The following is a 102,677-nucleotide window of genomic DNA, read 5'->3' on the forward strand; positions in this document are numbered from 1 at the left end:
CGGTGCTGGACGACAGGAAGAGCGGCGGCGTCGCGATGAACCGCTCGCTGTCCAACGCCACGAACGGCGGCGAGGACTACTTCTTCCGCTGGACCGGAGCCGGCACGGGAGCGTCGCCCCGGGTCAGCTACCAGAAGATCGACAACGCGCTGCCGAGGAAGGTCTCCAAGGGCTGGGTGCTCGCCGCCGCCGCCAACGATCTGGACGGCGACCAGCTGCCGGAGCTCTACATCGCTCAGGACCACGGAAAGGACGCGCTGCTCTACAACCTGTCCCGCCCGGGGAAGATCGAGTTCGGGACCGTACACGGCACGCGCTCCGCCGGCCTGCCCAAGTCCAAGCGGATCGGCGACGACTCCTTCAAGGGCATGGGCATCGACTTCGCCGACTTCGACCACGACGGTCTCTACGACATGTTCGTCAGCAATATCACCACGACGTTCGGCATCCAGGAGAGCAACCTCCAGTTCATCAACACCGCGAAGGACAATGCCGATCTGCGCGCCCGGCTGCGCGACGGCGAGGGGCCCTGGACGGACCGCAGCACCGAGCTCGGGACGGCTTGGTCCGGCTGGTGCTGGGACGTCAAGATGGCGGACTTCGACAACGGCGGCGACCCCGCGATCGTGCAGACCAACGGCTTCGTCAAGGGCGAGGTCAACCGGTGGCCACAGCTGCAGGAGCTGGCCGCCTCCAACGACCTGGTGGTGGAGAACCCGGACTGGTGGCCGCACGTGACGGCCGGCGACGACATCGCCGGAAGCCAGCGGCTGCACTTCTTCGCCAAGGACGAGGACGGCAAGTACCAGAACGTGGCAGGCCAGCTCGGTCTTGCGATACCGGTGCCCACCCGGGGCGTGGCCATCGGCGACGCCGACGGTGACGGGCGGCTCGACATGGCCGTCGCACGGCAGTGGGACGAGCCCGCCTTCTATCAGAACACCAGCCCGACACCCGGTGACTTCCTGGGGCTGCGACTCACCCACGACGTCGCGCCCGTCCGCGGCGCCACCGGTGCACTGCCCGCGCCGGGGTCGCCGGTGGTCGGCGCCCAGGTGACCGTGACGACGCCCGACGGCCGCAAGCACCTCGCCCGCGTCGACGGCGGCAGCGGCCACTCCGGCAAGCGCAGTCACGAGGTGCACGTCGGGCTGGGGCAGGGCGTCAGCGGTCCCGTCCAGGTTCACCTGCGTTGGCGCGACCGCTCCGGCCAGGTGCGCGAACAGGACCTTCAGCTCGACCCGGGCTGGCATTCGCTGCGGCTCGGCTCCCAGGCCAAGGAGAAGTGACCGGACATGTCCACGAACAAGCCCAGCCCCCCGCGCCACGACCCCAAGGTCGTCATAGCCCTGCGCAACTTCGCCATGTCGATGTCGGTGTTCAACATCCTCGGCTACACGATCCTCGGTTTCGAGCAACCGTGGGTGTGGCCCTTCATCGCCATGGCCACCGCCTACTCGTTCGAAACGTTGCTGGAGGCCATCGGGGCGCGGGTCGAGGGGCGCACGCCGCGCTTCATCGGCAACGGCTGGCGGGGCGTCCTCGAGTTCCTGTACCCCGCGCACATCACCGCCCTCGCCATGAACATGCTGATCTACGTCAACGACCAGGTCTGGGTGATGATCTTCGGGGTCATGGTCGCTGTCGGTGCCAAGTGGGTGCTGCGCGCCCCGGTGCGCGGCCGGATGCGGCACTACATGAACCCCTCCAACTTCGGCATCACCATCATCCTGCTGGTCTTCCCGTGGGCCAGCATCGCGCCGCCGTACCACTTCACCGAGCGGTTCAGCTCCCCGGTCGACTGGCTGGTCCCGGCGATCATCCTTGCCGCGGGCACCATGCTCAACGCCAAGCTGACCGGCCGGATGTGGTTGATCATGGGCTGGCTCAGCATCTACGTCGTGCAGGCGATCGTCCGCGGCGTCCTGCTGGACACCTCGATCCCGGCCGCATTGATCATGATGACCGGCGTCGCGTTCGTGCTCTACACGAACTACATGGTGACCGACCCGGGCACCAGCCCGTCCGCGCCGGCCTCGCAGTTCGCCTTCGGCGGCGGCATCGCGGTCATCTACGGGTTCTTCACCGGGGCGGGCATCGCCTACGGGCTCTTCTTCGCCACCGCGACCGTCTGCCTCATCCGTGGCGTGTTCCTTTGGTCGCTGCACATCTCCAACCAGGCCCGCGAACGGCGGGCGGCACTCGACGGCACCGCGACCCGTGACGCCTCCGCCAACGGAAAGCCCGGTCCCGGGCGACCCGACATCGAGAAATCCGACACAGAAAAGAAGGTCGTGCCCGCATGACCAGTGCCAGGCTCGCCATAGTCGGCATGGCATGCCGTTACCCGGATGCCACGTCGCCGCGAGAACTCTGGGAGAACGTCCTCGCGGGACGCCGCGCCTTCCGGCGGCTGCCCGGCGAGCGGATGCGACTCGAGGACTACTGGGACGCCGATCCGGCCGCCCCGGACCGGTTCTACGCGCGGAACGCCGCCGTCATCGAGGGGTACGAGTTCGACCGCGTCGCCCATCGCATCGCCGGCAGCACCTACCGGTCCACGGACCTCACGCACTGGCTCGCGCTCGACGTGGCCGGCCGGGCGCTCGCCGACGCGGGCTTCCCGGACGGCGAGGGACTGCCCCGCGAGCGCACCGGCGTGGTCGTCGGCAACACCCTGACCGGTGAGTTCACCCGCGCCAACGTGATGCGGCTGCGCTGGCCGTACGTGCGCCGCGTCGTCGCCGCGGCGCTCAAGGAGCGGGACGACTGGGACGACGACCGGCTGGGCGCTTTCCTCGACGACCTCGAGGGCGCCTACAAGGAGCCGTTCCCGGCCATCGACGAGGACACTCTCGCCGGCGGGCTCTCCAACACCATCGCCGGGCGCATCTGCAACCACTTCGACCTCAAGGGCGGCGGCTACACCGTCGACGGGGCCTGCTCCTCCTCGCTCCTGTCGGTGGCGACGGCCTGCCGGTCGCTGCTGGACGGCGACCTCGACCTCGCCGTCGCGGGCGGCGTCGACCTGTCGATCGACCCGTTCGAGATCGTGGGCTTCGCCAAGACCGGTGCCCTGGCCACCGGCGAGATGCGGCTCTACGACCGCCGGTCCAACGGCTTCTGGCCGGGCGAGGGCTGCGGGATCGTCGTGCTGATGCGGGAGGAGGACGCCCTCACCCAGGGCCGCCGGATCTACGCGACCGTCGCCGGGTGGGGCATCTCCTCCGACGGTCAGGGCGGCATCACGCGGCCCGAGGTCAGCGGCTACCGGCTGGCGCTGCGGCGGGCCTACGAGCGGGCCGGGTTCGGCATCGACACGGTGCCGATGTTCGAGGGCCATGGCACCGGGACCGAGGTCGGTGACGCCACCGAGCTGCGGGCGCTGTCACTGGCCCGCCGCGAGGCCTCCCCGGAGGCCGCGCCGGCCGCGATCGGCTCGATCAAGGGGATGATCGGGCATACCAAGGCCGCGGCCGGCGTGGCCGGTCTCATCAAGGCCGTGATGGCGGTGCACGATCAGGTGCTCCCGCCGACCACCGGCTGCGTCGACCCGCACCCGCTGCTTGCCGAGGAGCCGGCTGCACTGCGGGTCCTGCGCAAGGCCGAGCCGTGGCCGTCCGGCGCGCCGCTGCGTGCCGGGGTCACCGCCATGGGCTTCGGTGGCATCAACACGCACGTCGTGCTGGAGGGAGCCGCGGCCCGCCGGCGAATCCCGCTCGACGCCCGCACCAAGGCGCTGGCGTCCTCGGTCCAGGACATGGAGCTGCTGCTGGTCGACGGCGACTCGCCGGAGGTCCTGCGCGAGCGCCTGACCCAGCTGATCGACTTCGTTCCCCGCCTGGCGTACGCGCAACTCGCCGACCTGGCCGCCACGCTCCAGTGTGAGCTGCGCGACCGGCCGTACCGCGCGGCCGCCGTGGTGTCCTCGCCCGAGGACGCCGAGCGGCGGCTGCGGCAGGTGCTGCAGTCCCTGGAAGCGGGGGAGACCAGCCTGTTCGCCACGGGAGGCCGCGTCTTCCTCGGCCGCGTGAGCGGACCGGGCCGGATCGGCTTCCTGTTCCCGGGGCAGGGCTCGGGCACTGGTACCAGCGGAGGCGCGCTGCGCCGCCGTTTCGCCGAGGTCGAGGAGGTGTACCTCAAGGCGGCGCTCCCCACCGGCGGCGACATGGTGGCGACGTCGGTGGCCCAGCCGCGCATCGTCACCGGATCGATGGCCGGCCTGCGCGCCATGTCCCTGCTGGGAGTGGACGCGGAGGTCGCGGTCGGCCACAGCCTCGGGGAACTCTCGGCGCTCCACTGGGCGGGTGCGATGGACGAGGAGACCCTGCTGCGGGTGGCGGGCGAACGCGGCCGCACCATGGCGGAGCACAGCGCTTCGGGGACCATGGCCAGCGTCAACGCCTCGGCGTCCGCGTCGGAGCTGCTGGTGGCCGGCCGGCCAGTGGTGATCGCCGGTTACAACGGTCCGGGCCAGACCGTCCTCGCCGGTCCGGTGGACGCGATCGAGGCGGTGAGCCGCGATGCCGAGGCCAACGGCGTGAGCTCGGTCCGGCTGGCGGTCTCGCACGCCTTTCACTCGCCGCTGGTGGCGCCCGCGGCCGACGCATTCGGCGCCCGGCTGGCAGAGGAGCGGTTCGGCGCCGTCGGGCGGCGGATCATCTCCACGGTGACCGGTGAGTTGTTGGCGCCGGACACCGACCTGGTGGCACTGCTCCGCCTGCAGATCACCGATCCGGTGCTGTTCGCCCAGGCGGTGGAGCTGGCGGCCAAGGACATCGACCTGTTCATCGAGGTCGGGCCGGGCCACGTGCTCAGCAACCTGGTCCCGGCCATCGCGGCCGGGCCCGCCGTCGGCCTGGACACCGACGACGAGTCGCTGGGCGGCCTGCTCGGGGTGGCGGGCGCGGCGTACGTCGCGGGAGCCCCGGTCCGGCACGAGGCGCTCTTCCACGGCCGGCTCATCCGGCCGCTGGAGATCGGCGCCGAGTTCTCGTTCTTCGCCAACCCCTGTGAGACCGCGCCACCCCTGCGGATCGCAGGTGGCGCGCGGCGGGCCGAGCCGGCCCCGGGCGCGGACACCCCCGGGGCGGTGCCGGAGACCGATCCGGAGGAGCCCAGCATCGAGCTGCTGCGCCGCCTGATGGCCGACCGCGTCGAGCTTCCGCCCGAAACGGTGACCGACGACAGCCGTCCGCTGGACGACCTGCACATGAGCTCGATCACGGTGGGGCAGGTCATGAACCAGGCGGCCCAGTTGCGGCGGCTACCGGTGACCCAGGCGCCGACGAACTTCGCCACCGCAACGCTGCGCGAGCTGGCCGGGACCCTCGACGCTCTGGCCGAGACCGCCCGTTCGGGCGACCTCGACTCCGCATCCGTGGTCGCCGGGGCGGCCGCATGGGCCCGGCCCTTCACCCTCGACCTCGACGAGGAGCCGCGGCCCTCCGCGCGCCTCGCACCGCAGGGCGGTGGACCGTGGACGGTGTACGCCACGGACGGTCATCCGCTGGCCGAGCCACTGCGACGGGCGCTGGAACGCGCGAACACCGGGCCAGGGGTCCTGGTCTGCCTGCCCCCGGACTGTGCCCAGGAGCAGTTGAAACCGGCGCTCGAGGGCGCACAGCGGGCGCTCGGCGGTGAGCCGGGCAGTCGGTTCGTCCTGGTCCAGCATGGCCGCGGCGCGGCCGGTCTGGCGAAGACGCTCAGGCTCGAGGCACCCCACCTGCGCATCACCATCGTGCACACTCCGTTGACCGCCGAGGCGGTGGACCGGGTGGTGGCCGAGGTGGCCGCGACGGCCGACTTCACCGAGGCGCACTATGACGCCGAGGGCGTCCGGCGGATACCGACCCTGCGTGCGATGCCGGTGCGTCCGGTGCGCACCAGTCCGCCGCTGGATGCCACAGACGTGCTGCTCGTCACCGGAGGCGGCAAGGGGATCACGGCAGAGTGCGCGCTGGCCGTCGCCGCCGACACCGGAGCCCGGCTCGCCGTGCTGGGGCGCTCGGACCCGGCCGAGGACCGGGAGCTGGCGGCCAATCTGCGGCGGATGGCCGACAGCGGGGTGACCGTCCGGTACACGCGAGCCGACGTCACCGACCCCGCCGCGGTCGCCGCCGCGGTCGCCGAGCTGACCGAGGCCCTCGGGCCCGTCAGGGCGGTGCTGCACGGCGCCGGCCGCAATGAGCCGGCCGGGCTGACCGGGCTGGACATGGAGGCGTTCCGGCGCACCTTCGGCCCCAAGATCGACGGACTGCGGGCGGTGCTCGACGCCGTCGAGCCCGGTGGGCTGAAGCTGCTGGTGACGTTCGGCAGCATCATCGGCCGGGCCGGGCTGCGCGGCGAGGCGCACTACGCCACCGCCAACGACTGGCTGGCCGACCTCACCCGTGAGGTCGCGGACCGGCACCCCGGGTGCCGTGCGATCTGCATGGAGTGGTCGGTGTGGTCGGGGGTCGGAATGGGAGAGCGCCTGGCGGTCGTCGAGGGCCTGGCCCGCGAAGGCATCACCGCGATCACCCCGGACCAGGGTGTGCAGATCATGCGGCGGCTCGTCGCCGATCCGGACGTACCCGCCGTCGTGGTGATCAGCGGCCGCACCGGGAGCATCGACACCGTCCGTCACGACCGCCCGGCGCTGCCGCTGCTGCGCTTCGTGGACCGGCCGCTGGTCCACTACCACGGCGTCGAATTGGTCACCGAGGTCGAGCTGAACGTCGGCTCCGACCCCTACCTCGCCGACCACCTGCTCGACGGGAACCTGTTGTTCCCGGCGGTGATCGGGATGGAGGCCATGACCCAGGCGGCCGCCGCGGTCACCGGCAGGGAGGGCCCGTCGGTGATCGAGCGGGCGGAGTTCCAGCGGCCCATCGTCGTCCCCCCCGAGGGGAGCACGTCGATCCGGATCGCCGCGACCGTCACCGACGACGACACGGTGGAGATGGCGATCCGCAGCTCGGAGACCGCCTTCGCCGCGGATCACTTCACGGCCCGGGCGGTGTACTCCGATGCCGAGGTGCCCACCGGGCCGCCGGAGCAGGTCGGCGACGACCTGCCCCCGGTGCCTCTGGACCCGGCCGCCGAGTTGTACGGGAGCGTGCTGTTCCAGGGCACTCGGTTCCAGCGGCTGCGCCGCTACCACCGGGCCGCAGCCCGGCACGTCGACGCCGAAGTGGCCGCGGTGGGCGCCGGGGGCTGGTTCGCCGGGTACCTGCCGGGCGAGATGCTGCTCGCCGATCCCGGCATGCGGGACGCGCTCATGCACGGCAACCAGGTCTGCGTCCCCGACGCCACCCTGCTCCCGTCCGGGATCGATCGGGTGCACCCCGCGGGCCCGGACGTCACCGGAGAACTGCGCTACTGCGCCACCGAACGGGAACGCGACGGCGACACGTACATCTACGACATCGCGGTGCGCGACGGCACCGGCACGGTCGTGGAGCGCTGGGAGGGCCTGCGTCTCCAGGCCGTCCGCAAGGGCGACGGCCGTGGGCCCTGGACGACGCCGCTGCTGGGGTCGTACCTCGAGCGGGAGCTGGAGGACCTCCTCGGCGTCCATGTCGCGGTGGCCTTGGAGCCGGACGCTCCCCCAGGAATGGGCGACGGCCGCCGGACCCGGACCGCACTGGCCGCCGGCCGGGCGCTCGGCCACCCGGCCGCCCTCAGATACCGGCCGGACGGGCGGCCGGAGCTCGCGGGCGGACGGGCGGTCTCGTCCTCGCACGGCGCCGGGGCGACCCTCTGCGTCGTGGCGGACCCCACCGGGCCCTCCCCGCTCGGCTGCGACCTCGAAGCGGTGGCCGAACGGTCCAGGGAGGAGTGGGACGGGCTGCTGGGCCGGCACGCCCCCCTGGCCGAACTGGTCGCCGCGGAGACGGCGGAGGCCCCCGGCACCGCCGCGACCACTGTCTGGTCGGCGGTCGAGTGCCTCCGCAAGGCCGGCCTGCCCGCGGACGCCCCGCTCACCCTCACCCCAGTACGGCGGGGCGCCTGGAGCGTCTTCGCCTCCGGCACCCTGCGGATCGCGACCCTTGTCACCACCCTGCGTGACGTCCCCGATCCGGTCGTGCTCGCGGTCCTCGTGGAAGGACGGTCGTAGCCCATGGAGAACCACTACGAGTACCGGCACGTCGTCGGTTTCGAGGAGACCAACATCGTCGGCAACGTCTACTACGTCAACTATCTGCGGTGGCAGGGACGCTGCCGGGAGATGTTCCTCAAGTACCAGGCGCCGGAGGTGCTCACAGACCTGCAAGGCGACCTGAAGCTGTTCACGCTCAAGGTCGACTGCGAGTTCTTCGCCGAGATCACAGCCTTTGACGAAGTATCCATCAGGATGCGCCTGGTCGACCTGGCGCAGACCCAGCTGGAGTTCAGCTTCGACTACGTACGGCTCGATCCGGACGGATTCGAGACCTTGGTCGCCAGGGGCAGGCAGCGGGTCGCCTGCATGCGCGGGCCCAACACCCGCACGGCCCCCGCCCGGGTTCCCGAGTCGCTGGTCCGGGCGCTCGCGCCGTACAAGCCGGAGAACCGGAGCGAGGCGGGGAGGGCGTTATGAGGGGCGATTCCACACCATCGGGTTCGGCGGCCGAGACCAAGGCGCTGCGGCGGATGTTCGGCGCGTTCGCCACCGGGGTATCGGTGGTGACCGTCGGTGGCGCCAGCCCGCACGGGATGACCGCGAACTCCTTCACCTCGGTCTCGCTGGATCCGCCGCTGGCGCTGATCTGCGTGGGCCACGAGGCGATCATGCACCGCAGGCTCGCCATCGGGTTCTTCGGTGTCTCGGTCCTCGCGGCGGACCAGGAGGGCGTGGCCCGGCACTTCGCGGACCTCACCCGGCCCTTGGGCGCCGCCCAGTTCGAGAGCATCGACTGCGAGCCCGGCCCGGTGACCGGTGTCCCGCTGATCAACGGCGCCCTGGCCACCTTCGAGTTCGAGCTCTGGAACACCTACGAAGGCGGGGACCATTCGATCTTCGTCGGTCAGCTGTTGTCCCCGGAGCGGCCGCCACTCGAGGCGGACGGGGCGCTGCTGTTCTACCGCGGGCGCTTCCGCCGACTCGAACCATTGCACAGCGAGGTCAGGGCATGAGCAGGACATGGCCGTTGGCCGGCAGCCGGCGCGGCGGCTCGCAACATCTGGTGCCGCCCGGTCCGCCACGGACGGCGACACCGCGCCTGCTGCGGCAACTCGCACTGGACCGGCTCGGGCTGATGACCACGGCGGCCCGATACGGGGACGCGGTCCGGCTCGCCATCGGTCCCCGGACGCTCTACTTCTTCAACCATCCCGACCACGCCAAGCACGTGCTGGCCGACAACAGCGCCAACTACCACAAGGGGATCGGCCTCGTGCAGGCGCGGCGGGCCCTCGGGGACGGACTGCTGACCAGCGAAGGCGAGCTCTGGCGCGAGCAGCGCAAGGTCGTTCAGCCCGCGTTTCAGCACAAGCGGATCTCTCAGCAGGCGGGCGTGGTCATCGATGAGGCGGCGAAGCTGGTCGCCCGGCTGCGGGCGCGGGCGGGCGGCGCTCCGGTCGACGTCGTACACGAGATGACCGGGCTCACCCTCGGCGTGCTCGGCCGCACCCTGCTCGACGCCGACCTGAGCGCCCACCGCTCGATCGGCGGCGCCTTCGAGGCCGTGCAGGACCAGGCGATGTTCGAGATGGTGACGCAGGGCATGGTGCCGTCGTGGCTGCCGCTGCCCAACCAGCTGCGCTTCCGCCGGGCGCGCAGGGAGCTTGAACGGGTCGTCGGCAGCCTCGTGGCCGAGCGCGCCGCGCGCCCGGTGGCCGGGGACGACGCGCTGTCCCGGCTCATCGTCTCGGTCCGGGCGGAACCGGACGCCCGGAAGGGGCGCCGCCGGCTGCGGGACGAACTGGTGACCCTGCTGCTCGCGGGGCACGAGACGACGACCAGCACACTCGGCTGGGCGTTCCACCTGCTCGACGAGCACCCGGACGCTGCCGGGCGGGTGCGCGAGGAGGCCGTCCGGGTGCTCGGCGACCGGACGCCGGCGTTCGATGACCTGCGCCGCCTGACCTACACGACGGCGGTCGTCCAGGAGACCATGCGGTTGTATCCGCCGGTGTGGATCCTGACCCGTGTGGCGCAGGGTGCCGACCAGGTCGGCGGCTACCACGTGCCGGCCGGCAGCGACGTGATGGTCTGCCCGTATACGCTGCACCGGCATCCGGGGCTGTGGGAGGGGCCGGAGCGCTTCGATCCCGGCCGTTTCGACCCCGGCCGTTCCGACGCGGCCTCCATGCCCCGGTACGCCTATATACCGTTCGGGGCCGGTCCCCGGTTCTGCGTCGGCAGCCACCTGGGCACGATGGAGGCGGTGTTCGTGCTGGCCATGGTGATGCGCGAGCTGCGCCTGACCCGGGCGCCCGGTCACGAGGTCGTCCCCGAGCCGATGCTGTCCCTGCGGATCCGCAGCGGCCTGCCGATGATGGTGCGCGCCGCCGGTGGATAGCGGACGCTCGAGCGATGAAAGCGTCCCGGACGATCGTCCGGGACGCTTTCATCTTGCCGGCTCCGCTACCTCAGCTCGCCGCGGTGCTGAGTGCGGTCCTGCGGGCGTTCGTGAGCGCCATCAGCACGGGCGGGTCGAGCACCTGCATCGGCCTGAGCCGCAGTTCCAGCGACTTGGTGATCGTTCCCGGCCGGATCTCCATCGGCCCGTGCACCGCGACGGTCGGCGGCAGGTCGTCCGGGGTCTCCTCACCTCCGGGCCGCACGCACTGCGCCAGCAGGTACCAGCGGCCCTCGGGAACGTTCTCGAGCCGGAACGGGCCCGGCCGGTCCAGCACCGTGCACTTGACCGGGGTGCCCTGCGGGATCGTGTCGAGGAAAAGGCCGGCGAAGACCGGGCCCGCCGTCTCCTCGGCGTCCGGTGTCACGAACCTCCCCTGGACGATCGCGGTGCGCCGCCCGTGCCGGCGGGGCTCGTCAGGGATGACCGGAGTGAAGCCGCCGAGTTCCCGGTAGGCGGTGGGGGAGAGGCCGACGCTGCTCTTGAAGCGCGAGCTGAATGTTCCAACGCTGTTGTAACCCACCCGATAGGTGATTTCGGTGACGCTGAGCGAGGTCGTCAGCAGCAGTTTCTTGGCCTCTTCCATCCGCACCGCCGACAGGAACCTGCCGGGGGAGATGCCGGTCGCCCGCTGGAACAGCCGGGTGAAGTGGAACTTGCTGAACATCGCGGTTCTGGCCATGTCGTCGATGGTGATGCTCTCGCCGATGTTCTGGTGAATGCTCTCAATGACCCGTTGGATGCTCTGTTCGGTACGCCAATCCAGAATCCGCATTTGTTGAACACCTTTCCGAGTGCGGGCCGTAAAGAGGTTGATCAATCGGCGGAGTGTGCGTTGTGGTGCATTGTGTGCACTGAATGCGGGCGGCGAATCCTCCTTGCGTCGTGGAGGTGATGTCCAGAATAACGTCCGATTGCCGCACGTGGATTTCGCCCATTGAACACAGGTGCAGCCGATTGAGCGTGGATGCACCTGCCGTGATGGAATGGCGACGCAGCGTGTGATTTCAATGCGTTATTGCCGGCGCCCATGGGCTGGGTATATCCTAAATTGCTCAAATAGGAAAGATGCCCGGTCGCCGAGCCTGTGCCTCATCCCCCGTCGGGCCCCGGGACGGCTTCCCGCGCGACGGGGGGATCCATGGGACGGTCGCGACAGATTCGGTGGGGAAGGCCTATCTGGACGAGGCCATCGGGACGGGAGACCGTCAAGGCGCCTTGTCAGGACAGGGGCTTTGTCCGATATTCGAGTGTCCGTGCCAGCAGCTCCCAGCTCCGGGCGCACTCGCGAGTGATCTTGATGACGGTCTCCGCACAGTGCGGGGGGACCGCGTCGATGATGGCGGGCCAGTCCACACTGGTCGCCGAATGGGTGTGCAGCAGCCTGAGCAACTGCCGTCCCCCGTCGGTCTGCCGCAGGGCCGGGTCCTGGACGAGCCGGCGCAGCAGGAAGGGCAGGTCGAGCCGGTCCTCTCCGCGGTCGGTGCCCGGCGTCTGGACGGCGGGCCGCCTGCCCGTGAAGGGGGCAGGGGGCTGGACTCCCTCGGCGACCTGCCGTCGGCAGGGTACCGGGTCCTCGCCGCGCCGCATACGCCAGCGGACGTCGTGCGCTGTACCCAGGGACACCCCGGCGGCCTTGGCGATCTCTCGCAGTGGCGCGTCCGGGCGCTGCGCGATGGCCTCGGCGGCACGGCGCCTCCCCTCCACGGCGTTGACCGGTCGGTTCCGGCCGTCGAGTCCCCGGCGCGTGTTCGAGCGCGGTGGTTCTTCGGTTGAACACCGGCGCAGCCCCGCGACGGTCTTGGCGGCCAGGCCGGTGTGCGCGGCGATCGCCCGGTCGGACAGGCTCGGCCGCGAGGTCAGGATGCGCGTTGCCGCGGCCTTGCGGTCGGCCAGCGACAACGACAGCCCGTGCGCGATGTTCTCCTCGACCGCCCGTATGAAGGCTTCTTCCTCGTTGCCGTCGAAGAACACCACTTCGATCTCGTCATGGCCCCGGAGAATGGCGGCCTTGCAGCGGTGGTGACCGTCGATGATCTGCATGGAGGAACGGTGCACAAGAATCGGCGGAAACGAGGCCTCGCTCTCGGCGAGAAGGTTGACGTGATCTTCGTCCTCGGTCTGCCGTGGCGAATCGCCCGGACGGAGAGCACTGATTGACACCGTGTGGGTCTTGGTGGCGGTGAGGGGCCGCACCGACAGGTTCTCTTCCGCCGGGTCGCTTCCTCGTGGCGAATGGCCTCCACACACGATTTACTCCCGTCCTGGCGCCCAGAGGTCAATCTTGATCTGATGGCTTTGATGATCAAGTGCGGAGTTGACCGAACGCCGTCTGGATCAATCTGAAAGATACCGGCTGGCCGGGTTTTGGCAATACCCCATTTCAATGGAGGAGTGAACGCTGGGTGGCCGACTCGCAGCCGACCGTGTCAAATCCCTGTTCGCCGCGCTGCCAGGAAACCGTGTGATCACTCAGTAAGTGGCGCAAGGGCCAGTCATGCTTTACCTGCGGCCATATCCCACTGACCGAGTATTGACAACCCCACTGACCAGTATTGACCTCGATCGATGATCACGAGCAGAGGGCGGTCAGCATGAGGACGACGCGGCCGGAGGGGGCTGGTCGAGTGCGGGGAAATCCGTCATCACCGTGGCCACGCGCTCGGGCTTGACCAGACCCGGCAACAAGTGGCGCCACATCACCGCCAGATGCTCATGGAGATCGGAGTCGGGTGCCTTCAAAGCGCTCATGCGCTGAAGCCCGGTGAAGGAGGCCACCAGGAACTCGGCGACGACCCTCGTGTCCGCGTCCGGCCGCAGGTCGCCCTGCTGCCGGGCTTCGCGCAGCAGTTGCTCGACGATGTCGGTCCAGCCGGAGAAGAGGGGCGGCGCCGAGGCGCCGATGAGAGCGTGCTCGCACGCCAGCCGGGTCCCCGCGCGGGCCAATGCGTTGTCGCGGAGGATGCCGGCCGCCCGCCAGAACACCTCCAGGAGAAGGTGGATCGCGCGGGGCTGATGCTCCCGGAGTTCGCTGATCAGCGTGGGCCAGAGCTGGTGCTGTTCGGTGAGGATGGCGAGCGCGAGGTCTTCCTTCGACGGGAAATGGAAGTACAGCGCCCCCTTGCTCACCTGCCGCCCGGTCACGATGTCCTGGAGGCTCGTGCCGAGATACCCGCGGGCCTCGAACATCTCGGCCGCAGCGGTCATGATGACGCGTCTTGTACGTTCTGCTCGTGCCTGCATGCGCCCCTGCCCAGTGTTCAAAGTACGGGGGCCAAAATTGTATACTTGGGAATCTCATTGGGCGCAGCACCCCGGCCGCGGTGGCACGGCATCCTCAGAGATGCACCCCGGTGTCCTGAGCTTGGACGATAGGGCATGCGGAGGCGAACTGGACTTGAGGAATCCGCGTTATCGGGTTCTGCGGGAATGAATGAGATCATCTTCGCGTCCGGTCATTGACGATTCATGCTTGTGGCACGTGTTCTGCGGATGAATCGGGCCCATGCCTCCGCGCAGCCGACAGGAGGTGGCGCCGGTGAAATCGGTATCTCCAGGAGATGACAAGACCAAGACGATGACACTCGAGGCGTTCGCCGACACGATCGTCCCGGGTGTGAAGCGTTCTCCCGAGGACAGATCGGTCGCGGGCGCCGTTGTTGACCCGGGGGCGGTAGTGGCGGGCGCCGTCGAGCTTCTGGAGACACCCGCGCCGGGGATACGCGAAGGCCTGGACGACCTCGTCCGGATGCTCAACGACCACGCACGGTCGTACGCGGACCTGCAAGGGCTGGTGCTCGACTCGCCGGAGCCCCCGTTCGTCGCCCTTTCGTTCGCCGATCGCACCGCCCTGGTCCAGGCGCTCACCGCGCCCGGACATCCGGAACGGGAGGTGTGGATCAGCCTCGCCCTGTTCAGCAACATGGCCTTCGACACCGCCGCGCACATGCACACCCTGGACGCGATCGCCGCGGACCATCCCGGCATCCGGATCATGGGTCTGGCGAAACCGGACCCCGATGGCCTCTGGCGGTTCCCCGCCTTCTCCTACGGACGGCCACTGGCCGATCTCCATCCCGACACGACGGCCTCCGGGAGTCCCGCATGACCAGTACCGAACGTACCGATGTCCTCGTGGTCGGCAGCGGATTCGGCGGAGCCATCGCCGCCTACCACCTGGCGGCCGGCGGCGCGCGGGTCGTCGTGCTCGAACGCGGGCCATGGCTGGAGGGCAAGGACTTCGAGCATGACTTCAAGCTCGGCTCGTCCTACACCCGGATCTTCGACTTCGTGATCGGGGACGGGATGAGCGTCCTCGGCGGGAACTGCGTCGGCGGCGGCAGCGTGGTCTACTTCGCCGCGATGCCGCGCGCGCCGCGGTTCGTCTTCGAGCGCCGGGGAAGCATCCGGCGGCGCATGTGGCCGGCGACGATATCCCGGGACCTGCTCGAGCCGTGGTACGACCGGGTCGCCGAGGCGATGCCGGTGACCAAGCAGGACTGGAACGACGTCACGTACGCGGGTGGGTTATGGGCGGCGGCATGCGCCCACGCAGGGCACACCGCCAACCCGGTCCCGGTCGCCGTCGACAACGACCGCTGCACGAACTGCAACTGGATGATGGCCGGCTGCCGTTTCGACGCCAAGCGCTCCCTGCTGTTCAACTACCTGCCGGCGGCCCTCGCGCACGGTGCCGAGATCCGGCCTATGCACGAGGTCCAGCACCTGTCCCTCACCGACGAAGGCGGCTACCGCGTCCACTACAACGTCATCGACGACGAGGACTACCGCGTGCACGTCGGGAGCGGGGAGATCGACGCCAAGATCGTCGTGCTGGCAGCAGGAGCCGGCGCCACGCCGGTGATCCTGCAACGTTCCGAACAGGCGCTCGGCCGCATGCCCCACGCCGTGGGCCGCTACTTCTCGGGGAACGGCGAGCGGCTCAACACCGCGGTCATCGACGAGGACCGGGCTCGTGAAGTGCTCGGGCTGACGCGGGAGGGCGGGATGGCCTACGCGGCCAACCAGATCGGCCGCGGGCCCGTCGTGGCGAACTGGGACCGGCTCGACGGGACGCTGCCCGAATACTCCCGCTTCTCGCTGGAGCAGCTGTACTTCCCGCCGGGCCTGGGCACCATTCTCGCCCAGGCCCCGGATGCGACCGGCCCGACGTGGTTCGGTGTGGACAAGAAGGAGATGCTGCGGCGCTGGCAGTCCTGGCTGACCATATTCACCATGTCCGAGGACGACAACGAGGGGGTCTTCGGGCTTCCGCCCGCAACCGGCAACGCGGTCCGGATTTCGCAGCAGATGCTCGGACGGGGCAACCTGCGATACCACCCGACAGCGAACACGCTGCGGGGCTGGGCGGAATCGGACGCCGCGGTTCGCGACATCATCGAGCGCGACGGGCTCGCCAAGGTGATGCCGTGGACCAACGACCTGGTCGGCGCGTACACGGTGCATCCTCTCGCGTCTTGCCGCATCGGCGACGACCCGGCCACCTCGGCGCTCGACGACCGTCATGAGCTGCGCGGCCACCCGGGCATCTTCGTCACCGACGGCTCCGCCGTCCCGGGAGGGCTGACGGTCAACCCGGCGATGACCATCGCGGCGCTCGCCGAGCGGGCCATGCCGGGCATCGTGGCGACGGCACGGCAGCGCGGGATACCCGTGACCTACGGGGCGCCCGGCCCGGGCGGGGAGACCGGCGGCCGCCGTGCCGCGGCGCCGCTCGTCGCCGATCTGGTCCGCGAATAGCGCCTGGACGGCCGACGATGAGCGGAGTGCTCAGCCGGGCGACCCGCCGGGCGGCGCAGGTCCAGATCCGGCACGTCTCCGTGGTCCCGCGAGGCGCCGCCGAGGGTCTGGTCGATCAGGTGTACGCACAGCTCGAGCGCGACTTCGGCCTGTTCGCGCCACCGGTGGTCCTGCACTCGGCGGTGCCGGAGGCCCTCGCGGCCTGCTGGTCGATGCTGCGCGAGACGCTGGTGGCCGCGGGGCGAGTGGACCGCGCGGCCAAGGAGGTGGTGGCGTCCGCGGTCTCCCTTGGCAACTCGTGTCCGTACTGCGTGGACGTGCACGGTGCGGCGTTGCACGCTCTGGCCGGTGGCCGGGACGCGGCCGCCGTCGCCGGTGACCGTCTCGGCTCAATCGGCGATCCGCGGCTACGGGAGATCGCGGCATGGGCGCGGAACGGTAAGGCGCCGGGAGCCCCGATCCCGCCCGAACAGGCCGCCGAGCTCCTCGGGGTGGCGATCACCTTCCACTACCTGAACCGCATGGTCAACGTGTTCCTGGGCGAGTCCCCTTTCCCGCCCGGGACACCGGCCGTTCTCCGCGGGGGCCTGCGGCGGCTGGCCGGCCGGCTGTTGCGTCGATCGGTCGGCCGCGGGCCCGCGCCCGGCGCGTCACTGGAACTGCTCTCCGCCGCTCGACTGCCCGACGACCTCGCGTGGGCGGCCGGTAGCCCGAACATCGCCGACAGTCTCGCGCGGGCGGCCGCCGCCTTCGAGACGGTGGGCGTGCGTACGGTGCCGGAGGCCGTCCGTGAGCTCGTCCTGGTGCGGTTGGCCGACTGGACGGGTGAGCCTCCCGGGCTGAGCCGGTCCTGGGCGGCGGACGCGGCCAGAGCACTGCCCGGCGCGGACCGCCCGGCCGGCCGGCTGGCGTTGCTGACGGCCATGGCCTCCTATCAGGTCGACGAGTCGGTCATAGCGGCGTTCCGGAGCGGAGGGGCTGACGACGCGGCGCTGGTCGGCCTCACCTCCTGGGCGAGCTTCGCGGCGGCCCGGCGAACGGCGGCCCGGCCGGGCACCGGCGCCGCGCCGGGGTCGTGATCAGCTGAGATCTGTGCCAGGCCGAGCTTGAACTGCTGTTCTGATTCGTGCGTCCTGCGATGCGAATTCCTTCCTTATCGAGTCTGAGATGGCAATTCAAAAGATGTGCCGGGCAGGGCGGAAGGCGACGATATGGATTGGCGGAATCGCACCAGATATGGGTTATGCGTGATCGCAATCACCCTGACGTGGCGGCGGCCCGGTCCGTGGCCGGAATGTGCGACCAGCCGCGGGAATGCCGAGAGAGGACGGAAGAAGTGACCGATCTGCAGACCGTGATCTCCGACCTGACCGCGGAGGGCGACGACGTCGATCGCCTGGTGGCCGGTCTGGACGCCTCCGGATGGAAGACGCCCACCCCCGCCCCCGGCTGGACGATCGCACACCAGATCGCCCACCTGACCACGATCTTTCGCATGGCCGCGATGTCGGCGGCCGAGCCGAAGGAGTTCGAGGTGATGCTGGCACGGCTGAGCGACGACTTCAGCGCCAACGTGCGGGCGGCGATGGAGCCGTACCTGGCCGGGCCGCCGCAGGAACTGCTCGGCCGGTGGCGCGCCGAGCGCGCCGCCGCGTCCAAGGCGCTCGCCGCCGTCCCACCCGACCGGGTGGTGCCCTGGCTGGTCCGGCCGCTGCCACCTGCCATCCTCGCCTGCGCCGGGATCATGGAGCTGTTCGGGCACGGCCAGGACATCGCCGACGCGCTCGGGGTGCGGCTGGAGCGAACCGACCGGATCATGCATCTGGCCGGGTTCGCGGTCCTGGTCCGCGACTTCGGCTACCTGGCGCGCGATCTGACACCTCCCGAGGTGGAGTTCCGCTACGAACTCACCACTCCCTCCGGCGATCGGTGGGAGGTCGGTCCCGCGGACGGGGAGAACCGGATCACCGGACCCGCTGAAGACTTCTGCCTGCTGGTGACCCGGCGCCGCCACCGCGCCGACCTCGCGCTCACCGCCGACGGCGCGGTCGCCGACCACTGGCTCGACATCGCCCAGGCGTACCGAGGGCCCGCCGGGCCCGGCCGCGAAGCCGGCCAGTTCGCGCACCAGGGCCGGTAGCCTGTCGGGCTCGAAATATGCAGGGGATGAAAAGGGTTTCACTGGTCATCCATTTCATCTTGCCGTGCACTTTGTCTTGCCGTGCGGAATTCCCCGTCAACGGTGTGGACGACGACAATATCGAAGAAGGCCCGGGCGGTAGTCCGGTGCCACGCTGATCGGTATGCGAGGCATTGCCGTCCGGCAATGCCTCCCGATTGCGCCCCCGTAGCCCAGAGGCAGAGGCGAGCCCCTTAAAAGGGTTTTGTGGTTGGTTCGAATCCAACCGGGGGCACCAGAACGAACGGCCGGTATCGAGCCGAGCATTTTCGAAGAGGACGTTGCGTGCTCGATTGTGCGAACATCGCAACACAGTTGCCCGGAGAAAGGGCAGGCCGAACGGTCGTCGTGCGGCGGTTCGGTGAATGGATTTCTCGTCGGTGGAGTGAATTCGAGGTAAGGGGCGAGATCTTGACTGGTTCCGACGCCAATCCGGTCGCCACATTGATCGACTCATTCGTCGCCGCGCCCACGGGCCGGCTGGAGGAGGCCTACCAGCGGCTCGTCGGTGCGCTGTGGCGGGACGGCCTTCCGACCGAGCTCGCGTTGCCTGCGGTGCCACATCTTGTGGCGTGCCTGGATCAGGTGGACGAGGTGCGGCAGGGGCATCTTTCGATCCTCCTCGGGCTGCTCGCCGAGGTGGAATATCCGGCCGCTGACGGCAAGGTGAACTCGGCGGTCCGCTCCGGACTCGACCGCTATCTCGTCTTGTGGCGGCGTGCCCCGAAGGGGCTGGGGCTTTCGTTGGCCCTGCAATATCTCGTCGCGCATTTTCCCGGCGACAGCCGCCGCATTCTCGCCGTGGCCGACGAACTCGGCCTCGACGTCGACGACCGGTCGCGGCTGGATCGTGCCCTGCTCCGGTTCGATCCGGACGACCCGGAGCCGGAGATCGGCCGCGCGTTCCCCTATCCGACGGCCTGGGAGATGGACGAGTCCGAGCGCGCGCACGACCGAGCACAGGTCAAGGCGCTGACCGCCGAGCAGGTCGAGGCACAGTGGCACAAGGACACCCGCACCGTGCTCGGGTTCACCGGCGCGAGGGCGTATTGGGCGGTGCGGCATGGCGCGCCGGCGCCGATCGAGCCCGACTCGCTCGCGCCGCGCTACCCGGATCCGCCGGAAGCGGATATCGAGATCTTTCGCAGGCACGAGGCGGCATTCCACTGTCCGAGCTGCGGCGGCCGCGGTCTGGCGTTCGAGTCCGGCCTCGCCCGTTGCCCCAGCTGCGCCAAGGTATATCGGATCACGCGGGGGATGCTCGACGTCACCGCACCGGACGGCGGCGGGGTGGGCGGCGCGGACTTCCTGTCCCAGCTCGTGAAGATCCCCACCATGTCCCATTTCATCGAGTCGAAGGCCCGGCCCAACTTCAAGCGGCTGTGCGGCTTCACCTGGGATGGGCCGGTGTCGGCCGCCTTCGAGGAGAAGCGCATCGCCGAGCTCGTACGCCCGGTGGAGGGGCCCGTGCTCGACCTCGCCGCCGGACCGGGCGGGTTCACACTGGCGCTCACCAAGGCCGTCGGGCACCAGCGGGTGATCGCGCTGGACCAGATGCCGACGATGCTCGCCTCGCTGCGGGACCGGCTGCCGCAGGTGCCCGCGGTCGTGGCGAACGCGCGGACCCTTCCGTTCGGCGACGACACGCTGGGCGCGGTGATGTGCTGGAACGGGCCGCACGCGTTCATCTTCGAGGACACCGCCCCGATATTCGCCGAGATCGGCCGGTGCCTGCGACCCGGAGGTACGTTCACGACGTACAGCTTCCGCAACTCCGAGGACCCGATCTATCGATACTTCGTCGCCTCGCACCACTTCCCGCAATCCGAGCACGGTCTTGAGATGTACGACCTCGACGAATTCAAGGGATGGCTGGACCAGGCCGGGCTCGTCGTGCGCGAGGAGTCGTCCATCGGGCTGGCCTTCTTCATCACCGCGGAAAAGCGTGCACCGGGCGAGCGGGCCTGAGGAACGAGGACGTGATCCCGTGTTGAAGATTCGATTAGTGCAGCAGGGCGCCTGGGACATGCCGGTCGACTCGATGCCGCTCGCCGTCGGCTATCTGAAGGCGGTGATCGACGCCGATGTCGACTTCAGAGGCGAGGTCGAGGCGGAGATCTCCAACTTCCGCGGCGGCGCGCAGCTGCAGGACATGGCCAAGGAACTGCTGAGCGGTGAGATCCCGGACGTGCTGGCGTTCTCCGTGCTCGGCTGGAATTATCGGCAATTCGGTGCCCTGGCCGAGACGTTCAAGCAGGTCAATCCGCGTGGGCTGGTGGTATTCGGCGGAAACCACGTGGCCCACCAGTCCGAACGGGTGTTCCGCGATTTCCCCTGGGTCGATGTGGTGGTCAACGGCGAGGGCGAACACACCTTCCATGAGCTGCTGACCCACCTGCTCGAGCATCGGGAATTCGACCCGGTGCACGTGCGGGGGATTTCCTACAGGCGCCCGGACCGCGAGCACCACACCACGCCCGACCGCGACCGGATCGAGGACCTGGACGTGGTGCCCTCCCCCTTCCTCACCGGCGCCATCCCGATGGCCGACGCCGCCGGGAACTTCCGTTACGACGTGGCGCTGATGGAGACCAACCGCGGTTGTCCGTACAAGTGCTCGTTCTGCTACTGGGGCGGAGCGATCGGCCAGAAGATGCGGTCGTTCTCCGCCGAGCGGCTCGCCGCCGAGCTGGACCTGTTCGGCTACTACAAGGCCCCGTCGCTCGTGCTCTGCGACTCCAATTTCGGGTTGCTCGAGGCGGACGAGGAGTTCGTGGAGCTAGTGATCAAGACCAAGGAGAAGTACGGCTATCCACAGGCGCTGATCACCAGCTGGGCGAAGAACAAGTCGCCGCGTTTCTACAACATCGTCCGGCAACTCAAGCAGCACGGCCTGCACGGCCTGTTCACGCTGGCGTTGCAGACCCTGGACGACGCGGCGCTGACCGACATGCTCCGCAAGAACATGAAGGTCAACCAGTGGGAGAGCATGGTCGACTGGCTCCACGAGGAGGGTCTGGAGTGCTACGGCGAGCTGATCTGGGGAGCGCCGGGGGAGACCGTGGAGTCGTTCCTCCGTGGCTATGACAGGCTCGCCAAGAAGGTCTCCCGGATCGCGGTCTATCCGATGCTGCTGCTGCCCAACACCGCGTATTCCGAGAACCGAGAGGTGCACGGGTTCGTCACGATCCGCGGCGAGGACGACGACTTCGAATACGTGCTGGCCAACCGGACCTCCACGCTGGCGGAGAACATGGAGATGCAGCGATTCGTGTTCTGGGCCCGGGTGCTCGGAGAGCAGCAGTTCCTGCGGCACACCTGGCGGCCATTGCTCGACGTGCTCGAGATGGGCCAGTCCCAGGTCATCCAGAGCCTCAAGGCGTACTTCGAGCGATCCGATGATCCGGCTGCTGCCGCGTTCCTGGCGAAGATACCGGTGATCGCGGAGTCGCCGGCCATCGCCGGCGCGCTGCGCAGCCTGCACAGCCAGCCGGAGCTGCGCGAGCTGGTCCGGCGGTGGTGGCTCGAGGAGATCGTGCCCGCGTTCCCGGAGCGGTGGCGGGAGTTCGCAGCGGCGCTGTACGAGTTCGAGGGCTGGTCGCGGCAGGTCTACGTGGAGCCGGGCGGGGAACCGCCCCCCGGCTGGCGCGACGTCGAGCGGGACGGCGGGCACTGGTACGAGAGCGACCCGGTGTCGCTCCGCTACGACATGCCGACGGCGCTGGAGAACTGGCCCGGGACGCTGGAGTCGGGGCCTCAGGAGGAGCCGACGACCCTGGTGTTCTCCGCCCGCCCCGGCTACTACGAGAATCTGGACAACTACGAGACCGCCTCGATGCACCTGGCGACCCCGCGCCGTGTCCCTGGTTGACCTGCGGCGAGGCCTGCCGCGAGGCCTGCGGCGCGCCGGCAAGGCCGCGCCGACAGGGCGCGCGTCATGCCGCCTGCTCGCGGAGTAAGCCCGCGAGGGCGCCGCCGCGGGCCGCGGCGGCGCCCTCCGTGCAGAGTCCCGGACGCCAGGCTACGGAGCGATCAGGGTGCCGTCGGCGGCGTCCCGCACGCTGATCGCCTCTGTCGGGCAGGATTCGGCGGCTTCGAGCACGGCGTCGTCCGGGTCGATCTCCTCGGCGATGGGCTGCGAGACGCCGGTGTCGAGGCAGAACCGGTCATGCGCGATCGATACGCAGATCCCGGAGGAACAGCACATCCTCTGGTCGACCGTCAACTTCCAGCGAGTCGTGCTCATGGAATGGTTTCCCATCTATGGAGCTGCTTACCAAGGCCGCACCTGCCACTGCCTTCCGCGGTGCGGGACCGGAGGCATTGCCGGCCGAGCCAGTATCCGTGGGTCGAATTCGAGCATGCAAGAGTAATGATCAGGACGCTTCTCCGATGGTGCTGTGGAAACACGCTATCCGTCGACATCCGGCTGGCGTCTGCCGCGCAACTTTGGAGATGCACTTGCTGAATGGTTGCGGGAGATTGGTCGGTATGGTTCACGCATTCCCATGACTCCGACCCACATTGGACCACGACCCGTCCGTGTCACGTACCGGGTCTTGGAGATCCGTCATAGTCGATCGCGCCGCGAGCGCTGACTTGAGGAGAGGGTTTCGCTGTCTGGAAAGATTGTCGTGGATGCCTGGCTGGCGGACCTGGCGTTTCCCCGTTACATGGACGAGCTGTTCCGTCTCGGTCGCCGGTTCGAGGAGGCGCACCCCGAGTACGAGATCAGGATCCGCGGACTGGGGTTCAGAGATGGAGCCGCCGCGGTGGCCAGGGCGGCGTTGGAGGGCTCTCAGCCGGCGATCGCCGAGTACTACTACACGGAGATGCCGAATGCGCTGGACGCGGTGGACAGCGCCGGCCAGCCGGTGTTCACCTCGGTGGAGAACGCGGTGGGGGGCCGAACTCACATTCTCGGTGAGCCGGTCGTCCTGAACGACATCGTCCCCGCGCTCCGTAGCCAATACACCTGGCAGGGCGAGCTCGTCTCGCTGCCCACGGTGGCGACCACCTTCCAACTCTTCACCAACGTGACCATGCTCCGCGCGGCCGGCGTACGGGACATCCCGCAGACCTGGCAGGACCTGCGGGAGGCGAGCGAGCGGGTGGTGAAGTCGCCGGGCGGGCCGCCGTACGCGATCACCTGGGCGAACAACGGGATCCCTTTCCAGCACGCGGTGGCAGTGCAGGGCGGCGCGCTCGCCGACCATGGCAACGGGCGGGACGGCCGGGCCGAGACCGTGGACTTCACCACGAAGGAGATGATGGCCTGGGTGTCGTGGTGGCGGGGCCTGCACGAGGACGGCCTCTACCGCTATACGGGCGAGCTCGGTGACTGGTTCGGCACCTTCGAGCTCTTCGTGGACCAGCAGGTGGCGTTCCGGCTGAGCTCGACCAACGACATCGGCGCGGCCGCGCAGGATGCCGCCAACGCCGGGTTCGAGTTCGCGGTCTCCCGCTTCCCTTTCAACGCGGAGGTTCCCTATCGGGGCAGCGTGGTCGCGGGTACCTCACTGTGGCTGGCGGACGGCCTGGACGAGGCCACCCGGGACGGTGCGCTGGCGTTCATGCAGTTCCTCGGGAACCCCCGGAACGCCGCGCAATATCACAAGGAGCACAGCTTCATACCGATCACCAAGTCCGCCTTCACCCGGCTGGAACGGGAAGGCTGGTTCGCCGAGCATCCCTACCACCGGGGCCCCAGCGACCAGCTCGACCTGGCCGCCGGTGTGAGTTCCGCCCCCGGTGCACTGATCGGGGACTTCTTCGAGATCCAGGTCGTGCTGACCCGCGCCATGCACGACGTGCTAGTGCGAGGAGCGGATCAGCGGGAGCGGTTCGCTCAGGCCACCACAGAAGCGCAGGAGATGCTGGACCGTTACCTCGCCGAGCATCCTCTCCCGCGTTAGCCCGGTCGGCCCGTTCGACCGCGGACCAGATCGTGCGGCAGCCGCCGCGGCACATCAGGAGGGCAGACGTACCTTCTTCATGAAGGCGGGCAGCAGCCACGGTCGCCGTCCCCACACGACCACCCGCCCCGAGAGCGCCGCCCGCAGGCTGCTGACCCGGCCGAACAGCATGAGGTTGAGCGTCACCGGATCGAAGAACAGCTTGACGTCGACGTTCTCGGCAGGCTTCTCGACGGTCACCAGGCCATCGGTCAGCACCATGGCCGCCGGGGCGGTGTGGCTGGAGCGGAACTCGACCGCGATGCGCCCCTTCCGCTCGGGACGGTCCCAGTCGAGCAGGCGTCCGTAGCCATAACTCGTCACGCCCAGGAGGAAGATCTCGAAGAACAACGCGGCGTCCGCCGGTGAGACGCGCCATCGGGCATCGGTCGCGCGGGCGATGTCACGTCCGTGAATCTGCAGTTCGTTGATGAGGTGCGCCAAGACGCCCGCCGCCGGGACGCGGGAACCCCCGAGCCAGTCGATCGGATGCCCGGGATCCAGATCTTCGCTCACCCGCAGCATCTCGGCGATGTCGCCGCGCACCCGCTCCGCGAGCGTTCTCGGGTCGCGTTCGTCGAAGTTCGCCAGCGCCACCTCGTTGAAGTGGGCCACCGTGTCGACGGTCGTCTCCTTCAACACGTCCTCGAGCGCGGGGATGGGCAGGCCGCCACCGGACGTTCGAAGCATCGATGCATACGATCCGCTGATGGAGACGACGTGCGCTGCGGTATCGGCGACGGTCCAATCCGCCGTGGCCATCGCTTGGGGCGGCACCGAGAGCAGCAGCTCGGCGAACCGTTCGCCGGCGGCCGCAAGGGCGCGACGGACCGTGGACCACTTGTCGGTGTAGACGGGTGAGGACACGAGCATCCCTTCCCGGGTTCGTTCACGACCTCGAATCGGGCTGTCACCGCGACCATTACTGCTTCTTCACACCGTACGCTCTTTCGAGCCCATTTCTGTGCGCTGTCTGCGTCTCAGCCGGACACAGGCGCACAGAAAAAGCGCCATTCCCAAGAGCACCATCATGGCGACGGCCACCCACTCGCGAGACCCTTCCGGACGGTAGACGCGGTTAGGTCTCCCGATGTCGAAGGCCCTGGTCTGCTCTCCGCTGCGCAGCGTGTCCCGTCGACTGCCGTACAGGGAGACCTCGGCACGCCGGGTCCGGGCGTCGTCAGACCGGAACTCGCCCGTCCAACTGCAGCTTTCGTGTCCGGTATGCCGCACGCACTGCAGCCGCTGCGCGGTGAACACGCCGGGCCTTCCATCCGCGTCCGCGGCACGAATGGCGAAGCCGATGTTCGGCACGGCCAGGTAGAGCAGATAGGCCGCAGCCAGTACCAGGACCACGGTGATCGGGTGGCCGGGCCGCCGGGGCTTCACCGGTCACAGGGCGGGTTGGACGGCGCAGTTGCATTTCATGCGCGCGCGTTCGGAGCTGCCCGGCCTCCGGTGGAGCAGCATCGCGACCACCATGGGGGCGAACACGATCGCGTTGTAGAACAGGTGCAACTCGACCCGGGGAACAAGAAGCTGGATGACGCTCGTCGGAACGGGCCGTCCCATGAGGTTGGCACCACTCAGGGCCTGCAGGAGCAGGAGCAGGTGTTCGAGGTGGTGCCAGACCTGGATGCCGAGTGCCAGATTCCACCACGTCCTTGACCTGCCGGTGAAACCTGACCGCAGCAGGATGAAACCGGCAAGCATGACCAGGGCATAGCCGTAGTGCATCCACTCGGATGTGACCAGCCATGGAAGTGGAACACCCAGCACGCCACGCGCTTCTTTCACCGGCCAGCCGAGTGCGTAGATCTGGGTGGCCTGGGCGAGGTGCTCTGCCCAGTGCGCCAGCACGATCACCATGAAGAGCAGTAGCGCTCCTTGATGATGGCGCTGGTTGAGGGCCGGTCCGACGTCGGTCCGAAAACGATTAGCCAGGGCGGTGACCATCGCCATCCGTAGACCTCCGTGACTGCTCGACAACACGATGAACACCTCCATCAAAGGTCGCCGTTGCCGCCCCCGCTACTCTTCGGTTGCTCACCTCCGGTGAGCTGGGCGCCCCTTTTATCGCCGTCATCGCAGGACTGCCGCGATCTGCACGTTCGCCGAGTAGCGGTAGGTGCCCCCGCCGGGGGTGCGCGTTCAGGCACGCGGCGAACGAACCGGCAGACGGCTCGGCCGGCGCCTCCTGGGAGACGCCGGCCGAGCGCAACTTCGTGATGGACACCGGACCCGCCCCACTTAGCGGGTGGTGCGAAATGAGGCGGTCAGTCAGGGAGCTCGATCGACAGCGCGTGGTGGAACTCGTTTCGGGGGTCGTAGCGTTTCTTGACCTGCTGCAGCCGCGGATAGTTGTGCTTGTAGTACAGCGTCGACCAGGGGACCCCGGAGGTGTTCCATTCCGGGTCGGCCAGGTCGCGGTCCGGGTAGTTGATGTAGGCGCCGTCATTGTGCTCGTTGGGCACCGGAACGCCGCCCGTCTGGGCATAGACGTCGTGATAGATCGCGCGCAGGTCGGCGATGTGGGCATCGTCGTCCCGCTCGTCGGACCATGCCGAGAGAAAGGCCGCCTTGAGGATGGAGTCGCGCTGCGCGACCGCGGTGGCGTCCGGCGCCACGGTGTTCACCTGTCCGCCGTACCCGATGAGGATCAGGGTCAAGGGCTTGTCGCCATCGGTGCAAAGGTGGCGGTAGGCCGCGGCGCTCTGCTGCTCGGTGTAGGCCGTGCGCATATAGGCCGACTTCAGCTTGAAGCGGCGGGTCGCGATGTCGCCGGGCTCGCCGCGGTTGGGGAAGGTGAAGAAGTACAGCCATGGCAGGACATCGTCGGTGCTGCGGGAGACCGGCGCGACGCCCACCTTCTCGGACACCTCGTCGAAGAATGCGTTCATCAACTGCTCGGCCCCGGGAATGTCGTCGTCGATCAACGCCCCCACGACGATCACTCCGCCGGACCGGTGGCTGGCGCCGAAGAACCCGGTGAGGTTCGCGCCGGCGCTACCGGGCTCGCTGTTGCGCTCGAACCACCCGCCGAAGTCGCGCAACAGCCGGACGAACGCCTGCTCGGTCATCGTGTCCCAGGGCCAGGCGACGATGCCGTTGCGCCACCTGACCGGTGCCCTGGGCAGCAACTCGCCAGGGTCGGTGGAGGTGGCGCCGGGGGTGCGTAGCCAATAGCGGGTCACCACCCCGAAGTTGCCGCCGCCGCCACCGGTGTGCGCCCACCACAGGTCGCGGTGCGGGTCGCCGGGCTCGTCGGTGGCCACGATCACCCTGGCCCGGCCGTCGGCGTCCACGACGACGACCTCGACCGCGCACAGATAGTCGACGATGGCGCCGAACCGACGGGTCAACGGGCCGAAGCCGCCGCCGGCCAAGTGCCCGCCGATGCCGACCTCCGTGCCCTCGCCGGCCGGGAGAGTGACCCCCCAGCGCTTGTACAGCCGACGGTAGACGTCCCCGAGCGTCGCCCCGGGCTGCAGCGCGAACGCGCGGCGCTCACGATCGAACGACACCTCGGTCAGTTCGGAGAGGTCGATCAGGACGCCGCCGCCGGTCGAGGCGGTGCCCTCATAGCCGTGGCCGCCGCTGCGGACGGTGACCCGCTTGCCCTCGGCCACCGCCCTGCCGACCGCGTCGACGACCTCCTGAGTGTCGGCCGGCACGCACACGTAGTCCACATCGGCCACAAACCGCTGGTTGTAACCGTGGAGCACGCTGGCAAAGCGCGGATCGCCGGCGGTGATGACGCTGCCCCCATACGACGGTGTCGTCGCTGCCGGCGAGGCGGAGGACCGGGTCTCGGTCTCGGTCACGGTGCTACCTCCAATCGGTGTGCGCTTACCGGGGCAGGAGCAGCGGCCGCTTTGCCGTGTGGTTGAGCCACGCCTGCACAAGGATGAGGTTGAACACCCAGCCAACCCACCGCGCCGCCTCCAGCAGGTAATTCACCTCGATGGGGTCCGGCAACCGCAGTCCTACGTACACGATGAACGTGCCCACGGTGTTGTTCATCACGATCGCGAAGCTGTACAGCATGAATCGGCGGTGCTCCGCGAACCGGCGCTGCCGCGCCCGGATGAAGCCCATCGTGGTAAGGCCCATCCAGAGGATGGTGGCCAGGCTCACCCCGATCTGCCCGACCGGCGGCGCGAACCGCACGATGGACAGCGCGAGCAGCCCGGAGATCAGCGTGGACACGACATAGATTCGCCCGCTGAACCGGTGCAGCCGCCGGTGGTTGAGTCGCACCCTGGGCCACACCTGGAGCACGACGGTGATCATCGCGATGGTGCCGAATCCAATGTGCCCCAGCAGGGTCGGGTAGTACAGCGAGTAGTCCTCGTGCGGCGGGATCGGAGCGGTCTCCTCGTTGAAGTCGAGGAACGGGCGGACGATGTATTGCCACCAGATGACGCTGACCAGGACGAGCGGGATGATCCAGGGGCGGCGCCACCATTGCGGTTCCCTCCCCTCCGCGGCCTGGCCGCGCTGCTCAGCGGGCGGGCTCTGCCCCTTGGCCCGCTCCCCGGCTGGGGTCTTTTCGATGTCGTACGTCATAGCTTGACCTCCTACTCGACCACGTCATGCGGTCAGGGGCTGCGTATCTCGGCGATGTCCGGCGGCTGACGCCCAGTGAGCACGGCCGGATACGCGTCGGCGATGGCCTCTGGGTCGCTGCGATGCGCATCGTCAACCCGGCCGCCGTGTCGTCCTCGGCAGTGCGAGGCCGGAGCCGGAGCGGTCCGCGTTGGTCATCGCGCACATTCGCTCGTCCTCTCGGGCGATGACAGCGTCGGCCTATGGTGACACCGGCCGAAGCGCAATCGTTCTTTGAAAGTGCGAAGAATTGCCCTGCATCGAATGGTGCTCGGGTGGCCGCGGAGTCAAGGTGTTCGTGGATTCCCACGAGTATCCAACCCATGGCCGATTCGGCGCCAAACTGTACGGCCCCGGGAGGGACCCGGGGCCATAGGGTGCCGGTGTTCTCCTCCGGCCGCGGGCCTGCTGAGGCTTCAGGTCACGTTTACGGGTGTGTTCTGGTACGCGGCGAGTCGCCACTGCCCGTCGTGCCGCACCACGACCCAAGAGGCCCGGATGGCAGCGGACGGGGACACCTCGCTCTCCCCGGCCTCCAGCACCCCGCCCTGGGAGAGCAGGATGGCGGCGTCGGCGCTGAGCTTGCGGATGCTGAGCGGCTTGCCGGTCACCTGGGTGCCCTTGTAGCGGCCCTGGTAGGCATCGCGGAGAAATTCGCGGATCTCCGCCTGGCCGTTCTTGTAGACGCCGGCCAGGATCATTGTGCCGTTCTCGATGAAGAGGTCTGCGAAGCCTTCGGCGTCGTTGTACGCCCAGGCCGCGATCACCTTCTGGGTGAGCGCGGCGATGCCGGCCTTGTCGGCATCGGAAGGCTCGGTTGCCGGGGGAGTGGTCGCGGTCATGCGCCTTGTCCTTTCTCTTGGTTCGCCCGGGGGGTCAGATGTACTGGGTGTTGGGCTCCAAGCCACACAGCACGCGCCCGTACAGTTCGGTGTTGGTGTTCGGGTGCATGAGCGCATGTAGGGCGACCGCCTGGACATCGCGCGCGATCCGTTGGATCGGCACGTCGGTGTAGATCGAGGAGCCCCCGCTCGCAGTGGCGAGAATGTCCACCGCCTCGCGCACCAGGCGGACGACCGCGCCCATGTCGGCCCGCGCGCGGATGCGCTCCTCGACCTTCCATTGCGCGCCCTCGTTGCCCTTGGTGTCCACCTGCGTGGCCAGGCGCTGCGCGTGGAATTCGGCCGCGTCCAGCTTCAGCGCCGCGTCGGCGACCTGCATGTGGGTCAGCGGGGCCTCGCGCTGGCTCTCATAGTCGGTGTAGGTGATCTTGCGATCGTCCAGCCGGCGCAGGAACGCATCCTTGGCGGCGCGGCCGAGCCCGAGTACGGTGCCGACCGAGGACGCCGAGGCCACCGGGAGCAGCGGGGTCCGGTAGATCTTCGACTCGGCGCTGCGCTTGGACGCCGGTTCGCCCTGCAGCACGGCGCCCAGGGGCAGTACCCGCTGCTGCGGGACGAACAGGTCTTTGGCGACGGTGCTGACGCTGCCGGTGCCCTTCAGGCCGCTGGTGTGCCAGTCGTCGACGATCAGCAGATCGGACATCGGGACCAGGGCGATGACCGGGTACGGGTCGCCTTCGGGCGGCGCCAGAATCGCGATGATCTCCTGCCAGTGGCTGTGGTGCGCCCCGCTGATGAACCGCCACTTGCCGTTGACCACGATGCCGCCGTCGGAGGGGGCGGCGATCGCGGACGGGCTCAGCGTGCCGCACACCCGCACGTTTGGGGTGTCGAACACCTCGTCCTGCACCTCGTCGGGGAACAGGCACGCCATCCAACCGGGGATCCAGGACACCGAGGCCACCCACGAGGCCGAGCCGTCGCCCCGCCCCAGCTCGGTGGCGACCTCGACCAGGGTCTGGGTGTCGGCCTCGTAGCCGCCGTAGCGTTTGGGCTGACGCAACTTGAACACGCCGGCGTCGGCGAGCCCCTCGATCACCTCGTCGTGCAGCCGCCGGTTCTCCTCCGCCCAGGAGGCGTGCTTCTGCAGCAACGGCGCCAGTTCGGCCGACTTGCGGACGAGTTTCTCGCGCGATGGCGTTCCAATTTTGGACACAGCATCCTCCTGGACGGAACGGAAACGGAACTTCTAGTCATCGATCGGCGCCGGCCCGGCGTCGGCGACCGCGGGGAGGACCTTTTCCCCGATGATCTCCACCTGCCGGAGCGGGTCGGCGGGGGCAAGCAGGATGCCGATCACCGTGTGCACACCTTCGTCCGCGAGCCGGCGCAGCTGTGTGATCAGCTCCTGGGTCCCGGCGCCGTCGGCACCGACGTCCACGGGTAGGGCGCAGGTCTTCTCGATCGCGTCGTAGTCGCGCCCGGCGTCCGCGCAGAGCCGGCGCAGCAGGTCGAGCTTGTCGGGCAGGTCCGGGCCGGGGTAGAGGTTGCAGGCATCGGCGTATCGCGCGACCAGCCGCAGCGTCTTGGCGCCGCCCCCGCCGAGCAGGATCGGCGGATGCGGCCGGGTCAGGCTCTGCGGCAGGTTCAGCGGCCGGTCGACCCGGTAGTGCCGGCCCTCGAAGGGGCGCTCGTCCCCGCGCTCGCCGTCCCAGTAGCGCAGCAGGATCTGCAGCGTCTCCTCGAGCATTTCGAACCGGTCGGCCACCGGGGGGAACGGGATGCCGGAACGGGTCGCCTCCTCCTCGTACCAGCCGACGCCCAGGCCCAGTGTGGCCCGGCCGCCGGACAGGACATCGAGCGTCGTCACCGACTTGGCCAGCAGGGCCGGGGGACGGAAATGCACACCGGCCACGACCGGCGCGACCCGGCACCGACGCGTGTGCGCGGCGATCGTCGCGAGCGTGGTGAAGCATTCCAACTCCGGTGCCTGCGGGCCGCCGGCGTGCGGCCCCTGCCAGAGATGGTCGCCGACGCCGATCAGCGAGAAGCCGGCATCATCGGCGGTGCGGCTGATCCGCGCGACCGTCTCGCCCATTGCGGCCGGACCGCCGTTCCAGGCGAATGCTCCTAATGTCAGCCCGACGTGCACAGCACACCTCCCTGCAGATAAAACGTGGCTGCTCGGGTCGAGGATTGCATTCGCCCGCAGTACGCCACATCCTTGAGATTGCGTGGATCAATTCCATTTTCCGCAGGAACATTCGAGCCTGCGGCACCGCGTGCGCCGGGCGAAAGCGGCCCCGGCATCCGCCGTGGGCCGCCCTTTCTTTCGCCGCTCGGAAGAATCTGCCACGTCCGCCTCAGGCGGCGGTCGCGGCCGCGGGGGTGGCGGTCAACCGGACCGGCAGGGTGCGGTGGCCGTTCATGATGAACGTGGGGATCGGCTGCAGCTCCTCCTTCGGCACGGCCAGGCGCAGCTGCGGGAACCTTTCGAACAGCCTGGACAGGCCGACCTCGGCGACGAGCCGGGCGATCCCCGCGCCGAGGCAGTAGTGCGGGCCGTGGCCGAAGGAGATGTGCTCCTTGTCCGCCCGGGTCACGTCGAAGTCGCCGGCGCTGTCGCCGTGCAGCGCCGGGTCGCGCCCCGCGGCGGCGTAGTTGATCAGGATCGGGTCGCCTTGCGGGATGGTGACGCCGTCCAGCTCGATGTCGGTCACGGCGTACCGCAGCGGCAGGCTGGCCAGCGGGCACTCCACACGGAGCACCTCGTCGATCACCTCGTCCCAGCCGACCTGCCCGGAGCGGGCGAGCTCCAGCTGGTCGGGGTGGGTGATGAGCGCGGTGACCGCGTTGTCCAGGAAGTTGATGGTGGTCTCCGAGCCGGCGCCGAGGATCGCGAAGATCGTGTCGGTGAGCTCGGTGTCGGTCAGCTGGGAACCGTTCTCGTCGTCGCGCGCGGCGATCAGGTCGCTGGCGATGTCCTCGCCGGGGTTGCGCCGCTTGGACGTGATGAGCTCGTCCATGGCGGTGCGCCAGCCGTGCAGGATGGCCTGCGCCTGCTCTGGGCTGACCGTGGTGTCCACCATCAGATCCATGGCCTTGGCGGTCTGCGCCCGCTGCCCCTCGGTCATCCCGATGAGGTCGGCGATCAGCAGGGCCGGCAGCGGGTAGCAGAACTTCGCCCGCAGGTCGACCACCTCGTCCGGCGCGGCGGCCAGCCCGTCCAGCAACTGGTCGACGAGCTCTTCCACGCGCGGCCGGATCGTCTCGGTCCGGTGCGTGCTGAAGGCCTTGGCGATCAGCTTGCGCAGCCGGACGAGATGCTTGCCGTAGGCGGTCACCATGTTGTCCATCGCCACCCAGCTGATCATCTCCCAGTCGGGCGGGATCTCTCCGTTCATGAACTGCGGCCAGTGGTTGCGGGCGTTCTTGGTGACGTTGCGGTCAAGCAGCAGCTGCTTGATGACCTCATAGCTGTTGATCGACCAGGCGTGCACGCCGCCTGGCAGCTCCACCTTGACCGCCGGCGCCTGCGCGCGCAGCCGGTCGGCCTCGGCGTGGATGTCCCGGCCACTGGCGTCGAGGACAGGGCATTGGTCGTGCATTGGTGACTCCTTATCGGCGGTTGATCGAAGAGCTCGGTCGGTTACCGGCCGGTATGGTGCCGGGTGTAAGGGCCGCTCACGGGCCGGCCAGCGCCAGTTTCTTCGGTGCGGATTCGGGGCGCACCTCACAGAATGCGGAGCATTGACGGGCGGACGGCTATGGGCCGGCCGGTCCGCATCCAGAGAGAAGACCGGGCCGCGGCGCGATGTAACGATTCCGGAGGTGCGCCCGTTCGCTTCCGGTCCGCGCCGCGGAGCCCGGCCAAATCAAGATCGGGCCAGATCAGATCGATGGGGCCGGAGCCGGTCTGACAACAAAGGACTTGAGATGAACGCTCCCAACACTGAGCCGCGACTCTCGGTGATCGAGGGAAAGGTGGAGGAGATCTGGAAGCACGTCCTCAAAGTGCCGGCAGGGATGCAGGACGCCACTTTTTTCGAACTGAACGGGGAGTCGATCTCAGCGGTTCGCATCGTTTCGTGGATCGAGGAGGAGCTCGGCATTCTCGTTGATGTCGGCGACATCTTCGAGGAGGACCCCAACCTCCGGGAGTTCGCTCGGAGCGTGGCGGCCAAGGCGGCGACGTCTTCGTTGCCCTAGTGCAGCATCATGCCCAACAGGGAGAGACGAAGGGGCGGGGAATGACTGGGTCCGCTCTCGCGCGCGGCGTCAGCTGGGCCGAGACGTCCGCCGCTCAGGATGGACTGTGGTTCCTGAATGAACTCGATCCTGATTCACCGGGCCATCGGGTGTGCCGGACATATCGGATAGTCGGCGACCTGGACAGCGGAGCGTTACGCACCGCGTGGCAGGCGGTAGTGCAGCGGCACGACGCCCTTCGGACCACGCTGGTCGAGCGGGATGGGTTACCGATGCAGCGTATTGCGGTCGGATACGGCGCCCCGCCTTTGTTCGCCGATTTCGGCCCGGTGCCCGCCGCCGCCCGTGCTGAGGCCGTCGCGCGGTGGGTCGCGCGCCAGGTCGCCATTCCGATGCGGCTCGCCGAAGGGCCGCTCGCCCGGCTGTCGGTCGCCCGGCTCGGGAACCGGGAGCACGTCGTCGTGTTGCTTTTGCATCAGGCGATCGCCGACGAAGCGTCGATGTCCATATTGGTGAACGAGTTGTCCGCGTGCTATGCGGCCGCAATGCATGACGTGGCACACCGCGCGTTGCCCGACCTTCCGGCCCAGTACCCCGACTACGCCCGGTGGCAACGCCGTCAGGCATCCGTGCCGGAGTTCCGGCAGATGCTGTCTTGGTGGACGTCGACCTTGGCACCGCCCCCGCCTGCACTGACGCTGCCGGTGGATCGACCCCGTCCCGAGGAGCCCTCGTCCGCCGGCGGTGTCGTGCGGTTCGACTGGAGCGACGAAGTGGGGCGCCCTCTTCTCCGACTGTGCGAGACGGAACGGACGACACCGTTCGTGGTGCTGCTCGCCGGTCTCCAGTCTTTGCTCTTCCGCTACAGCGGCGAAGAACGCGTGGCTGTGGGCAGCACGGTCACTGCGCGTCCGCAATCCAGCTTCAAAGACCTCATCGGGTTATTCGAGAACATCCTCATTCTATGTACCGATTTTTCCGGACGGCCCACCTTCCGTGAACTGCTTGGCCGGGTGGCGCGATTCACTGGGATCGCGCTCGACCATCGCGAGCTTCCTTTTCAGCAACTGGTGGCCACGCTGGATATTGATCGGGACCCACGCCGGCTTCCGTTGGCGGACGTGATGTACGTGTTCCAGGAGACCCCCGAAGCCGAACTCAGGGTGCCCGGTGCGGTCGTCCGGCAGGAGCGGATCGACAGCGGCTGGGCACGGACCGACCTCACACTGAAGATCGACCAGGTCCAGCCCTCGGTCGCGGGCTCCCTGGAATATCGCCGCGCTCTCTTCGACGGGGCATCGGTGCAGCGGATTCTCGATCAACTGCGCACTCTGTTGGCCGCCGCGCTTGTCGAACCCGACACCGCGGTGGACGCGCTGCCCTTGGACGGGCCCGGGCGGCTTCGCGCGATGGTGCGTGATGCCGATCAGACCGCGGCCGCACCGTCCGGCGAGTTGGCGGTTCATGAACTCGTTCACATGCGCGCGAAAGAGCGGCCATCGGCAGACGCGGTGAGGTGGGACGGTGACGCCATCACCTATGGCGAACTGGAGGAGCAGGCTGCGCGGGTCACCGATGCGCTGGCCGGCCTCTGCGAGGCCGAGGGCGCGGCGGTCGCGGTCCGGATGCCGGTCGGCCCCCGCCGCGTCGCGGCGCTGCTCGGCATCCTCGACGCCGGGGCCCATGTGGTCTGTCTCGGCTCGCGTGATGCCGGGGAACGGGGCAGGGCGGTGCTCTCCGACCTTCGGCCCGTGTGCCTGGTGGTCGACGGAGAAGCGCTCGGCGATCACTTCTGCGAGTGGTACCGCGAAGAACTGGGTGGCCGGGTGCTCGACGTCGGGACGCTCGACCAAATCCGTGGCGTCCCCGGGACGCCCGTGAGCGCCGCCCAGGGAACGCCCGTACGCGCCGCCCCGGGCGACCTGGCATACATCGCCTACACCTCTGGTTCGACCGGCAGGCCCAAGGGGATCGCGCAGTCCCATCGTAGTTTCGCCCAGTTCGTCGCTTGGCTGGCGGGAGAATTCGGCGTCGGACCTGGTTCCAGAGTGGCGCAATGGGCGGCATTCGGATACGACGCCAGCCTGGTCGAGATCTTCGCGACGCTCGTGGCGGGTGGCACACTGTGTCCGGTGCCAGAGCGAATCAGGGCACATCCAGAGAAAATGGTGCGGTGGATCGCGGCCGAGCGCATCACTCTTTTCCAAACGGTTCCCAGTTTCGCCCGAGAACTCCTTGAGGTGATCAGTACCCGCGAGGTTCAGCCGGGAGGCCGGCACCGGCCGTCGGCTCCTGAGGGGCCGACTGGTCCTGAACGGGCGAGCCGGTCGTTGGCTGCGCTCGATCATCTGCTGCTGGCCGGCGAAGCGTTGCCGGGCGAGCTGGCGAACCGCCTGCGGTCCGCGCTGCCTGCTGTTCGGTTGGTCAACCTTTATGGTCCCACCGAGTCGATATTGGCGACCTGGTATGAGGTAACCGGAACCGTGCACGGGACAACCCCGATCGGCAAATCCATTCCCGGGCGTCAGGTGCTGGTGCTGGACGAGCAGGATCGACCTTGTCCCGCGGGTGTCATCGGAAACATAGTGATCCGGAGTCCGTATATCAGCCATGGCTACGTAGCGGGCACGACCGCGGATGATTCGGCGTTCGCCCCCCTCCGCGGCCCGAAGGAACTCGGGATCGAGGGCGACTGCTACCGGACCGGAGATCTCGGGCGCAGGAGGTGGGACGGCTTTCTTGAATTCCACGGTCGCAGGGACTTTCAGATCAAATTCTACGGCACGAGGATGGAACTCACCGAGATAGAGTCGGCGTTGATCGCGCATCCGTCGGTGGCCGAGTGTGCCGTGGTCCCAAGCGCCGGCCCGGACGGGCTGGTGAGCCGTTTGGTGGCGTATGTCGTGCCCCGGTCTTCCCCGGAGGGCGCCACGGGTGTCCCGGCTGCGTGGCGGGCCGCCCTGCGCCGGCGATTCGGCAAGGCGACGCCACCCGTCTCGTTCCGGGAAATGACCGAGCTACCGCGCAACATCGGCGGCAAGGTGGACCGCGGCAGGCTCCCGGTCGCGCAGCCCGCCACCTCGGCCAGACCGCCGGAGACGGCTGTGGAAAAGGGGCTGGCCGTGATCTGGTCGAATTTATTGGGCAGTGAGCTAGAAAACGTATGCAGTGCGGACGACACCTTTTTTGCGGCCGGAGGGCATTCCCTGCTCGTGCTCCGATTACTCGATCGGATACACGAGCGGTTCGGGGTTGAGGTCTCGCTCCGGGAATATTTCGGCAGTCCCGTGCTGGCCGATCTCGCCAAGCTTGTCGAATCGAAATCGGCCGGCGCAGATGCTACCACGACCACGATTGGATGAAACGTGACGTTAGCAGAGACTCAAGTCACGGTGGATCTCGACGGCGATGACCTCGATATCGCGGGGGTCAGGCGAATCGCCGAGGATCGGGTGCCGTGCAGCGTGCTCCCGTCGGCTCTGGCCAGAGCCGCGACCAGCCGGAAAATGTTCGAGGACACCGTCCGACAGGGCATTCCCGTCTATGGGGTCACCACCGGCTACGGCGAGATGATCTACATGATGGTGGATCTCTCGAAGGAGGTCGAACTCCAGACCAATCTGGTCCGCAGTCACAGCGCCGGGGTCGGCCCGCTGTTCGCCGAGGACGAGTCGAGGGCGATTGTCGCGGCGCGGCTCAACGCCCTCGCCAAGGGATATTCCGCGGTGCGACCGGAGTTGCTGGAACGCCTGGCGTTGTATCTGAACCTGGGGATCACTCCCGCCATCCCGGAGATAGGTTCGCTCGGGGCGAGCGGTGATCTGGCGCCACTGGCGCACATCGCGAGCACGATCATCGGCGAGGGGTACGTCCTCCGGAATGGTAAGCCGGCCGAGACCGGCCCAGTCCTCCGTGAACACGGCATCGAGCCGCTGGAGCTCCGGTTCAAGGAGGGGCTCTCGCTGATCAACGGCACGTCCGGGATGACCGGCCTCGGAGCCCTCGTCGTGGGCCGTGCCCTCCATCAGGTGCGGCAGGCCGAGATCGTCACGGCCCTGATTCTCGAGACCCTGCAAGCGTCGACCAGCCCGTTCGAGGCCGAGGGACACGATGTCGCCCGGCCGCACAGGGGACAGGTCGACACCGCCGCGAACATGCGGGCACTGCTGCGGAGTAGCGGCCTCACCCTGGGCCATGCCGAACTCCGGCGCCAGGCCCAGGAGCAACGGTCCGGCAACGGCGTGTCGCGCACCGATGTGTATATGCAGAAGGCCTATTCGCTGCGCGCCATCCCCCAGGTGGTCGGCGCCGTGCGTGACACGCTGTACCACGCTGCTGAAACGCTCGAGATCGAACTCAACTCCAGCAACGACAACCCGCTGTTCTTCGAGGGTAAGGAAGTGTTCCACGGCGCGAACTTCCACGGCCAGCCGGTCGCGTTCGTGATGGACTTCGTCACCATCGCGCTCACCCAGTTGGGTGTGCTTTCGGAGCGCCGGACCAATCGCCTGCTGAACCGTTATCTCAGCAACGGCCTTCCCGAGTTCCTCGCCGCGAGCGACCCCGGACTCAACAGCGGGTTCGCAGGTGCCCAATATCCAGCGACCGCATTGATCGCGGAGAATCGGACGATCGGGCCGGCCAGTACCCAGAGCGTTCCGTCCAACGGCGACAACCAGGACGTCGTGAGCATGGGGCTGATCTCCGCCCGGAACGCACGCCGCGTACTGACCAACAACAATCATATTCTCGCGGTCGAGTTTCTGGCCGCGGCGCAGGCGGTGGACCTGTCGGAGCGGTATGACCGGCTGAGCCCTACCGGGAAAGCGACCTACGACATGGTGCGATCGCTGGTGCCCACGCTGGAGCACGACCGATACATGGCCGACGATCTCGAACTGGTGGCCCAGGCGCTGGCCGACGGGAAATTCGTGGACGCCGTCCGGCGCGGCAACGTAGAACTGCGCTGAAGAAAGGGTTCCGCGGAGGCCAGAATTCGCACTGTGGAAGATGCCGTCTATTGACGCTGAGGACACACTGAGATTATGACTGAGTTCGATGGAAAGGTCGTGTTGATAACCGGCGGCGGCAGCGGTATGGGTCTGGCGACCGCGCGACGCCTGCTGGATTCCGGGGCTCGGGTGGTGCTGGCCGGTCGCAGCGCCGAGCGGCTCAAGGTGGCGACCGAAGACCTTGACGCCGACGACCGTGTCCTGGCCGTTCCCGCCGACGTGGCCCGTACCGGTGATCTCGATCACCTCATGGCTCGAACTCGGGAGCGGTTCGGCAGCTTGGACGGTGTGTTCGCCAATGCCGGGGTCGCGCCGTTCGCCCGCAGCGCGGATATGACCGAAGCCGATGTGGATCACATCGTGGACATCAACTTCAAAGGCGTGTTCTTCACCGTACAGAAATCGCTGCCGCTGCTCGTGGACGGTGGCTCGATAGTGTTGAACTCGTCGTGGCTGGTGCACCGGGGCATGGCTTTCACGTCGATCTATTCGGCGAGCAAGGCGGCCGTCCGCAACCTTGCCCAAACTCTCGCGGCTGATTTGGCCGAGCGGAGCATCAGAGTCAACTCGGTGAGCCCGGGCTACATCGTCACACCGATGTTCGACGGCATTGCCACGACCGAGGATGCGCGGCAGGCCTGCCGGAGCCAGGTGGCGCTGGGTCGTCTCGGGCAGCCCGGCGATATCGCCGATGGCGTGCTCTTCCTGCTGTCTCCGAAAGCGTCGTACATTACCGGCCAGGAAATTCTCATCGACGGGGGACTGATCAGATCGATCCCTCTGTAACCAGACGCACGGTTGATCCGAGGGGGCGGTGATCCGTGCGGTGAACCCTAACGAAGGGGGTAGCTGAATGTCTCAGGAGTCTCCGACTCGTGCCGTGGTGCTGGGCGGGAGCCTCTCTGGTCTATTCGCGGCCAGAGTGCTCGCCGACGCCTATGACGAAGTGCTGATCATCGATCGGGACGTGCTGATCGACGTGGATGTGCCACGCCGAGGCTGCCCCCAAGGCCGGCACATCAACGGCCTGCTGACCGGGGGCCAGCGGGCCATCGAGGAGTTATTTCCCGGAATCACCGATGAAATGCTGGCGGACGGCGTGCCGAAGGGTGATCTCGGTGGGACCGTGCGGTGGTACATGCAGGGTAAGCAGCTGGAGAAGCAGCACGCCGACATGCTGTGCATCGGCCCGAGCAGACCCAAGCTCGAGTTTCATGTCCGTCAGCGGACGCAGGCGCTGAGCAACGTGACCTTTGTCGAGCGTACGGACATCCTCGGTCTTGAGACCTCCGCCGATCGCAGCCGGGTCAGCGGGGTGCGCGTCCAGCACCTCGACGGCGGCGACGCGAAGGTCCTGGAAGGCGATGTCGTCGTCGACGCGACCGGACGGGGGTCGCGCACTCCGGTGTGGTTGGCCGAACTCGGATACCCGCAGGTCGTCGAGGAGCGGAAGAAGATCGGACTGGGGTATGTAACCCAGTATTACCGGCTGAACTCCGACCCCTATCACGGCGACCTTTCCATCAACGTGGTCGCGTACCCGGGTCGCCCCCGGGGATGCATCTTCGCCAAGACCGACGGTGGCCGGATCGAAATGACCACCTACGGAATTCTCGGCGACCACCCGCCGACCGACCAGGCCGGCCTGTACGCCTGGATCGACTCGCTGGGAATCCCCGAGTATTCCGACGCCCTTCGGGACGCCACGCCCCTCACGGAGCCGGTGGCCTTCCGTTTCCCCACGACACTTCGCCGCCGCTACGAGGATATGCCCCGTTTCCCCGGTGGGCTCCTCATCACTGGGGACGCGGTCTCGTGTTTCAATCCCGTCTACGCGGGTGGAATGACCATGGCCGCGAAGGCCGCGCTCACCCTGCGCAGCCATTTGCACACCGGCGCGGACCCGCAACCGCTGGAATACTTCCGGGACCTGGCGCGTGACGTGCTCGATCCGCATTGGGAGATGACCAACGTCGTCGACCTGAGCTTCCCTGATGTCGAGGGCGAGCGGACTCGCACGGTCCGGATGGCTCAGGCCTTCCTCAAGCGGGTGCAGATCGCCGCGACCCGGGACGGCAAGGTCACCGCCGCCTACATGCGGGCCGCCGGCCAGGTCGAGCGTCCGGAGTCGCTCCAGCGCCCCGGCATGCTGCTACGCATTCTGGTGCAGTCCTTGCGTGGGCCGAAGAGCAGGCCGCCGAATAAAGTGACTCGCCCGGCCCAGCCCGCCGCCGAGCAGAGCACTGAGCAGGCAGTCTAACCATGGCCGGGACATCAATTCCAGCCGGCGCCGCAGGATAAGAGTTGCGCGGCGCAGCGGCCGGATTGATGATGCGAGAGCAATCATCGGTCGATGAGGGTTGTGTGAAAGCTCCGGTCCGCCTGATGCGCGTGCAGGTCTGCGGATGGCGGCGAACACTTTTCACATAACCCTCAACGGCTGATCATTGCCCATCGGAACACTCCGATCGGTGCAGTCTGATACTCGACAGGCAAGGAGATGACCGTGGGTGTCCGCGACCAGTGGGATTTGGTGGTCAAGCGCAACGACCTGACCGTGAGCGAGGTCCGAGATGCACCGCGGAACCGCTTGGGGGAGGGTGAGGTCAGGCTCGCGGTGGAGAGGTTCGGCCTCACCGCGAACAACGCCACCTATGCGCGGTTCGGTGATGACTCCGTGATCGCCTTCTGGCGGGCCTTTCCCGGCCCAAGTGGGTACGGAAGAGTGCCGGTCTGGGGTTTCGCGCGGGTCGAGGAGTCCAGCCATCCCGACATCGCCGCGGGGAGCAGATACTTCGGCTACCTGCCGATGTCCACCCATCATGTGGTGACCGCGGAGCCCATGGCGAGGGGGTTCGCCGACACCGCGGCGCAACGTGAGTTCCTGCATCCCTGGTATCGGACCTACGAGCCCGCCGGGGACCCCGACCCGCTGGACGACCGCTGGGCGCTTCTGCACCCCGTTTACCCGGCGGCGTTCAACCTCGCCGATCTCCTCGAGCAGCAGGCCGCGCTCGGCGCCCGGTCGGTCCTGATCACCAGCGCGTCGAGCAAGGTGGCCATCGGACTGGTCGAGGAGCTGGCCGCACGGCAGGTTCCCCTCTCGGCCGTTGGTCTCACCGGTGGCCGCAACACCGCGTTCGTGGAGGGGCTGGACCTGTACGACACGGTCGCGTCCTACGATGCGCTTTCGTCGATCTCGGTCGCCGGGCCGACCGTGTTCGTCGACCTGACCGGTGATCCGGCTCGGCGGACCGCGGTCTGCGAGCGTTTCACGAACGAGCTGTGTCACACCGCGCTCGTGGGCTTCACCCACCCCACGGCGACCGTCCTCCCACCGCCGGGGCTGGCCGGCCCCGAGCCACAGGTGTTCTTCACGCCGGCGATTGAAATGGAGACCATCGCCAAAGAGGGCGCCGACAGCTACTACACCCGTTACGCAGAATCAGAGAAGCGCTTCGTTGAATACTCCGCGTCGTGGCTCACCGTCCATGACCGGCGAGGCCCCGAGGCGATTGCCGACTCCTTCCGCTCGCTGCTCGCCGGAGAGCAGGCGCCCAATACGAGCGACATCCTCAGACCCTGATCAACCAGCCGAGTAAGGGACCGGGCGTAGCGGACATGGACGCTGCGCCCACCCGGCACGCTGGGCGCTGGTGCTTGGCGGTCGGTCTGCCGGTGGGAACCGGCGCCTGGTCGGTTCGTGGGCGATTATGAAGGAGGCGTGAATCCGATGTCGGGTCCAGATGAAAGATCACGTGCCAATACACCGGGAGCGCCGAAGACACGGCCGATGACCGGCGCCGAGTACATCGAAAGCCTGCGTGACGACCGAGCACTTTATATCTATGGCGAGCGCGTGAAGGATGTGACCAGCCATCCGGCATTTCACAATCCGATACGGATGACGGCGCGGCTGTATGATGCGTTGCACGATCCGGCGAAGCGCGACGTGCTCACCTCGCCCACCGACACGGGCAGCGACGGCTTCACCCACAAGTTCTTCACCACGCCCCACACGGCGGAGGATCTGGTTGAACATCAGCAGGCCATCGCCGCGTGGGCCCGGATGTCCTACGGCTGGATGGGACGCAGCCCCGACTACAAGGCGTCCTTCCTCGGCACGTTAGGCGCGAACGCGGATTTCTACAAGCCATTCGAGGAGAATGCCCGGCGGTGGTATAAGGAATCCCAGGAGAAGGTGCTGTTCTGGAACCACGCGATCGTGCATCCACCGGTCGACCGGAATCGCTCGCCGGACGAGGTCGGTGACGTCTTCGTTCATGTGGAGAAGGAGACCGATGCCGGCCTTGTCGTGAGCGGAGCCAAGGTGGTCGCCACCGGCTCCGCGCTCACCCACTACAATTTCATCGCGCACTACGGTCTGCCGATCAAGGACCGGAAGTTCGCGCTTGTGGCGACCGTGCCGATGGACGCTCCGGGGGTGAAGTTGATCTGCCGGCCGTCCTACACCGCCACGGCGGCGGTGATGGGCAGCCCGTTCGACTACCCGCTCTCTTCGCGGATGGACGAGAACGACACCATCTTCGTACTGGACAAGGCGCTCATCCCGTGGGAGAACGTCTTCATCTACGGCCACCTGGGCAAGGTCCAGCTGTTCACCGGCCGCTCGGGCTTTCCCGAGCGTTTCACGTTCCACGGTTGCACCCGCCTGGCGGTGAAGCTCGAGTTCATCGCCGGTCTGCTCGCGAAGGCGGTGGAGATCACCGGGACCAAGGACTTCCGTGGCGTGCAGACCCGGATCGGGGAGGTCCTGGCCTGGCGCAACCTTTTCTGGGCCTTCTCCGATGCGGCGGCGCGCAACCCGGTGCCCTGGCACAACGGCGCGGTGCTGCCCAATCCCGCGTACGGCCTGGCGTATCGGTGGTTCATGCAGATCGGCTACCCCAGAGTCAAAGAGATCGTCCACCAGGACATCGCGAGCGGCCTGATCTATATCAACTCCAGCGCCGAGGATTTCAAGAACCCGGAGATCCGGGCGTATCTCGACAGGTTCCTCCGCGGTTCGGACGGCACCGACGCGGTTGAGCGCATCAAGCTCATGAAGCTGCTGTGGGATGCCGTCGGCACCGAGTTCGGCGGGCGGCACGAACTGTACGAACGCAACTACGCGGGTAATCACGAGAACACCCGGATCGAGTTGCTCTCCGCGCAGCTCGCGAACGGCCAGATCGATGACTACAAGGCCTTTGCGGACGAGTGCCTTGCCGAGTACGACCTGGACGGCTGGACGGTGCCCGACCTGTCCGCGTTCGAAGAGCTCCGCGAAGTGAGGGGCAGGTTGTTGAACGGCTGACATCAGCACGGACGCGCTGTCCCGATCGTCGATGGCGATCGGGACAGCGCGTCTGTGCGATGTGCGAAGCGCTCCTCAACCACTGGCCCTGGATCGGTGCTCTACATGGCGTCCGCGAGGTCGCCGGCGCTGGGTGTCCCCTCGGGGCCGCCGCCCTCGAGAACGACGTACGGGTCCTGCTGCTCGTACCAACCGACGCCCGGCGGGCAGCGGTCGTAGCCCAGCAGGCGACGGACCTCCATCGGGTACGCGAGCACCTGCTCTTTCGAGACGGCGAGGTATTGGTTCTCCTCCTGCCGGAGATTCCCCAGGTCCAGCGCGATCGTCAGGCCGGTGCGCGGCTCGTGAGTCGTGTTCTTGCCGCCGCCGTGGTAAACACCGCCGAGCCAGATGACGCCCGATCCGGGCGGCATGACCGTGGGAATCGCCTCGCTGACATCGGGGGCCCGCTCGTCATCCCAGTGATGGCTTCCCGGAATTATCATGGTGCCACCGTTTTCCGCGGTGAAGGCACTCATCGCCAGCATGAGCTGTACCCGGCTGGTGGGGCCGGGATGGCGGCGCAGATGGAGCGCATCGTCGCGGTGCAGCGGTTGCCTGCCCTGGCCGTAATGGAGCTGGACCAACTGGGTGGTGCTGATCTGGATATTCGGGACCATCTCCTGTCTCGACCGGCCGATCCACATGGGCAGGGGTTTCTGCATGATGGCACGCGCCGCGCCAAGGAAGAGGTCGTGCGTGACCACGGGAGTGAGCCGCCTCGTGCGATTGAAAAGCGACGATACCCGCCGGGTCCGGCGGCCGTCATACCAGCTGTCACAGTAGGCGCTGGCATCCAGGGCCGGACCGAGGTCGGTCCACAACCCGTCAAGTACGGCACGATCTGCGAAGTCCTCGACGACGACCGCTCCGTCCCGCTCCAAGACCTCGACGACCTCGTCAAGGTGGGCGCCGGAGGTGAAGCGGATCAGGTCAGTCATGATTTTGCCCTTCCTTTCTCAGCGGGGCGTCTGGGGTCGATAGCAGCTCATCCAACATTGTGCAGAACCTCGACACCATGTCCCGTATGGTGCGCTCCTCGAAAAGATTGGTGTTGTACCAGAGGCTGCCGGCGATATCTCCGGACGGCTCGATGTCCAAGGTCCACAGACCGCCGTCCGGTATCTCCGTGGTCACCGGCTGCGAAAGGCGTCTATGGATCTCGGAGTATTCAAGATCGCCGATGATCTCGCGATCCATGACGAACGGGAACTGAAAGACCTGGAAGGACAGCACGGCGGTCCGATCCCCGGCGAAGGTTTCGGCCAGCTCGGGCACTTCCTGCAGAATCTGACCGAACGGCATGGCGTGGGAGTACGCCTCGAAGCAGGTCTTGCGAGCACGCGCGATCACGTCGAGCAGGGTCCGGCATCCGGTGAGGTCCGTACGCAGCGGCAATTGGTCGATGAACGGTCCGACGGTGCCCTGGAACCGCTCTTGAGTCCGACCGGACGCGAAGGTGGTCACGGTGATATCCGAGGCGCCGGTCGTTTGCCGGAGAAACACCAGGTAAGCGCCGAGCATGACGATGAATGCGGAGCTCCGCGTCGACCTGGCGAGGGCGAGCGCCGCGGCGGTCGTGTCCGGGCCGAGCACAAAACGATATGCCGCGGTTCCCTTGGGGGCACCGGCTGATCGCGCTATGTCGGTGTGCGTGGGGACGAGGCGGGCATCGCTCAACTTTCTCCGCCAGTACGCCCGGGAGCCGTTCATCGCCGGTGATCCGGCGCGTTCTCGATCCCAGGCGACATATTCCCGGTACTGGTGCACATCGGCCGGCGCCGGCTGGTCGTGTCCCGCCAGCGTGGCGTACAGCACGGCAAGGTCGCGGATCGCCACCTTCATGGACCACTCGTCGACCGCCGAGTGATGCGCGATGAGAACGAGCACCGCATCGTGATCGTCGAATCGGCCCAGCCGCGCTTGAATCAGCGGCAATTCGTTGACGCTGTAGGCGGCGCGCTCCAACTCGATGAGCAGCTCCTCGGACCGGCGTTGCCGGTCGCGCGGGTGAACGCCTGGAAGTTCTCGAATCTGCAACAGTGGGGGAGCCGGTGGGAAGACCCGCTGATGTCTGTTCTCCGTATCGCGGATCACCTTGGTCCTGAGCGCTTCATGACGGATCACCAAAGCGTCCAGGGCCCGCTGCAGGACATCGACGGCGATGTTTCCACGGACGCGCCAGCCGCACACGATGTTATATCGTCCGCCAAAAGGTCCGTCCTCGCCGCCCTGGTCGAACAGGCAGAGAAACTCCTGACTGGAGGAGAGTGGTATCTCCTCACCCGAACGTGCCGGCGAGATGTGCACAGTGCCGCGCCCGCCGGTTTCGCTTGCCTCATCCATCTCGGCTGCCTCCGCGACATTCCGTTATTCGATGCCGAACCGTGCCTTGGTGTACTCGCGTTTCGCGATGGTGGAGAGGAAGACCGCGACGCCCGCGTGACTGTGCAGCATGGAAAGGTCGCGCCACACGCGTTCGATGCGCTCGCCATGGCGGACCGCGCTGGACCCTGCCGTGGGAAAGAGCCGACGCTCGACGGCCCTCCAGCACAGCTCGACCACCTCACGGCAGATCAGGGCGATCCGCAGCTCACGTTCCTTGGTGAAGGCCGCAGGACCTTCGGTGCACGCGTCCAGCCATTGCTGGACCACGTTGAAGAACGCCGCCTCGGCGGTCGCGATCATCGCGGCCGCCTCGCCGTACCAAAGCTGGTAGTCGGGATCCTCGGTCCGGCCGGCACCCTCCGAGAACGGTGCGGTCCTGGCCGACATCAGCTTCTCGTAAGCGTCGAGTGCCCCCTGCGCCATGCCCAGTGCGAGAACCGCATCCTCCAAGATCATGACGCTGAAGGGGCCGCCGCCATATTCCGGGTTGCCGTGCAGTTCGACTCCGGGCGGACCAGCGGTGACGCTGAGCCGGCTGAGATGGCCGTCGAGGGTGAAATGGTCGGGGACGAATCCGTCGGAGATCGCGATGCTGTGCGATCCGCTGCCCTTGAGGCCGAGCGACGCTCCCCAGTCGTCCAGCCGCTCCCAGGTGCTGCGCGGGGCGACGAACAGCATGGGCATGGGCGGTTCCCCCTTCTGCGAAGGGACGAGGGTGTGCCCCATGAAGTGCGTGGCGTAGGGGGCTCCCGAGCAGTAGCTCCAAACGCCGTTCAGCACCCAGCCTCCGTCGGTGCGCTCGGCCGTCCCACTCGGCACGACGGTGGCCGGGCAGATGAATTCCCCCGTGGCGAGCAACTCGTCCTGTGCCCGCTTCCCGAAAAGTGTGGCGACGGCATGCGCATGCGCCTGCCCCAGGCAGTACATCCACCCCGTCGACGGGCATGCCCTCGTCAGCGTCAGCACCACGCGCATGAACGTGTCGATCCCGAGCTCGTAGCCGCCGTAGCGGCGGGGGACCAGGATCCGGTAAAAGCCCGCCTTGCGGAACTCCTCGTGGACATCTTCGGGGTAGTAGGTGCGTTCCTCGGTCTCGGCCTGGCGCTCGACCAGCATGGGAGCGATGGCCTCCGCCCTGGCGATGACCTGTGCCGAGGTGGCGTCGGGCTCCAGAGGCCCGGCGACGGGATCGCGGGTGGGAACGGTCACGTGTGATCTCCTCCAGCGTCACGCGGGGGTCGATGGACAACGCGTGCCGGAATTCGTGACGCGCCACCGCATGTGCCGGTCGTGATCGATCCCTTCGGCATGGTCGATCCCCCCGTCACAGGTCGGTGCGCTCGGCCACCACAAGCCTGACCTGAGCGGGGATCTGCGTCTTCCTATGCCGTGCCCTTTCGGCGCCGCCCGGCTCTGCGCACCGGCGGGAGCCGACCTCTTCGATGCCACATGTCAAGGACCGGTTGTGGACTTTGTCCGCCCACGGAGAGTCATGCATGCTCACAGGGTGAACATTCCCAGTGAGCCGATCGGCAGCATTCCCCGTCCCCCGGAACTCCTGGCCGCCATGGCGGCCCATGACAAGGGCGAGATCGGCGTCGCTGATCTGGCCGCCGCCCAGGACCAGGCCGTCACCGACACGATCCGCCGGCTGGAGGAGATCGGCTCGCCGGTCGTGACCGATGGCGAGCAGGCCAAGCCGAGCTTCGTGACCTATCCGATCGCGGGGCTGCGGCACCTCGCGTCCGACGGGGTGGTCATCCCGTTCGCCGACGGGCACCAGCGGCGGCTGCCGCGGCTGACGGCCGGGCCCTTCCGCTATGCCGCCCACGCCGACCGCTACCTGAGGTTCGCGCGGCGGCATGCGAACGTGCCGGTCAAGCAGGCCGTCATCGCACCCTCGGCGCTGAGCCTGCTCTACCCGGCCGACGGGATCGGGGGGTACTCACGCGAGGAGTTCCTGGACGACCTGGCCGGCGAGGCCGAGGGCGACATCCGTCGTTGCCTGGAGGCCGGCGCGCACGCGGTGCAACTGGATTTCACCGAAGGGCGCCTGTCGCTCAAGCTGGATCCGACCGGTGCCGTTCTGGACGACTTCATCGAGCTCAACAACCGGGTGCTTGAGCGATTCTCCGAGGACGAGCGGGCTCGGATCGGTGTGCACACCTGCCCGGGCGGCGACCAGGACTCCACGCACAGCCTCGACGTCGACTACACGGCGTTGCTGCCCAGACTGTTCCGGCTCAAGGTGGGCGGCTTCTATGTGCAGTTGGCCGGCGAGCCTGATCCGGACAAGGTCCTGGCCGTCATCGCCGAGCATCTGCCCCGTGACGCCCGCATCTTCATCGGTGTGACCGACCCGATCGATCCGAAGGTGGAAACTCCCGTCCAGGTGCGCGATCGGGTCCTGGCGGCGGCCCGGCACCTGCCCGCCGACCGGCTGGGGACCTGCGACGACTGCGGCTTCGCACCCTTCGCCGACGACACCTCCACCTCCCGCGACATCGCCTTCGCCAAGATCGCGGCCCGGCTGGAGGGCACCATCCTGGCCGCCGGGGAGCTGGGCGTCTGAGAGTTCCCGCCGCCGACCCTCTCCTCGGGAAGCGTCCCGGACCGGCCCGCCTCCCGAGGGAGCGGTGGTTTGCGTGAACAGCCCGCCGCGGATTCTGGTCACCGCATCCCGGAGCGCACGAAATCCGCTCGGCAGTTTCTGAGAAGACCCGTGAACGACCCGCGTCGATACTGAACGAAGTCGGCCAAAGAATCGGGCGGACACCACATTTCGATGCGAAATCGGGGAATTGCCGGATGACGCGACCGAGGGTGTTGCGCTGGGCGGCCGAAGACAGGGCTGCGGAGATGCTCGACCGGCTGGGCGAACTGGTGTCCTGCGAGTCGCCGGCCGGGTCGGCGCCGCACCTGGCCGTGTGCGCCGACCTGCTGGCCGGCTGGGGCGGTGCCGTACTGCACCGAGAGCCCCGGCGGATCGTCCGGGACGGTGTGCCGCACCTGCTGTGGCAGGTGCCCGACCAGCGTGTGCTGCTACTCGGCCATTTCGACACCGTTTGGCCGGCCGGCACCCTCGCGCGGTGGCCGTTCACCGTCGACGGCGCGATCGCCACCGGACCGGGCGTCTGCGACATGAAGTCGGGCATCGTGCAGATGTTCGCGGCCCTCGCGCTGCAGGAGGACACCTCGCATATCGGGGTCCTGCTGACCGGCGACGAGGAGAGCGGCTCGGTGACCTCGCGTTCTCTGGTGGAGGCCGAGGCCCGGCGGTCGAGGGCCGTGCTGGTCTGCGAGCCGAGCACACCGTCCGGGGAGCTGAAGGTGGCGCGCAAGGGAGGGTCGGCCTACCGGCTCACCGTCCACGGCAGAGCCTCCCACGCCGGAGTCGAGCCGCACGCGGGAGTCAACGCCACCGTCGAGGTCGCCCATCAGATCCTCGCCGTCCAGAACCTGGCCGCCCCCGCGCGCGGCACCAGCGTCACACCCACGGCGCTCAGCAGTGGCACCACGTCCAACACGGTCCCCGAGAAGGCCGTCCTGGCCATCGACGTGCGGTCGTGGACGGGTGCGGAGCTCGATCGGGTGGATCGCATGATCCGCCGGTTGGAGCCCCGTCTTCCGGACGCCGGCCTGAGCTTTGAGGGTGGGGTGAACCGTTATCCGCTGGTGGCGGACATGGCCCGGGGGCTGCTGGAAATGGCCCGCGAGGAGGCCAAGGAACTCGGCCTGGAACCGCCCGACGGCACGCACGCATCCGGCGCCTCGGACGCCAACTTCACCGGGGCTCTCGGCGTGCCCACCCTTGACGGGCTGGGCGGCGTCGGCGGCGGCGCACATGCCCGGGACGAGTACGTCGACGTACGGCGGATGCCCGAACGCGCCGCCCTGCTGGCCGCACTGGTCGACCGTCTGGCGACCACGCCGTTTCGGACCGAAAGAGCACGCCGCGGCGCCCCGCCCTCCTAAGCTGAGGCGCATGAACGCGGACGACCGGGCCCGCCGGTTCGGTGTGGAGGAGGAATTCCTCGTCATCGACCGCCGGACGCGGGCCACCGCGGCAAGCTCCCGGACGATACTGGACCATGCCCGACAAGAGCTCGGCGACCGGGTCGGCGGAGAGATCACCAAGATCCAGGTTGAGAGCCGCACCACGCCCTGCACCACGACCGCCGAACTGACCGGCCAGCTCTTGGAGAACCGCGCCACCTTGGCGGCCAAGGCGGCGGAGGCCGGGCTGGGCATCATCGCCAGCGGCACCCCCGTGCTCGACACGCCGATCCCGTCCCCGATCACCGAGGGCCCCCGCCAGGACCGGGGCAACGCGACCTTCCGCGGCCTGCACCACGAACTCGACCTGTGCGCCCTGCACGTCCATGTGGAACTGCCGGATCGGGAACAGGCGGTGCTGATGAGCAACCACCTGCGGCCCCACCTGCCGACGCTGATCGCGTTGGCGGCCAACTCTCCGTTCTGGCGCGAGCTCGACACCGGATACGACAGCTGGCGCACCCTGATGTGGAATCGCTGGCCGGTGGCCGGCCCCCCGCCCTACTTCAACTCCGCCGCGCACTACGACGAGCTCGTCGCCACGCTGCTGGAGGCCGAGGCCCTGGTGGACGACGGCACGATCTTCTGGGACGTACGGCCCTCGGCGCGCCTGCCGACCCTGGAGGTCCGGGCGACCGACGTGCCGATCACCGCCGAGGAGTCGGCCGCGCTGGCCGCCCTGGTACGGGCCCTGGTGGTGAGCCTGCTGCCCGCAGTCGAGGGGGGCGATCCCGGTCCCGAACTGCGGCCGGAGCTCATGCGCCTGGCCTACTGGCGGGCCGCCCGGGACGGCCTGGCCGGATCGGGCATCGACGTGCGCACCGGCCGTCCCGTGCTGGCGGCCGACCTTGCCCGGCGTCTGCTGGAGACGGCTCGGCCGGGCCTGGAGGAACACGGTGACCTGGGCCGCGTCACCGACTGGCTGGGCCGGCTGACAGAACACGGCAACGGGGCGACCAGGCAGCGCCGGGCGGCCCGTGACGGCCGGCTCACCGACGTCGTCGACCACCTCATGGAGCAGACCGCGCCGGTCCCGCAGGGCAGCAAGACGCAGTAAGACAAGCCCGCGGCATCGCGGGAACATGGGAAACGCCGCACCAATGGGAGGCGTTTCGATGACCGAGGTCGTACCGGACCGGACGGTTCCCCTTCTCCGCCGGCGAGTCCCGCCGGAGGAGGCCGTCCGCGCCGTACGGTCCTTCACCGACGTGATGGCGACCCGCCGGTCCGTGCGGGACTTCTCCCCCGAGCCGGTCCCCGACCAGGTGATCGAGACCGCGATTCGGGCCGCCGCCAGCGCGCCGAGCGGTGCCAATGTCCAGCCCTGGCGGTTCGTCGTGATCACCGACCCCGCCCGCAAGCGCAGGCTCCGGCTGGTCGCCGAGGCAGAGGAACGGGAGTTCTACACCCGCCGTGCCTCGCCGGAGTGGCTCCGGGCGATCACCCCGATCGGCACCGACTGGCGGAAACCGTTCCTGGAGACCGCACCCGTGCTGATCGTGGTGTTCGAGGTGCACCAGGGCCCGCACAGCCCCAAGCCCTACTACGTCAAGGAATCGGTGGGCATCGCGGTCGGTCTGCTGATCGCGGCCCTGCACCACGCGGGTCTGGCCACCCTCACCCACACGCCCAGCCCGATGCGGTTCCTGAACGAGATCTGCGAACGGCCGCCGGAGGAGCGTCCCAACGTGCTCATGCCGGTCGGATACCCGGCCCCCGACGCTCGGGTGCCCGATCTGGTCCGCAAGCCCCTCAGCGAAGTGATGGTCCGCTGCTGATGTCCCAGGTCGGCAGGTCTCTGGTGAAGAACGCCTCCAGGGGGGCGACGTGACGGTCCGGACGGCGCCACTCGGCCAGCAGGTCCTCCAGCAGATGCACCTCGCCGACGAGTTCGCCGCGCCTGTAACGCCGGACGACCGGGTGGATGAACGCGCTTTCTTCGGCACGGTCCGGCTGCGGGTGCCGCTCGATGGCGAAGACGTCGCCGTAGTCGTCGCGGCCCCAGCGGAGCGTGACCGTGTAGAGATCCTCGAACCGGGAGACCGCGTAGTCCTCGGGCAGGTCGATGTAGTGCCGCAGCCGGCCCGACGCCGGGTCGAGCACCAGTGCGTCGCACAGGTACTCGAACTGGGTCCACAGGGCGGAGCTCCAGTTCACCCGATCCAGCACCAACGCGGTCAGTCCCTGGGGATCGGGCGGCGCCACGTCGTAGGGCAGCGGAACCCCGTCGTAGCGCTCACGCAGCAACCGGGTCAGCGTCCGCAGGTTGTAGCGGAAGCCGTCGATGAACGCCGAAGAGGCGTTCTTGAAGTCGCGCGCCTGGGCCAGGGTGCCGGCGAAGTACAGGTCGTCCACACCTGCCGCCTGCCAGTCGGGGGTCAGCGACGGGAGCCGTCCGTCGCGCTCCAGCCGGGGGCGGCACTCCGGCGCGAAGACGGACATGTCGGCCCGGAATCCGGTGCATCGGATCACCGTGTCGTACTCCAGCGTCGCCTGCTCGCCGTCGGCGTGGGTGTAGGTGATGGACACCTCGAACCGGTCTCCCACCGGACGGATCTCCTCGATCGTGCAGTCCAGTACCGAGTGCAGCGTCTTGAACTGGTAACTGTCGAGGAGGGCTCCGTAGTGGCCGCGCACGTCGCCCGGGTGCTTGGTGTTCCATGCCAGCCGCAGCGGTCTGCGGCTGGCCAGGTGCACCATCGAGGCGTGGCCGAGGATGGCCGAGGCGGTCTCGAAGGCCGAGTTGCCCTTGCCGATGATCAGTACTCGCTGCCCGGCGTACCGCTCCGGGTCGACCGGCATCGTCTCGTATCCGACGGCGTGCTCGATCCCTTTGATCGCCGGGATGAACGGGCCGCCCCAGCCCGCCGCGACGATGACGCACCGGCAGTGCAGCGTCCCGTCGGTGGTGTGCACCGCGAACCCGTCTCCTGACCGTTCGACCCGGACGACCGGCGTGCGGTACCGCACGTTCAAGTCGTGGACCTTCTGGAAGTCGACCAGGTAGCGGATCAGGTCCTCGGCCTGCGGGAAGTATTCCCGGGTGTAGGAGGGGAACAGCAGGCCCGAGTCGTTCAGCAGGGAGTTCCAGTCCCAGCGCAGCCGGATCTCCGGATCCGTGCTCGTGGTGTGCACCTTGTTGAGGGAGATGAGCCGCCGGTGCCGGGGGTAGCGATCGAAGAACCCCCCAGGGCGGCCTTCGCGTTCCAGCGTCAGGTAGTCGGCACCGGACCGCTGCAGGAAGTAGCTGAGCTGCAGGCCGGCGGGCCCGGCGCCGATGATGAGGTACTGGTGGCGGGCCGGCGCCGTCACCGAGCCAGCCTCAGGTAGCCCTCGTCGACGATCAGCTGCGCCATGAACTCGTACGCGGCCGGGTCCTCGGGCGCGACGGTCGCCAGGCCGTCGACGTACCGGTTGTACATGCAGAACGCGGCGGCGATGAGGACGGTGTCGTGAATCTCGACATCGGTGGCGCCCTCCCTGCGCGCGGCGGCCACGTCGTCGGCGGTGACCGTACGGGCGTCCGCCTGGACCAGCGCGGCGATCCGCAGCAGCGCCCTCAGCTTGGCGCTGACCGGTGCTCCGCCAGGGTCCGCGCGGACCTGGTCGACCAGTTCCCTTCCCTCGGGAAGCTGGGCGGCCGCGAACGCCGCGTGCGAAGCGGTGCAGAACCTGCACTCGTTCAGCGACGACACGTACGCGGCGATCAGTTCCCTTTCGCCACGGGTCAGGCTGCTCGGACCCCGCAGCAGCACCTCAGCGAGGGCGGAGAGGGGGCCGGCGGTCTCGGGCCGGTAGGCCATCAGGCCGGTAATGCCCGGAAGGTCGTTGCCCAGTTCGATGTGCGGCATCAGGCCCCATTTCACGCGGCGAGAATAGGGAGCCTATCCGGCAACCTCCACCGCATCAATAGCTTCCAGTAGAAGTCCAGGCTTTCTCTGAGCATGCGAGGTTACGCGGTAATGCGGCGGCCGGGCAATCTGCGAGAAGCGGCCGATTGCCCGGCAGAAAATGGACTGTCCGGAAAGCCGGTTCGTGCACCCGTGTTGACGCCGCCCGGCTCTCCGCACGGCTCCGCCGGTTCCAAACGAGTCGCCGAGGGTGCGGTCCAACAATCTGGAAGATGCCCTGAACCGTTGACGCGACAACGATGGGTGACTGGATGTCACTGTCGGCAGGGGGATGAGCCGTGAGCGGAGAAATGAACGTCATCGGCACCGGCTCGCTGAATACCCGCTTCCGAATTTTGTTGAGACGCGCTGGAAGCGGGCCGATGAGTTCGAGGCGGCCCATCATGATGCCGCATCGGCAAAACTAGGAGGCAGCTGATATGAGTGTGACCGTACAGCCTCGCTCGCACACCGGTCCTTTCGAGTCGCGCCTGCCGTCCCTGACGGGTGCGCTCATCATCGTGGTGGCGACGATGTTCCTGGCCCGTGTCTCGTTCACGCAGATATTCGCGTCACCTGCGTTTCAGATGATCCCCGACAAGGGGGCGGTGGCCATGGTCTTCTGGCAGGGAGCCTCAGCGGCCACCAGCTACCTGTTCCTGTTCAGCGGATTCGTTCTCGCCTGGTCGGTGCGGCCCGGTGACACGGTTCGAAGGTTCTGGCGGCACCGCTTCCTCGAGTTGTACCCGCCGCATCTGATCACGCTGGCGGCGGCGATCGTCCTCTTCACTTTCGTACCGCTGTTTCCAGTCGATTATGGCGTGGCGGTGCTCAATGGGACGCTGCTCCATGCATGGTTCCCTCAGCTGGAAATTTGGACGAGTTTCAACTCGTCATCATGGGTGGTTTCCTGCGAGGTGCTTTTCGCCCTGTGCTTCCCGGTTCTCATGGCCCTGATCGCCCGCATTCGGCCGGAGCGTCTCTGGGCCTGGACGGGCGGTGTCGTGGCCGTCATCTTCATCCTTCCGCTCGCCGCGACGTTGCTTCCGGATAATCTGGCCGCGCCCTATCCGGGGCATGAGTTCACGAAGGTTCCGGACTCCCAGTTCTGGTTCGTCACGAAGTTCCCGCCGGTACGCATGCTCGAGTTCATCCTCGGGATCCTTCTCGCGCGCGTCGTCCAGACCCGCCGTCGGCTGCCGCTCGGGGTCGGCGGTGCGACGCTGCTGCTCATCGTCTCCTACGCCGTGGCGCCGCTGTTCCCGCTGACCTATCCGATGGTGGCGGTCACGGCCGTCCCCATCGGCCTGGTCATCGCCGCGCTCGCCACCGCCGACGGCGCCGGGCGCCGGGGCTGGTTGAACAGCCGCGTCATGGTTTGGCTCGGCGGGGTCTCCTGGGAGTTCTATCTCTGGAGTCTCGTGGTCATCAACGCCGGTGTGGCCCTGCTCGACGGGGGCTTCGGCGTGCCCGCCGGACTCGCCGTGGTCGCCCTGCTTTTCGGGGTCACGCTGCTGCTGTCATGGCTGCAGTCCATTCTGATCCAACGGCCGATCATGCGTGGCTTCGGCACACCCGGGCGCTGACGTGGGCCGCGCAACCCAGGAGGTGCTGCCATCCCGAGTACTTGTGACACTGACTCCATGGGTTCAGGATCAACGATTGTGTGGGACGGCGTCGCCTTCCCCGGAAGCCGGGCCTACGAGGACGCGACGCAGGTCTTCAACCTGGCCGCTCCCGCCGAACCGGCCGCGGCGGCGACGGTGCGCACCGTCGATCAGATTCGGGACGTACTCCGCTATGCCGAGCGCGAGGGATTGCAGATCGGGGTCCACACCACCGGGCACGCTTCGGCCACCGCGCGTTCGATGCGCGGAGCCGTGCTGATCCGGACTCAGCTGGACGGCACGGTCGAGCTCGATACCGAACGCCGTATCGCTCGCATTCCAGCGGGTGTGCGCTGGGGCGCCGCCGTCCAGACGATCGCACCGTCCGGGCTCGCCGCGCCGCATGGCTCGGCCGCGACCGTCGGCGTCGTCGGCTACCTGCTGCGCGGGGGTCTGAGTTTCTATAGCCGGAGAGTCGGGCTCGCCGTCAACAGTGTCCGCGCGATCGAGCTGGTCACCGCAGATGGCTCAGTACGCCGGACGGACGACGGCAATGACCCGGAGCTGTTCTGGGCGCTGCGCGGGGGAGGGGGCGGGTTCGGCGTGGTCACCGCCATCGAGATCGAATTGTTCCCCGCGGCCAAGGTAGTCACCGGCGCGACCTTCTGGCCGGCGGTCCATGCGCCGCGGCTGCTGCCGATCTGGCGGCGATGGGCACAGGACGCGCCGTGGGATGCCTCGACGTCGCTCCGGATCTTGAATCTCCCCGACCTGCCTGAGGTACCGCCCGTTCTGCGGGGAGGGCCGGTGCTGTGCATCGACGGTGTCATCCACTGCGCGACCGAGGCGGACGTGCCGACCGCGCGCAGCCACGCCGAGGACCTGCTGGGCCCGTTGCGGGCGGCAGCGGAACCGATCCTCGATACCTGGCAGGTCACCGATCCCGCGACCGTCCTGGAGACCCACATGGATCCCGCCGATCCAGTCGCCGTCCACGGGGACCACATGTTGCTGGACGAGATCGGCGATGACGGTGTCGCGGAGTTCCTCCGGACGGCCGGTGCCGGGAGCGACTCGCCGCTGGTTCTCGCCGGGCTGCGCCAGCTCGGCGGCGCCTGCTCGATCCCGTCGCCGACCGGGGGGGTGCTTGATCACCTGGCGGCCCGGTATGCCTATTCGGCCGCGGGTGTGCCCGCTGACGAGGCCCAGGAGGAGGCGATAGCCCGCCGGTGCGCGGCCATCCGCGCCGCGCTGAGCCCATGGGACACCGGGCGGACCGCACCGACCTTTGTGGAGAACCGCCGGCAGCCACAGCGGCACCTCACCCGCGATCAATTGACGGCCGTCCACCGGATTCGAGGACGAATCGACCCCTACGGTCGATTTCGAAATGACATTATGCCTAACTGTTAAGAGTGGTTGCCCTGTTATCCGAGCGTCTCAGGAGTCCCGGTGACAATCCCCGCCGAACTTTCGCGCCAAGCGATCAAAAAACTTCGGCCGCAGCTGGACGCGCAGGTCATCACGCCCGCCGATGCGGGCTACGACGCGACCCGTACGGTATATCCGGGTGGAATAGACCACCGCCCGGCCGTCGTCATCCGACCAGACCGTGCCGAGCAGGTCGCACAGGTGGTCCTGCTCGCAAGGGAGACCGGCATTCCGCTGTCGGTTCGCTGTGGCGGGCACAGTACCGCCGGCCATGGCGTGTGCGACGGCGGTATCATGCTCGATCTCGCGAAGATGCGTGCCCTTGATATCGATTTGTCGACCCGCACCGCATGGGTCGAGGCGGGCATGTCGACCGGTGAATACACCACGGCCACCGCGGCCCACGGTCTCGCGACGGGATTCGGCGACACCGCCACGGTCGGGATCGGCGGCCTCACGCTCGGCGGCGGGGTCGGATATCTCGTGCGTAAACACGGGCTCACCATTGACAACCTCATGGCAGCCGAGATCGTCACGGCGGACGGCCAGGTCCGCCAGGTGGATGCGCACAACCATCCAGACCTCTTCTGGGCGATCCGCGGCGGCGGCGGGAACTTCGGCGTCGCGACGCGGTTCAAGTTCCGCCTCCACCCGGTGCAATCGATCGTCGGCGGCATGCTGATACTGCCGGCAACGGCCGAGGTGATCCAGTCCTTCGTGGCCGAGGCCGAGGCCGCACCCGAGGAGCTGTCGGCCATCGCCAACATCATGCCCGCCCCTCCCATGCCGTTCCTCCCCGAGGATCAGCACGGCCGGCTGGTCGTCATGGCGACCATGTGCTACGCGGGCCCGCCCGAGGCCGGTGAACGGGTCCTCGCGCCGTTCCGCGCGCTCGCCACGCCCCTCGTCGACATGCTCGAGACGATGCCGTACAGCGGCATTTTCCCGCCCGAGGACGAGGATTTCCATCCCCTGGCGGCATCGCACACGATGTTCGTCGACACCATCGGGCACGCGGAGGCGGAGACGATCCTCGACTTCCTGCGCACCTCCACCGCCATGATGTCCGCGGCGCAACTGCGCGTGCTGGGCGGCGCGATGGCCCGCGTTTCCCCCGACGCCACCGCGTTCCCGCACCGCGAGAGCCGGATCATGGTCAACCTGGCCGCGATCTACGAGACCGCCGACGAGGCCGGGCCACACGAGGCGTGGATACGACGGTTCGCGAACGCGATGCGGCAGCGCGACCACGGTGCCTACGTCAACCTTCTCGGGGACGAGGGGGAGGACCGGGTCCGTGCCGCCTACCCCGGGCGCACCTGGGACCGCCTGCGGGTGATCAAAGCGAAGTATGACCCGACCAACCTTTTCCGCCTCAATCAGAACATTCCGCCTGCCGCGGATGGTTGACCGCGCACCCTCTCACCAACGGAAAGGGACCTTCGGCGTCGTCTGACGCCGAAGGTCCCGTGCGAACGGCGGCTTCGGGTCGGCCGCCGTTCACCGGCACTATGCGGCCGCCTCCGCGGTGTCGGCCTTGGCCTCGGGTTCGGAATCCTGCGTGGGGGGCACCTGGCGAAGCCAATGCACCGTGAGCACCGCGAACGCGGTGAACAGGACGGCGCCGATGAGGCCCACCACATTGAGTCCCGAGGTGAACGCCTCGCGAGCGGAGGTGATCAGGTCGTCGGCCGTGGATCCGCCGACCTGCCGGGCCGCCTCCATGGCGGTGGCGATGTTCTCGCGGGCGGCGGCCGCCGCGTCGGCGGGCAGGCCGGCCGGCAGCGAGAGCCGGCTCTGATAGACGGCGGTGCCGATGCTGCCCAGGATGGCGATGCCGGCCGCCAGACCGAACTCGCCGTTGGCCTCCGACAGCGCCGATGCCGAGCCGGCCTTCTCCGGTGGTGCGGCGCCGAGGATCATGTTGTAGCCCAGCGCCACCAGCGGGGCGAGGCCGGCGTTGATCAGGATCAACGCGATCACGATCATGGTCAGGCCATCGGTGCTGGGGACCTGGGACAGCACCACGCAGCCTGCGGCCGTCACCAGGAGCCCGGCCGCCATGACGTAGGCAGGCCGGAAAGCACTGCCCAGCTTCGGGGTCACCGAGATGGCGGCGAAGGTGGCGATGACGCCGGGCACCAGCCAGAACCCCGTGGCCCTGGTCGAGAGCCCCTCGACCAGCTGCAGCTGGAGGTTGATCAGCAACAGAGTGCCGCTCATCATGACCCCGACCAGCAGACCCAGCAGCACGACGCTCCGGTAGACGCGGATCTTGAGCAGGCCCAGATCAAACAGTGGATCATCCAGATGGCGTTGCCGGCGGACGAACAGGACGCCGACGATCACGCCGACCAGCACGGTCACCACGGCCGCCGCCGACAAGCCATCGCGGGCGAATGCCTTGACGCCGTAGATGAACGGGATGATGGCCAGCAGCGAGAGCCCGACGCTGGGCAGGTCCAGCCGGCCGGCGTCGGGGTCGCGGTACTCGGGCAGCAACGACGGTCCGGCGATCAGCAGCAGCACCATCACCGGGACCGCCAGCAGGAACACCGAACCCCACCAGAACCACGACAGCATGAACCCGCCGATGACCGGGCCGAGCACGCCACCGAACATGAAGCAGCTCGACCAGACCGCGATGGCGGTGCCGCGCTCCTTCGGGTTCTTGAACATGTTGGAGATCAGGGCCATCGTCGACGGCGCCAGGGTCGCTCCGGAGACGCCCAGCAGCGCCCGGGCGGCGATGAGCATTTCCGCGCTGGTGGAGAAGGCCGCCAGCAGCGAGGCGATACCGAAGAGGCCCCCTCCGATCAGCAGCAGCTTCCGGCGGCCGATCCGGTCGCCGAGGGTTCCCATCGTGACCAGGAACCCCGCGAGCATGAAGCCGTAGATATCGGCGATCCACAGCAGCTGGGTGCTGCTCGCCTGCAGATCCTGGGTCAGGTGCGGGACCGCCAGGAACAGCACGCTCATGTCCACCGACAGCAACAGCGTCGGCAGAGCGAGCACTACAAGGCCGAACCATTCCCGGCGTCCCGCACGGGCGGGCACGTCTTTATCGGTGCTGGTATCCATCGCAGATCCTTTCTTGTTCTCGATGCGGCCCCGTCTACCTCTCTGACGAACGACCGGGAACACAATCGACAGACTTGGGCGTGCCGGGTTCGCCGTCGGCTCCGGTGTCCGGCAGGCGCCCGGGGACCAGCCCCCATCGGGTCGGTCGAGCCGGGGGTGACGCGCCCCGTCGCGGTGAGCGTCTGTGCTCGGTCGCGACGGTGCGCGGCACCACGATGCGGCCGATCAGTGCCGCGGTCTTCTTACTCCGCCGGCGGTTCGAACAGTGGCCGGACCTCGACACCGCCGCCGTGCTGAGTGGCCGGGTTGAGCTTGGCGACCTTCAGCGCGACATCCAGATTGGGCGCCTCGATGATGAAGAATCCGGCCACGACCTCCTTGGCCCCGTGGAACGTGCCGTCGGTGACAACGTCGCCGCGGACCGAGGTGGCCGTGGTGCTGGGCTGGAACGCGAATCCGGTGACCGGCTCGGCACCTGTCTCGGCCACCTGGTCCGGGTAGGTCTCGAGCGCCTTCGCGTACTCGGCCGGCAGGTCCATCGGGTCGGCGGGCGCCGGTGAGTAGACCAGGATCCCGTACTGCGCCATCAGAGTCCTCCTCGAATCGGTGTTTTCCTCTTACGCCCTTCCGACGAGCGAGGTCCACCGGATTCGACAGCCGGGATTGGAAAATCTCCGGCCGCAGGTCATCGGGCGGGTGCGGGCGCCCTCAGATCACCGTCCGGTTCCGCGCCGCTGTCGGGCAGCGCGAGCCACCAGGGGTTCCGCCGTGCCCACTCGATCGTCCTGGCGAGCCCATCGCGCAGGTCCGTCGCACACCGCCAGCCGAGCAAACTTCTGATCTTGCTTGTGTCCGGTACCCGCCTGCGCAGATCCTGATAGCGGTCGCCGAGCCGGTCCTGCGTTTGCACCGGCAGGACCGCCCCGGCGCCGGTCAGCTCCGCGACCAGAGCGCTCAGCCGGGCCACCGTGGTCTCGGCCGAGCTGCCGACGTTGAAGCACTCCCCGACGGCGCGTTCGCTCGCGCCGACGGCGATCGTGGCGTCGACCGCGTCCCGGACGTAGGTGAAGCACCGCGTCTGGCCGCCGTCGTCGTAGACGACCGGAGGTTTCCCGTTCAGCGCCCGGTGGACGCTCCTGCTGACGACGAACGCAGGCCGCTGCCGCGGGCCGTACACGTTGAAGTAACGCACGATGGCCGTACGGAGCCCGCGTTCGCGGGCGAAGGCGAAGGCGAGATGCTCGCACAGCGCCTTACTGGAGGAATAGCACCACCGGTCCACGGCGGTGCTGCCGAGCACCCGGTCGTCGTCCTCCCGCCACGGGACCGCGGGGTTCTTCCCGAAGACCTCGCTGGTGCTCGCGACGACGACCTTCACGCCGGCCCTCGTGGCGAGGTCCAGCACGTTCCTTGTGCCGAGCAGATTGATGTCGATCACGTCGAGCGGACGGTCGAGATAGCGGTCGACACCGACGACGGCGGCGAGGTGATAGACGATGTCGACACCGTCCCGCACCACTTCGGCCAGTCCGGCCGCGTCCCGGACGTCACCGGTGACGTAGCGGACCGAGGCCGGCGCTTCCTGGCCGGGGGGCGGCGCACCACCGTCGAACACCGTGACCTCATCGCCTCGCTGGACCAGTTCGTCGACCAGATGGCTGCCCAGGAACCCGCAGCCTCCGGTGACCACGACCCGCGCCACGACCACTACCTGCCGATCCCGCGGTAGCTGAAACCGTGCCGCCGGAACCGGTCGATGGTCTCCGGTGAGTAATAGGCGCGGCCGTCGACGATGACGCACGAGGGCGCCACCGATTCCCGGAGCGCGACGAAATCGATCTCAGCGAACTCGTCGTGCCGCGCCAGCACGGCGATGCAGTCGGCGCCGGCCAGCGCCTCCCGCGCCGTCTGCGCCTGGGCCACCCCGAAGACCTTCTCGACCTCGGCGGCGTCGGCGAGCGGGTCGAAGACGGCGACCTCGGCTCCGCCCTCCCGCAGCCCGGTGACCACGGGCAGCACCGGGGTCGCGCGCAGGTCACCGGTGTTGTTCTTGAACGCCACGCCGAGCACCGCGATCTTCGCGTCCGCCAGTGGCCGGCCGGCCCGGGCCAGCTCCTCGGTGATCAGGTCGACGGTGTAACCCGGCATGGCGTCGTTGACCTCCCGGGCGACGGGGATCGTGGCCAGCTCGACGCCGTGGTCGCGGGCCGCCCGCCACGCCATCCACGGGTCCTTGGTCAGGCACGACCCGCCGACGCCCACGCTCGGCAGCAAGATGTTGACGTTGCCGGTCCCCTTGCGCATCGTGTTCGCCGCGGCGATCACCTGCAGTACGTCGACGTCCAGCACGGCGCACAGCTTCGCCAGCTCATTGGCCATCGCGATGTTGTGGTCGATCCACCAGTTGTTGGCGAGCTTCACCATCTCGGCGGACTCCATCGACCCGCAGATGATGATCTCGGCGTCGATCGTCCGCTGCCAGAACGCGGCCGCGGCGGCCGCGCTGTCCGGGCACCACCCGCCCACGGCTATCGGAAACGTCCGCAGCTCGTGCAGGGCCCGCCCCTCCGAGAGCCGCTCGGGGCAGAAGGCCAGCCCGAAGTCCTCTCCCACCGCCAGCCCCCCGCCCTCCAGCAGCGGAGCGACGATCTTCCTGGACACGCCCGGAGGCACTGTGCTCTTGAGGATGACGAGCTGGCCCTCGCGCAGCTGCCCGGCCAGTTTCGTGCAAGCGGCCCGCAGGTAGAAGTCGACGAGCCGGGTGTCCTGGACCGGCGTGCCAACGGCGATGATCACCACGTCCGCGTCAGAGACCTCCCCGTAGTCGGTGGTGACCCGCAGCCGGCCCGAGTCCAGGCCGCTGTGCAGCAGCTCGGGCAGTCCCGGCTCGCTGAACGGGCAACGGCGCTGCTCCAACTGGGCGATCAAAGCCGGATCGACGTCGATTCCCACGACGTCCACGCCTTCCCCGGCGAGGGTCGCCGCCACGGTCGATCCCATATAACCCATTCCGATGACCGCCGCACGGGTACTTCCCTGATCAGGTAAGAATCTCATGGCACCACTTTCAGGAGGGAACGGGGCGGTGCGCGAACAGCGTGCCAAGTGGCACGTCGGCAACGCATCTCCGGTAATGCCGTGATTGTTTTCATCGTGCCTTGGCTTCGCTCTTCGGCAGACCCTGGATCGCACTGACCGCACCGCAATCCCGAAGGTGCGGCGCAAAGCCCGGCCGTACGACGATGCACGCAGTCATGCGACCCAGGGGAGTCTTCGGTGCCTGCGCGACTCAATCAGCTCGACCCGAGCGTGCCCGTCGACCTTGCCGTCCGCGTCACCGCCTCGGCGCGAACGACCGCGTCACGGGTGAGCCCGGACATCGACGACTGGCTCCGCGAGAAGAGAAGTCAGCCGTTCGAGAGCAGCATAATCACGCTGACCGAACTGACCGAACCAACGGGCTGGCGCTTCGCTCCCGACACCGGGAATCTTGAACACCACAGTGGCCGCTTCTTTACCGTGGAAGGAATGCACGTCAGGGCGAATCACGGTCATACCAGAGAGTGGTGGCAACCCATTCTCGTACAACGGGACATCGCCATCCTCGGAATAATCGCCAAGGAGTTCGACGGTGTCCTGCACTTCCTGCTGCAGGCCAAGATGGAACCCGGCAACGCCGACATGGTGCAGCTTTCGCCGACGGTTCAGGCGACGTCCAGCAACTACACCCAAGTGCATCGTGGCAGGCGCGCCCACTATGTCGAGTACTTCACCGAGCCGGAGCGGGGTCGCGTCCTCGTCGACGTCCTGCAGTCGGAGCAGGGCGCCTGGTTCCACCTGAAGCGCAACCGGAACATCGTCGTCGAGGTCACCGACCACGTGCCCGTCCGCGACGACTTCTGCTGGTTGACTCTCGGGCAGATCCGCCGGCTGCTCCAACGGCGCAACGTCATCAACATGGACGCCCGGTCGGTCCTCGGGTGCCTGCCCATCGCGGCCCCGGCGAGCGAACCGGACGGAGGCGACGAGTTCGACGGCACCCTGTGGCACTCCCTGGAGCCCGGGGGCGTGCACACGATGACGGAGATCCTCAGCTGGTTCACCGGCCGCAAGAGCGATTACCAGCTTTCCGTCCGGTTGGTTCCGCTGAACACCCTCGTGGGGTGGCGGCGGGACGCCGAAAGGATCCTCCCCGAGGGCCGCGGGAACTTCAGCATCGTCGGCGTCCGGGTGAATGCCCGGACCCGCGAGGTGCACAGTTGGAAACAGCCGCTGCTGGCACCGCACGGCCTCGCCCTGGCGGGGCTGGTGGTCCGGCGCATCGGCGGAATGCTGCACGCGCTGGTGCGCGCCGAAGTCCTGCCGGGCTACCGGGACACGGTGGAGCTCGGTCCCACCGTGCGGTTCATGATGAACGACTACGCCGATACCCCGGCGGATCGTCGCCCGGAGTTCCTCGATCACATGCTGGCGGCGCGCGAGGGCGTCCGCTACGACGTCGTGTTATCCGAGGAGGGTGGCCGCTTCCGCCATGCCGAGACGCGCTATCTCATCGTGGAGGCCGACGACGACTTCCCGATGCAGGCGCCGCCGGATTTCATGTGGATCACGGTCGGGCAACTGCTGGTGCTGCAACGGCACAGCTACTACCTCAGCATCGAGACCAGAACCCTGCTCTTCTGCCTTAACAGCCTGTGACACCGAACCGACCCGAGGAATAGTGATGGCCATTTACGTGTGGGACTACCAGAGGGAGTACGAAGCCGAGCGAGCGGACATCCTTGACGCGGTCGACACCGTGTTCCGCTCGGGCCGGCTCATTCTCGGCGAGAGCGTACGGAGCTTCGAGGAGGAGTTCGCCGACTATCACGGGGTGGCGCACTGCGTCGGGGTCGACAACGGCACCAACGCGGTCAAGCTCGGCCTGCAGGCGCTGGGAGTCGGCCCGGGCGACGAGGTCATCACCGTGTCCAACACCGCGGCGCCGACCGTGCTGGCCATCGACGCGGTGGGTGCCACCCCCGTGTTCGTCGACGTGGACCCCGGCACCTACCTCATGGACACCGATCAGGTGGCCGACGCGGTCACCCCCCGGACCAGATGCCTGCTCCCGGTGCACCTGTACGGCCAGTGCGTGGATCTCGCCCCGCTCGAACGACTGGCGGCGCAGCATGACCTGCGGATTCTTGAAGACTGCGCCCAGGCGCACGGGGCGCGCCGCAACGGCCGGCTCGCCGGGACGGGCGGGGACGCGGCCGCCTTCTCCTTTTACCCCACCAAGGTCCTCGGCGCGTACGGCGACGCCGGTGCGGTGATCACCTCCGACGACCGGGTCGAGCCGAACCTGCGGCGGCTGCGGTACTACGGGATGGAGGACCGCTACTACGTGGTGCGCACGCCGGGGCACAACGCGCGGCTCGACGAGGTGCACGCCGAGATCCTGCGCCGCAAGCTCCGTCGGCTGGACGACTACATCGCCGCCCGCCGTGCCGTCGCACAGCGGTACGCCGAGGGGCTCGGGGACACCGAGCTGACGCTGCCGCAGATCGCCCCGGGCAACGAACACGTCTACTACATCTACGTCGTACGCCATCGCGAGCGGGACGAGATCCTCGAGGCGCTCCGGGAGTTCGACTTCCACTTCAACATCAGCTACCCGTGGCCGGTGCACACCATGACCGGATTCGCCCATCTGGGGCACGCCACCGGCGACTTCCCGGTGACCGAGGCCGCCGCGGACGAGATCTTCTCGCTCCCCATGTATCCGTCGCTGCCGCAAGACCTCCAGGACAAGGTCATCACCGCCCTCCGCAAGATCCTCGCTCGCGGCTGACGCCCGCGCCCCGGCGCGGGGATACCGCGTCGGGGCGTACCGCGCTCGGCGGACCGCTCAGGACTTGATGCCGATGAGGAGGCCGGGGCGGCCGCGGCCGGTCTCGAGGAACTCGACGGAGGCGACGCCCGCCCCGGCGAAGGCCGTCTCATACTCGTGCCGCGTCAACAGCGACAGGATGTGCAGATCGGTGAAGTGGCTGATGCCCGATTCGGGATCGGCCACCAGGTAGTGCACCGTCATGCGGTGGTCCGGCCCTCCATCACGGTGTGGGAGAGCCGGGAGATGCGTCTTCCAGGGCGGGGTCATAGATCGGTGGGAGCCCGCTCATGGTCAGACCACCTTTACTTCGGGCACGTACAGGATCCACCGGCCGCCGGTCTCGCGGAACCGCTGTTCCTTGGCCATGATCTCTTCGGCGTGGTTCCAGGCGAAGAGCAGTGCGTAGTCCGGGTCGTCGGTGGCGAAGGACTCTGGTGGCCTGACCGGGATGTGCATCCCGGGGGTCAGCCGATTCTGTTTGGCGGGTGTTGTGTCGCAGACGTAGGAGACCAGTTCGGGTCCTATGCCGCAGAAGTTGGTGACGGTCGCGCTCTTGGCCGTGGCGCCGTAGCCGACGACGGTTTTGCCCTGGTCCTGCAGGGAGCGCAGCAGGCCGACCAGGTCGTCGCGGATGCGGGTCACCGAGGACGCGAAGCCTCGCAGCGTGTCGGGTTCCGTCAGTCCTTGGGCGTTCTCCTCGGCCAGTAGCCGGGCCACCGACGGAGCCGGCCGCCGGGCACCGGCACGGGCAAGCGTGTAACGGACCGACCCGCCCTGCACCGGCAGCCGCTGCACATCCACCAGCTCGAACCCGAACCGCTCGGCCATCGCCCGCACCGAACGAACCGAGAACAGATAGAAATGCTCATTGCAAATCTGGTCGAAGGAGATCCGTTCAATGACGTCCCCCAGATAGGGGTCCTCGAAGACGAAGACGCCGTCCGGGCTCAGCAACGCGTCCACACCACGCAGGAGCGAGTCCACGTACGGAATCTGGCAGATGGTGTTAGCCGAGTAGATCACGTCGGCGGGTCCCTCGGTCTCCCGGACGGCGGCCGCGGTCGACTCTTCGAAGAAATCCATGCGCAGGCGCACATCCCGCTCCCGCGCGACCTTCGCCACCCCTGCGGCGGGTTCGAATCCCAGATGGCGAATTCCGGACTCGGCGATCTTCCGTAGCAGAAACCCGTCGTTGCAGCCGATCTCGACGAAGAAAGAATCCGCGGTGGCGAGCTCGGTCTCGACGAGGCCCAGGGCGGTCCGGGCGAAGTGCTCCCGCATCACCGACGTCCCGGACGAGTGGTACGGGTAGCCCTCGTGGAACATCCGCGTGCGCGGCACCTCCTCGGCCAGCTGGACCAACGTGCACGTCTCACAGCACCCGACGGCAAGCCGGTGAAAGAACTCGGCGTCGATGTCGGCCGGGCGCAGAAACGCGTCACAAAGCGGCTGACGTCCAAGATCCAGGAACTCCTCGACCACACCGCCGCAGATTCGGCATTCGATCATCGGCGTCTCCACCCCTCCACCGGCGGCGGCCGGCCGCTCGTGAACGCAGGTATGCGGGTTTATGACTCAGCTTGTTCTGCGCACGGGCGGCGGCGCATCTCCCAGCATGCGCCGAGAGCCGCTGGTCTTGGTGGCCGTCGCGACAACGAGCCTGAGCGGGACGGTCCGACAGGGCTATGGTGTCGCCCGCTCGTGCATGAGCAGCAGGAGATAGGCGGCCGTGGTGGAGTCGTCGCGTATGCCACCCGTCCGTATCATCTGCTCGAATTCCGCGCGCGCGATCCAGTGGTGGCGCATGTCCTGTTCCTCGTGCTCACGCTGCGGCACTCCCGCGCTCAGGCCGGTGGCCAGGAACACGGTGAACGCCTGGCCGCTGGCGCCGTGCCAGCCGTAGAGCCTGCCGAGCGGGGTCCACGACGCCGCGCTCAGGCCGGTCTCCTCGGCCAGCTCGGTGCGGCCCAGCTCCTCAGCGGTGCCGGTGCGGCCGTCCGGGAAGCAGCCTTGGGGGAACTCCCAGTACCGCCCGCCAACCGGGTACCGGTACTGCTCGACCATGTGGAACCCGCCGCGCTCGGCGGCGATCACCACGACGTAGTCCGGCCGGTCGACCACCGAGTAGATGCCGTGGGTGCCGTCCGGGCGTTCCACGACGTCCTCGCGCAGCGACAGCCACGGGTTGCGGTACACCTCGCGGGAGGAGACCGTCCGAATGATGCCGGGCACGGACTCAGCGGGCCGGGTCATTCCAGTACCACCGTTCCTCGCTCGCTGATCGTCGCCGTCGACGGTAGCGACGCCGTGGACGACCACCCCACTTCGCAAGTGCCGGATTCCCCGGCGGCGAAACCGGATGTGCGCGGTTCGCGGCGCCCGGTCAGGACGTCCTACGCCGCTCGGAGAATAGGCAATGGAAAAGATGTGCACGCTGGTCGGTCCTGCGATGGTGATGGAGCTGATCGTGGGAGGTCTCAGTGTTGCCGACTGCCGCTCCGACTCAGAATCTCCATACCGATGGGACCGGTGCGGACCAGGGAAGGGTGCGCCGTGCCGTGTTCCTCTATCAGGACGGCGTGCTGCTCTCCTCAGCGGTCCGCGCGCTCGACGCCCTGGGACTGCTGAATCCAGCCGGATATCCCGACCGGCCGGACAATGGTTATCTCCGTGTCGCCTGGCGCTCGCTGGCCAGTGTCGGCTGGCTGGACGAATCGGCTCGAGCGTGGACTGACGAGGGCCGAGCCGCGATGCGCCACCGCGAGCGATACGTAGCCGGCGGACGCTTCCTCAGCCGCTTCACAAGTAATGCCCCGGACTCATGGGCCCATCCCTGGGCCGCCCCCACCGAGATGGCATTCTCGGACGTACTCGACACCCACGAGCACTGGCGGTCCAGCGCCGATCCCTCCGATGTGGTCACCGCGCACCTGGATGGCGCGCTCGCCGTCCCCGCTCTGCTGTCGCTGCGCGGCACCAGGGGCCTCCAGCGGCCGGAGGGTGAAGTCGCGAGGCTGCTGACACTCCTCGGCTGGCTGGACGGCGACGGCTCCTGGACCCCGTTCGGGCGCGCCGGACTCGCGATGGTCGACCACATGGGCATGGTGGGCTCCTATCTGCCCATGCTCGCCCGGCTCGAGCAACTCTGCCGGGGCGAGGTGCTCGTCGAACCCGGCGATGGCGAGTGGCACTGCCAGCGTCAGCTCAACGTGCAGGCCAGCGCCGCCGCCCATCGGCGCTATTTCGCCGACGCGGATCCGGTGTTCACGGAGATCTTCAGCCACACGCCGCGGCCCTCCTTCGTCGCCGACATGGGCTGCGGTGGCGGTAACTGGCTGGCCCACCTCCACGGTCTGCTGGGGGACGATGTCCGCTATGTCGGCATCGATGCCAGCCGAGTGGCGCTCGACTACGCGCGTGACGTACTCGAGGCGGCCGGGGTGCGCGAGCCGCTGCTACTGCAGGGCGACATCGGCGATCCCGGCGCGCTGCGCGAACAGCTCGCCGCGCACGGCCTGGCGATCGACGACGGATTGCACATCCGCGCGTTCCTCGATCATGATCGCCCCTATCTCGGCGGCGACCCGCGCGCTGACCTCCCCGGCTGGTCCACCGGCGCCTACGTCGCCCCCGACGGCCGTCCGCTGACGGCCGCCGAGGTGGAGTCCGACCTCGTCGAGCACCTGCGGAGGTGGGTGCCTCATGTGCGCAAGCACGGACTCGTCATCCTCGAGGCGCACAGCGTGGCGCCGCACGTGACGCGGCGTCACCTCGGAGCCCTGCACTCGGTGGCGTTCGACGCCTATCACGGCCTCTCCCATCAGTACCCGGTCGAGCACTCCGCCTTCATGCGGTGCTGCCGGATCGCCGGGCTCCAACCGGTCAGCCACCTTGAGCGTCGCTACCCGACCACCCGGCCATTCGTCGCGGTGTCCCTCAACCGCCTGATACCCGTGCAGCCGGCACCGCGGCGCATCCCGACCGAACGTCATGACACGTGGCGACCCGGCCCGGGAACCGACCGGACCGACGGCGAGGGGCTGCATCATCTCCTCTTCACCGAGGGCGACGTCGCCCACCCGCGCCAGTGGTGTTCCGGTGCCACCGGCATCGTGGTCCGCGACACGCTCCGCGCCATCGAGGCCCGCATCGACGGTGCCGGTCGCGGCGATGTCGTCCGGGTGCTCGACTACGGCGCAGGGACCGGCCTGGCCTCGATCGAGCTGATCAAAGCCTGCGTCGCACACGATGTCGAACAACGCCTCGCCGACCGCGGTGCCACCTTTGAGCTGCACCTCGTCGATATCCCGACAAGCTGGTTCGCGCAGGGGTACGAGTTACTTCGCGAGCACCCCTGGACGCGTTTCCACGCGCTGCGCACCGGCGGCGCGTTCCGTCCACTGATCGACGTCATGGCGGGCGAGCAGGTCGACGCGGTGCTGGCCAACATGGTGTTCCACCTGCTGACCGGCGAGGCCATGCGGCGCACCGCGGACTCCATCGCCGGCGTCCTGCGGCCCGGCGGGCTGCTCTCCTTCAGCTCGCCCGACCTGGGTCCGGCCAGCGCCTATTCGATGCTCTTCCACGACCCCAACCGGCTGCTGCGCCGGCACTGGCTCGCCGCGCTCGACTCGGTCGAGCCGCACTCTCTGGCGTCACCGCTCCGGGACGCGGTGGCGCGCGTGCGGCCAGAGGAGCGGGCGAGCGCCCAGCGGCGCGCCGATCGGCGGATCCTGCCCACCCCGCAGACCAGGACGTCCGTGGCGGCGGCTCTGGCACCGCATTTACACGGCACCGTCGAACGGCGCACCTACGAGCTCTTAGCCGAGGAAAGCCTGATGACGGCGCTCGTCCCCGCGAACCAGGCCGAGTATCTCGCCGAGATCACCGACCGGGGCCTTCGCGAGGCCGTCATCCACCACCTCATGCACGAACAAGTGCTGCCCGAGCTGATGCACGGGCCGGCGGGCACCGCGCTCGGGCTCAACATCGAATGGACGATCGGCAGATATGAACGATCTCGATGACGGCGAACTCGAGGTCCTTTGAGAAAGGTACCCAAGATGGTACAAGAAGCAACACACAAGGACGTCACGGCCGGCTCTAGTCGCCTCGAGTCGCTGAACGGGATGCGATTCATCGCCGGCCTGCTGGTATTCCTCACGCATGCGTTGGCCGGCTCGGCGCTGTTCGCCTCGAATTTCCAGATGGAGCATCTCGGGCTCATCATCCAGGGCGGCTGGGCCGCGCTCGTCTACTTCTTCGTGCTGAGTGGCTTCGTCATGACCTGGGCGCGGCGGCCGACGGACACCGCCCCCACGTTCTGGCGGCGTCGCGCCCTCCGGGTCTTCCCGAACTACCTGGTCACGCTTGCCGCCTACATCGGCGTGCTCGGCCTGGTGCTGCACATACCCATCCACGGCAAGACCGTGCTGCTGCATGGTCTGGCCCTGCAGTCCTTCATCCCCGACCTGGAGACCCGGATCGCCTTCAACCCCCCGACCTGGTCGCTCTCCGCCGAGCTGTTCTTCTATCTCTGCTTCCCGCTCCTCATCCGCCTCGTCGACCGGATCAGGCCCGAGCGGCTGTGGGCCTGGGCGGGCGGCGTGGTGGCGGCCGCCTTCGCCGCGCCGTTGCTGGCCCCGAAGCTGCTGCCGGCGTCGAAGCCGGTCGAGGGTCTCGGCTGGCCGGAGCTGGAGATGTGGGTGATCCAGCAGTTCCCGCCGATCCGGATGCTGGAGTTCATCCTCGGCATGATCCTGGCCAAGATCGTAATTTCCGGCCGGCGGATACCGCTGAACTTCGGCGCCGCGGTGGGACTCTTCGTCGCCGTCTACGCCGTGTCACCGCTGATTCCCGAAAGACTCAACATGGCGGCGATCCACCTCGTCCCGATCGGCCTCCTCATCCTCACGGCCGCCGCCCGGGACAGCCGGGGACGTTCCGGCTGGCTCGGCAGCCGCCCGATGGTCAAGCTCGGGGAGCTGGCCTTCGCCTTCTACATCTGGCACTACATGATCGTCATCCATGCCCGCCAGTTGCTCGGTACACCCGAGGGCTGGAGCGCGCCCGTCGGTTTCGCCGTTCTCGTCCTGCTTTTCGTGGCCACGCTGGGAGCGGCCTGGCTTCAGTACACGCTGATCGAGAACCCGATGTTCCGGCGCTTCGCCTCCTCTCGGCGTCGGCGGACGCTCGGAGCCGCCCCGATTCGATGACCGTGGGCAAAGGCGGGAGAAAGAATGTCGAGGCACCGCTGGTAGACCGGTGCCGCGGGTGACGAAGCCGAGGCGGCAGGCGGGCGCCGGTGATACTTTCGCCGGACCGGTTGTCGATTTCGGCGGGCCTCGCTCGTCGGAACCAGAGAGAAACACCGATTCGAGGAGAACCTGATGGCCCAGTACGGGATTCTGGTCTACCAGCCCGCCCCGGCCGACCCGATGGACCTCCCGGCCGAGTACGAGAAGGCGCTCGAGACCTACCCCGACCAGGTGGCCGAGACGGGCGCCGAGCCGGTCACCGGATTCGCGCTGCAGCCCAGCACCACGGCCATCTCGGTCCGCGGCGACGTTGTCACCGACGGTCCGTTCATCGAGGCCAAGGAGGTCGTGGCCGGATTCTTCATCATCGAGGCGCCCAGTCTGGATGTCGCGCTGAAGGTCGCCAAGCTCAACCCGGCCACCCAGCACGGCGGCGGTGTTGAGGTCCGGCCGCTGTTCACGCCGCCGGAGGAGTGAGAAACCGGCGGCCGCGGCCGGCCGCATCGTGGTGACGCGCACCGTCGCGTCCGAGCCCATACGCTCACCGCGGTGGGGCGCGTCACCACCGGCCTCGACACGGGTGACGGTATGTCCCTGCTCGTGAGATCCATATGATGCCGTGATGGAGGAGCCCGGAGAGGACCCGGTGCCCGATGAGCAGCTGCGCCTGATCTTCACCTGCTGTCATCCCGCGCTGGCCCGGGAAGCTCAGGTGGCGCTGACCCTGCGCCTGGTGTGCGGGGTGGGGACCGCCGAGATCGCCAAGGCGCTGCTCGTCTCCGAGCCGACGATGGCCGCGCGGGTCGCCCGGGCGATGACGAAGATCTCCGCGGCGCGGATTCCATTTCGGGTGCCGGATGTGGGGGAGCTGCCCGAACGGCTGGACGCTGTGCTGTCGGTCATCCATCTGCTTTACACCACCGGGCACACGGCGCCGTTGGAGACCGGCCTGGTCCGTGCCGACCTGGTGGATGCGCGCTGCATCTGTCCCGGCAGCTGCTGGCCATGATGCCCGACGAGCCGGAGGTCCGCGGGCTGCTGGCGCTGTTGTTGCTCACCGACGCCCGCCGGGCCACCCGTACCGATTCCGAGGGCAGGCTGCTGGTCCTCGAAGACCAGGACCGGTCCGCCTGGGACCGGTCCGCCATCGACGAGGGGCGCCGCTTGGCCCTTGAGGCGTTCCGGACCGACAGCATCGGCCGGTACGCACTTCAGGCCGCCATCGCCTCGCTGCACGCCACTGCCGACAGCTACGCCGCGACCGACTGGCGCCGGGTGCTCGGGCTCTACGACGAGTTGCTGAGGGTCTGGCCCTCGCCGGTCGTCGCGCTCAACCGGGCCGTGGCGGTATCGATGGTGCGCGGACCGGAGGCCGCCCTCAAGGAGATCGAGGACCTGGAGCGGGACGGCCGACTCGCCGGATACCACTATCTTCCAGCGGTCCGCGCCGACCTGCTGCGCCGTCTCGGCCGCCGGCGCGAGGCGGCGACCGCCTATCTCGCGGCACTGGACCTGGTCGACAACGAGACCGAGCGGCGGTTCCTGGCGGCCCGCCGCGCCGAGGTCATCGATGGTGGTTGAAACAGGCGGGTGGCCGCTGGAGTCAACGTCACGACTTGCGGTGATCGGAGGTCAGCTTCTCCAGCGCCGGCACGAGATCGTTCGGGCTCGGTATCGCTCTCACTTCGGTGCGTAGCTGGGCGGCGTTCGCTGCGTACGACGGATCTTCCAGGACCAGTTTGAGGCTGTCGCGCAGTATCAGACCGTGGCAAGGGACGGCAGCGGGAAGATCATCTTTCCGCCCCCCGCCAGGTACTCCTGCTCCCGCTCGACGAACCCGTCGCGGTAAGCCCACGGGAGCACCAGCAGCTGGTCGGGGCGGCGCGCCTTGGCATCTTCCTCGGAGATGATGGGGATCCCGGTCCCGGGGGTGAAGTGGCCGTGCTTCTCCGGGCTGACCTCACCGATGTACGGCAGGTCGTGGGCATCGATCCCGCAGTACTGAAGAGTCACGTTGCCCTTGGTCGACGCCCCGTACCCGAGAGTCAGCCTGCCCGCGGCCCGCGAGTCATCCAGGAACGCGCGAAGCTCGTCGCGGTGGTTGCGGACGCGGCGTGCGAAGGCCTCGAACGGGGCCATGTTGTCCAGTTCGAGCTCGGCCTCCCGCTGCCGGATCCGGTTGATCGCGACGGTGTCGATCTTGTGCCGGCTGGGGTCCTTGACCAGGGTGAGGCACAGGCTGCCGCCGTGGACCCCGGTGAGTTCGGCCGTCGACACGGTGAGACCGACGCGCTCGGCCATCCACTCGATCTGGCTGAACGCGTAGTACTCGAGGTGCTCGTGGCACACCGCGTCGTAGGCCAGCGCCTCGAGCATGGAAGCCACATCGGCCATCTCGACCATCCACACGCCGTCGTCGGTGAGGATGTCGCGCACGTCGGCCATGAACCCAATCGGGTCGGGCAGGTCGTAGAACATCGCGATCGAGGTGACGATCTTGGCCTTGCGGTCGCCGTACCGCTCGGCGATGGCCGCCCGGGAGAAGAAGTCCGGGATCAGTTCGATGTGGTCGGGGTAGTACCGGCGCCACTTCTCACCAGTGGGGTCGATGCCCACCAGGGTGGGACCGTCGGTCGGATATCCCTGCAGCAGGGTGGAGTCGTTGCTGCCGATGTCGACGACCAGGTCGGTGGTGTCGAGATCGACCATGCCGATGAGCTTGGCGACGTTGCCGTGCAAATGGTCAATCATAAAAGGCCGAATGCCCGAGCGGTATCCGTAGCGGTCGCCGTACATGAGCGAAAGATCGGCGGTATGCCGTAACTGCACCAGTCCACAGCCGTCCGGAAAGCACTTGAGGAGTTCCAGCGGGGCGGTCGGCACGATCTCGTTGAGGCTGCCGGGAAAGATGCCAGTCAGCGCCTGAGTTCCCAGGTCGAGCACCGGCGACAGTTTGCGGTTGCCACAAATGCGGCACTCGGTGCACTCGATGATATTCATGATGCCTTCCACTCAGTTGTCATTCGAGCCCGGAGCTGAGATACAGCGGCACGGCTTCTGTCTTGCACAGTCGATGGCGGCGGCTGTTCGGGGTCAGCGTCGTGGTGTGCGGTGATCGGCGGTCAGCTTCTCCAGCGCCGGCACGAGATCGTTCGGGCTCGGCATCGCTCTCACTTCGGTGCGTAGCTGGGCGGCGTTCGCTGCGTACGACGGATCCTCCAGGACCAGTTTGAGGCTGTCGCGCAGTATGTCGGGGGTCAGGCTGTGGCCGTTGGCCGCATAAATGCCGGCGCCGCGGTGCTCCAGTCCGTTCGCCATGGTCACCGGACCCCACCATTTCTCGACTTTGGCATCGTGCGGGGCGATGATCTGCGGGACGCCGTGTTCCAACGCTGTGGCGAAGCTCCCGACGCCGCCTTCGTGGACGAACGCCGAGCATGTGGGCAGCAGCGAGGTGAAGGGGACGAAGTCGACGGTGCGTACGTTGTCCGGTATCGCCGATGCCGATTCGAGCTGTTCGGCGGTGAAGGTCGCGATCACCTCGATGTCGAGGTCGGCGACCGCCTCGAAAAGATCAACGGCCGGGGCCACATCGCCGATGCCGGCATCCCGGTGCGAGATGCCCTGTGTGATGCACACGCGCCTGCGGGCGGGCGGCTCATACACCCACCTCGGCGCCGTCGCGGGACCGTTGAACGGCACATTGCGCACCGGGAGGTAGTGCACGCCCTCCGGCTGCCAGATCCACGGTGGCATCGGAGAGATCGTCCACTGCCCGAGCACCGTCGTCTCATCGAAGTCACAGCCGTACTTCTGCAGGAGCGGCTGCAGCCAGTCCCGCAGCGGGTCATCGGCGGAGCCGAGCCCGGCCCGGCAGGCCGAGCGCAACTGCGCCACCCTGTCCACACTGGGAGTGATCCGGGCGTGCGCCGCACCGACCACTCGCGCCGCCACCGCACCGGGATAGGCGCTGGAGTCCATGATCACCAGGTCGGGCAGCCAGCGGCGAGCGAATCCCACCAGATCATCGGTCAGGGAGTCCGGAAAGAAGACCTCATGCACACCCGTGGTGAAGTCCTCGAGTTCGACATGCGGATCGCCCCAGCCGTAGTCGCTCTGCACCGACTTCCCAGTACGGTCCCCCCTCGGATCGCAGGGGCCCTCCGGCGCCTGGAAACTCGTCATCCGCTCCTGAATCGGACGCATCACCTCACCGACCGCCACACCGGGCAGCCCACAGTGCGCGATCGCCTCGGCGACCTCCGGAGGCCCCGCGACACACACCTCATGCCCAGCGGTACGAAGCGCCCACGCCAACGGCACCTGCACATAGAGATGCGCCCTGAAGGGATTCGTCACAAAGAGAATGCGCATGACACCCAGTATGATGCCCGGCACCCGTCGCAGACGTCTCCAGGATTGCGCGTCCGACGGGCGTTCCTACGGTCGTGTTGCGGTCACCGGTCCGGGAGTTCGCGCGCACCGGACGGGCAAAGAGCAAGGGCGAAGAAAGGATCACCACTCACGTGGCGCATGATTGCCCATGCCCATGCCCATGTCGTGGCCGGAGGCGAAGGCGATGAAAGCATTGGTGTTATCCGGTGGATCGGGCACCCGCTTGCGTCCGTTCAGCCACTCCATGCCGAAACAGCTCATTCCGATCGCCAACAAACCGATCTTGGAACACGTTCTGGACAACATTCGGGCATTGCAGGTGACCGAGATCGGCCTCATCGTCGGAGACGGCGCCCCGGCGATCGCCGAGGCCATCGGTGACGGCTCCCGATTCGGCGTGCGCATCACGTACATAAGGCAGGACCGGCCGCGTGGCCTGGCGCACTGCGTGCGGATCGCGCGCCGGTTCCTCGGTGACGACGACTTCGTCATGTACCTCGGGGACAATGTGCTCCCCGAAGGCGTCACGGAGATGGCCGCGCGCTTTCGCGCCGGCCGCCCGGCGGCGCAGGTGGTAGTGCAGCAGGTGGCCGATCCGCGTCCGTTCGGGGTCGCCGAGCTGGGCGAGGACGGCACCGTGCGGCGGCTGGTGGAGAAGCCACAGCACCCGCGCAGCGACCTGGCGCTGATCGGGGTCTACTTCTTCACCGCCGCGATCCACGAGGCGGTGGCCGCGATCGCTCCCGGCGCGCGTGGCGAACTCGAGATCACTGACGCGATCCAATGGTCGCTCTCACATGGCGCCGAGGTTCGAGCCGACGAATACAAAGGCTATTGGAAGGACGCCGGACGGGCCGAGGACGTTCTGGAATGCAACCGGCGGCTGCTCAGCGGGCTGGCCACCGGCATCGCGGGGCAGGTCGACGCCGCGAGCGTGGTGGGCGATCATGTCGTCATCGGGGAAGGCGCCCGTCTCGTGGGCTCCCGGGTCGAGGGACCGGCGATCATCGGTGCCAATACCTTGATCGAGAACAGCCTTGTGGGGCCGAATATCGCGATCGGCCGGGACTGCGTGGTGCGCGCCGCCAACCTGTCCGACTCGATCGTCATGGACGGCGCCTCCATCTCGCGGATATCGGGGTTGTACGGCTCGATCATCGGCCGCTGTGCCGCCATCGGGCCGAGCGATCACGACAGTGCGTACCACCGCCTCGTCGTCGGAGATCACACCCGGATGGAAATAGCCGCGTAGGGTCACCTCGAACGAACTTCCCTCTTGACGGCGCGGCTCGGCCGGAAGCTACGGTAGGGAAAGCTACGGTAGGTACGACCCTTCAAGCACTCATGCTTCGGACACTTATGCACAAGGCCCGTTTTCGACGACATGAACAGGGATGAAGACGGTTCGGTGATCGGCTCGCACTCGGCCGCGGTGCGGCGCGCCGTCGCCGAAGCGCACCGGCGGGAGTGGGGCGCCGTACTCGCCTCGACGGCGCGGGTCCTGCGTGATCTCGACCTGGCCGAGGAGTGCGTTCAGGACGCTTACGTGTCCGCGCTCGACGCCTGGGAACGGGACGGTGTCCCGGACAACACCGGTGCCTGGCTGGCCACCGCGGCCCGCCGCAACGCGCTGGACGCGCTGAGGCGTGCCAAGACCCTGCGATCCAAGCTGCACCTGCTCGTGGAGCCCGAGGCCGAGCCCGACGTGCCGCAGACCGGATCGGCGGCCGGCCCGCTGATGCACGACGACCGGCTCCGGCTCATCTTCATGTGCTGTCACCCGGCACTGGCCCGCGAGGCGCAGATCGCGCTCACGATGCGGCTGGTCTGCGGGGTGAGCACCGCCGACATCGCCAAGACCTTCCTGGTCAGCATGTCCACGATGGCGGCCCGGATCACCAGGGCCAAGAAAAAGATCGCCAACGCCCGCATTCCGTTCGGCGTCCCCGAGCCCGACGAGCTGCCGGACCGGCTCAACTCCGTGCTCACCGTCATCCACCTGCTGTTCACCACCGGCCACACCGCACCGTCGGGCCGGACGCTGACCCGCGCCGACCCCGCCGAACGCGCGCTGGATCTGGTCCGTATGCTGCACGAGCTGATGCCTGGCGAGCCCGAGGTCAAGGGACTGCTCGCGCTACTGCTGGTCAACCACGCACGCCGGACCACGCGGACCGACGCCGAGGGGCGCCTGCTGCTGCTGGAGGAGCAGGATCGATCGGCCTGGGATGGGGCCGCCATCGAGGAAGGGCGCCGGCTCGTCGCCGAGGCGTTGGACGGCGGGACCCCTGGCAGGTTCACGCTGCAGGCGGCCATCGCGTCGGAGCACGCCACGGCACCGGCCTACGCCGACACCGACTGGGACGAGGTGCTCGTCCTGTATGACGAGCTGCTGACGGTGTGGCCGTCGCCGGTGGTCGCGCTGAACCGGGCCGTGGCGATGGCGATGGCCGCCGGGCCGATGGCCGCGCTCGGCGAGGTGGAGGAGCTGGAGCGAGCCGGCGCGCTCGCCGGCTACCACTACCTGCCGGCGGTCAAGGCCGACCTGCTGCGCCGTCTGGACCGGCGGCAGGAGGCCGCGGCGGCCTACCGGCAGGCGCTTGACCTCGCGGACAACGAGGCCGAACGCGCGTTCCTGGGCTCCCGGCTCACCGAGACCGCCGGCCGCAACTGAGTCACCCGCCCGGCCACGGGCGTCGCCGGCGGCCCATCGCGGCCGAGGGCTCGGGCGGCACGACGCAACACGAGAGATGTGGAGCGTGCGATCCCGAGACGATGATGCAGTTGCGCGGGTCCTGTGGCGGGTTCGTCGGCGATCGTGGAGGGCGGGCTCCCCGGTGAGGCCAAGCACGCGTCGCCGCCCCAGCGCAAACACGGCGACACACCCCTCTAGCCGGGCGGCCGTTGAGTTCGTCGCTCCTCGCCCGTCCTATCGGTAGTGTCCGGGCCGCACGCGGCCCGCACGGATACGGAAGGTGACCGATGAGCAGCGTCGAGGTCGGCCTGGACCTGGTCGAGGACAGTGCGGTGGCGGCCATGGTGGGGGCGGGATCGTCGTGAACAACGAGGACCTGCCCTTCCTGTTCCGCCGACGGCTGGGCGCCATGTTCGCCCGGCGCGAGATCACCATCGCCGGCGGTGGCACACGGGTCTACGACGAGTCCGAATGGCGCGGCGCTCTCGTCGCCGTCAGGCACGGGCGGATCGAGCTCGAGACCTTGGCCGGTGCCCGGAGGGTTTTCGGTTATGGGGACACCATGTGGCTGACCGGGCTTCCGATCCGTGCGCTGCACAACCCCGATCCAGAGCCCGCGGTGCTGGTCGCCCTCTCCGTCCTCCCGGGGGAGGGCGGCGGCGCCGAGTGACGCGCGGGTCACGCGCCTTCGGGGTGAGCGGCCGTACGGACTCGACCTCACCGACGAAGGTCTCGGCCGCGAGGTCGTGAGCCGCGGTGATATGAGGTGGTCGAAGAGATGGCTGGGGTCGGGCATCCTCAACGATCGTGACGCTGCGCGAACGCCGAGCGAACACGGGCCCTACGCGGGATCATGGGTACCGCTGCTCCGGATCTGATCCGCCGTCAGGAGGGCCTCCGGGGCAATGAGGGCGGTGGAGCCCGGGGCCGTGCAGGCGAAGGCGCCCGCCACCGCACCCAGGCGGGCGCACTCCAGTACATCCCGGCCGGTGAGCCTGCCGTACAGGAAGCCGCAGACGAACGCGTCGCCCGCGCCGTTGGAGTCCACCGCCGGTGCCGGCGGGACGGCCGCCGGGATGTGGTGCGGGGTGGAGCCGCCGTCTCGGGTGAGGAGGTAGGAGCCGTCCGCGCCCGCCGTGGCGACCACTGTCTCTGCGCGGCCCTCATGGAGGATCTCTCGCATCAGAGCGGTGATGCCCTCGCCCGCGCCTGCCGCGCTGAGGAAGACGAGGTCGGAGCGGAGGGCGAACTCCCGGTGGTGGTCGGCCAGTCCATCCCAGTCGTGCAGATCGGTGGAGACGGGGACGCCGAGGTGCTCGATGTCGTCGTAGAGGAAGCGCGCGAAATTCATGATGGAGAGGTGGATGTGTCGGGTGCGCCGCAGCCGGGGGAGGTAGAAGTCCCGGGGCATCCGCAGATCGGCTGAGTCGCGGGCATCGTAGAAGGACATCCGGCGGCCGGAGGCGTCCACCAGGTTCACCGCGCGGCGGGTGCCCGCGGGGGAGATCAGTGGGGCGAACTCCACATCCCCCTTTGCCAGTCGCTCGCGTACCTGCGCGCCGGTCCAGTCGTCGCCAATGCAGTCGAGCAGCGCGACCTTCAGACCGAGCGCCCGGGCGCCGAGGGCCACGTTCCCTCCGGTGTGGCCGGGCCACTCCTCGATCGGGCCGACATGGACCGAGTCGGCGAGCGGGACCGGCAGGGAGTCGACGCGGACGATGGTGTCCACCCCGCTACCTCCGACCACCAAGACGTCGTACTCCGCGTGCTGTTGGATCACAGTTGCGCCTCTTTGTCCCCGGTCCGGCGCGTCCCAGTATGGCGTGTGACCCGGTCGACGGCATGCACGTCCTGTGCGATCTACGCACACGGCGCGCGGACGACACCGCGGACCAGTCGAGGGCGCCGTCGGGGTGGAATCTCTTCCCGATCGCTCCCCTCGGCAGGTCGCGAATTGAGGGGTGGGTGCCGGTAGGCCTATCGCTCTCGGTAGAGCACGAGGTGCTCGTGGTAGAGGACTCCGTCGCGGACATCGCCGGTGGCGGTGAAGCCGAGATCGTCGGCGTAGTCGATGTGGGTGCCGGTGACGGTGTAGCGGCCGGTGTAGGCGCGTTTGCGGCCGTCGCGTTCTTCCTCGTAACGGCCGTTGGGCAGGAGTTCTTGGCGGATGCGGCCATCAGCGGTGACCCACATGCCGACGTAGGGGTGAGCGGTGGAGGAGGGTGTGGCCGGTGACCGGCGGGCACCGGGGTTTTCGCTGGCGCAGGCGGCCAGTGTGGTGAGTAGCCCGAGGATGAAGAGTGCGCCCCTGATCACGGGTCTGGTCCTTTCGGTCGGGGTTCGGTCCCGGGGTGTTGGGAGGGTGTTCGCCATCGCCGGATCACCGGCGGCGTCCAGACGGCGGACCCGGCGCCGATGTGGGCACCCGGTCCGCTTTTGATCCGGCTGTCTTGTGTGTGGGTCAGCGGCGGGTGAGCCGGTAGCCGGCGTGGTGTAGTTCGCCGTCGTGGAACTCTCCGTAGGCCCAGAAGCCGAGGTCGTCGAGGTAGTCGATGCGGGTGCCGTCGATCCAGTAGCGGCCGGTGTACGCGCTGGGCCGGTCACCGCGGGCCTCGTCGTAGCGGCCGTCGGGCAGCAGGCCCTGCCGCAGGAAGTCGTCCTGGTCCACCCACAGGCCGACGTAGGGGTGATCGGTGGTGGCCGCGGGCGGCACGACGTCGCCGGTGCCCTGGGCGGGGTCGGCCGGGTGGCCGTTCCAGAGCGTGACCTGGCCGCCGTCCAGGAGTATGTCCAGGTGCCGGTCACGGGCGATGATCGGGCCGTCCGGGGTGCTATCCGGGTCGGCGATCCGGATCACCGCGATGTCGGCGCGGTTGCCGGGGGCCAGGGTGCCGGTGGAGCCGGTGCCGGTGAAGTCGGTGCGGGAGGGCAGAACGAGGCAGTCGGCGCAGTCGATGATGATCATTCCGTCGTCCTGGGCCGCGCTGAGCAGGCCGGGGCCGATTCCAACGATCGCCTCGCCGCCGATGAGGACGTCGGCCTTCTCCCAGTCGCCCAGCAGAGGGCTCATGCTGACCACGGTGCCGCCGGCCAGGAGCAGGGGGCGTGCGTTCGCGCCGGTCGCGTTCTTGATGACAGTGAGAAATTCCATCGTGCGCATGCCAGGTCTCTCCTTATTAGTGGGTGTCTGTCAGGTTTTTCGGGCCGGCTGCCGCGCAGTGGCCGGCCCGATACCGCTGGTCGCGCCGGTCAGGACGACCGTTCGTCCGGACGGGCGGTGTTCGTTGGGTGTGGGTGGTTCATGACCGGCCCTTCCAGTGCTCTGGTGCGGGTCGCCGGGGTCAGTCGTGGCGAGCGGCCTGCAGGACGCGGTCGCGTGAGTGGCGCACTTCCTCTCGTAGCGCCTGCAGGTCGACGTCGAGGACGGTGCCGGCCCACTTGCGTACCTGGCCGGCGATGAACACGGCGTCGATGTTGCGCGGGTCGGAACCGAGCACGAGCGTGCCGATCGGATCGTTGAGCGGCATGTTGTTGAGGTCCTCGGCGTGAACGACCAGCAGGTCGGCCTGCTTGCCGGGGGTGAGGGAGCCGGTGACGTTGCCGAGCCCGATGGATCTGGCGCCCTGCAGGGTGGCGAAGTCGAGCACGTCGCGTACGCCGATCCGTGTGGGCGTCGCGGTGGTGCCGTAGGCGGCGTTGACGGCGCGCATCCGCTGGATCGCGTGCAGGGCTCGCATCTGGGTGAACATGTCGCTGGCCAGGGCGACCTCGACGTCGATACTCAGGCTGGGGCGGATGCCGACCGCGAGCGCTTCGTCGATGGCCGGGATCGCGCTCTCCAGGCCGATCTGTGCCTCAGAGGTGGGCGCAAGCGACACGGAGGTGCCGGTGTCGGCCATCGCCTGCCACGCCTCGGCGGTCAGGCCGGTGCAGTGGATGAGCGTGACGTCGGGGCCCAGCAGTTCACCCTTCGCCCAGCCGACGATGGCGTCGGATGAGGGGACGCCGAAGACGGCGTCGATGCTGACCCCGATGTCGAGGTCACGGGCGACGCGGGCGAGGTGTTCGCCGTAGGCGAGGTCTGGTCCGGCGATCTCGCCGGTCGCCAAGGTGGCCAGGCGCAGGGTGAGGAGCTGGTCGTCGGAGGCGAAGTAGGTCTCCTTCAACCGGGTCAAGTCGGCCGGCCATTGGCCGTCCCAGTCGCCGAAGTGCGGGCGCATTGAGGCGTGCACGCCGCGGATGCCGGTGTCGATGAGGGCCTGGATGGCGCTGTCGGAGTGGGCGGGGGTGCGGGAGTTGTGAGAGAAGTCGAGCATGGTGGTGATGCCGCTGTCGATGGCGGTCAACGCGGCGAGCCGGGTCCCGACGTACATGTCCTGCGGCTGGTAGGCCGGGGCGATGCCGGACAGGGTGGACATCACGTACTCACCCAGGTCGTTGACATCCGGCATGATGCGGCGGAGCTGGGCCTCCCAGGCGTGGCGGTGGGTGTCGACGAAGCCGGGTACCAGGATCGAGCCGGTCACGTCGATGACGAGCGTGCCGTCGGCGCCGCCGTGCGCGCGCAGGTCCGGGGCAATGGCGGCGATGGTGCTGTCCTGGATGAGCAGGTCGGCTTGGGGCAGGACCCCGAGGTCGGGGTCCATGGTGACGATGGTGGCGCCGGTGAGCAGGATGCGCCGGCCGGGGTCGGCGGACTGGCGGCGCAGCTGGTCCAGTGACGCGGCGGCGGTGGGGGCGGGAGTGGTCATGGTGTGCCTTCTTTCAGTCGTTTCGCGGTAACGGCCTGCCGGGCCTGTTGCCGAACGGCTTAGATGGCCTGGGCCGTGGGCAGGATGGTGATCTCGGTGAGGTTGACGTGGCCCGGCATGGCGGCCATGAATGCCACGGTCTCGGCGATGTCGGCGGACTGCAGGACATCGATCTGCTCGATCAGGCCGGCCATGAGTTTGCTGGCGTCGGGATCGGTGACGTGGTCGGGCAGCTCGGTGTCGACCATGCCGGGCTCGATGGTGGCCACGCGGATGTTCTTCGGGCCGAGCTCGACGCGCAGCAGCCGAGTGAGGTGGCTGATGTAGGCCTTGGTGCCGGAGTAGATGGAGAACTTCTCCAGGATGCGGGTCGCGGCGATGGAGGAGGTGTTGATCAGGTCCGCGGGGCGTCCGGCCTCGGCGGTGGCGCTCAGGTGCGGCAGGAAGGCGCCGATGACGTTCATCACGCCGGTGACGTTCAGGTCGATCTGGCGCTGCCAGTCATCCATCCGGAGTTCGGTGATTCCGGAGATCAGTTGGACGCCGGCGTTGTTGAAGACGAGATCGGCGGTGCCGAGCTGCTCGGCGACCTGGTCGGCCGCGGCGTGTACGGCGTCTCGGCCGGTGACATCGACGGGGATCGCGACTGCGGTGCCGCCGGCGGCGCGGATGGAGTCGGTCAGCGTGTCGAGCTTGTCCTTGCGGCGGGCGAGCACGGCGACCTTCGCGCCGAGTTCGGCCAGTCGCTGCGCGGTGGCGGCGCCGATGCCGCTGGAGGCGCCGGAGACCACGGCCACGCGGCCGGCCAGCGGGGTGCCGGTGAGCAGAGCAGCAGACATGACATGTACCTCTTTCGGGTGGAGATCGGGATGGTGGAACACCACGGGCTGGGTGGAGCGGCCGGTCAACTCGCCGGCCGGCCGGGCGTCCGGCCAGGGCCGGGCCGGTGAGCCGGCGTGGTGCCGGCGGCGCCGTGCGAGTGTTACGCCGCAGTGGCGTCGTCGTGCGCGGTGGCTGCGGACTTCTCCCGCCAGGGGGCCAGGTCCTGCTCGATCTGGTCTAGCTTGACCTGCAGGCGTTCGAGGGTGTCGGGCCCGAGATACAGGTGGGTGGGCAGCTCGTCCTGGGTGGTGACCTCGTAGATCAGGGACGCGCCCTTGACCGGGTCGCCGAGCTGGGTGTGGTTGGCGGTGCCGACCCAGTCCAGCGTGACGTGTGCAGGGGTGCCGTCGTAGTCGGCGATCCGCGTGCCGGCCACCGACAGCGAGGTGGCGTCCAGGAAGTCGGTGCGCAGCACGCCGGGCTCGACCACCATGGACTGGATACCGAAGGGCAACAGCTCCTTCGACAGCGCCTCGCTGATCCCGGCGACGGCGAACTTCGAGGCGCAGTACAGGCCCACGCCCGGCTCGCCCTCGAAACCGGACCGCGACCCGATGTTGACGATCTTGCCTGAGCCCTGGCGGCGCATGATGGGCAGCACGGCGCGGGTCATGTCGATCAGGGCGAAGACGTTGAGGTCGAACAGCGAGCGGGCCTCGGCGTCGGTGATCTCCTCCACTGCGCCCAGCAGGCCGCGGCCGGCGTTGTTGACCAGCACGTCGATTCCGTTGAACCGCTTGACCGCGGCCTGGACGGCGGCGGGTATTTCCTGGCTCCTGGTCACGTCCAGCGCGACGGCGAGGACCTCGTCGGACTTCTTCAGATCTTCTGGCAGCCGGTCGGGGTTGCGCGCCGCGACGACGACGTTGTTCCCGCCGGCGAGCGCGGCGCGGGCGATCTCCGCGCCCAGGCCGCGGGAGGCTCCGGTGATGAACCAGGTGGCCATGATGTCTTCTTTCGCCTTGGCTTTCGCCTGCTCCGGCGGGGTGGTCCCGCCGCTGACAGATCGAAGTCTGTCCAGGTCGCCGTGGTCGAAGAAGATCGTGAGTTTCCTGGGAATGCCTTACCTAGGAACCAGGATCAGGGCAGCGAATCGCCACCGTGCAGGGTGCGCCGGGTGCACAACGCCGTGAGGAGGCCGGGGCATCGCCCCGGCCGCACAACGTCGGCTGACTGGATCCTGCACGCTAGCCGGGCCCCACGTCACCGACCTGGGATGCGCGGGCCGCATCGGCGGCTTGCAGCGTGCGGGCCACCGCCTGATCGGCCCGCACGCGCAGCCGCTCGAACGCGGCGGCCGTCGGGGACGCGGGCTCGGCTTGGTAGACGACGAGTTGCTGGTGCGGGGCACCGTTGACGGTGAAGGCGGAGAACTGGATGTGCAGGTCGCCGACGTGCGGGTGGCGCAGGTGCTTGCCCTCCTGGGTCTTGGGCTTCACGTCGTGGCGGCCCCACAGGTCGGCGAACTCCGGGCTTTGCTCCGACAGTTCCGCCACCACCTCGCCGATCCGTGCGGACTCCGGATCGTGCCCGTAGGCGGCGCGCAGCTCCGCCACGCAGGAGTGCGCCGCTCGCTCCCACTCCTGGTGGAACTCCCGCCCCGCCGGGTCCAGGAAGACCATGCGGGCCAGGTTGTCGGCGGGGGTGAACCCCTCGTGCAGCGCGGCGGCCAGCGTGTTACACGCCAGGACGTCCAGCGCCGGACCAAGCGCGAAGGCCGGGGAGGTGGCCCAGCTGTCCATGAGCTGCAGCAGCTGCGGGCTGACGGGGGTGTCCTCCGCGCGGCGCCGGCGGCGGGACTCCGGCGCCTGCACCAGCCGCCACAGGTGCTCGGTTGCCACGGCGTCCAGCCGCAGTGCATGCGCCACCGCCTCGACCACCTGGGGCGAGGGGCTGGATTCGCGTCCCTGCTCCAGCCGCACGTAGTAGTCGCTGCTCATCGCGGCCAGCATCGCCACCTCCTCGCGGCGCAGCCCCTTGACCCGGCGCCGGCCGTATTCCGGCAGCCCGACCTCTTGCGGTTTGAGGGCATCGCGACGAGCGCGCAGGAATTCGCCCAACGGTGTGCTGCTGCTCATACCGTCACACTAAGGGCTGTCCGTAAAGGAAGCCGGATTTGCGCGTATCCACGTGGGGGACAAGGGCCGACCTGGGAAGAGGGTGTTGCGACCTGGCGCGGTGAGCGAGGCAGGTTCGGCGCAGGCCGCGACCTGCCATCATCGTTTCATTGCCCGCTGCCAGGGTGCTCGGCCCGCATACCCTGGGAATAACGTGCCCAGGGTAAGCAGCGTTGCCAGGCCGGTTTCTCCCCTAACCTCACGATCATGGACAGTGAGGGGAGCAACCCGCTGGGGGAGTTCCTACGCGCGCGTCGCGCGCAGGTACGGCCCGAGCAGACCAAGATGGCGGCTACCCGGGGCCGCCGCCGGGCTCCCGGGTTGCGCCGTGATGAGGTCGCCCGGCTGGCCGGCCTGAGCGTCGGCCACTACACCCGTCTGGAACAGGGACGTGAACGCCACCCCACCCGCCAGACCGTGGAGAGCCTGGCCCACGCGCTGCGACTGGACGAGGCGGCCATGGTGGAGCTGTACCGCCTGGCGCGCCCGGTCGTGCAAAGACGGCGGCCGGCCCGTGCCGAACAGGCCGGCCCGGAGGTGCTGCAGCTGCTCAACGACTGGACCGTGGCCCCGGCCTACATCCTGGGCAGGTCACATGACGTACTGGCACGCAATCGGCTGGCGGCAGCGCTGCACAACCGCTTCATCTTCGGCGACAACATGCTGCGCATGATCTTCCTCGACCCCGCGGGGCGGGAGTTCTTCCGCGACTGGGGCATCAGCGCGCGAGCCGCCGTGCACGAGTTGCGCCAGGCGGCCCGCCAAACCCCCGATGAGCAACGCATGCGTGAACTGGTCGGCGAACTATCGATCACCAGCCCGGAGTTCCGGCGGCTGTGGGCCGGTCGCGACCCTCGCGGAACGATTCCGCATAGCGGCCACTTCTTTCACCCCGACGTCGGCGAACTGCACCTGCGAACCGAGATCTTTTCGATGACCAGCCCCCCCGACCAGCGGCTGATCGCCCAACCGGCCGAGCCGGGATCTCGCTCCGCCGAGGCCCTGGCCCTGTTGGGCACGCTGGCCGTCCAGTCCTGACCGCCCGACCAGGCATGGGGCGAGGGCCTGCGCCGGCTCTGGCTCCCGCCCGTCACCCTTCATCGACGTTCATCAGCCCGCGCACGATCGAATGGCACCTCAGCAAGGTCTTCGCCAAGCTGCAGATCTCGTCCCGCAGGCAGTGGCCGCTGACTCGTCCTCGGTGCGTGGCCGCGAACAGCCGTCAGGGCGCCGGTGTTCCCGGCCGGTTCACGATGAGCATCGTGATCAGTCATATGCCGATCACATGGGTGATCCAGTGTTCAGCCGTCGTCGTAGGCCCTGCGTCTCTCCAGGAGTGTGTTCCCGTGCCAGGACGTCGTCGAATCGCCCTTTCCCTCGCTGCGTTGTCGAGCGCCGTGGCGGCGCTGGCCGGAACGTTTCCCGCGCATGCGGACAAGGAGCTCAACCGTGACAGCGGTGGGGTGCGGCTCAACCAGATCCAGGTGATCGCCACGCACAACAGCTACCACCGCGAGCTGACCGACGCTGAGAAGGCGGTGCAGGCTCGGCGGGACGCCAACTGGTGGAATCTGGCCTATTCGCACGCTTCGCACGCTTCGCTGCCCCTGCAGTTCTCCGCCCAACGGGTGCGGGGCATCGAGTTGGACATCTTGCCCGATCCCGACGGCGGGCTGTACACGGCGCCGATCGTGCGGCGGGAGGCCGGGCTCGGGACGATTGAGGACCCGGAGCTGAAGAAGCCGGGCTTCAAGGTCCTGCACTGGGGCGACCACGACTACGGGACCTCGTGCTCGTCGCTGCGCACGTGCCTGTCGCAGGCGCGGGCGTGGTCCGACGACAACCCCGGCCATGTGCCTATCCCGGTCCTGCTGGAGTTCAAGTCCACTGACCCGGCTTATGAGAAGCTGGGCGGGCCCCGCAGCCCGCGCTGGGACGCCGGCCTGATGGACGCGCTCGACGCGGAGATCCGGTCGGTGGTCGGCGACAAGAAGATCATCAAGCCGGACGACCTGCGGCGGCCCGGGCTCACCCTCGAGCAGTCGGTGCTGAGGTACGGCTGGCCGACGCTGGAGCAGTCCCGCGGCAGGTTCCTGTTCCTGATGGACAACCAGGGTGCCGATATCCAGTCCCCGTACCTCACCGGCCGCCCCAACCTGGAAGGCCGCGTCATCTTCACCAACGCTGTCCCAGGGCGACCGGACGCCGCGTTCGTCAAGCTGAACGAGCCGACGGGCACGGGGCTGGCACAGATCCAGGATCTGGTCCGGCGCGGCTACTTCGTCCGCACGCGTTCCGACGTCCCGTTCGAGGAGGCCAGGACGGGGGACACCACGCAGCTGAAGGCGGCCCTCGACAGCGGAGCGCAGGTCGTCAGCACTGATTTCCCGGTCGTCGGAATGGCCGCCAGGAACGGCAGCGACTACGTCGCCCAGCTTCCCGGCGCGGAACCGGCCCGCTGCAACCCCGTCAACGCCCCGCGCACCTGCCGTCCGGCGAACCTGGAACGCTGACAAGTCGGTGCCGGTGGCGGGAAGAGCCGATCCGTCTCGATGGTGCTCAACGGGCTGCGGGTCGGGGATGCCGGTGTGATGGCCGGACGCACGACCACCATCACCGCCCCCACCGGGCTCGATCGCTGCACCCGCCGTTGCGCAATCGCACCAAACCGATCCGTTCGGCAGACTGTTGCCTGCTGTCCGTTTTGAAGTCGGTTGCAACTGATCTGATCTCCTCTGTGATCGACGAACCCTCCCCCTTCAGCCATCTCCGGCTCGGCTCGGTCGATGCCACCCGCCGCAGGTTCCTCACCGTCACCGGGGCCGCCATGGGCCTCGCGGTCGCGGGATCGCTCCCCGGGATCGCGCGGGCCGACAGCAGCGCCGTCGAGGTGACCGACCTGCGCAGTGACCCCTTCACGCTGGGCATCGCGTCCGGCGACCCGCTCAGTGACTCCGTCGTCATCTGGACCCGGCTGGCACCCGAGCCGCTGGCGCCGTTCGGTGGCCTGGGCCCGCGCCCGGTCACGGTGCTGTGGCAAGTGGCCGAGGATGAGCAGTTCGGCAACGTGGTGCGCAGCGGGACGGCGCGGGCGCGGCGCGAGCAGTCCTACAGCGTCCACATCGACGTGCAGGGCCTGCGGCCGTGGCGGCACTACTACTACCGCTTCCGGGTCGGCCGGCACCTCAGCCCCGTCGGCCGCACCCGCACCGCGCCCCAGTACGGCCGGCCGGTGCCCGGCCTGTCGTTCGCGTTCGCCTCGTGCCAGGCGTACTGGGAGGGCTTCTTCACCGCCTACCGCGACATGGCGGCGCAGGAGCACGACGTCGTCTTCCACATGGGCGATTACATCTATGAGTACGGCGTCGGCGTCGACTCCGGGGTGCGCCGGCAGCCGGTCCCGGTCGACTTCACCCGCGAGACCATGACGCTGGACGAGTACCGCGGCCGGTACGCGCTCTACAAGACCGACCCGGACCTGCAGGCCGCGCACGCCGCCGCACCGTGGATCGTCACCCTGGATGACCACGAGGTCGATAACAACTGGGCCGGCCCGATCTCGGAGAACAACACGCCGCAGGACGAGTTCTTGGTGCGCCGCGCGAACGCCTTTCGCGCCTGGTGGGAGCACATGCCGGTGCGAATGGCGCAGTCGCCCACCGGCCCTGACATGCAGCTCTACCGCCGCTTCCAGTACGGAGACCTGGTCCGCTTCAACATGCTCGACACCCGCCAGTACCGCGACAACCAGGCCGCCGGCGACGGCTCCAAGCCGCCGAACCCGGAGTCGCTGGATCCGGACCGGACCATCACTGGCGACGCGCAGGAGAAGTGGCTGCTCGACGGCATGGCCGAGCGGTCCGCCCGGTGGGAGGTGCTGGCGCACCAGACGGCCATTGCGCAACTGGACGTCAAGGCGGGTCCTGAAATCCTCGTCCCGATGGACACATGGGACGGTTACGCCGCCTCGCGCCAGCGGGTCCTCGACGGGGCGCAGGAGCGGGGGGTGCGCAATCTGGTGAGCATCGTCGGCGACCTGCACCGCAGCATCGTCTCCGAGCTCAAGGCGGACTACGCCAACGACACCGCGCCGGTGGTCGGGACGGAGTTCGTCGGGACGTCCATCAGCTCCGGCCTCGACGGAATGGACAACGACCAGGGCGGGCTGACCATCCTCGCCGAGAATCCGCATGTGAAGTTCACCAACTTCCAGCGCGGCTACGTCCGGGTCGACGTGACGCCCGAGCAGTGGGTGGCCGACTACCGTGTCGCCGACCGGGTGATCGTGCCGGACGGGACCATCAGCACGCGCGCGCGACTCGTCGTCAAGGACGGCGACCCCAGCATCCATGTCGTCGGAGGCCAGTCATGAAGCGTCACATCGCCGTCGTCGCGCTCTCCGCGGCAACGCTCGGCCTGGTCACCCCTTCGGTGGCCTCGGCGGCGCGGCCGGACCGCAGCCCGGTGCGGCTCACGGCCACGCCGGAGCGGATCGAGGTCGTCGGGCTACCGTGCCTGCCCAGCTCGCTGCAGGTGGGCATGACCAACACCGGCACCGCCGACCTGTACGCCGACATGGAGCTCACCGCTGAGCCGCCGGTGACGCTGGACCGCCAGGTGCTCTCCTCGTGGCTGCCGGCCCGGGACCCGGACTTCATGGTGTCGACCCGCGTCGGCGTGACGGTGCCCCGGGACGCCGAGTCCGGTGAGTACCAGGTCGAGCTGACCGTGGACCGCCAGGTGCTCGCCGTCCCAGTCGAGGTGCTGCCGCTGCCGCCCAAGGGCGCCGGCGACAACCTCGCCCTCGGCGAGCAGGCGAGCGCCTCGTCGACTCATGGCAACTTCGACGTCTGCGGCGCCGTCGACGGTAACAAGAACTCGAACGACTGGGACACCCTCACCGGCTGGAACGACGCAACCAGAGGGGTGTTCCCGGACACACACCAGATCGCGCTGGCCGAGCCTGCGACGATCAGCCGGGTCGAGACGTACACGCTTGACTCGGCCCGCTACCCGGCCGCGCGATACGGCCTGCGCGACTTCGACGTCCAGGTGCGTGTGGACGGCGCCTGGCAGACGGTCCACGAGGTGCGGGCCAACGTCGTCGGCCACGTGACGTCAACGTTCGACGCCGTCACCGCCGACGCGGTGCGCATCGTGGGGCTGGCCTCCAACAACGGCGACTACTCGCGTCTCGTCGAGGTCGAGGTCTACTCCTCATGATCATGTTCCCTCGCGGTCTCCCAGCGACCGCGAGGGAACCTGATAATGGGAGGCAGTGATCCAGTCGCGGTAGCCGGCTCAATGGGGCGCAAGACCGCACACGAACATTAGGCTCTCGACCGTGGTGAATTCGGATGCCGCCTTGCCGCTGGCGGGACTGGATCGGGTCGACTGGAACAGGCTGCTGGACGGCTGCGGTGACGTCCATGAAGTCCCCTTGCTGCTGGTGGGGCTATGGGGGCACGACGACTTGTCCTATCAGCGGTACCACGGGCACTGGGGGACCCGTTCTCTGGATGAACTGGAGGAACGCTGCCGTCCCGCCAGCGGACCGCCACGGCGGTGCACGTCGCGCTAGCCCATCTCCCCGAGCGGATCGACGCGGACACGATTCACGCTCTTGACGAGCTGCTACGCGACGAACTCCCGCAATAGCGGGACGTTCGGCCGACGGTCACGCTGACGTGGATCGGGTCTGTCAATCATGCAGTCGGCCAGGATTCCCCGTGATCTTTATCTAGGAGGGTGCTTCGATGCGTGGTGACGTTTTGATGGCGGAGACGATCGCGCATGTCGCATCCGATAAGGAATATAGCATCTGCGCGCGTTCGTGGTTTGAGGCCGTGCTTACTGGTGGACTGTCTGAACTTCACGAGGAATTGCGGCAAGAGCCAAGGCTGAACAAACCCCAAGACGATGAATCTCCATGGGGAGACTCTTGCACTCTATGGGGTGCTATGAGCGTGCATCAAAAGCCTACGAGCGGCGGGCGACTTTCGTTGTATTCCATAGGCGCTTGGGAAAAGTTCCTTAAAGGACTCTCTCGCGGACCGCACTACGCTAAACTTGAGATGTCGCCCTTGGATGTCAACGGTAAGCCAGAGTCGAAAATAGCACGAATAAGTGTTGAACGATTGCGCGACGACCCGGAATGGGTGCATTTTAGCGCCATCGCGAATCAGTCTTTTCTAAACTGGCAAGAATCGCCAAAGCGGCAAAATGACTGGGCATCTCTCGTTCAAGGCCAAGCGGAAGTGCAACGCAGTAGCTTTGGAAATGTAACCAACGATGATATTGGTAATCAGACCGCACTAGAAGCGATTCTCCCTCATTCGGTTTGGGATACTATACTCAATAGCCGTCAAGAGCTCAGAGGTTATTCATGGGTGACAATATGTGCGGCGGAGATAGCGGAGCGATTGGGGGGTGTCGACGTTCTGCGCAGGACGGGAGCATTTTACGAGGTGACTAAACTATCTTACGGTGGGCTATTTCTCCGTGCAACTCCTGCGCTTAATGAATACGACGATGTTGCAGTTCGTAAAGTGTTTGAAGCGCTTGCTCCTGTTCTTCTGTCTGGGCGAACCGAACGAATCAGGGGCTACGAGCATCTCAAGTTGGTCTATAATGTCGACGCTGCGGACTACCGCTGATTGCAGGCTGCGAGCCTTCCTATGAACGTTGCTTAACCCCGTCGGTGCCGACAGCGCGACGAGCGGGACCGGCCGGGCACACGATCCCCAAAATGTCCGCAGACACCGTGACGCGGAGCACGAGTTGCGCGCTGGCTGATGTCCGTGGTTGCTCGGATGCCGTTGATCATACTTCTGCGCGCGTCACAGGGATGATCGCGACCGTCGGAGGAAGGTCCAAAACGCATGCGTTATGCGCCGGCCGATGTCGCTATCGATAGCCGGGTCGTGAGTGTCGTAGGCGTCGACTCCAGATGACAACCGGCGCACGCTGGCTGTGCTCAACGGGTGAATGATTCGTTGGGCCTGCCTTGACGCTTGGGATCGAGTCGGGCGTTCATGTCGTGCGCCCTGGGCGCTAGGTCGGCGGGACCGGCGCGACCGGCGCGTGGTTACCCCCAACCACGTGTGGAGGGGGAGGCGGATCCCAAGTGAGGCGACCGCCCAGGGCGTCACGAGATACATGATCGACGATTTTGGCAGGGTTTACCTCGGATTCTGCCCATCCGGTGCCAGGGCGCAGGACGGTACCGAATCATGCATTCGCCTTGCCGAGCGGCGGCGCATCATCGGGAACATCATCATGGAGTCGGAGTCGCGCAGGTTCGAACCCTGTGGGGGGAAGCCACACAGATGGGACCGGGCGCGACCTGCATGTTTGTGACAGCGAGCTGGTGATCGACGGATGTTTCCGGTCGGCTGACGGCTGGCGACGCATCCGCTCAGGGGTCCCCTCTGTGTCAAGGAGCCGTGCTGAGGGCGGTCGTAGGCTGTGTGGTGGCGGGTCCGGGAAGGGGCTTGTCCGAAGTGTCGGCGTGGGGATGTGAGCCGGCCGTGCTGGAGTCAGTAGTCGCTCCCCGGTGTCCTCTTGGGCCCGTCATCGGATGCATGAGGGTGTCGTCGGCCATGTGCCGGTAGACGATGTCGGAGAGTCGGTGTTTGAGGCACCGCATCGTCCATTGACGTCTTGCCTTTGGGTCGCTGTCACGTGAGCTCGGGGTGCGGAGGAGAATGTGTGCCTTCCGACCTATCCCATTTGGCCAGGGCCGGAAGGTCCGGCTGCCGTAGCGCGTCCAGCACCATGTTCACCGCCGCTCGTGGCGGAGAGCCGCGCCGTACCACCGCTGTGATCGTGCGGTTCACCGGTGCCGCCAGCTCGCGCGTCACCACCCGGTACCGCCGGTCGACCGCCAAGCCCGGCAGCAGGGCGATCGACAGACCGGCCTCGACGTGCTGCAGCGTCATCATGTAGTTGCTGAAGCGGCACACCACCCGCGGTTCGAACCCCGACTCGCGGCACAGCCGCAGCGTCAGGTTCGCCATGTACGACTGCGGCATGTCGAGCGCCCACTGTTCATCGGCGTAGGCCGCGAGGTCCGCGAGCCCGCGCGGTGCCGGGTGGTCCGGCGATGCCACCAGCACGATCGGATCGGTCGTGAGCGGCACGATGTCGAGGTCCGGGCCCAGCGGCAGCTCGACGAAGTCGGTGGTCGTGATGATGACGTCGGCGTCACCACCGCGCAGGGCCGGGATGCTCTCATGCGGCTCCAGTTCCAGCAGTTCGACGTCCAGGTGTGAGAACGTGCCGGCGAGCCGGGTCACCGCGGGCACCGCAAGGGTGTGGATCGCGCTCTGGAACGCGCCCAGCCGCACCAGGCCGACCGGCTCCTCGCCGAGGCTGCGCAGCTCGGCCTCGACGGCGTCCATGTGGTCGAGGATCGCCCGCGACCGCCGCGCCAGGATAAGCCCGGCCTGGGTGAGCCGCACCCGGCGGCCGGTGCGTTCGAGCAGGTGGGTACGGGTCTCGACTTCGAGCAACGCGAGCTGCTGCGACACGCTCGACGCGCTCAGGTTGGCGGCCTGCGCCACCGCGCGGACCGTGCCCAGGTTCTCGAGCAGGCTCAGCAGCCGCAGCCGCCATGGGTTCAGCATTCGCTCATTGTTGTTCGGTTTTACCGAACAGGACAGCCGGAATTGTGAGATGGACGTGTCGCTCGGTCCGGACTTACCGTCAAAGCCATGGCTGCTTTGACCTCCGCCTCGCTGTCCACCGCCGATGCCTTCTGGGCTGACGCCGACCGGCACCTCGTCCGCTACGCCGGTGCTGGCGCGTTCACCCGCGAGATCATCGACCATGCCGCCGGGAGCTTCCTGTTCACTGAGGACGGCCGCAAGATCCTCGACTTCACCTCCGGCCAGATGAGCGCGATCCTCGGCCACTCGCACCCGGAGATCGTCGCCACCCTCACGCGGCAGGCGAGCAAGCTTGACCACCTGTTCAGCGGGATGCTGAGCCGCCCTGTCGTCGACCTGGCACGGCGCCTGGCCGAGACGCTGCCGGAGCCGCTGGAGAAGGCGCTGCTGCTGACCACCGGCGCCGAGTCGAACGAAGCGGCCATCCGGATGGCAAAGCTCGTCACCGGCAAGCACGAGATCGTCTCGTTCGCCCGCTCCTGGCACGGCATGACGCAGGCGGCCGCGGGCGCCACCTACAGCGCCGGCCGCAAGGGCTATGGCCCGCTCGCGCCTGGTAACTTCGCCATCCCGGCGCCCAACCGCTACCGCCCCGACTTCACCGACGCCGACGGCGAGCTGGACTGGCGGCGTCAGCTGGACTTCGGTTTCGACCTGATCGACGCACAGTCGGTCGGCAGCCTGGCCGCCTGCATCGTCGAGCCGATCCTCAGCTCCGGTGGCGTCATCGAGCCGCCGCCCGGCTACTTCGGCGCGTTGCAGGACAAGTGCCGGGAACGCGGAATGCTGCTGATCGTCGACGAGGCCCAGACCGGACTCTGCCGCACCGGCAACTGGTACGCCTTCGAGCGCGACGGCGTGGTCCCCGACATCCTCACCCTGTCCAAGACGCTCGGCGCCGGGCTTCCCCTGGCTGCCGTGCTGACCAGCGCCGAACTCGAACAGGCGGCGCACGATCGGGGCTTCCTGTTCTTCACCACGCACGTCGCGGACCCGCTGCCCGCCGCGGTCGGCAACACCGTCCTCGACGTGCTGCAGCGCGACCGACTCGACGAGCGCGCGCTCCAGTTGGGCGGCATCCTCCGGCAGGGCTTGGAACAGATCGCGCACCGGCACGAGGTCGTCGGTGACATCCGGGGGCGTGGGCTGATGGCCGGCCTGGAACTGGTCGTCGACCGCGAAACCAAGCGCACTTCCGAAGAACTGGGCGTGCTCGTCACCCGGCGCTGCCTTGAGCTGGGCCTGCACATGAACATCGTGCAGCTACCCGGAATGGGCGGCGTTTTCCGGATCGCCCCGCCGTTGACCGCGACCGAGGAAGAGATCTCGCTCGGCCTGGCGATCCTCGACGAAGCGATCGGCGACGCCGCCGGACGGCCCTGATACCCGTTCGTGGCCCGGGAGCGGGAACGAGGGCGCCGCCTTTGGCGAGGGGGCGGGCATGGATGGTGTGATGGTGCGTATGCGTGTCAGGCAGGGCTGACACGCTTACGCCTGTCAATCCAGCCTGACAGCTTCCTCCAGCCTGACAGCCTCCTTGAGGAAGACGACACCGTCGACCGTGTCGAGCTGGGCCGGGTCCAGCGGGAAATAGGCGAAATCGTGGGAGATGCGCGGGGCGGGCTTCGTGATGGCCTCGGCCAGGCGGCGGGCGTCGATGAGGGAGTGGTCCCACGGGAGCGTGGACAGGATGCCCTCGACGGTGTCCGGGGGCGGGGTGTTGTCGCCCGTCGTGCCGAAGGCGGAGGCCAGGAAGGCGTACCGGTCGCCCAGGTGCGTCCCGGTGATCGCCCCCGCGCTCCACCACTCCAGCAGCAGGTCGCCGAGCGGCATGAAGCTCTTGTTCCGCTGCAGGTGGAGGTTGTGGGCGAAGACCAGGACGGGGCCGTGCTCGGCGACGGCACGCAGGTTGGCGGCCATCATCGCGTCCCGCAGTCCCGACAGCCTGGCTATCCGGGCCGGGGACGTGTCGGCCATCCAGTGGTGGTAGCGGAGCAGGCCGGTGGCCGTGCGCCCGTACAGTGCCGCCCGCTCCCTGTCCTGCGCGCTCAGCCGCGGCGCCTGAGTGTCGAGCAGCGCCACCAGGTCGTCGGCGAGCAGCCGCAGCCGCTGGGCGTCGGCGGACTGGCCGATCGACTGGGACGGGTCCATGACCGTGGCCTCGTTCGTCCACCGGTCGTCCGGGCCGAGCAGTGCGTCGAGGGTTTCTCTGGTGCAGGGGAGCGGGCCGTCGAGGAGGGCGTAGAGGGTGGTGAGCGCCTGGCGCGGGCTCTCGGCCCAATACTCCAGCGGGCCGTCGAAGCCGAAGAACCGGAGCTTTTCGTCATGCTCCTCGTTGTAAGCGCGCATCCAGCGCACGAGCTCGCGGTTGGCCGGGGACGTGCCGAAGCGGTGGCTGAAGCCGCGTTCCATGACGTCATCGAGCGTGCCCGCGCCCATCGTGATGTAGTCGTCCACCACGAGGCCCATGAGACAGTCGCTCTCGATGGCGAACGACCGGTAGCCCTCGTGCTCGACCAGATGCCGGAAGATCTCGTTGCGCAACTCGCCCAGCTCCCCCACGAAGTGCCTGGCCTCGCCCAGGCCGAGCAGCAGGGGCTTGGCGGGAAGCGACCGGAGGAACGCCGAGACGCCCGCGCCGTCAAGCGGCCGGGCCGTGCCCTTGATGTCCATACCTTCAACGGTATCGTTGAACACTCAGTGTAAACTTTTCCCTGGAAACCCCTGCTCTCATCGCGATGGACCTTCAATCGGTGATGCATCCATGAGGCCAGTGGACCTGGCGCGCGAGCATGGCCTGTCCACCCAGGCGATCAGGAACTACGAGGACGCCGGCATCCTGCCCGCCGCCGAACGCACCGTCCACGGCTATCGCACCTACACGCCGCTGCACGCGCAAGCCCTGCGCGCGTTCCTCGCTCTCGTGCCCGGGCACGGTCACCAGACGGCCATGTCGATCATGCAGACGGTCAACCGGGGTGCCACCGAGGACGCGCTGCGGCTCATCGACGAGAGCCACGGCCAACTCCTCGACGACCGCCGCACCCTCCAGGCCGTCGAAGCCGCGCTCCGCGATCTGGCGCCCGTGCCGCAGGAGCGCGGCGACACGTTCATCGGCCCCTTGGCCAGGAGCCTCGGCATCCGCCCTGCCACCCTGCGCAAATGGGAGAACGCCGGGCTGGTCCGGCCGCGCCGCGATCCGCAGACGGGCTACCGGATCTACGGCGCGGCCGACGTACGGGACGTCCGGCTGGCCCACCAGCTCAGGCGGGGCGGCTACCTGCTGGAGCAGATCGCCCCGCTGATCGCTCAGGTCCGCTCCGCCGGCGGCGTCGCCCCGCTGGAGTCGACCCTGCGCGACTGGCAGGCCCGCCTGTCCGCCCGGGGTCGCGCCATGCTCAAGGGCGCCGCCGACCTGGACGCGTACCTCCGCGCCCGCGAACCCTGAGGCCGAGTCACGCCCACCGCAGGAAACGGCATGGCCACGGAAGGAAACCATGCATGAATGACGGGGGCATTTCGCCTGATCAATGGTTCAGCAGCCGATCAAAAGCAGCAGGTCGCCGTCGAGGTCAGGAGGCTGGCGTCCAGTCCAGGGTTCGTGGGCGGCGGCCGTCCGGCGCGCAGCGAGGCTAGACGAGCCGCTCCACGGCGCGGGCGACGAGGTCGTCGGCCTCCTGCTCGGAGTACACCTCCGGCAGCGTGAGGCGCTCGACGATCAGCCAGTTCAGCGCCATGTGCAGCAGCCGCACTGAGGTCGCGTCACCGGGCAGCCCGGACGCCCGGTGGCCGGCGACGTTGGCATCGACGTCGGCGCGCACGCTCCGCGTCAGCACCGCCCGCAGTTCGGGACGCCGTGTCGCCTCCAGCCGCAGTTCCAGCAGCGCCAGGTATCCCGTCCGGAAACCGGCGACCCGGCGGACGGTCTCGCGCATCACTTCGGCGAACTTCTCCCGGTCCTGCGCGCCCTCCAGGTGGCGGGCGACGGTCTCCTCGTCCGGCTGGAGGCGCTCGTAGACGCGCGCGCCGACCTGGGTGAACAGGTCGTCGCGGCTGGCGAAGTAGTTGGACGCCGTCCCCGGCGGGACCTGTGCCGCGCCGTCCACCGCCCGGAAGGTCAGGCCCCGCGCGCCCTGCTCGGCCAGCACCTCGATGGCGGCGTCGATGAGCGCCGCCCTCCTCTCGGCGTTCCTGCGCATGGTTGACACCACTCCACTTGTAGTACTAACGTTCAAGCAACTTCGTCTATAGTACTTCAAATGGAGTGGTCATATGCGCAAGCTCGTCTACTACATCGGCGTGTCCATCGATGGCCGCATCGCGGGCCCCGGCGGGGAGGCGGACTTCTACCCGGTCGGCGGGGGCGAGGCCGCCGCCGCGTACATGGCCTGGGTCAACGCGCGCTATCCCGAGACTGTTCCCACGCAGTACCGTCCGCACGCCGGCCTCGTGGACGTCCCCAACAGGCGCTTCGACACCGTCCTGATGGGGCTGAACACCTACCGGGCCGTGCTCGACCAAGGGATCAGCAGCCCGTACGCGCACCTGCGGCAGTACGTCGCCTCCAGCTCCCTGGACCGCATCGACGACCCGGCGGTGGAACTGGTGCGCGACTCCGCCGCGCTCGTCCGGGACCTCAAGCGCGAGGACGGGCTGGACGTCTGGCTCTGCGGCGGCGGAGGGCTGGCCGCCTCGCTGCTGCCCGAGATCGACGAACTGATCGTCAAGAGCTATCCCGTGGTGGCGGGCGCGGGCCCCGCCCTCGTCGATGGTGGCTTCCGTCCCACCGCGCTCACCCCGACCGACCGCAGGTCGTTCCCGAACGGAGCCAGTATCACCTGGTACGCGAGGCGGGCCGGCGCTTAACCCTTGGGCGGCTCGATCCCGCGTTCGCGGATCTTGGCGCCAGTCGGTAAACGTGCCCGGTCACCACAGTGAGAAGGCCGCGCCGCCTGATACCTGGTGGCTCTCGGCCACGCCGTTCAATGCGACGTGCTGGAGATGGCCTCCACCAGCTCGCCGACCTTGTCCTCTGGCAGCTTCGCCGCGAGGTCGGCCTGGCTGATGATGCCGACCAGGTTCTCGTTGTCCAGTACGGGCATGCGGCGGATCCTGTGCTCGGCCATCTGGTGCAGTACTTCATCGACGTCCGTGTTCACGTCGACCCACCACACCGCGGCTTCACCGATGAGGTCGCCGGCCTTGACCTCGGCCGGGTTCCTGCCCTTCGCGATCGCCTTCACCACGATGTCACGGTCGGTGATGATGCCCTTCAGCCGGTTGTCGCCACCGCAGACCGGCATGGCACCAATGTTCAGCTCGGCCATCCGCCGCGCGGCGTTCGTGAGAGTCTCGTTGATCCCCAGGCACTCGCACCCAGAATGCATGATGTCACGGGCCGTAGTCATAGCTGCCCCTCTCATTAGTCCCCTCTATTCGGATTACTGCTCAATCCAGACGAATGCGAAACTTATCCAAAAGCAGCCTTGACCTGCGTGTTCAAGCATCGCTCTGTCCCTACCGGCATCGGGGCTGAGACGCATCGGGCGACAGGGGCCTTCTGCCCCTAACGCCAGGGCCCCCGGTCCCTGTGCCAGGGGAAACGCGGTCCAGGAGGCTGGGGGAGGGAGGTGAACGTCATGGAGACCAAGCAATGGGGTGTGCGGATCGATATCAGTGAGGCCGGCGACAACACCCATGTGCGTGCCGTGCTCAGCACGATGAACGGCACTACGGTCGAGGGGGTCGGCCACGCCCGGCGTAACCCGCGTGACCGGTTGGTGCCGGAGATAGGTGACGAGCTGGCCGCCGGCCGGGCGCTGATCGATCTGGGCGGCCGGCTCGTGCAGCTCGCTGCCACGGATATCGCAGAGTCCATCACTCACAAGTAAAAACGATCATGGAAATCGTGCAGGAGGGCCCGTAGCGGTTCCGGATCGAGCCGGAGGGGACGATGCGGGTGCCGGGCATGGTGTTCGCCTCCCGCTCGCTCATGCCCGATCCCGCAGTCGACGAGTCGCTGCTGCCGTTCCATGATCGCGTTCATCCGAGGAGCCTGCGGTGCGCGCGCCCGGAGGGATTCGAACCCCCGGCCCTATACGGCCGACTGGCGAAGA

At 68.1% G+C, this 102,677-nt stretch carries 86 protein-coding genes and 1 tRNA gene (1 of these 87 cut by a window edge); 48 read left to right on the plus strand and 39 right to left on the minus strand.

Features of this window, described 5'->3' with window-relative positions:
- The 6 genes in view from HKK74_RS18730 to HKK74_RS18755 are tightly spaced (at most 6 nt apart) and all read left to right on the plus strand, a layout consistent with a single transcriptional unit that may run on beyond the window.
- Positions 1–1,289, plus strand: partial view of a CRTAC1 family protein gene (locus tag HKK74_RS18730; protein WP_187244529.1) — the 3' portion only. The gene continues 682 nt to the left of window position 1, outside the view; 1,289 of the gene's 1,971 nt are visible here — the last part of the coding sequence; its start codon lies beyond the left edge, outside the window; it ends in the stop codon at positions 1,287–1,289.
- A gap of 6 nt (positions 1,290–1,295) precedes the next feature.
- The gene (locus tag HKK74_RS18735) at positions 1,296–2,306 is read left to right on the plus strand and encodes an enediyne biosynthesis protein (protein WP_246491726.1); all 1,011 of its coding nucleotides are present in this window, start codon (positions 1,296–1,298) and stop codon (positions 2,304–2,306) included.
- A complete protein-coding gene (locus HKK74_RS18740) occupies positions 2,303–8,101 on the plus strand; it encodes a type I polyketide synthase (RefSeq protein ID WP_187244530.1) in 5,799 nt (1,932 codons plus the stop codon). The genes HKK74_RS18735 and HKK74_RS18740 overlap by 4 nt, the downstream gene beginning before the upstream one ends.
- Positions 8,102–8,104: 3 nt before the next feature.
- Positions 8,105–8,563 (plus strand): acyl-CoA thioesterase, encoded by a 459-nt coding sequence (locus HKK74_RS18745; protein WP_187244531.1) that lies wholly within the window; start codon positions 8,105–8,107, stop codon positions 8,561–8,563.
- Positions 8,560–9,099 carry a flavin reductase family protein gene (locus tag HKK74_RS18750; protein ID WP_187244532.1) on the plus strand — a complete coding sequence of 180 codons (540 nt, stop codon included), beginning with the start codon at positions 8,560–8,562 and terminating at the stop codon, positions 9,097–9,099. The genes HKK74_RS18745 and HKK74_RS18750 overlap by 4 nt, the downstream gene beginning before the upstream one ends.
- Complete coding sequence (locus tag HKK74_RS18755; RefSeq protein ID WP_187244533.1) at positions 9,096–10,487, plus strand: cytochrome P450; 1,392 nt, start codon at positions 9,096–9,098, stop codon at positions 10,485–10,487. Before HKK74_RS18750 ends, HKK74_RS18755 begins: the two co-directional genes overlap by 4 nt.
- Before the next feature lie 70 nt (positions 10,488–10,557).
- Here HKK74_RS18755 and HKK74_RS18760 read toward each other — a convergent pair whose 3' ends face one another.
- From HKK74_RS18760 to HKK74_RS40905, 3 genes are all read right to left on the minus strand, one after another.
- Positions 10,558–11,322: a helix-turn-helix domain-containing protein gene (locus tag HKK74_RS18760; RefSeq protein WP_187244534.1), complete on the minus strand. Its 765-nt coding sequence runs from the start codon at positions 11,320–11,322 to the stop codon at positions 10,558–10,560.
- 446 nt (positions 11,323–11,768) lie between these two features.
- Positions 11,769–12,797: a ParB/RepB/Spo0J family partition protein gene (locus tag HKK74_RS18765; protein WP_312881601.1), complete on the minus strand. Its 1,029-nt coding sequence runs from the start codon at positions 12,795–12,797 to the stop codon at positions 11,769–11,771.
- Positions 12,798–13,136: 339 nt separating this feature from the next.
- Complete coding sequence (locus HKK74_RS40905) at positions 13,137–13,790, minus strand: ScbR family autoregulator-binding transcription factor (RefSeq protein ID WP_187244535.1); 654 nt, start codon at positions 13,788–13,790, stop codon at positions 13,137–13,139.
- A gap of 295 nt (positions 13,791–14,085) precedes the next feature.
- Here HKK74_RS40905 and HKK74_RS18775 point away from each other — a divergent pair, with 295 nt between their 5' ends.
- The 7 genes from HKK74_RS18775 to HKK74_RS18805 all read left to right on the plus strand — a co-directional run bounded on the left by HKK74_RS18775 (position 14,086) and on the right by HKK74_RS18805 (position 22,357).
- Complete coding sequence (locus HKK74_RS18775; protein ID WP_312881602.1) at positions 14,086–14,655, plus strand: DUF5987 family protein; 570 nt, start codon at positions 14,086–14,088, stop codon at positions 14,653–14,655.
- Entirely contained in the window at positions 14,652–16,307 is a 1,656-nt protein-coding gene (locus HKK74_RS18780; RefSeq protein WP_187244536.1) for a GMC family oxidoreductase N-terminal domain-containing protein, read from the plus strand. Before HKK74_RS18775 ends, HKK74_RS18780 begins: the two co-directional genes overlap by 4 nt.
- Positions 16,308–16,324: 17 nt before the next feature.
- The gene (locus tag HKK74_RS18785; RefSeq protein WP_187244537.1) at positions 16,325–17,386 is read left to right on the plus strand and encodes a carboxymuconolactone decarboxylase family protein; all 1,062 of its coding nucleotides are present in this window, start codon (positions 16,325–16,327) and stop codon (positions 17,384–17,386) included.
- A 257-nt stretch (positions 17,387–17,643) separates the two neighbouring features.
- Positions 17,644–18,447, plus strand: coding sequence for a TIGR03084 family metal-binding protein (locus HKK74_RS18790; RefSeq protein WP_187244538.1), 804 nt, complete (start codon positions 17,644–17,646; stop codon positions 18,445–18,447).
- A 201-nt stretch (positions 18,448–18,648) separates the two neighbouring features.
- Positions 18,649–18,724 (plus strand) — tRNA-Leu (locus HKK74_RS18795).
- Positions 18,725–18,897: 173 nt separating this feature from the next.
- Complete coding sequence (locus HKK74_RS18800; protein ID WP_187244539.1) at positions 18,898–20,454, plus strand: class I SAM-dependent methyltransferase; 1,557 nt, start codon at positions 18,898–18,900, stop codon at positions 20,452–20,454.
- 19 nt (positions 20,455–20,473) lie between these two features.
- On the plus strand, positions 20,474–22,357 hold the full coding sequence (locus tag HKK74_RS18805) for a KedN5 family methylcobalamin-dependent radical SAM C-methyltransferase (RefSeq protein ID WP_187244540.1): 1,884 nt from the start codon (positions 20,474–20,476) through the stop codon (positions 22,355–22,357).
- A 150-nt stretch (positions 22,358–22,507) separates the two neighbouring features.
- Here HKK74_RS18805 and HKK74_RS18810 read toward each other — a convergent pair whose 3' ends face one another.
- Positions 22,508–22,732: a ferredoxin gene (locus tag HKK74_RS18810; RefSeq protein WP_187244541.1), complete on the minus strand. Its 225-nt coding sequence runs from the start codon at positions 22,730–22,732 to the stop codon at positions 22,508–22,510.
- 388 nt (positions 22,733–23,120) lie between these two features.
- Between HKK74_RS18810 and HKK74_RS18815 the strand changes: the two genes are divergently transcribed.
- Positions 23,121–24,401: an extracellular solute-binding protein gene (locus tag HKK74_RS18815; protein ID WP_222722444.1), complete on the plus strand. Its 1,281-nt coding sequence runs from the start codon at positions 23,121–23,123 to the stop codon at positions 24,399–24,401.
- 54 nt (positions 24,402–24,455) lie between these two features.
- On the opposite strand, the gene HKK74_RS18820 is transcribed toward HKK74_RS18815, so the two are convergent.
- The 9 genes from HKK74_RS18820 to HKK74_RS18860 all read right to left on the minus strand — a co-directional run bounded on the left by HKK74_RS18820 (position 24,456) and on the right by HKK74_RS18860 (position 33,498).
- Positions 24,456–25,307 (minus strand): maleylpyruvate isomerase N-terminal domain-containing protein, encoded by an 852-nt coding sequence (locus HKK74_RS18820; protein WP_312881603.1) that lies wholly within the window; start codon positions 25,305–25,307, stop codon positions 24,456–24,458.
- Positions 25,308–25,373: 66 nt separating this feature from the next.
- Complete coding sequence (locus tag HKK74_RS18825) at positions 25,374–25,796, minus strand: hypothetical protein (RefSeq protein WP_187244543.1); 423 nt, start codon at positions 25,794–25,796, stop codon at positions 25,374–25,376.
- A 36-nt stretch (positions 25,797–25,832) separates the two neighbouring features.
- Positions 25,833–26,402: a hypothetical protein gene (locus tag HKK74_RS18830; RefSeq protein WP_187244544.1), complete on the minus strand. Its 570-nt coding sequence runs from the start codon at positions 26,400–26,402 to the stop codon at positions 25,833–25,835.
- Positions 26,403–26,716: 314 nt separating this feature from the next.
- Positions 26,717–28,264, minus strand: a complete 1,548-nt coding sequence (locus tag HKK74_RS18835) for an FAD-binding oxidoreductase (protein WP_187244545.1) — start codon at positions 28,262–28,264, stop codon at positions 26,717–26,719.
- A gap of 25 nt (positions 28,265–28,289) precedes the next feature.
- Complete coding sequence (locus HKK74_RS18840) at positions 28,290–29,009, minus strand: DUF2306 domain-containing protein (RefSeq protein WP_187244546.1); 720 nt, start codon at positions 29,007–29,009, stop codon at positions 28,290–28,292.
- Positions 29,010–29,464: 455 nt separating this feature from the next.
- Complete coding sequence (locus tag HKK74_RS18845; protein WP_187244547.1) at positions 29,465–29,890, minus strand: SgcJ/EcaC family oxidoreductase; 426 nt, start codon at positions 29,888–29,890, stop codon at positions 29,465–29,467.
- Between the two features lie 34 nt (positions 29,891–29,924).
- On the minus strand, positions 29,925–31,106 hold the full coding sequence (locus tag HKK74_RS18850) for an acyl-CoA dehydrogenase family protein (protein ID WP_187244548.1): 1,182 nt from the start codon (positions 31,104–31,106) through the stop codon (positions 29,925–29,927).
- Positions 31,107–31,139: 33 nt separating this feature from the next.
- Entirely contained in the window at positions 31,140–32,042 is a 903-nt protein-coding gene (locus HKK74_RS18855) for an LLM class F420-dependent oxidoreductase (RefSeq protein WP_187244549.1), read from the minus strand.
- Between the two features lie 211 nt (positions 32,043–32,253).
- Positions 32,254–33,498, minus strand: a complete 1,245-nt coding sequence (locus HKK74_RS18860; protein ID WP_187244550.1) for a cytochrome P450 family protein — start codon at positions 33,496–33,498, stop codon at positions 32,254–32,256.
- 328 nt (positions 33,499–33,826) lie between these two features.
- Here HKK74_RS18860 and HKK74_RS18865 point away from each other — a divergent pair, with 328 nt between their 5' ends.
- The 7 genes from HKK74_RS18865 to HKK74_RS18895 all read left to right on the plus strand — a co-directional run bounded on the left by HKK74_RS18865 (position 33,827) and on the right by HKK74_RS18895 (position 44,428).
- The gene (locus HKK74_RS18865; protein ID WP_187244551.1) at positions 33,827–34,099 is read left to right on the plus strand and encodes a phosphopantetheine-binding protein; all 273 of its coding nucleotides are present in this window, start codon (positions 33,827–33,829) and stop codon (positions 34,097–34,099) included.
- 41 nt (positions 34,100–34,140) lie between these two features.
- A complete protein-coding gene (locus HKK74_RS18870; protein WP_187244552.1) occupies positions 34,141–37,461 on the plus strand; it encodes a non-ribosomal peptide synthetase in 3,321 nt (1,106 codons plus the stop codon).
- A gap of 3 nt (positions 37,462–37,464) precedes the next feature.
- Positions 37,465–39,069, plus strand: a complete 1,605-nt coding sequence (gene cmdF / locus HKK74_RS18875; RefSeq protein ID WP_187244553.1) for a tyrosine 2,3-aminomutase — start codon at positions 37,465–37,467, stop codon at positions 39,067–39,069.
- Between the two features lie 75 nt (positions 39,070–39,144).
- Positions 39,145–39,897: an SDR family NAD(P)-dependent oxidoreductase gene (locus HKK74_RS18880; protein ID WP_187244554.1), complete on the plus strand. Its 753-nt coding sequence runs from the start codon at positions 39,145–39,147 to the stop codon at positions 39,895–39,897.
- A 67-nt stretch (positions 39,898–39,964) separates the two neighbouring features.
- Positions 39,965–41,371 carry an NAD(P)/FAD-dependent oxidoreductase gene (locus tag HKK74_RS18885; RefSeq protein WP_222722445.1) on the plus strand — a complete coding sequence of 469 codons (1,407 nt, stop codon included), beginning with the start codon at positions 39,965–39,967 and terminating at the stop codon, positions 41,369–41,371.
- Positions 41,372–41,611: 240 nt separating this feature from the next.
- On the plus strand, positions 41,612–42,697 hold the full coding sequence (locus HKK74_RS18890) for a DUF2855 family protein (RefSeq protein WP_222722446.1): 1,086 nt from the start codon (positions 41,612–41,614) through the stop codon (positions 42,695–42,697).
- A gap of 207 nt (positions 42,698–42,904) precedes the next feature.
- Entirely contained in the window at positions 42,905–44,428 is a 1,524-nt protein-coding gene (locus HKK74_RS18895; protein ID WP_246491728.1) for a 4-hydroxyphenylacetate 3-hydroxylase family protein, read from the plus strand.
- 101 nt (positions 44,429–44,529) lie between these two features.
- On the opposite strand, the gene HKK74_RS18900 is transcribed toward HKK74_RS18895, so the two are convergent.
- Genes HKK74_RS18900 through HKK74_RS18910 form a run of 3 tightly spaced genes read right to left on the minus strand, consistent with a single transcriptional unit; the run spans position 44,530 to position 48,064 of the window.
- Complete coding sequence (locus HKK74_RS18900; RefSeq protein WP_187244555.1) at positions 44,530–45,408, minus strand: phytanoyl-CoA dioxygenase family protein; 879 nt, start codon at positions 45,406–45,408, stop codon at positions 44,530–44,532.
- Positions 45,401–46,813, minus strand: a complete 1,413-nt coding sequence (locus tag HKK74_RS18905) for a condensation domain-containing protein (RefSeq protein ID WP_187244556.1) — start codon at positions 46,811–46,813, stop codon at positions 45,401–45,403. Before HKK74_RS18905 ends, HKK74_RS18900 begins: the two co-directional genes overlap by 8 nt.
- Before the next feature lie 24 nt (positions 46,814–46,837).
- Positions 46,838–48,064, minus strand: coding sequence for an acyl-CoA dehydrogenase family protein (locus tag HKK74_RS18910; RefSeq protein ID WP_312881604.1), 1,227 nt, complete (start codon positions 48,062–48,064; stop codon positions 46,838–46,840).
- 298 nt (positions 48,065–48,362) lie between these two features.
- On the opposite strand from HKK74_RS18910, the gene HKK74_RS18915 reads away from it, so the two are divergent.
- The 4 genes from HKK74_RS18915 (at position 48,363) to HKK74_RS18930 (ending at position 52,689) form a co-directional block, all read left to right on the plus strand.
- Entirely contained in the window at positions 48,363–49,427 is a 1,065-nt protein-coding gene (locus tag HKK74_RS18915; RefSeq protein WP_187244557.1) for a cobalamin-independent methionine synthase II family protein, read from the plus strand.
- A 236-nt stretch (positions 49,428–49,663) separates the two neighbouring features.
- A complete protein-coding gene (locus HKK74_RS18920; RefSeq protein WP_187244558.1) occupies positions 49,664–50,830 on the plus strand; it encodes a M20 family metallopeptidase in 1,167 nt (388 codons plus the stop codon).
- Positions 50,831–50,840: 10 nt separating this feature from the next.
- Positions 50,841–51,968, plus strand: coding sequence for a carboxylate-amine ligase (locus tag HKK74_RS18925; RefSeq protein ID WP_187244559.1), 1,128 nt, complete (start codon positions 50,841–50,843; stop codon positions 51,966–51,968).
- A 58-nt stretch (positions 51,969–52,026) separates the two neighbouring features.
- Positions 52,027–52,689 carry a nitroreductase family protein gene (locus HKK74_RS18930; RefSeq protein WP_187244560.1) on the plus strand — a complete coding sequence of 221 codons (663 nt, stop codon included), beginning with the start codon at positions 52,027–52,029 and terminating at the stop codon, positions 52,687–52,689.
- Here HKK74_RS18930 and HKK74_RS18935 read toward each other — a convergent pair.
- Positions 52,664–54,223, minus strand: a complete 1,560-nt coding sequence (locus HKK74_RS18935; RefSeq protein ID WP_187244561.1) for an NAD(P)-binding domain-containing protein — start codon at positions 54,221–54,223, stop codon at positions 52,664–52,666. The two genes, HKK74_RS18930 and HKK74_RS18935, sit on opposite strands and share 26 nt — an antisense overlap.
- On the minus strand, positions 54,220–54,777 hold the full coding sequence (locus tag HKK74_RS18940; RefSeq protein WP_312881605.1) for a carboxymuconolactone decarboxylase family protein: 558 nt from the start codon (positions 54,775–54,777) through the stop codon (positions 54,220–54,222). Before HKK74_RS18940 ends, HKK74_RS18935 begins: the two co-directional genes overlap by 4 nt.
- A 464-nt stretch (positions 54,778–55,241) precedes the next feature.
- Between HKK74_RS18940 and HKK74_RS18945 the strand changes: the two genes are divergently transcribed.
- Genes HKK74_RS18945 through HKK74_RS18955 form a run of 3 tightly spaced genes read left to right on the plus strand, consistent with a single transcriptional unit; the run spans position 55,242 to position 59,249 of the window.
- On the plus strand, positions 55,242–56,387 hold the full coding sequence (locus tag HKK74_RS18945) for an acyltransferase family protein (protein WP_222722448.1): 1,146 nt from the start codon (positions 55,242–55,244) through the stop codon (positions 56,385–56,387).
- Between the two features lie 57 nt (positions 56,388–56,444).
- A complete protein-coding gene (locus HKK74_RS18950) occupies positions 56,445–57,821 on the plus strand; it encodes an FAD-binding oxidoreductase (protein WP_187244562.1) in 1,377 nt (458 codons plus the stop codon).
- A 39-nt stretch (positions 57,822–57,860) separates the two neighbouring features.
- Entirely contained in the window at positions 57,861–59,249 is a 1,389-nt protein-coding gene (locus HKK74_RS18955) for an FAD-binding oxidoreductase (RefSeq protein ID WP_222722449.1), read from the plus strand.
- Positions 59,250–59,348: 99 nt separating this feature from the next.
- Here the strand turns inward: HKK74_RS18955 and HKK74_RS18960 are convergent, their stop codons facing one another.
- From HKK74_RS18960 to HKK74_RS18975, 4 genes are all read right to left on the minus strand, one after another.
- Complete coding sequence (locus tag HKK74_RS18960; protein ID WP_187244563.1) at positions 59,349–60,920, minus strand: MFS transporter; 1,572 nt, start codon at positions 60,918–60,920, stop codon at positions 59,349–59,351.
- A 242-nt stretch (positions 60,921–61,162) separates the two neighbouring features.
- Positions 61,163–61,507 (minus strand): YciI family protein, encoded by a 345-nt coding sequence (locus tag HKK74_RS18965; RefSeq protein ID WP_187244564.1) that lies wholly within the window; start codon positions 61,505–61,507, stop codon positions 61,163–61,165.
- A gap of 98 nt (positions 61,508–61,605) precedes the next feature.
- Positions 61,606–62,622 carry an NAD-dependent epimerase/dehydratase family protein gene (locus HKK74_RS18970; protein WP_312881606.1) on the minus strand — a complete coding sequence of 339 codons (1,017 nt, stop codon included), beginning with the start codon at positions 62,620–62,622 and terminating at the stop codon, positions 61,606–61,608.
- A gap of 5 nt (positions 62,623–62,627) precedes the next feature.
- Positions 62,628–63,977 (minus strand): nucleotide sugar dehydrogenase, encoded by a 1,350-nt coding sequence (locus HKK74_RS18975; RefSeq protein WP_187244566.1) that lies wholly within the window; start codon positions 63,975–63,977, stop codon positions 62,628–62,630.
- 219 nt (positions 63,978–64,196) lie between these two features.
- Between HKK74_RS18975 and HKK74_RS41485 the strand changes: the two genes are divergently transcribed.
- Positions 64,197–65,618 (plus strand): NDP-hexose 2,3-dehydratase family protein, encoded by a 1,422-nt coding sequence (locus HKK74_RS41485; protein WP_187244567.1) that lies wholly within the window; start codon positions 64,197–64,199, stop codon positions 65,616–65,618.
- Between the two features lie 25 nt (positions 65,619–65,643).
- Complete coding sequence (locus tag HKK74_RS18985) at positions 65,644–66,753, plus strand: DegT/DnrJ/EryC1/StrS family aminotransferase (RefSeq protein WP_187244568.1); 1,110 nt, start codon at positions 65,644–65,646, stop codon at positions 66,751–66,753.
- Between the two features lie 57 nt (positions 66,754–66,810).
- Here the strand turns inward: HKK74_RS18985 and HKK74_RS18990 are convergent, their stop codons facing one another.
- From HKK74_RS18990 to HKK74_RS19000, 3 genes are all read right to left on the minus strand, one after another.
- The gene (locus HKK74_RS18990) at positions 66,811–66,996 is read right to left on the minus strand and encodes a hypothetical protein (protein ID WP_187244569.1); all 186 of its coding nucleotides are present in this window, start codon (positions 66,994–66,996) and stop codon (positions 66,811–66,813) included.
- Between the two features lie 90 nt (positions 66,997–67,086).
- Entirely contained in the window at positions 67,087–68,304 is a 1,218-nt protein-coding gene (locus HKK74_RS18995; protein ID WP_187244570.1) for a class I SAM-dependent methyltransferase, read from the minus strand.
- Positions 68,305–68,478: 174 nt separating this feature from the next.
- Positions 68,479–69,048, minus strand: coding sequence for an NUDIX domain-containing protein (locus tag HKK74_RS19000; RefSeq protein WP_187244571.1), 570 nt, complete (start codon positions 69,046–69,048; stop codon positions 68,479–68,481).
- A gap of 305 nt (positions 69,049–69,353) precedes the next feature.
- On the opposite strand from HKK74_RS19000, the gene HKK74_RS19005 reads away from it, so the two are divergent.
- The 5 genes from HKK74_RS19005 to HKK74_RS39130 all read left to right on the plus strand — a co-directional run bounded on the left by HKK74_RS19005 (position 69,354) and on the right by HKK74_RS39130 (position 74,633).
- Positions 69,354–71,822, plus strand: coding sequence for a class I SAM-dependent methyltransferase (locus tag HKK74_RS19005; protein WP_222722450.1), 2,469 nt, complete (start codon positions 69,354–69,356; stop codon positions 71,820–71,822).
- Between the two features lie 36 nt (positions 71,823–71,858).
- Positions 71,859–73,010, plus strand: a complete 1,152-nt coding sequence (locus tag HKK74_RS19010; protein ID WP_222722451.1) for an acyltransferase family protein — start codon at positions 71,859–71,861, stop codon at positions 73,008–73,010.
- Between the two features lie 174 nt (positions 73,011–73,184).
- Entirely contained in the window at positions 73,185–73,529 is a 345-nt protein-coding gene (locus HKK74_RS19015; protein WP_187244573.1) for a YciI family protein, read from the plus strand.
- A gap of 145 nt (positions 73,530–73,674) precedes the next feature.
- Entirely contained in the window at positions 73,675–74,061 is a 387-nt protein-coding gene (locus tag HKK74_RS39125; protein WP_222722452.1) for a sigma factor-like helix-turn-helix DNA-binding protein, read from the plus strand.
- Complete coding sequence (locus HKK74_RS39130) at positions 74,058–74,633, plus strand: DUF6596 domain-containing protein (RefSeq protein WP_222722453.1); 576 nt, start codon at positions 74,058–74,060, stop codon at positions 74,631–74,633. The genes HKK74_RS39125 and HKK74_RS39130 overlap by 4 nt, the downstream gene beginning before the upstream one ends.
- A gap of 177 nt (positions 74,634–74,810) precedes the next feature.
- Here the strand turns inward: HKK74_RS39130 and HKK74_RS19025 are convergent, their stop codons facing one another.
- The 3 genes from HKK74_RS19025 to HKK74_RS40920 form a co-directional block, all read right to left on the minus strand.
- Positions 74,811–76,052: a class I SAM-dependent methyltransferase gene (locus HKK74_RS19025; protein WP_187244574.1), complete on the minus strand. Its 1,242-nt coding sequence runs from the start codon at positions 76,050–76,052 to the stop codon at positions 74,811–74,813.
- 93 nt (positions 76,053–76,145) lie between these two features.
- A complete protein-coding gene (locus tag HKK74_RS19030; protein ID WP_187244575.1) occupies positions 76,146–77,426 on the minus strand; it encodes a nucleotide disphospho-sugar-binding domain-containing protein in 1,281 nt (426 codons plus the stop codon).
- A 141-nt stretch (positions 77,427–77,567) separates the two neighbouring features.
- Positions 77,568–77,693, minus strand: a complete 126-nt coding sequence (locus tag HKK74_RS40920; protein WP_281397827.1) for a hypothetical protein — start codon at positions 77,691–77,693, stop codon at positions 77,568–77,570.
- Here HKK74_RS40920 and HKK74_RS19035 point away from each other — a divergent pair.
- The 3 genes from HKK74_RS19035 (at position 77,692) to HKK74_RS19045 (ending at position 80,812) form a co-directional block, all read left to right on the plus strand.
- Entirely contained in the window at positions 77,692–78,699 is a 1,008-nt protein-coding gene (locus HKK74_RS19035; protein ID WP_246491731.1) for a glucose-1-phosphate thymidylyltransferase, read from the plus strand. The genes HKK74_RS40920 and HKK74_RS19035 overlap by 2 nt on opposite strands.
- 132 nt (positions 78,700–78,831) lie before the next feature.
- Entirely contained in the window at positions 78,832–80,121 is a 1,290-nt protein-coding gene (locus HKK74_RS19040; RefSeq protein ID WP_187244577.1) for an RNA polymerase sigma factor, read from the plus strand.
- 382 nt (positions 80,122–80,503) lie between these two features.
- Entirely contained in the window at positions 80,504–80,812 is a 309-nt protein-coding gene (locus HKK74_RS19045) for a hypothetical protein (protein ID WP_187244578.1), read from the plus strand.
- A gap of 171 nt (positions 80,813–80,983) precedes the next feature.
- On the opposite strand, the gene HKK74_RS19050 is transcribed toward HKK74_RS19045, so the two are convergent.
- The 7 genes from HKK74_RS19050 to HKK74_RS19080 all read right to left on the minus strand — a co-directional run bounded on the left by HKK74_RS19050 (position 80,984) and on the right by HKK74_RS19080 (position 87,853).
- Complete coding sequence (locus HKK74_RS19050) at positions 80,984–81,922, minus strand: carbohydrate kinase family protein (RefSeq protein WP_312881607.1); 939 nt, start codon at positions 81,920–81,922, stop codon at positions 80,984–80,986.
- A 197-nt stretch (positions 81,923–82,119) separates the two neighbouring features.
- Positions 82,120–82,458, minus strand: coding sequence for an Atu4866 domain-containing protein (locus HKK74_RS40925; protein ID WP_312881608.1), 339 nt, complete (start codon positions 82,456–82,458; stop codon positions 82,120–82,122).
- A gap of 145 nt (positions 82,459–82,603) precedes the next feature.
- Positions 82,604–83,302, minus strand: coding sequence for an Atu4866 domain-containing protein (locus HKK74_RS19060; protein ID WP_187244580.1), 699 nt, complete (start codon positions 83,300–83,302; stop codon positions 82,604–82,606).
- A 181-nt stretch (positions 83,303–83,483) separates the two neighbouring features.
- Positions 83,484–84,893 (minus strand): amidohydrolase family protein, encoded by a 1,410-nt coding sequence (locus HKK74_RS19065; protein WP_187244581.1) that lies wholly within the window; start codon positions 84,891–84,893, stop codon positions 83,484–83,486.
- Between the two features lie 59 nt (positions 84,894–84,952).
- Positions 84,953–85,732: an SDR family oxidoreductase gene (locus HKK74_RS19070; RefSeq protein WP_187244582.1), complete on the minus strand. Its 780-nt coding sequence runs from the start codon at positions 85,730–85,732 to the stop codon at positions 84,953–84,955.
- 143 nt (positions 85,733–85,875) lie between these two features.
- The gene (locus tag HKK74_RS19075; protein WP_187244583.1) at positions 85,876–86,721 is read right to left on the minus strand and encodes an SDR family NAD(P)-dependent oxidoreductase; all 846 of its coding nucleotides are present in this window, start codon (positions 86,719–86,721) and stop codon (positions 85,876–85,878) included.
- 241 nt (positions 86,722–86,962) lie between these two features.
- Complete coding sequence (locus tag HKK74_RS19080; protein WP_187244584.1) at positions 86,963–87,853, minus strand: helix-turn-helix transcriptional regulator; 891 nt, start codon at positions 87,851–87,853, stop codon at positions 86,963–86,965.
- 246 nt (positions 87,854–88,099) lie between these two features.
- On the opposite strand from HKK74_RS19080, the gene HKK74_RS19085 reads away from it, so the two are divergent.
- The 6 genes from HKK74_RS19085 to HKK74_RS19110 all read left to right on the plus strand — a co-directional run bounded on the left by HKK74_RS19085 (position 88,100) and on the right by HKK74_RS19110 (position 94,548).
- Positions 88,100–88,930 (plus strand): helix-turn-helix transcriptional regulator, encoded by an 831-nt coding sequence (locus tag HKK74_RS19085; protein ID WP_187244585.1) that lies wholly within the window; start codon positions 88,100–88,102, stop codon positions 88,928–88,930.
- Between the two features lie 308 nt (positions 88,931–89,238).
- A complete protein-coding gene (locus HKK74_RS19090; protein WP_312881609.1) occupies positions 89,239–90,405 on the plus strand; it encodes a phosphatidylinositol-specific phospholipase C1-like protein in 1,167 nt (388 codons plus the stop codon).
- Between the two features lie 224 nt (positions 90,406–90,629).
- The gene (locus tag HKK74_RS19095) at positions 90,630–92,264 is read left to right on the plus strand and encodes an alkaline phosphatase D family protein (RefSeq protein ID WP_312881610.1); all 1,635 of its coding nucleotides are present in this window, start codon (positions 90,630–90,632) and stop codon (positions 92,262–92,264) included.
- Positions 92,261–93,115 carry a discoidin domain-containing protein gene (locus tag HKK74_RS19100; RefSeq protein ID WP_187244586.1) on the plus strand — a complete coding sequence of 285 codons (855 nt, stop codon included), beginning with the start codon at positions 92,261–92,263 and terminating at the stop codon, positions 93,113–93,115. The genes HKK74_RS19095 and HKK74_RS19100 overlap by 4 nt, the downstream gene beginning before the upstream one ends.
- 121 nt (positions 93,116–93,236) lie before the next feature.
- Complete coding sequence (locus HKK74_RS19105; RefSeq protein WP_187244587.1) at positions 93,237–93,473, plus strand: hypothetical protein; 237 nt, start codon at positions 93,237–93,239, stop codon at positions 93,471–93,473.
- 175 nt (positions 93,474–93,648) lie between these two features.
- Positions 93,649–94,548, plus strand: coding sequence for a hypothetical protein (locus tag HKK74_RS19110; RefSeq protein ID WP_187244588.1), 900 nt, complete (start codon positions 93,649–93,651; stop codon positions 94,546–94,548).
- 1,023 nt (positions 94,549–95,571) lie between these two features.
- On the opposite strand, the gene HKK74_RS19115 is transcribed toward HKK74_RS19110, so the two are convergent.
- Positions 95,572–96,519 (minus strand): LysR family transcriptional regulator, encoded by a 948-nt coding sequence (locus HKK74_RS19115; protein WP_187244589.1) that lies wholly within the window; start codon positions 96,517–96,519, stop codon positions 95,572–95,574.
- A gap of 87 nt (positions 96,520–96,606) precedes the next feature.
- On the opposite strand from HKK74_RS19115, the gene HKK74_RS19120 reads away from it, so the two are divergent.
- Positions 96,607–97,944 carry an aspartate aminotransferase family protein gene (locus tag HKK74_RS19120; protein WP_187244590.1) on the plus strand — a complete coding sequence of 446 codons (1,338 nt, stop codon included), beginning with the start codon at positions 96,607–96,609 and terminating at the stop codon, positions 97,942–97,944.
- Positions 97,945–98,058: 114 nt separating this feature from the next.
- Here the strand turns inward: HKK74_RS19120 and HKK74_RS19125 are convergent, their stop codons facing one another.
- The gene (locus tag HKK74_RS19125; RefSeq protein ID WP_187244591.1) at positions 98,059–99,234 is read right to left on the minus strand and encodes an erythromycin esterase family protein; all 1,176 of its coding nucleotides are present in this window, start codon (positions 99,232–99,234) and stop codon (positions 98,059–98,061) included.
- Positions 99,235–99,325: 91 nt separating this feature from the next.
- Here HKK74_RS19125 and HKK74_RS19130 point away from each other — a divergent pair, with 91 nt between their 5' ends.
- Complete coding sequence (locus HKK74_RS19130; RefSeq protein ID WP_187244592.1) at positions 99,326–100,009, plus strand: TioE family transcriptional regulator; 684 nt, start codon at positions 99,326–99,328, stop codon at positions 100,007–100,009.
- Positions 100,010–100,193: 184 nt separating this feature from the next.
- Here the strand turns inward: HKK74_RS19130 and HKK74_RS19135 are convergent, their stop codons facing one another.
- Positions 100,194–100,760: a TetR/AcrR family transcriptional regulator gene (locus HKK74_RS19135; protein ID WP_187244593.1), complete on the minus strand. Its 567-nt coding sequence runs from the start codon at positions 100,758–100,760 to the stop codon at positions 100,194–100,196.
- 73 nt (positions 100,761–100,833) lie between these two features.
- On the opposite strand from HKK74_RS19135, the gene HKK74_RS19140 reads away from it, so the two are divergent.
- Positions 100,834–101,427, plus strand: a complete 594-nt coding sequence (locus HKK74_RS19140) for a dihydrofolate reductase family protein (protein WP_187244594.1) — start codon at positions 100,834–100,836, stop codon at positions 101,425–101,427.
- Positions 101,428–101,543: 116 nt separating this feature from the next.
- On the opposite strand, the gene HKK74_RS19145 is transcribed toward HKK74_RS19140, so the two are convergent.
- On the minus strand, positions 101,544–101,969 hold the full coding sequence (locus tag HKK74_RS19145; RefSeq protein WP_187244595.1) for a CBS domain-containing protein: 426 nt from the start codon (positions 101,967–101,969) through the stop codon (positions 101,544–101,546).
- Positions 101,970–102,200: 231 nt separating this feature from the next.
- Between HKK74_RS19145 and HKK74_RS19150 the strand changes: the two genes are divergently transcribed.
- Positions 102,201–102,452, plus strand: a complete 252-nt coding sequence (locus tag HKK74_RS19150) for a DUF1876 domain-containing protein (RefSeq protein WP_187244596.1) — start codon at positions 102,201–102,203, stop codon at positions 102,450–102,452.
- Positions 102,453–102,677 lie beyond the last annotated feature (225 nt).

Source organism: Actinomadura alba, from assembly GCF_014323705.1.
GTDB lineage: Bacteria > Actinomycetota > Actinomycetes > Streptosporangiales > Streptosporangiaceae > Actinomadura_C > Actinomadura_C alba.

Coding starts and splice junctions, on each gene's coding strand:
- HKK74_RS18735 (WP_246491726.1), top strand. CDS start 1,296: ATGTCCACGAACAAGCCCAGCCCCCCGCGCCACGACCCCAAGGTCGTC.
- HKK74_RS18740 (WP_187244530.1), top strand. CDS start 2,303: ATGACCAGTGCCAGGCTCGCCATAGTCGGCATGGCATGCCGTTACCCG.
- HKK74_RS18745 (WP_187244531.1), top strand. CDS start 8,105: ATGGAGAACCACTACGAGTACCGGCACGTCGTCGGTTTCGAGGAGACC.
- HKK74_RS18750 (WP_187244532.1), top strand. CDS start 8,560: ATGAGGGGCGATTCCACACCATCGGGTTCGGCGGCCGAGACCAAGGCG.
- HKK74_RS18755 (WP_187244533.1), top strand. CDS start 9,096: ATGAGCAGGACATGGCCGTTGGCCGGCAGCCGGCGCGGCGGCTCGCAA.
- HKK74_RS18760 (WP_187244534.1), bottom strand. CDS start 11,322: ATGCGGATTCTGGATTGGCGTACCGAACAGAGCATCCAACGGGTCATT.
- HKK74_RS40905 (WP_187244535.1), bottom strand. CDS start 13,790: ATGCAGGCACGAGCAGAACGTACAAGACGCGTCATCATGACCGCTGCG.
- HKK74_RS18780 (WP_187244536.1), top strand. CDS start 14,652: ATGACCAGTACCGAACGTACCGATGTCCTCGTGGTCGGCAGCGGATTC.
- HKK74_RS18785 (WP_187244537.1), top strand. CDS start 16,325: ATGAGCGGAGTGCTCAGCCGGGCGACCCGCCGGGCGGCGCAGGTCCAG.
- HKK74_RS18810 (WP_187244541.1), bottom strand. CDS start 22,732: ATGAGCACGACTCGCTGGAAGTTGACGGTCGACCAGAGGATGTGCTGT.
- HKK74_RS18830 (WP_187244544.1), bottom strand. CDS start 26,402: ATGGCGATGGTCACCGCCCTGGCTAATCGTTTTCGGACCGACGTCGGA.
- HKK74_RS18840 (WP_187244546.1), bottom strand. CDS start 29,009: ATGACGTACGACATCGAAAAGACCCCAGCCGGGGAGCGGGCCAAGGGG.
- HKK74_RS18845 (WP_187244547.1), bottom strand. CDS start 29,890: ATGACCGCGACCACTCCCCCGGCAACCGAGCCTTCCGATGCCGACAAG.
- HKK74_RS18860 (WP_187244550.1), bottom strand. CDS start 33,498: ATGCACGACCAATGCCCTGTCCTCGACGCCAGTGGCCGGGACATCCAC.
- HKK74_RS18865 (WP_187244551.1), top strand. CDS start 33,827: ATGAACGCTCCCAACACTGAGCCGCGACTCTCGGTGATCGAGGGAAAG.
- HKK74_RS18870 (WP_187244552.1), top strand. CDS start 34,141: ATGACTGGGTCCGCTCTCGCGCGCGGCGTCAGCTGGGCCGAGACGTCC.
- HKK74_RS18880 (WP_187244554.1), top strand. CDS start 39,145: ATGACTGAGTTCGATGGAAAGGTCGTGTTGATAACCGGCGGCGGCAGC.
- HKK74_RS18885 (WP_222722445.1), top strand. CDS start 39,965: ATGTCTCAGGAGTCTCCGACTCGTGCCGTGGTGCTGGGCGGGAGCCTC.
- HKK74_RS18890 (WP_222722446.1), top strand. CDS start 41,612: ATGACCGTGGGTGTCCGCGACCAGTGGGATTTGGTGGTCAAGCGCAAC.
- HKK74_RS18895 (WP_246491728.1), top strand. CDS start 42,905: ATGACCGGCGCCGAGTACATCGAAAGCCTGCGTGACGACCGAGCACTT.
- HKK74_RS18900 (WP_187244555.1), bottom strand. CDS start 45,408: ATGACTGACCTGATCCGCTTCACCTCCGGCGCCCACCTTGACGAGGTC.
- HKK74_RS18905 (WP_187244556.1), bottom strand. CDS start 46,813: ATGGATGAGGCAAGCGAAACCGGCGGGCGCGGCACTGTGCACATCTCG.
- HKK74_RS18920 (WP_187244558.1), top strand. CDS start 49,664: ATGACGCGACCGAGGGTGTTGCGCTGGGCGGCCGAAGACAGGGCTGCG.
- HKK74_RS18925 (WP_187244559.1), top strand. CDS start 50,841: ATGAACGCGGACGACCGGGCCCGCCGGTTCGGTGTGGAGGAGGAATTC.
- HKK74_RS18930 (WP_187244560.1), top strand. CDS start 52,027: ATGACCGAGGTCGTACCGGACCGGACGGTTCCCCTTCTCCGCCGGCGA.
- HKK74_RS18945 (WP_222722448.1), top strand. CDS start 55,242: ATGAGTGTGACCGTACAGCCTCGCTCGCACACCGGTCCTTTCGAGTCG.
- HKK74_RS18950 (WP_187244562.1), top strand. CDS start 56,445: ATGGGTTCAGGATCAACGATTGTGTGGGACGGCGTCGCCTTCCCCGGA.
- HKK74_RS18960 (WP_187244563.1), bottom strand. CDS start 60,920: ATGGATACCAGCACCGATAAAGACGTGCCCGCCCGTGCGGGACGCCGG.
- HKK74_RS18965 (WP_187244564.1), bottom strand. CDS start 61,507: ATGGCGCAGTACGGGATCCTGGTCTACTCACCGGCGCCCGCCGACCCG.
- HKK74_RS18975 (WP_187244566.1), bottom strand. CDS start 63,977: ATGAGATTCTTACCTGATCAGGGAAGTACCCGTGCGGCGGTCATCGGA.
- HKK74_RS18985 (WP_187244568.1), top strand. CDS start 65,644: ATGGCCATTTACGTGTGGGACTACCAGAGGGAGTACGAAGCCGAGCGA.
- HKK74_RS18990 (WP_187244569.1), bottom strand. CDS start 66,996: ATGACGGTGCACTACCTGGTGGCCGATCCCGAATCGGGCATCAGCCAC.
- HKK74_RS18995 (WP_187244570.1), bottom strand. CDS start 68,304: ATGATCGAATGCCGAATCTGCGGCGGTGTGGTCGAGGAGTTCCTGGAT.
- HKK74_RS19000 (WP_187244571.1), bottom strand. CDS start 69,048: ATGACCCGGCCCGCTGAGTCCGTGCCCGGCATCATTCGGACGGTCTCC.
- HKK74_RS19010 (WP_222722451.1), top strand. CDS start 71,859: ATGGTACAAGAAGCAACACACAAGGACGTCACGGCCGGCTCTAGTCGC.
- HKK74_RS19015 (WP_187244573.1), top strand. CDS start 73,185: ATGGCCCAGTACGGGATTCTGGTCTACCAGCCCGCCCCGGCCGACCCG.
- HKK74_RS39125 (WP_222722452.1), top strand. CDS start 73,675: ATGGAGGAGCCCGGAGAGGACCCGGTGCCCGATGAGCAGCTGCGCCTG.
- HKK74_RS39130 (WP_222722453.1), top strand. CDS start 74,058: ATGATGCCCGACGAGCCGGAGGTCCGCGGGCTGCTGGCGCTGTTGTTG.
- HKK74_RS19025 (WP_187244574.1), bottom strand. CDS start 76,052: ATGAATATCATCGAGTGCACCGAGTGCCGCATTTGTGGCAACCGCAAA.
- HKK74_RS19030 (WP_187244575.1), bottom strand. CDS start 77,426: ATGCGCATTCTCTTTGTGACGAATCCCTTCAGGGCGCATCTCTATGTG.
- HKK74_RS19035 (WP_246491731.1), top strand. CDS start 77,692: ATGCCGAAACAGCTCATTCCGATCGCCAACAAACCGATCTTGGAACAC.
- HKK74_RS40920 (WP_281397827.1), bottom strand. CDS start 77,693: ATGGAGTGGCTGAACGGACGCAAGCGGGTGCCCGATCCACCGGATAAC.
- HKK74_RS19040 (WP_187244577.1), top strand. CDS start 78,832: ATGAACAGGGATGAAGACGGTTCGGTGATCGGCTCGCACTCGGCCGCG.
- HKK74_RS19060 (WP_187244580.1), bottom strand. CDS start 83,302: ATGCGCACGATGGAATTTCTCACTGTCATCAAGAACGCGACCGGCGCG.
- HKK74_RS19065 (WP_187244581.1), bottom strand. CDS start 84,893: ATGACCACTCCCGCCCCCACCGCCGCCGCGTCACTGGACCAGCTGCGC.
- HKK74_RS19070 (WP_187244582.1), bottom strand. CDS start 85,732: ATGTCTGCTGCTCTGCTCACCGGCACCCCGCTGGCCGGCCGCGTGGCC.
- HKK74_RS19075 (WP_187244583.1), bottom strand. CDS start 86,721: ATGGCCACCTGGTTCATCACCGGAGCCTCCCGCGGCCTGGGCGCGGAG.
- HKK74_RS19080 (WP_187244584.1), bottom strand. CDS start 87,853: ATGAGCAGCAGCACACCGTTGGGCGAATTCCTGCGCGCTCGTCGCGAT.
- HKK74_RS19085 (WP_187244585.1), top strand. CDS start 88,100: ATGGACAGTGAGGGGAGCAACCCGCTGGGGGAGTTCCTACGCGCGCGT.
- HKK74_RS19100 (WP_187244586.1), top strand. CDS start 92,261: ATGAAGCGTCACATCGCCGTCGTCGCGCTCTCCGCGGCAACGCTCGGC.
- HKK74_RS19110 (WP_187244588.1), top strand. CDS start 93,649: ATGCGTGGTGACGTTTTGATGGCGGAGACGATCGCGCATGTCGCATCC.
- HKK74_RS19115 (WP_187244589.1), bottom strand. CDS start 96,519: ATGCTGAACCCATGGCGGCTGCGGCTGCTGAGCCTGCTCGAGAACCTG.
- HKK74_RS19120 (WP_187244590.1), top strand. CDS start 96,607: ATGGCTGCTTTGACCTCCGCCTCGCTGTCCACCGCCGATGCCTTCTGG.
- HKK74_RS19125 (WP_187244591.1), bottom strand. CDS start 99,234: ATGGACATCAAGGGCACGGCCCGGCCGCTTGACGGCGCGGGCGTCTCG.
- HKK74_RS19130 (WP_187244592.1), top strand. CDS start 99,326: ATGAGGCCAGTGGACCTGGCGCGCGAGCATGGCCTGTCCACCCAGGCG.
- HKK74_RS19135 (WP_187244593.1), bottom strand. CDS start 100,760: ATGCGCAGGAACGCCGAGAGGAGGGCGGCGCTCATCGACGCCGCCATC.
- HKK74_RS19140 (WP_187244594.1), top strand. CDS start 100,834: ATGCGCAAGCTCGTCTACTACATCGGCGTGTCCATCGATGGCCGCATC.
- HKK74_RS19145 (WP_187244595.1), bottom strand. CDS start 101,969: ATGACTACGGCCCGTGACATCATGCATTCTGGGTGCGAGTGCCTGGGG.
- HKK74_RS19150 (WP_187244596.1), top strand. CDS start 102,201: ATGGAGACCAAGCAATGGGGTGTGCGGATCGATATCAGTGAGGCCGGC.